The following is a 115,343-nucleotide window of genomic DNA, read 5'->3' as shown; positions in this document are numbered from 1 at the left end:
CTGAAACTGATAGCCGACACTTTGCTTTTGCCACAGCATGGAACCGTGCATGGCGATGGATTCATCCCACACGGCAATGGCACTGGCTCCAAGCAAACCTCGGCGCACATCATCGTAATAACCAATAAGTTGATACTCAGTGTCACCCACCAGCGCATAACGACGAATACCAATACCTTGTTGCTCTGCGGCTTGATCAAGTGCACTTTGGTCTTGTTGCCCCCAGCTTGAGTCCGTTGCAATCACCGTCCACTCGCCTGCCATATCGTAGTGTGAGAGTGAAAACACACCCGCTCCTTCTTCTGCGACTAAGCCAACAGGATTTTGTCGATAAGGCTTAAACAGATCCAAAGGTCGGTAGCCATAACCCACGCCCCAATCCACGCGTAACTTACCCAAACTCACATCAAGAGTGGTATCACCGACTTGCCACTCCCCTAGCCAAGCCAGCTCTCGAATCAGCAATTGATTATCAGCTTCACTCCACCAGTCACTCTCTCCTTGTTGATTGAGGTACAAACCTTGGCTGTACAGAGCAAACAAGCCACTGAAGTTTTGATAATTCACCTGCACATCCAACAGTGCATTAAGTGAATCACGAGAACTGCTCTGCGCTTGTATAAATGCGCTGTCACGCTGCTTGGTCGTTTCGTAACTGACAGCCCAATCCCACTCAAAACTCAGTTCATCATTGGCAAAAGCAGGGGCTGACGCGCCCACACACAATGAGGCAGCAATCAACAAACTGGTGCTTTTGTTAAGGTTAGGCTGGTACGATTTCATCTGACTTCCTTGCTCGTTTTCATGGATCTATTTACGGAGTTCAGGCTAAAGCTGAGTCGTGTTGGCCTTCGGCAAATAGCTTGGGTTGTAGAACTTGTTATCCAGTTGCCAAGGCACGATTTCTTGGTACTCGATAACGGTCTTTTTGCTCGGCTGAATGCTATCAAGCAAGGTCATCTCACTGACGTAGTCTTCGCCGTTGTCGGTTGCACGTCCGTATTGCGCTTGCTTAGCAAGTTTGCCAGAGCGCAGGTAAAGATCAGCTTTAATTGGAAACGCATCTTGCTCAGACAACCACAAGTCGATCTTCTGATAGCTTGCCCCTTTGGTTTTCGCGGTTAAAGCAAGATGATAAGCCGCGACACTTTCCCCGTTCACCGAAACGGTTTCTGTCGCTTTCCATTCACCTTGATAATCTTGGCTCCACGTCAGCGTTGAGATGTCGCCGATAGACGCTTCACCAAGCAGCTTTTGCATTGGCGTAATGCGAATCGGACGGCGACTCTTAGGCATTTGTAGCCAATAGTTGTCGCCCATCATCAACATCTTTTGCCCTGCTTCAACCGCCGATTTGAATACCACCAGCGATTCACGATTTGGACGCGTGTACACGTGGTAAAGGCGGGTTTTATCTAACTCTTGGTCTTGATATAAGCGCACCAGAGACACCACTTTGGAGGAATCATCTTGCAAGCGGTAGCTGTCGGCTTTTTCAATCAATTGCGCAACTTGCTGTGCATCTAGCGCTGTTTCATTCGCACTGGCATTGATGCTTGCAACGCCAGTTACCGTCAGCAATGCAATTGGTAATAGTGATTTGAAATTAAACATAAATCAGTGCCTCCGTAATTGGCTTGTTCACCCCTTTGTGTGCCGAGAAAAACGCCGCAATCAAACAAATCATCAATACTGCGAATCCTGCGACAGCCACCAGCTCCCAAGAGAAGTAAATCGTCAATGGGTAACCTTCTGTGCGTCCTGGCGGTGGCGGCATTTGCACATCCACGACCATCAGTAAAATGGTGACTAGTGCAGTGAACAAGGCGCCGATTAAGCTGCCAATCACCGCAAGTAAGCCAGCTTCGCGCAAGAACCCAGCAATGATTTCGCGAGGGTAGCTACCAAGTGCTGACAAGGTGCCGATTTCACGGGTACGTTCGGTGACCGACATGGTCATGGTGTTGAACAGCGCGACAAAGACCACCAACGCCATCACTGCACCCATGATGCCGAAGATGCGGTCGTACAAATCTTTCACTTTGAGATAGAAGAACGCACGTTCTTGCCAAGGCGTGATCTCAATATCTTGATCGCCCAAGTTCTGCTTTTGCTTACTAAGAACCGAAGCTACTTGTTGCTCGACTTGGTTAGTTAAACTGGTATCGAACAGGAAGACAGATAACGCACTGACTTTGTCTGAACCGAGCAACGATTGCGCGCTGTTGATGTGTATGTAAAGTTGGCGTTTATCAAGCTCAGGCACGCCAGTTGAGTAGATGCCACGTACTTTGAAGTCATACGCATTCAATGCACCGTCGGTTGTGGTCGCCAGCAAGGTGATCCAATCGCCAACGTGCACGCTTAAGTTGTTCGCCAAATCAACGCCAAGCATCACTTCCGGCTCTGCTGGGTCATAACGCGATGCATGAATGTTGGACAGCGTTTGCCCTTCGCGCACATCTAAAAATGGTCCTTTCATATCGAATTCACGTTCGTTCACGCCAATGCCGATAAAGATCGATGATTTGTTACCGTTGGAAATCAAACCACTGAACTCAACTCGTGGTTGCACACCTCGCACTTCATTCAACCCAATCAATTGCTTGGTGATATCGTCGGCGTGAGTTAAACCGTTACTCAGTGGCATCTCTTCTTCTTTAGCGAAGTAACCCGGTGTGGTTAACGTCAGATGCCCCGTGTCACGCGCTGTCGACTCTTTCAAACTGTCGTAGGTGTACAGGCCAAAGCCACCTGCACTGGTTAATGCAAACACGGCAATGGCGATGATCAGCATCGACAATAAACTGCGGCGGCGATTGCGTTGCAGGTTCAACCAAGCAAGGCGAACCGAAACAGGAATTAGCTTGCCCATGAAACCTCCTCCACACTTGCGTGCGTTTGGGTAATTTTGCCGTCCACCAACTCAATGGTGCGGTCACAGCGGGATGCCATACGAGGGTCGTGTGTAGCGACGATAAAAGTGGTGCCAAGCTCGTGTCCAAGCCCTTTCATAATGTCGATGACCTTGTTGGCAGTTTGGCTATCAAGACTTGCGGTTGGCTCATCAGCAATCACCAACGCTGGTTTGTGCACTAACGCACGAGCAATTGCCACGCGTTGCTGCTGACCGCCAGATAGGTTATCGGGCATGTGATGAATAAACTCACCCAAGCCAACGTGTTCTAGCATTTGTGTGGCGAGCTCGGTTTGTTCTGCTTTTGAAAAACCGTTGAGGTGTAGCGGATAAGCCACGTTCTCTAACGCTGTCATCACGGGGACAAGATTGAATTTTTGGAACACAAAACCAAGCTTTTCACGGCGCATTTTCGCCGCCTGCATTTGTCCGGTTGGGTATGGGCTGCCTGCAAATGTCACCTGACCTTGGTATTGAGTATCCAGCATGCCAAGTACGTTAAGTAAGGTACTTTTGCCAGAACCAGACGGCCCGCACAATGCCACCATTTCGCCGGCAAATACTTCACCAGAAACGTCTCGCAATGCACGCACCGTTTGGCTGCCAAGGGCGTAATCGCGGCTAAGTTGATTAAAAACGATCATGACGCCTCCCTAATACTTGGCTAGCAGCGCTTTCGCGGTTTGCGTTTCTAGATTGCTGTCGCCCAATTGCTCCATTTGCGCTAACCATGTTTTGGCTTGTTGAACATCTTCAGCACGCAGTGCTGCTTCAATGGCGTAGCGATAAATCCAAGACGTTGCCGCAAAAGGTTGCTGGCTAAAACTCGGCTCATCGAGCAGAGAAAGGTACAGCTCGTAGCCACGCTCAAAGTGATTGAACATGTCAGGTAGAGAAGTAAAAGTGGTGGCTGCCATGGCAGTGGCTAATTGATATTCCGGCAAGCCTTGTAAGCGTTGTTGCTCTTGTAGCGGCACTGGTTGATTCGCCATTAAATCCAAACCTTTTTGGATTGTGGCAAGACCGCGCTCGGTGAACTTCATCTTGTTCCAAGGCATAAACGCCTCACGACCTTGCAACGTCTCAGCACTGCCCAAGTAAACCAAGGTCACCGGCGTTGCGCCCTGCTCTTCGAGTTGTTTGGATAGTTCGCCATAAACAGTATCAACTAAGCCAGAGTCACCCTGCGCCGCTTGGTTGAATTGACTGAGTGTGCGCTCGCTTGGGTTAGCCAGAGCCAGATTGCTGCTAAGTGCAAATGTGGCGATAAAGGTACTTGCCAGTTTAAGAGCTTTGATTAAGCGAGATTGAGAAACCATCATGTACTGTCCTTAGTTGAACGTGATTTGATGGTTTCAGATTAAGGGAGAAGATCGCACGCTGCTTTTGCATGCGACCAATGGCAATTATGCGGAGTGAATGGTATTGAGAGAGGATGAATGACATTCACTTAAACAGAAAATACAATTCCGTTCATTCGTAACGCTACATTTTTACGGCAGTCACAATAAAAACACTGGCTTAAAATCTGAGGCTAGTGTATTTATCCATCCCACAACTACCCATAACAGACAGTGCGCACTCTCCTTTCTTACACACCTTTGCATGGTGTCTGTTGTTTCGAAATCGAGATTCTTAGCATCGGAATAGTTTGAACTCTTCGAGTTTTAGTTGTTTTCGCACTCAAAATAGGTGCGTTATTAGGTCGTTGAAAATGAATAAGCGTTATTTCCCAAGAGTTGATTTACCACTGCTCATGGCGATCATTCCGATCATGCTGTTAAGTTCGCTCACTCTCTGGAGTGCCAGTAGCTTTAATGAGGCGATGCTCTTCAAACATTTGGCGCGCTGCGGACTGACATTAGTTTGCATCTTGGTCATGTCCTCGATTCCAGCGTCCAGCTATCAGCGCTCAGCTCCATATCTCTACATTATTGCGGTTGCTCTGCTACTTGCTGTCGCTTTATTTGGTGATAGCACCAATGGCTCTCAACGTTGGCTCGATATCGGCTTCTTCCGCTTTCAACCGTCCGAACTAATCAAACTTTCCATTCCAATCATGATCGCCTGGATGCTTCATATTGAAGGAGGTCGACCAAACATTCGGAAAATTGCGTTTTGCTTACTTATTACAATGATTCCTGCCGGGTTAATCGCGCTACAACCGGATTTAGACGGTGCAGTTTTTACCATCATTTATGCATTGTTCGTTTTGTTTTTGGCTGGCATGAGCTGGAAAATAATCTGCGGGTTTATTGCGAGCATTTTAACGTTAGCACCTATTTTATGGTTCTTCGTTATGGAAACCTATCAAAAGAGCCGTGTAACACAGTTCTTGCACCCTGAGTCCGATCCACTGGGTTCGGGTTACCAAATCATCCAATCTTTGATTGCGATTGGCTCAGGCGGTATGAAAGGCAAAGGTTGGATGAATGCAACGCAGGGAACACTTGGCTTTATTCCAGAAAGTCATACGGACTTTATTTTTTCGACCTATGCAGAAGAGTGGGGCTTTGTTGGCAGTTTAGTCTTACTCGCATTGTACTTGTTTATTACTGCACGCGTTATGTTGCTTGCATGTCAGTCTGACCACTTTTTTAGTCGGCTGGTAAGTGGCGCATTAGCGATGAGCTTTTTTCTGTATGCTTTTATCAATACGGGCATGGTGAGTGGCTTGTTGCCAGTAATGGGTAGCCCACTTCCCTTCTTTAGCTATGGCGGCACGGCGATGCTAACTCAAGGTATCTGTTTTGGTGTAATCATGTCGCTGTGTTATTCCAAATATCGTAACGCATAGCGTTGCTTGAGAAAAAGCGATCAAAAAAGGCTTCCCTAAAGAAGCCTTTTTACAACGATATGAGCGAATTAATTACAGCTCTGCGTTGTGGTAAACCTGCTGAACATCATCACAGTCATCTAGAAGATCTAGGAATTTCTGGAACTTCTCAGCATCTTCACCCGATACAGGCGTATGAGTTTGCGGAACGAATGTGATTTCTTCAACATCGATCGTTAGATCTGGGAATGCACCGTTAAGCGCAGTTTTTGTTTTGAAGAATTCTGTGTGAGGTGCGAATACAGTGATAACACCGTCTTCTAGCTCAACGTCAGTAACGTCTACGTCTTCCATCATTAGCGTTTCTAGGATGATTTCATCATCGTCGCCTTTGAACTGGAATACCGCTTGGTGATCGAACATGTGAGAAACCGAGCCCTCAACACCAATTTTCGCACCGACTTTCACAAAGCATTGGCGTACATCTTGGAAAGTACGGTTGCCGTTGTCTGTTAGACAGTCAACGATAACGCTAGTACCGCCAGGGCCGAAGCCTTCGTAACGTGCTGGAGTGTAGTCTTCACCACCGCCACCGTTCGCTTTGTCGATCGCTTTATCGATAACGTGCGCAGGAACTTGGTCTTTTTTCGCTTTTGCGATCAGGTGTTTCAAAGACAAGTTCATGTCTGGATCACCACCACCGTTTTTCGCGCACATGTAAATTTCTTTACCGTATTTGGAATAAACTTTAATTTTCGCGCCTGCAGTTTTCGCCATAGAGGCTTTGCGCACTTCAAAACTTCTTCCCATCGGGATGTCTCTCTAAATTCAAATTTAATGCGAAGGATTTTAGCAAAAAGCGAAACCTTTTCAATTTCGCTTAGCAAAGGAATAGGGAGGTTACCTCATTCGTCGCATTGGATTGAACCATTGCCACGGTTCGCGTTAAGCGACACCCATTACTCGTTTGTACTTTTCGACCGATTGCTGGAAAAACGCCTTTTCATCAGCATCGTTAATCTTGGACAACTGTTCTTCTATTGCTTCAGGACCAGATTTGGCCTCTCTGAGCTTCCAAACCAAAAACGACGCCTGCTTATCCAGTTCGATTTTGTTTTTTTCGTCAGGCGGCAATAGGGATAGATTAAACGACATTCACAGCCTCAAGGTACTTTAAATACTAGCCGGGCACTATATCACACAGAGTTACAATTACAGAATAGAAACGCACTTAACTTGATCGATTTCAAGTTAACTATTTAGGCACAGCGCTGATTTTCAGTGCTTTTGGTAAATGCTGTTCGAATATTTGTTGTAATCGAGTCTTGGTAACGGGTTTAGCCACGAACTCGTTCATCCCGACATCGAAGCAATGTTGCTGATCCTCTTTAATGACATTGGCACTTAGCGCAATAATTGGAACGTGTTTCCCCCACTCTCCCATTTTTCGAATTCGCTCCGTAGCAATAAACCCATCCATCACAGGCATTTGGCAGTCCATAAAAATCAAATCGAAAGGCTGCTGATCACACAGCTGCAATGCTTCTTCGCCATGGTTGGCGACACTCACTCGCACACCCAGTTTTTCTAACATGATGCGAACTACCTTCTGATTGACGATGGTATCTTCAACAACCAATACCCAAGGTTTATCGTTATCTTGAGGGCTGATTTCGTTGTCTTCCGCTTTCGGGAAATCTAATACATTAAGTTGGTCGGTATAGGTCGATTGCGCATTTATTACAGCAACAGGAATCGAAAATTCAAAACAGCTTCCCAGCCCAAGCTCACTTGTTAGTTGTATTTCCCCTCCCATCAAGTTAACCAACTGTGCAGCTATCGCCAAACCAAGCCCTGTCCCACCATACTTTCTGGTGGTACTACCATCAGCTTGTTGGAAGCGTTCGAAGATTGCTTGTTGGTGCTCTTTCGCAATACCAATACCAGAATCCACAACTCGAAACCGGATATGAGCGGTCTCTCCATCAAGTCGAGATAACGCTACAAGAAGCTTCACATGGCCGCGCTCGGTAAATTTAATCGCGTTGCTCAACAAATTGTTCAGAACTTGTTTCAATCGTGTGGCATCACCTTGCACTTCCATTGGCAAGTGAGGATCAATATCGCTGAGCAGCTGTAAGTTTTTCTGCTTGGCTTTGACACTATGTAAACTGATGACATCGTCAAGTAGCTCGCGAAGATCATAGCTCGTGTATTCCAGCTCTACTTTGCCAGCTTCAACTTTAGAGAAGTCCAAAATGTCGTCGATGATCGTCATTAGTGAGTGAGAAGAACTGTCAATGATCTCTACAAACTCTTTTTGCTGGGGATCGAGGTCGGTGTCATTGAGCAACGACGACACACCAATAATGCCATTCATCGGTGTGCGGATCTCATGACTCATAGTGGCAAGAAACTCACTTTTCTTACGATTAGCGACTTCTGCCCTATCGCGTTCAGCCTCTAACTCAGTCTGGTGCTCTTTCACTTTCTCAACACTTCGGTTGTATTTCTCTGCCAAAACACTCACTTCATCAAAGCACCATCGTTTAGGGAGAGTCACTTTACTCGGCACTGTACCGCCACGAAAATCGCTCACCGCACCAGACAGCAATTGTAACGGATTGACCAACAAGCGAAACGCCACCCAAAGAACACCAATGATGAGGACAAGAATTTTGATCGCTTCTGTCGTAAGTAGAAAAAAGAACTGCTGCCAAAGATCTTCATATATCGCGCTAAGATCCGATTGAACCGTTAATATCGCGAGATCATACGTTTTATCGCCGACCCGATACTGCATCGGCCAGCTTCTCTCGACAACATCCTCAGAAAGCGCCGAACCTAATTCAATGATAACTTCGTCTTCACTAGCAATACGTAAGTAGTCCACCGAGGGCATACGCATTGCACCTTGAGCTTGTGTCAGCAACAGCTCCCTATCCTCTACCCACAAACTCGCAGAAAAGCTCGATAAATAGCTAGACTCAACCTGCTTTAATTCAACATCTAAATGGGCTAAATCTTCGTGAAAAACTCGATATAAGCTCACTGTAGAAATGATGACCGTAAAGATTAAACTCAACGTTAATACCGCCAACATAAGTTGGTTGCCGATACTAAAACGACGTTGAGATCGCTCTTTTTCATCCATATGAAACCGCTCCGATAAACTTGCGCTACTCTAAATATAGCTACGCGCAAATAATAATCGAGGATACGATGAAAAGACTTCTACTTAGATTGGCTTTTAGCTTAATTGTTGTAAGTTCTCATGTGACCGCAAATCAAGTGAACTATTACGTCATTGCTGAACAAGCTCGACCATTTCAAATTGAACAACAGGGACAAATGCACTCCGGAATTGTGACCGATATCGTCAGCGCTATCTTCGCGGAGTCGGATTACCAAGTGAATTATCATACTTATCCATTTAAACGTATGATTTCCATATTGGAAGAAGGCGCTGAGCCAAACTGGTTAACTTATGGCAGCCCGAACTGGGGCAAGGTGCAATCGGAAAATTTATCTGAGGAGCCCATTTACACTGTAAAACATGTACTGGTGTCGAGTAGCGAGAAGCCTTTAGAATTCAAAAATATGGATACGATGCATGGTCGTTCTATTGTATTACTGCTGGGGTTTGATTATCCAAATTTAACACCGTTCTTTGAAAATGGCAGTGTCAATGAAATGCGCGTGAAAGACTACAACGCCGCATACCGAGTGATAAGCCGAACCCCTGGAGATACAGCTTTTGTCGAGATGGAATCCCGAGTCCTTTACAACTTAAAGCGACTCAATTTGCCGTTAGAGAATTTTCAGATACAGCCTTTCAGCTCGGTTATTCCTGACTACTCAATCTACCTAGCTTTTTCACCTCAAATGCAACCAGAAACTCAAAATTACATTAATACACGACTCGTTGAATTAAAAACCTCAGGGGAAATTGATGAAATCATTCAAAAGTATCAATGAATCAAATCATTAACAAAAACGCCAACGATGATACGTTGGCGTTTTTGTTTCTGTAAAATCTGTAGCACTTACTTAGTGTGGTTAACAAACTTAGGATCAAACATGTGCCCCAATTTACTCGCCTTGGTTTGCAGGTAATGTTGATTACTTGGGTTATTCCCTTCTTGTAATGGCACTCGTTCAATGACGTTAATATCAACCGCTTTTAAGGCGGCGAGCTTGCGTGGGTTATTCGTCATTAGACGCACAGCGTCAATCCCCAAATGCTCTAGCATTCCTTTACAGAACGCGTAATCACGCATATCAGCGGCAAAACCTAAACGCTCATTTGCTTCCACGGTATCTGCGCCATCATCTTGTAAGTGATAGGCACGAATTTTATTAATCAAGCCGATTCCACGCCCTTCTTGACGTAAATAAAGCAGCACGCCACATCCCTCTTTGACGATGTTTTGTAGCGCTCTATTAAGCTGAAAACCACAATCACAACGCGTGCTAAATAGAGCATCTCCTGTAAGACACTCCGAATGCAACCGAATAAGTGGAGCTGCACTTTTTGTTGGCTCACCATAGACCAGAGCAAGATGCTCTTTATTTGTCGCGGCTTCAATAAAGCCGTACATCATAAATGTGCCCCACTGGGTGGGCAATTTGGCTTTATCGATAAACTTCACGAGATTGTAAGGCTCAACATGTCTCAGCTCTGCCCGCACATTCATCAGAATCTCTCCTAGATGATTTTCTCCTTTACCATCTCCCCCGTCTCCCCAAAAGGCATCTTTATGAGAATGCTCTGTTAGGCAAGCGTTACCCGTTCTCATTAATTGCTGCGCTAATGGTGGATTTTGTAGAAACTTTTCCCTAACGATGAAAGCCATAACAGCCAACTTTATATCGTCCCAATCGCTTCTGACAAAGTGTTCGTATTTGCGGCTTAAAGCAAACGCTTCGTCAGGGGTGCTTGCGTGCTGAATTTTACTTTGCAACTGAGCATCGAGAAACTTTTGGGCTTGGTAATAATGTTCGCTGGTGGGCCAAGTTTGGGAGGAGATATTGACTGGGGCATGGCAAAAATTTGAGAGAAAACCGTGGGGCTCATCGGGCTCATAAAAAAGGATTTGATCAACCATACTTGCGCTCCTTGCTTTGTGGTTGCGATAATCAACAAAAAGCATATCGCTACTGATATATCTAGTAACACAAGGTCAGATTGTCAAACTTCTTCGGGACGGGACGTGAGTGTGAAACTCGTGCTTTTGAGGCGCAAGACAGATAAATGGAGAGTTTGAATAAGAGAGTAATAGAGTGAAAAAATAAAAAGGGCAGTCCGTCGACTACCCTATGGGTTGCTAAACCAACCTGAGGCGATCAGTGTATCAAGCCAAGCTCCCTTGCTTCTTCAATGGTCAACCCACTTTCACGGATCTCACGTAACGCTTCAATGCGTCTTCTGGCTTCTGCTGATTTCACTGTTTTCTCTGGCTTCACAACGGTTTCCTCATCAGGTAATTCCCATTTGTGAGCGATGTTGGTCATCTCGTCATGGTCGATAGAATTAATGGACATATTTCCTCCGAACACACCATGTTTTCGATGCGTAATCTATAGCAAAACCGGAACAAGGTGGTAAGAAAAACTGTAGGGAAATGTGACCCCTACCGCCCTTTCGCTAACTCCTTAATAGATTCATCATTTAAGTTTTGCCAAGGGACAAATTTACGATTAAATTTGAGTAATTCCCCCTACGAAAAGTGTGCTGATCTAGCTCTCAATTCTGCTCTTCTTTAGTTTTATCAACGACGCATTACACCACTTCCTGTTTCACCTAACTTTCGAGTCACTTCACTGATTCATAGTTTGATACTTTCTAAAAACCGCCACACCTGATAATGATAATAATTATCTTTTAGATTGGTAAGGTGTTTATATGGATGGTATTAACTTAAGTCATGCATACCACAATGACCCGGTCATCCAGATCCGAGATTTGTGCGTCGATTACATCACTGATAATGGTGATTTTAATGCGGTAAAGTCCGTCAGCTTTGATATCGGCAAAGGCGAAGTATTTGGTCTTGCCGGTGAATCTGGATGTGGTAAAAGCACAATCGCATTCTCAATAAATCGTCTTCATAAGCCGCCAGCGTTCATTTCTGGCGGTAAAATATGGTTTGATGGCAAAGATATCCTTAGTATCTCAGACTCTGAACTGACCGCTCTAAGGTGGAGTGAAATCGCCATGGTGTTCCAGAGCGCGATGAACTCACTCAACCCTGTCTTAACGATACAAGAGCAATTTGCAGATGTGTTACGACATCATCAAGGCCTCACTAACGCTCAAGCAAAAGATAGAGCAGAAAAGTTGTTGGACTTGGTCAATATTCCTCGAGAACGCTTAGCAGAATATCCTCATCAATTTTCAGGAGGAATGCGTCAGCGCTTGGTGATAGCCATTGCTTTGTCTCTAAATCCAAAACTGATCATTATGGATGAACCCACAACAGCATTAGATGTAGTGGTACAGAGAGAAATTTTACAGCAAATTTATCAGCTTAGAGATGAGTTCGGTTTTTCAGTCCTCTTTATCACTCATGACCTGGCACTCATGAGCCAACTATGTGATCGAATTGCAATCATGCGTCACGGAGAAATCGTCGAAGTCAATCGAGCATACGATATACGCAATCATCCTCAACACCCCTACACGCAAAAGCTATGGGCTTCTTTCCCAAACATCCATGACGTCCACAAACAACCAGAGTTACAAGGAGCGTAACCATGAGCCAGCCTATCATCCAAATGAAAAATGTGATTAAAGAATTCAAAGTGGGCGGTGGTTTAGCGAAAGAGGAAACCTTTCGTGCGCTTCAAGGAGTGACTTTTGATCTGTACGCAGGAAAAACCTTGGCTTTGGTTGGAGAGTCAGGCTGCGGTAAGAGTACTTGCGCTCGTTTAATAACCAAAGTCTATCCAGCAACGCAAGGCGAGATCCTTTTCAATGGCACTGACATAAATGAGATCACGTCACGATCGGCTCTACAAGAATATCGCAGTAAAGTACAAATGGTGTTTCAAGATCCGTTTGGCTCTCTCAATCCAACTCATACCATTCGCCATCACCTAACACGTCCTTTAAAAATTCATAAACAAGTCAAAAACGCGCGCGACATCCCAGCCCGCTTGGAAGAGCTCCTAAAGCTGGTGGAACTACCTGAAGAGACATTGAATAAGTTCCCTCACGAACTCAGTGGTGGGCAACGTCAGCGAGTAAACTTAGCAAGGGCTTTAGCGGTAGGTTCGCAAATCATTCTTGCGGATGAGCCTACGTCTATGCTGGATGTTTCTATTCGCTTGGGAGTGTTGAATTTAATGCAACGAATGAAGCAAGAGCTGGGAATTGGTTTTTTATACATCACTCATGATCTGGCGACTGCGCACTACATCGCGGAAGAAACCGCAGTAATGTACAAAGGGCAAATCGTTGAATGGGGCGACACTCATTCAATACTTAAGAATCCGCAGCATCCTTATACTAAGCTGTTGATTTCTGCCGTTCCTGATCCTGACTTACCTTTTGGTAACTTAGTGAAAAATGAGCCAAACTATTCGATAGATGCCGATGAAATTCGTCAACGTAGCAGCATAATTGTCGACGAATTTGATCAAATAGGGCCAAATCACTATGTAAAACAATGGACTGAGGCAGCGTAATGGATTTGAGTACTTGGCAAGATCAAATCGCCATGTGGTACGAACAGCGGAAACATGATCAAGTAGAAAAATTGGAAACGATCTTATATCAGGTGCCTGATGACGTGTTTGGACCCGAATTGAGTGATCTTCAAAGTAAAGCGATTGCTTGCTGGTTGGATGGATGTTTACGCGTGTTTCAACATGCAAGGTACCAAGACCCTCAGAAAGCATATCAAACCTTGCTTTATACGAGTGCAAAGCTTGAACAAGCAGCATGCCAAGTCTCGACTGATATTCTGATCAAAGATTGGTGTTTGAGACGACTTCAGCATCTCACCGTTGTGGCGTTAGAGTTTTGTAATCAGCAGTGTGATCAAAACAAGTGGCAGGAACAAGCCCATAGCTTAATCGAATCACATGTTGCGTTGTTGCGTTCATTACACTGGAATGAATCCAAGAAGCATGATCAAGGTTTACCTCATTAGTCCGGAAAAATGATCAAGGCTTAATTAGCGGAATTTTAGGCAAAAAAAAGCGAGTTTCCTGAGGAGAAACTCGCGAAGTCTATTCAGAATGAATGTAACAATATGAGCCAATCTATTAATCATCAGAAAGGACAAAAGGTTGTCTATTCGGGATAAATAGTAGTATTAGGCTTGGCTTCTAATGTCAGTGGTTTGTAAGAGTTAAGTCTGTTTTTTATCATCGAAAGACATTGTTACATTTCAAACCGATACATCACACCTATAGCTTGATACACATCAAGCGACACTTTTAAATCGCCATTTCATCCAAGGCACGAAATACCATTTCATCCATGTGACCATCGAAGATTTGACGACAAACTTTCCGACGCACCGCTAACCCCGCAATCAAGCGCTCGATGGTAAGATGCTTAACATCGTTCTGGGTGTTAAACAGCTCGACGGTTTTACTTAATGTCTCATAAGGAATCGGCTCATCCCCTACCCTTAGCCAATCGAGCTTCTCTATGTAATCTGAGCACTCTTCTTTGATTGAGGCATAGGAGTGCCCTGTCATCGCAGACAAAGCCGTTATACTGCGTTCTAGAGCCTCTGGTGAGGTATATTTAGATAGAGTAATGGTGATCTCATCAGCATTGATCTCTACCAAATGTTTTCTTTGCTTCACGCGTCGCCCTAAATTTCCTCTTGGAGACGGTGCTTTGCGTTGAATGGGCTCAAATTCGCCGTCTATGATGCCTGAGAGCTCCTCAAGCTGTTGTCGGGTTACCATCTCATTACGAAGTGGATTTGGCAGCGTAGGCGCCATGTTACGCTTTCCTGCGTTGGTCGTTCGCGCTCGCGAGTAACGTAAGACCTCTTCGACATCACATTTGATGTCGATCTGGTAGTCCATCACTTTGTCATTTTCGATCATGGTTTCGATTGTCAGGTGATAACCCCACAAATTAACGACGAATAGATCATCATTCCCTTTTCCATCAGACAAACGCTTTAGTTCTCGGATCAGATCCATGGAGAAACGTCGCCATTCAATGTTACGTGCAAGTTTCTGGTTTAACTCACTCAGTAGCATGCAATCCGTGTGACGACGAACCATGCGACTACGGAAGAAAGAGTACAGTTGAAACACCAAAGTATGTTGTTTCAAGATCTCTGGCGGAAACAAGAAGAAATAATCGCGTGTTAACAGCTCTTCATAAAACGAAGGTTCCCAAACTAAAATATATAAGTTTGGCTTGATACGAATTTCACCATCGCTTCCCTCCACAGGTGCCTCTTCAGAGGCCGTGATGGTTCGAGCAAGAAAACGAAAACGATCACTTTTGAAGCCCTCTGGCATGTTTTCACTTAGCCAACGTCCAGTAAGTTCATGGAGCTGAAAATCAGTGAATTCAATGCGATCAATGCTATCGCGAATGGAATCACGAGCTGGGCCACTGTCTTTTTTGCCTCTGAGCGACAAAATATCAGTGATGTATAGCGGCGTTTTGTTTGGTACGTGAGCCGCATCAAGCTGATACTGATCTTTGTGATGATCATGATATTGAACCGTTAACGTGAAGAGAGCGAACAGGGTCATGAGATCATCCACAGTCATGATATTTTTGGATGATCGCGTCTCGATAACGGCTTTTGTGCCAGAGATCGACACCATGGATTTCTGATAACTTTTTCGAGTTCTTGGTGGCGCAAGTGCTTGGTCAATGATCCCAGCCCAATTTGTTGGAGATACAACAAATTGATCGGCTTCATCTTTCATCGTGGGAGGTGTGTTTAACCCGTGCTCATTCAACAAACGTTTGTTTACTTGAGTCTGAGCCAATGCTTTCGAACGTTTTTGTTTCTCGTTCTGGCGAACTTTGTCGGTAACAAGACTTGTTGCTCCCAATACAGATATAAGCTGATTTGGATTCACAAATTTATGTAGCATCGTTTTACCAGCAAGTCCCTCTTCAAAACGCACTGGTGTTTGAGTAAATAAACCAATATTTACTGCTGCGCGCAAACGTTGTTGCAGAGCTGCACGTGTAAGTTGCCCATCTGTTGCTTCAACAATCTCTGTGGTTGAAACCAAACCATCCTTGCTGCTGAAGCCTCGTAATGAGATCAGATTAAGCAACTCTAAGATGCTTTTGGTCACCCCTTTGAAATGTTGGTACTGCTCTACCCAATCCGCAGAGGATTCATGTACCTCAAAAAGATGGCCATCTTTGTGGCTTCTCGGTGCTTTAATCAGAATTTTTTCATCAGCCGTCATTTTAGATCCAGATCACACTAGCCGTAGTTGTGCTATGGTTCCGAAGAATAAAGAAAAACAGATCATAAATAAAGAAAAAAGATTGTTTTTTAAATAACTGATCTTTTTGATTAATCTGATCTTAATTGATTATATGATCTAATGATCTGGCTTGAAATTTCTCGCTAAACTTTTGTTCTATAAGACTATTATTTCCATGTGTTTCGGAACTATGATCATAAGAAGTCTGAAAGTATGATCAACAATAACCTGAAAGCATGATCATATTTATTCGTAAGCATGATCATTAAGGTTATGAAAAGATGATCAAAAGAGTCTTGAAACGATGATCATGATGTTTTTACAGGTTACCCACAGATGCAGTATTTAATAATGATCTTCACGATGATTATATTGTGCATTGGTGATGTTATTTATACTCGGATCGATGATCAAGAGCCAATATATCTATCGTTCTGGCGCCCATATTGATGAGATATCACTCATCTGATTAAAATACATTCAAGTCGCTCATATTTAGAAGTAAATCCTAGTCTCTGCTTATTTACAGGAAGCATGATCATGAGAGCGTGATTTATCATAGCAACTTGAGCAATTTCATTGTTCCGGCTTCTATAACGTCAATTTCTGCTCAATCCCCCATTCTGTCTGCACTCAACCGTAAATCAGAGAAGAAAACTCATGCTTCCGAGAGATTCTAAGGCTTGATCATATTTCCGATTAATGGATCTTATTTTATTTGCGTGTTTACACCGTACTCTGCTCTATTTTTCCATGATCATGCTTTCGGATTTGCTTATTAACACGGAAGCATGATCATAAGCATACCTTGATCATACTTCCATAGATGTTTCGCTGGAACTGCCCTATTTTGCTCGGAGACATGATCAAGGTGTTCAGGTCTTTATTGTTCCGATATTACTTACTATTTTTCGTTTAAATTAGGTTGGTCTAACATAATCCGTAATTTAGCTTAAGATTATAATCGTTCCGGTAGAAAATTGATTTACATTGTAAATGAGTGACGCTGTAACACTTTTTATTTTTAAGTTTAGGTGTCCACTTATGAGAAGATTATTTGATTAAAAATAGTTATCTTTTTGACCATAAATCATAAAAGCGTCGATTTGGGTGTTTTTTTATGTGATGGTAATTCAAAATGTTCGTGCACCTTTTTGTTGTTTTTGGTCTTTACTGCTGTACAATTGCAATTATAAATCCTTCCAACGGAATTTGGCATGAAAAGAGAAAAAACGATTGAAAACCTTCTTGAGTTAGCGGAGCTGACTCAGCAGGTTCAAGCTGACCGTATTGAAATTGTTTTAGAAGAGCGAAGCGATAACTACTTCCCACCAATGTCGAAAGCGATGATGGAAACCCGTTCTGGTCTAACTCGCCGTAAGCTCGACGACGCGATTGGTAAAATGGAAGCCGCTGGGCATCAATTTACTAAAAACAACGCGAATCATTATTCAATTACGTTAGAAGAAGCACACATGCTCATGGATGCGGCTGAAGTGCCTAAATTTCATGAGCGTAAAAAGAATTCAGGTAACAAACCTTGGATTATTAATGTGCAGAACCAAAAGGGCGGTACAGGTAAATCAATGACCGCGGTTCATTTAGCGGCATGTTTAGCGCTAAATTTGGATAAACGATACCGTATTTGTTTAATCGACTTAGACCCACAAGGCTCGCTACGTTTATTCCTCAACCCGCAAATCAGCATGGCAGAGCATGATAATATCTATTCTGCGGTAGACATTATGTTGGGTAACGTGCCTGATGGTGTGGAAATTGACAGTGAATTTTTACGTAAAAACGTATTGCTGCCAACGCAATATCCGAACTTAAAGTCGATTTCAGCGTTTCCAGAAGACGCGATGTTTAATGCGGAAGCATGGCAAACGCTATCTGAAGACCCATCACTCGATATCGTCCGTCTGCTGAAAGAGCAACTGATTGATAAAATTGCTGATGACTTCGATATCATTATGATTGATACCGGTCCACACGTTGACCCATTAGTATGGAATGCGATGTATGCATCAAATGCCTTGCTAATTCCTTGTGCGGCTAAGCGTCTGGACTGGGCTTCAACAGTAAACTTCTTCCAGCATTTGCCTACGGTATATGAAATGTTCCCGGAGGACTGGAATGGTCTTGAGTTTGTTCGCTTGATGCCAACCATGTTTGAGGACGATAATAAGAAGCAAGTTTCTGTTTTAACTGAAATGAACTATCTTCTAGGTGACCAAGTTATGATGGCTACTATTCCTCGTAGCCGTGCGTTTGAAACCTGTGCCGATACCTACAGCACAGTATTTGATCTGACAGTAAGCGATTTTGAAGGCGGTAAGAAGACACTAGCTACCGCGCAAGACGCTGTTCATAAAAGCGCACTGGAATTAGAGCGTGTGCTGCACTCTAATTGGCCGTCATTGAATCAGGGGTAATAAGTAAATGGCTTTGAAAACGTCTGAATTAAACGCGAAATTATTTGGCAAAACGAATAAGCGTCGTGTTGTGACTCCGCAAGAGGCGCAAACTGCGGCAAAAGAGAAAGCTCAAACGATTGAACTAGCAGTTGCAGGTGAAAATATTGTTCAGTTTGAACTTGTGCGTATTCCTGCAAATAAAGTTGCGACAGAAACAACAGTATTTGTTGATAACGCTCGTGAGCAATCGTTCCTAAACGAACATGCTTTATCTGATGTTTTAGTCACACTCAAAGAGCGTGGCCAACAATATCCAGCAGTGGGTCGTAGAACTGAAGATGGCAAGATTGAAGTTTTAGATGGTAGCCGTCGTCGCATGTCTTGTATCCTCGCTGAACAAGACTTTTTGGTTTATGTTGCTGACAACATTAATACTGACCATGCTAAGTTTTTGTCTGATGTGGCAAATGCTCACAAGCCGCTCTCTTTATATGAAAAAGGGAAAGAGATGCAGGCTAAGCTTGATAGTGGTGAAGCTGAGGATCAGAAAGCATTGGCAAAAATGTTCCAGTGCAGTGAAGCGTTGGTAAGTGGCGCTTTAAAAGCCGCAGCATTACCGTTAGAACTGCTTCAAGCGTATCCGAATGTTGGCGATCTCGGTCGCCCAACAATCGTGAAACTGCACAAACAGTTTTCAACGCTAACGCCAGAGCAGCAGCAAGAGCTGTTAGATAAATGTCGCTCTAGCGAAGGGTTTTTATGGCAGCGAAGCACTGCTCAAGGCGTTGCTCGTCTGACAAAAGAAGTCACGGAAAGCATCGAAAATTGGATTACTGAACTTGCACCAGCAAAACCTGGTAAGAAGACGGAAAAAGTCGACTTAGTTAAAGGTCGAGCAAGCTATAGCCGAAAAGGTAGCAGCCTGGCGTTGAACTTGAAGAAAGTTGACGACAGCTTAATGGAAGAGATTCTTGCGTTTGTACAAACCAAACTGCAATAACAAATGATGATTGAATCAACCGCCTCCGGGCGGTTTTTTTATATCTGAGAAGCGTCAAATTAAAGATGTGATACCATTGCGTCAGTTCAACGTTGGATAGACAAAATGCAGACACAATCTGATTTCCTTTCATCACTTCAACATCAAGCTCACCAATCTTTCCAAAGGATTGGTGTTGTCATTCAAGGCGAGGCTTCTTGGCAAAATGCGTTGATGTCAGAGTTCCATAAAACGCAGCGCCATCAACGTTGGTTTTCTGTTGGTGATTTTGGTTTGAAAAACGTATCCAGTGTTTCGTCTAAACAAGGGCACATGTTGCTAGGCAGAGAGTGTGACGTTCTATTGTTTGATGCTCGAAATGGCTTTGACGCCAATAGTTTTACCGCCGCGCTTGGCTCATTGGTTGGCGGCGGTTTTCTTATTGTCATTACTGAGCTGCGACAAAATGCGAATTTTGCTCAGCAATGGATGCACAAACAATGGGAGAAGCTCGTTGTTATTGAGCAAGACAAACCATTGCCAACGGCTCCAGACATCAAGCAAGCAGAAAAAGAAAGCCACTACACGGAACAAGAACATGCCATTTCTCTAATTGAAAAGGTGGTGACAGGACATCGAAAGCGACCATTAATTTTGACCGCTGATCGTGGACGTGGAAAAACAAGTGCCCTCGGAATTGCGTGTGCGAACTTATTACAGCAGAAGCCGCTTAGAATCTTAATTACGGCACCATCTATAAAAGCCGTTGAGCCTGTTTACCAACATGCTTTACGTTTACTCCCTAGCGCACAGCGTATTAAGAAGGACAGATTAGAATCAGGGCAGGGAGCCATTCAATTTATTGCTCCAGATGAACTATTATTGAGTCGACCTGAATGTGATTTGTTACTTGTCGATGAAGCGGCTGCAATTCCAGTTCCTATGCTCAAAAGCATTACCGAACATTATCATCGACTCGTTTTTTCTACGACTATTCACGGTTATGAAGGTTGTGGCCGGGGCTTTACGATTAAATTTGTTGATTGGCTTCAGAAACAGCGTTCGGGAATGAAAACATGGCACATGACACAGCCCATCCGCTGGAGCATGAATGATGCGCTTGAATCATGGCTCTATGACGCGTTTTTGTTGGATGCGGAGTTAACGCACCATCAACTTAAACAGGTCGACTCAATTTCCCTTTCTAAAGCCGATAAGAAAAATTTGATATCGCAGCCTAGTTTGCTGCGTGAGTGCTTCGCTCTTTTGGTGAATGCTCATTATCAGACCTCGCCGAATGATTTGATTCACCTTTTGCAAGACGACAACAGTCAGCTCTATTTTGCTAAGCAAGATAATGCGGTTGTGGGGGTAATATTAGCGGTCGAAGAGGGTGGGCTTGACGCTGAATTGGTTGAAGAAATTCAGCTTGGTAAGCGTCGTCCTAAAGGACACTTAGCCCCAGTTACGATTGCAAACCACCTAGGATTTCCGAATGTCGCGAATCTATCGACGCTGCGAGTCATGAGAATTGCTGTTCATCCGGAATTGCAAGGAAGAGGCATCGGTCAAAAAATGCTGCAGCAACTTGATCAAATGGCGGCTAAACACATTGCTTACTTATCCACGAGTTTCGGTGCGACGGAAGAGTTGGTCCATTTCTGGCTACAATCGAACTTCCGTGCAATTCGTTTAGGGTCAATGCGCGATGCTGCTAGCGGTTGTTATTCAGTCTTGATGGTCAAACCTTGTGATTCCCAACAGACGGCTTGGGTCGATGAATCTCAGGCGCTATTTGAAGAAATGTTGTCTAACAATGTGGCTGACGTCTATCCAAAATTAGAAGCCTCTATTTTTCGAGCTCTATTACCGCAACCTTTGGGAATGAGTCCACTTCATCCCGCTAAGTTATTACTAATTGAATGCTATGCTGATGGTGGTAACAGTTATGAGTCCGTGTCTGCTTGGCTTCAGCAGTGGTTACTTAACTTAGGTTTGAACTCCGCTTCCGACTTGATGATCAGTAAGCTTTTTCTTAACCGTAGTTGGACTGAATGTGCTCAGCAATTTGGTTTACCTGGAAGAAGGCAAGTTGAGCAGCAGTTAAGGGACGAAGTAAGACACATTTGGAACGATTTACACTGTAAACACTAAAGGGAAATTTACACTGTAAATGAAATTATTAGGAGCTGATTTTACACTGTAAATCCAGCTCCTTTTTATTTCGGCGTGTATTTTGATTGAGCTTTAGGTTAAATCGAAATGCTCTCTTAATATCTGTTTAAGCGTTATTGATGGATTACTTTCTTTAGTGACGTGAGCCCTATAATAAGAAATGCGAGGTTTGTTCAGAAAACGGATTTGGGTAGACTGAAAGTGTTGATGGGAAGCAAAGTGGTAAGGGTATGTGGAAGCTGTGTCTTGAGTTATCTGAAGATAAGACCAAGGTGATAGCCCGTCTTCCGGGAGAAGTGGACCTCGGTGGTGAGCTAAATCAAAATGAATTAAACGAGCAGCTCGTCGCAATGAACGCTGAAAAGATGTTTGTTGTTGAGGGGGAAGTCGTGAGATTCATTAACTGCGCCAAAGAACGTAAAGCCGAGGCCTACGAAGGCATCGTCATTGCGGAAAAACGCAACGCGCAAGTTGAGGTTGAATTATCGAATAATGACATGCTCGCCAGTATGAACGTTGTCGGCGCGTACGGAGGCCGAGGTTTACGTGGCCCCGAGATTGTTCAAGCCCTTGCTCAAGCGCGAGTTTCGAAAGGCATCAACAAACTGGCTTTGAAGAAAGTGTTGGTTGTCAGCACTCAGCTCAAACCCGGCGAAACTTTTTCTCAACCTGTAGCGGTTGGTAAGCAACCTATCAAAGGCAAAGACGCTCTTTTTACTCCTCTTGTTAAAGACATCACCAAACGCATCCTCAAACCCAAAGACGGCCAATCTGCTAGCGACAAAATTGATTTACGTAACCTCGGTGAAACTATCGCGGTTGACGTAGGCGATGAGGTGATGCGCCGCACGCCTGCGACCAAAGGTACGCCTGGTTTTACTGTTCAAGGGCGAGTGATTCCTCCACAAGCCGGAAAAGACAGCCCAATGAAGCCAGGCAAGGGCACCGAGATAAGCAAGCAAGACCCAAACCTATTGATTGCATCGGTATCCGGTACGCCTCTGATTAAAGACAAAACCATCGAAGTTGATAACGCACTCTGCCTCAATAGCGTTGGCGTGAATACAGGCCACGTGAAATTCAAAGGGAATGTGATTATCGGTGGCAACATTGAATCTGGCATGATTGTTAAAGCGACGGGTTCTATTACTGTAGGCGGCTTCATTGAATCGGCTGACGTACAAGCGCAAGACGACATCCAAGTTGGTAAAGGGATCATTGGCCACACCGTTAGTGATGGCCAGCCAAAGAGTTGTCACGTCAAAGCCAAAGGTTCGATTCGTGCCAGCTACGCCCAATATTGTGATTTGCAAGCCGGCGAAGATATTGAGTTGGCGGTGCACAGCATGAATAACGATATTGTTTGTGGGCGCAATCTGACGGTGCTAGACGCGAACGGTAGGAACGGCACGCTCAGCGGCGGAGATGCAAAAGTCGGTGGCAAAGTGGTGTGCTTACAATTGGGCGTAGAAGGCGACACCGCCACTAAGGTAGAAGCGTTCGCACGCTATTCTGCATTTAAGGAGCGATTAGCTGAGCTTAAAGAACAATACAAACGCGCTCAAGAAGGCACGATGGATGTGATTCGTAAAGAGCTCGAATTTAAGAAACGTCCTAAAGCCGAACGTACCGACGAAGAACAAGCTCAGATTGACGTGATGAAAACACAAAACAACGAGCAGCTTGAAGCGATAAAGCAAAAGCTAGAACAAACGGAACATGACTTTGAAGTCGCGTTAGAAGAAAATATTGTCGAAGCCAAAGAGCGTGTATTCACTCGCGTGACGGTGCAGTTTGGCGACGAACAAGTAACGACAAAGCGCACTCATGGCGGTTGTTCGTTCCGTTTCAATCAATACGAAATTAAAGTCTCGGCGAACTTGGAAGAAGAGGACGTCGCTGCGGTTTAAGCTTTCTTACTCACTGAGCCCACACGTCGCAACAAGATGTGTGGGCTTTTTTTATCTACAAATCGACAATGTGCTCTTGATAGTAGTCCGCAAGCGCACCCACTTGGCTGCTACACATTACTTTCATTGCTTGTTTAATGTGTTCTATTGGCCAGTTCCACCATTGGATATTGAGTAGAGTTTCAATCTCTTTATCGCTGAATCGTTGACGTACGACTTGGTTGTTTCCAACCACCACAGAATAAGGTTGCACGTCTTTCGTCACTACGGCGCGTGCTCCGACGACGGCTCCATCGCCGATGTTTACTCCGGGCATGATCATCGCCTCACTACCAATCCAAACATCATTTCCCACCACTGTGTTTCCGGCACGCTCGAAACCGTCTTGTACGCCTTCTCCAAATTCTTCAGGAGAGAAGGGGAAGGTCGAAATCCAGTCAATGCGATGACCTTGGTTTCCTGCCATCATGAAGGTGGCTCCAGAAGCGATGGAACAAAACTTGCCAATGATTAATTTGTCGATGCTATCGGGTTCTCTACTTTGCCATTCTTGAAGTGTGACGGGGTCACCCAACAAGTAGCGTACCGCTTGCTCTTCGAAGCTTTTTTGATGATAGAAGCCCGAGTAATAGCTGTAATCGCCAACGATGATATTGGTATTAGTGATGTGATCTTTAATGACTTGACCTTTTAACCACGTGTCGAAAACACTCATAACTCATCCTTTCAAATTTAGGTTGTACAGAGTTTAGAGGCTTTCTATTATTTCCAGTAGTTTGATTTTAGAGATTCAGAATTACTGTATGGAAATAAAATGGCTCAGCTACGTACCACTTTACGTCGCTTTGTGCGAGGAGCGAAGTATTGCTGGCGCAGCAAAGCGCCTGAATTGTTCGGATGCGCATGTAAGTCGGCAACTTAAACGGCTTGAAGACATATTGTCGGTGCAGCTTATTCAGCGAACTACGCGCCAGTTTAATTTGACCTACGATGGTTTGCGGTTTTATCAGCAGGTAAAGCAACTGCTCGAAGGCGCTGAGCAGATCAATGAGCAAGTCATGGCAAACGAGATCGTATCGGGAAAATTGAGAATAGCGGCGTCTGCTTCTTTCGGAGCCGCGTTACTCAGCCAAACATTGATCGAGTTTCGATTGCAACATCCACAAGTGAGCGTCGAAGTGATCTTCACAGAGACACCTCTCGACTTGATTGAGGCTGGGTTTGATATCGCATTCTACTTTACCGATACTCCTCCAGAGGGATACGTCGGCCATCAGCTACGCACTTTACACTGTAAACCGATCGCTCATCGCTCGTATTTAGCTGATAAACCAAATGTAAGTACGCCAGAGGAGCTTGGTGACTTAGAGCACATCCTTTATAAAAGTCGCGACTTGGTGTTAGATAAGTGGACGTTTACGCATAAGCAAACTCAACAGCAGTGCAGCATTGAGTTAGAAAGTACGCTGAGTTTTAATCTTGTCCAGTCCATGTTGGATGCTACTTTGGCTGGCTGTGGTGTAGCCATGTTAGATGAATTTGCACTGGCTAAACTCGACCCTGCACAAAAAGAAAAACTCGTGAGTTTGCTGCCAGAATGGCAAACGGATGCGATTTTGCCGCTTTATCTGCTTTACCCAAAACGTGAGCACTTACCAAGAAGAACGCGAGCGTTCATTGATCACTTTAGGAACATATATTCTGTCGGCGAATAGCGACAACAAACTTAGCAACAATTGAGGAAGCAAAGGAATGCGAAAACACTGTATTGCGATTGGCGGTGGGGGCTGGATGATGGGAGAGAATCCGAGCCCGCTCGATCAATACATTTTGTCTTTGTCTGGTAAGGAGAATCCAAACATTTGTTTTCTACCGACAGCCACGGGAGACGCCGATGAAGTGATTGAACGTTTTTACGATGCGAAGCTTAGTGAAAACGTGACCCATTTTCCGCTGTTTAAGTTTGAAGCTGGTTGGAAAGAAACGCTATTTGAACAAGACATCATTTACGTCGGTGGCGGTAATACGCGTTCGATGTTGGCCATTTGGCGCGAATGGGGTATCGATAGAATACTCAAGCAGTGTTATGAACAAGGCATCATCATTTGTGGCATGAGCGCAGGTGCAATTTGTTGGTTTGAGTTTGCGGTGACAGACAGTGATCCCGAAGCATACCAAGTTATGCGTTGTCTTGGATTTATTGACGGTTTGGCTGCGGCGCATTTTTCTCATGTAGGTGAGAAGTTCGAGGTTTTCCAAGCCTTTGCTCGTTCTCAACCGAGCATCACTTGTTATGGCATTCACGATTATGCGGCATTGCACTTTGTCGATGGAAAATTGTTAGCTACTGTCACCAGCTTTCCTGATGCCGGTGTGTTGGTTAAAACAGGTAACGAAGAAAACATATTGCGAGGGTGAGCTTCTTCAAATCAGCATTAAAGGCAATAACTACTGACCGGACATAGAAGAAGCTCATGGATTCAGCTAACTTACATTAAGTATCGTGCTTACAGCTCGTAACGCAGACCTAAGTGGTAGTAGCTTTCGTCTGCGTGTGCACCGCCAAACGAGACTTCTTGTCCATTGCTGTAGCCACGCGAGCCGTTACGATCAACGTAGTTTGTGTAGATAGAAGAACGAGGCGTCAGTTTGTATTGCACTTCTAGCGTTGTATCTTTCAGCTCTAGCTCGTCACCATCACTGTTTTCTAAAGAACGATAACCAGCACGCAGTACCCATTTGTCATTTACACTGTAAACCGCCGTTAGTTCCATCACTTTGTCGGTACTGGTTTGTGAGTAATAGCCCTCTAGTTCATCTTCCGAGTACAACGCACCCAACATCAAATCACCTAGGTAGTAACGCGTACCTGCGCCCCAGAATGTGTAATCGGTGTCGTTGCTTTCACGTGCATCACCTTTATTCTTCTGCATCGCTATCACTGGTGCCAAGGTACCCAAATTCCCCATGTCTAGCGTATAACGCAGTGCAGCGTTGTAACCGTAGTCGAGCTCAGAAGTGTTGTTTCCTAAAATGTACGCGACAGAAAAATCGACATTACCTAGGCTGTTTTGGTATTGCAGCGTGCCATCTTGACGGAAAACTTGCGTTGCGGTTTTGTCGACTTTATTCGCTTGGCGCGCCATAGAAACATCGGAAGAGGCGAACACATCACCAATGTCGGTAAACATAATCAACCCAGATGCCACGCGACCACCAGTAATGCGACCATAATCTTTCGCATCAATACCCGCCCATACATAACGTGCGGTCAGAGACGGTTTGTCGTTTACTTGGTTTGCGTATTCAGCGGCACCCACTTGGTATTGCGCTTGGCCGATGATCGACGCGTACTCGTTGATGGTTTGTGAACCGTTTAAACCAATACGGCCATCAAACTCGCCATTTGCATCGCCGTGCTCATCATTTTTACTGGTGACATTGAAACCAAGACGAGAGTAAATATTTAAAACTGACCCATCTTCCGCTTGATACAGCTGCGCTGCCATTGCGTTTGATGCCATCAATGTTGGGAGAAGTAGAGTCAAAATGTGCTTTTTCATGATTAACGACCTTTCATTTCTATTGTTTTAGGTACGACAAAGCCCCTTCCGAGTAACGGAATAAGAAAAATTGTCGTGAAGTAGAGAGAGGGTGCGCCCTTGTTTGCCAAGGGCGCGAGCTAGTCCATTCCTATAGGGGAAGAATGATTTAGCTTAAATCGACGTCTTTGCAGCCAAAGAAGTAAGTCGCGAGGAAGCCGACGATGTAAGAGATAAGCAGGCCAGCAACAAACACCATCATGCCCGGGAAGATGCCATTTTCAGATGTCATGAGAGGAATCGCCACGATACCGGATGGGCCAAACACCGTATTAAGACCAACTGGTAAGCCAAGGTAAGAAACTAAACCGATAAAGAAGCCGCCCGCAGCACCACCAATACAAGCGGTAACGAATGGTTTTACACGTGGTAATGTCACGCCGTAAATCAATGGTTCGCCAATGCCTAGAAGACCCGGAATAATAGCGCCTTTAACTTGAGTGCGCAGTAGAGCGTCTTTTTTGGCTTTGAAATACAGCGCCATTGACGCGCCAACCTGACCGCCACCTGCCATCGCCAGGATAGGGAATAGTGAGTTAAAGCCCTGTGCTTCCATCAATGCGAAGTACACTGGAACAAAACCCTGGTGGATGCCAAATACCACAGAAATTAAGAACAAACCTGCCAAGATTGCAGCGCCTAATGGGTTATCGTTCAAGTTGAGGAACAACCAAGACATCCCTTTAAACAGCTCGCCGCCGATTGGCATGATGATCAAGAAGGTTACCGCACCCATGATCAACAGAGTGATAACGGACGTTAAGATCATGTCCAGATCATCTGGCATGTATTGACGAACCTTACGCTCGACTTGTGCACCGATGATCGCTGCTAAAAGTACGCCGATAATGTTGCCGCGCGGATCAATCGCAAAGCCGAAAAACTCGTTCATGCCAGAGTAAATGCCGGATGTCGCCTCTGGGTTGTAACCCAGCACAAACAAAGAGGCGAGAATGGCACCATTAACACCAGAGCCGCCAAATGCTTGCTGCGCGTTGTAACCAATCAGAATACTTAGGAAAGCAAACAGACCCTTACCAAAGACTTTCATGTAGGCGATCAAATCCAACATAAACTGGCTTGGTGTCTGGTCGAGAACAAACATCTGTTCCAATAACGTCGCAAAACCTAGCAACAAACCAGCGGCAATAAAGCCTGGGATCAACGGCGTAAAGATGGTGGCAAACTTGCTTAAAAAACGCTGAACCGCACTGGTTTGCTTACTCTTCATCTGTTTTTTCTGCTCGGCTGCGACGGCAGAAAGATCTTGTTGCGGTATATCTGCTTCTTCACTGTCACCAGAGGTTAAGCTGTCGATCAATTGATTCATCATCTCAGCCGCTTGTTGAGCTTTTCCGGGACCGAGAATGATCTGAAACTGCTCATCGCTTTCCACCACACCCATTACGCCGGGAATTTGCTTGATAACTGACTGATCAGCCAAACCATTGTTGGCGAGCGATAAACGCAAACGCGTCATACAGTTACCACATTTGCTTACGTTGCTGCTGCCACCCACTGCGGACAGCAACTGCGATACTGTGTTTGAAGTTATTTTTGCCATAGGGTCTATCCTTCAGAACTCGGATTATTTAGTTATTATTTAGTGCTGCGCGAATAAAACCGTTGTGCGCGGCGAGGCGTGATTTGGCTTGTTCGGCATCCAAATCGGCCAAAATCATTAAGATGGCAGTTTTGCAGTGGCGATCGCAGGCATTTAATGCTCGCTCTGATTCTTCTTTTGATGCGCCAGTTGCTTCTACAACAATGTTGGTTTGGCGTTGGATGAGCTTGGCGTTGGTGGCCTCTACATCCACCATTAAGTTGCCAAATACCTTACCGCTACGAATCATTGCACCTGTCGTGAGCATGTTTAACACCAGTTTTTGTGCGGTGCCGGCTTTCATGCGAGAAGAGCCAGTGACAACCTCTGCGCCAACTATCGGCAGAATCGCGATGTCGGCCGCTTTTGCCATGGCACATTCCGGATTACAGGCGATAGATGCGGTCGTAGATCCGATGGATTTAGCGTAGTCCAAACCACCTAGTACATAAGGTGTACGGCCACTCGCTGCAATGCCTACAACCACGTCATGTTTGGTGAGGTGAAGCGCTTTTAAGTCGTCTTGACCCATTTTCGCGTTGTCTTCTGCGTTTTCTACCGCTTTCAAAATCGCTTGGTGTCCACCAGCAATTAAGCCAATCACCATATCTGGATGCGTGCCGTAGGTAGGAGGACACTCGCTCGCATCAAGAATTCCTAAGCGGCCTGATGTGCCAGCTCCCATGTAAACCAAACGGCCACCATTGGCGAACGCTGCAGTAATTGCATCAACCGTCTTTGCAATTTGTGGTAGCACTGCTTTGACCGCGAGCGCGACTTTTTGATCCTCTTCATTAATGACTTGCAGCATCTCGATGGTCGAAAGCGTATCAATCTCTGCACTGGCTGGATTACGGCTTTCTGTCACCAATCGGCTTAAATCAATTTTCATGTTTTACACTCTTCGTAATGTTCAATCTGAGGGCGATTCTATGGAATAAAATATTCTGTTTTGGTGATAAGAATCACACTTGAGGTTATTCTTTGTGCAGGAGAAATTTGGAATAATGAGAGAAAATATACGTCCATTACATCCGATATAAACTGGCTTGGTTAGAATAATCATGGAGTTAAATCAAACTCCAATTATTTTTGTTTTGGAATAATTTATTTAAATTTTTTGAGGTTTTTGTTGTGTCAGTTATCAATAAGATAGTCGCGAGGCGTACTCAGCTTTCGCAAAGTGGTCGTTTGGTCGGCGATTGGATTGTTGAAAACGCAGAAAAGGCGGCGCTGCTCACTAGCCAAGAACTTGCGGCGCAAGTAAAAGTGAGTCAATCGAGCATTGTGAAATTTACTCAGCGTATCGGCTTTAAAGGTTACAGCGAGTTTAAATTAGCTCTGAATGAAGAGATTGGCCGTAAGCATGCGATGCAGTCGACACCGCTGCACAGTGATATTTTGGCTGACGACCCCATTGCGGTAATTTCACAGAAACTGGTGAAAGCGAAAACCGACGCTATGTTTCAAACTACCAATACGCTGTCTTACGAAGCGTGTCACCAAGCGGTGAAATGGTTGAGTGAAGCGCGTCGAGTGCAAGTGGTCGGGATTGGGGGCTCTGCACTGACCGCGAAGGATTTAAGCTTTAAACTGCTTAAACTTGGTATTACGGCGCTTTCTGAACAAGACAGCCACGTGCAGATTGCTGTTGCCCGCACGCTCTCTCCAGAAGATGTTCAGATCGCAATCTCGTTTTCGGGTGAGCGCAAAGAAATTCTCGTCGCGGCAGAAGCGGCAAAAGAGCAGGGCGCGAAGGTGATTGCGTTATCTGCGCCAGGAAGAAGTCGCTTGCGCGGTATTGCCGATATTACGTTTGATACGATTGCCAATGAAACGGAACATCGCAGCTCATCCATTGCTTCGCGTACCGCGCAAAACGTGATCACCGATTTGCTGTTTATCATCTTGGTTCAGCAAAGAGACGACAGTGCCCGTCAGTTGATCAGCGATATCAGTACCGACATCAAACAGATCCTCACATGATCGCTTGTTTAACAGCGGACTAGAGATCCGGATCGTGCCTCAGCAAAGCAATAAAAGCAGAGAGATGTTTTTCAATGGTGAGATCGGCAGAAATCGCTGGTAACTCCAACGTGATGCAAGGTAAATCACGTTCACTACACCAAGTGCCGAATGAGCCGGGTGTTTCGTAGTCGATATCGTCAACGATTGGCAGTTGGAACTGCTCGCCGAGCCATTTGGCAAGGTCGGAATGTTTGGGATCATCCACAAAAGCAAGCGGTTCATGAAACGACACCACAAACTTTGGCTTGCGCAGTTCAATCAAGTTAATTAATGCGCTAACTTCAGGCTCTAGTTGGTTTTTAGTGCCAGTTTTCACCTGTACGTCTCGAACGGGTGTGTGAGAGCTCCATCGATACACTGTGCCATGCTCAGTCCAATTTTGGGTTGGAAACGCGCGATTGAGATCCACTTGGTTTGCATTTGCGCGTGTGCCTAGTTGGTTGCCGTCAGGATTCATTGACAGAATCACATCATGTCGTAAGTTTTCAGCAGGCAAGCTTCTTAGCGCGCAGGACAAACCTGCAATCGAGGCCGTCTCGTCCCCGTGAGTGCCTGCCAAAATCAAACCTCGCGAAGCACTTTCGACTTGAGCCGGAAAATACAGTAATGGCGCACCAAGCACGGATTGACCGTATGATGTTGGCCGAATTAAAAATGCCGCTCTTTCCGTTCTTGGAATTAGACTCACCGTAATCTCCTGATTGATGAAGTAGTATCAATATCTAAGCTAATTACACCTAGCTAAACTGAACCGTTTAAACTCGTCAACGGTTGAAATGTTAATTGTGGCACTTGCTTCACAAGACGCGTTAGGAGAACGAAAAACGATATGGATTTTAAAAAACATTCAACGGCGTTGCTGATTTCCTCTTTATTCACCCCTTTTCTTGCTACATCAGTTGCTGCGGAGACCTTACCTAAAGGCATTCAACTTGCCGCAGAACAGCATGTAGTACGTGCGAATGACGCAGAGGCGGCGACGCTTGACCCAGCGAAAGCCGAAGGTCTGCCAGAAATGCATGTGATTCGTGACTTATTTGAAGGGCTTGTGATTCAAGATCGTGACGGAAACATTATTCCCGGTGTGGCAGAATCATGGGAAACCAACGACAACCAAACCTTTACTTTTCACTTGCGCAAAGACGCGAAATGGTCGAATGGCGAGCCTGTGACAGCGGATGATTTTGTCTATTCACTGCGCCGAGCGGTAGATCCGAAAACCGCTTCTCCAAATGTTTGGTATCTCAAACTCACCAAGATCAAAAACATCACCGATGTAGCAGAGGGCAAAAAGCCTTTGGACGATCTCGGTATCAAGGCAGTGGATAAATACACCCTACGTTTTGAGTTGGACAGTCAAGTGCCGTACTTTGTTGCTATGACTGGGCACACGTCCATGATGCCAGTGCATCAAGCGACAGTGGAAAACCGCGACAAGCCGTGGAGCGATCCAGACCAATTTGTTAGCAACGGTGCATTCACATTGGATAAGTGGGTCGTGAATGAGCGCATTGAACTGGTTAAGAGTCCAAGTTACTGGGACAGCGCAGATACGCATTTAAACAAAGTGACTTACATTCCGTTTGAAAACCAAAACGCGTCAATCAATCGTTATGCGGCAGGAGAGCTGGATATCACGTCAGATGTGCCGACTCATATGGCGCAGAAGCTTAAACAAGATTACAAGCAGGCTTACACGGTGGTGCCATTACTGTGCACGTATTACTACGCGTTCAATACCACTCGTCCGCCATTTGATGATGCGCGAGTGCGTCAAGCGGTGTCGTACTCCATCATGCGTGATGTGATTACGAATGGTGTCACGCAAGTGGGCAACCTTCCTGCGTACACCTTTGCGCATCAGTACACTGCCGGTTTTGATGCGACGCCCCCTGAGTATAGTAAATGGAGTCAGCAACAACGTGACGAGAAAGCGCGTCAGTTGTTAAAAGAAGCGGGTTACAGCCAAGACAAGCCGCTCGATTTTAAATTGCTGTACAACACCAGTGAGGCAAACAAATCGATCGCGGTTGCGATAGCGTCGATGCTACAAAAAAATCTCGGTGCACACGTGGAGTTAGAAAACCAAGAGTGGAAGTCATACTTAGTGGCGCGTAAACAAGGCAATTTCGATGTGATGCGCGCTTCCTGGTGTGGTGATTACAATGAAGCGTCTACTTTCCTGAGCTTACTTCGCTCAGGTTCTTCGGGTAACTTTGCACGTTACAGCAATGAAGCGTACGACAACGCGATGAACAGTGCATTGGCCGCAACCGATGAGAAAGCGCGCCAAGGTTTCTATGATCAAGCCGAGCAATTGTTGGCGGCGGATATGCCAATCGCACCGATTTACTACTACATGCAAGCGCGTTTGGTTCGTCCTACGGTTGGCGGTTTTGCCAAGAGCAACGTAGAAGGTCGTATCTACTCGAAAGACCTCTACATCAAGAAGTAGCGCTCAAAACAAGCGATAAATATGAAGCCCCGAAGATGTATCTTACGGGGCTTCTTTTTATTGTTAGCGAGTGGAGAGCTTGTTCACGAGCATAGCGACTCGTTTGCCAAGATACTCTGCTGTTGCAACATCAGAAGCATGCAACTGACCATCTTCACCACCTTGTGCAACAATACCACCTTGTACACCATAACGATTCAGGTTTTGCTCCCCAGAATTGCTGATCTTATCCAACCCGACCCACATCATGCCGTGTTGGTTAGCGAGCGTTTGTAGATATTGTAATGTGCAAGATTGGTCGCCATTCATTGCCCCACCACTGGTAAAGCCAGCCGCGATTTTGCTCGCCCATTTTTGGTAATACCAAGATTCACTGCTTGCATCTGCAAATGCTTTAAACTGCGCTGCTACACCGCCCATATAGGTCGGTGAGCCAAAGATAATCGCATCACACTCAGCAAGTTCATCCATTAGTTTAGGGTTCACAAAACGTCCCTCAATAATCTCATTGCCTTCAATTCGGTGAGAGAGGATTTCACAGTCATCTTGCTGCTTAATGCCTTGTTGTTCAACGCCTGCGGCAATCGCGCGAGCAAGCTGACCAGTAACGTCGGTTTTAGAGAAATAAATAATCGCAATTTTGGACACAATGGTTCCTTTTTTCATTGTTGATTTTTAATCGTGCGACTAAGGCTAAAACCTCAAGCTAAGTTGAGGTCAAGAAGAGATTTGAGATAGATAAAGTACGAATTGGTATCTAAAGAGCTTTCTTATAGGGTAAGTCGACGGCATAACTACAGTGAATGCAACGACGATGAATGTCGTGTATAAAAGCGTTAAAGGAAGATCTTAAAGATGTAGAAAACTCTCTTGGAAACAATGATAAAGGTACCGATGCTAGTGATGATTAATAGGCGGAAAAATAGATTAAAATATGTAAACTCAGATCTGATCCAAGGCGGGAAAAGTACATTTCATCGTTTCTTAAGGCGAGGGATTATTATCATTATGGTAGGAGGCCTTTCTACAGCCTCTTCCACGGTATTTGCACACTTTATAGCGGGTGTGTTTGATGTGGATATGAATGTTCATCCAGAGAGCTTAGAAGAAAAAGTGCATGCACTACTTTTTGTTTCGGTCAGTCTTGTTTTTTACCTCTTTTATGCCCTTATCTCGCTAAATATTAGTGGGTGGCTCATAATGAAGCTAAAAATATAAGCTTAACTAAAACCATGTCCTTGTATTTTAAGGAAGATGGAACTAGTGACGATTTTTTCTTTGCTTGCACCATCTCTATTTTTTGTATTTATTTAAGGTTCGTAAATAAGAAGCTTCCTTTGGTTAAAGTGGCGCTTTTGGTTTCGGCGATGTGTCATGTTTTTATCATGAAAGAATACAGTGGTGACCTTCAGCTTATACGTTTTGTCTCTTCACTGTTTTTCGCCATTAACTTTGGGTTATTTGTGACCACCAAGTGATACTAAAAAGCCGATGTAGATACATCGGCTTTTTAGTGGGTTATTTCTTTCTGCGAGTATAAATCCGAGATTTTACTTTACTTGGCTCTGGCTTGTTTTTCGCCAGCTTTAGCACTGCTTTTTGCAAAATCTGGTTGTTTGGGTAAGTGATTAAGTTTCCGTTGTCGTGCTTAATTAACACGTGAAACATACTGATTTCTTGAATCTCACCGCAGATGTCTTCATCTTTATCTACGACTTTAATTCGGTCACCCACTCGGTATGGGAAGACAAAAAAGATCAAAAAGCTGGCAGTGATGTTGCTCAGAATTGACCACTGCGCAATAAACGCCACACCTAATACGGCAAAAATGGACGATAGGAACAAAGACACATCGCCATAGCCAATACCTGTGATAATGGCAAAAATAGAGGCGGTCAAAAATAGCAGCGCGACATTGAAACAGCGCTGAATAAAACTCAAACGAGCCTTTTTTACACCTTTCGTTGTTGCCAAATTTAGGATGGCTCGATTTACAATCCTCTTCAGGATGCGATACGCGATCAGGACAAAAATGCCCATCAATAGTTTGTAACCGAGGGAGCCCGTAGTGAAATACTGGCTCACTTGCTCTAATTGGATCCAATCATTCATTTCTTCATCTCGACGATATCTAGAAAGCGGCTTTTATAGCTGATTTTTTGCTGTAAGTAATCACAATTTTTCTTTACACCATTTGTCTCTGTGTTGAGGTACCACAGAGTACTGTATAAGTTAATCAAAGACTTAGTGAGCATTACGAACTCTTTGGCTTCATTACTTATATTCAATCAAAGCTGACGTGATTTTGAAAAGAGCAATCTTTGAGCTGTATCCCATATCCGACATTCTATGACGCTAGTTCCTTATAAACGAGCTGAATATGACTTTTGTCCTGATAACCTAAGGTGTATTAATTGAAATAGCTTTTAGGGCGTTGAAAAATGGAAGAAGATGAAAAGGCGATTATGATTTTATTCGTGATTGTTGGCCTTGTACTCGTTTGGGTCGCGCTTGAAGAACTTAATTATCTCGGGCTCCCAATAAAATAAGCCCCGTTAAACACAAGTTAAACGGGGCCCTTGTCTTTTATCAATGTGAATTCAGGCTAGCTAACCGCACGCACTTTGCCTTGTTTCAAATCGTTCAGCACTTGCGCTTTAGGGCCATCTGCGATGATGCTGCCTTTCTCCATCACAATTACGCGATCAACGATGTCGAGCATAGACGTTTTGTGCGTAATCAGAATCAGCGTTTCACTAGGTTTCAACTGTGCTAATTGATGTTTAATGTGCATCTCTGAGCGATTATCCATCGCACTGGTTGGTTCATCCATGAGTAGAACAGGAGGACGACCCAAAAATGCACGAGCGATCGTGACTGCTTGACGTTGACCCCCCGAAAGCATTGCACCACCTTCACCAACTTGGCGTTCTAAGCCCGCTGGGTCAGATTGCGTAAACGCAGTAACACCGGCACGATTCGCGGCGTCTAGTACGTCACGGTCATCGGTTAATGGGCGACCTAGCGTAATGTTGTCGCGGATAGAGCCAAAGAACAGATTCGAATCTTGCGGCACACAACCAATATTACGGCGAATGTCGACATGATGCAGCTGTGCGATGTCGGTATCATCAATGCGAACATGACCTTCCGTCGGCTGATACAAGCCCATGATGAGACGTTCTAACGTGGTTTTACCCGAACCGATACGGCCTATGATCGCTACTTTTTCGCCTGGGTTAATGGTCAAGCTCAAATCTCGAATCGACGCCACCGGTGAATCTGGGTAGTGGAAGGTCACGCGTTCAAGTTCAATTTTGCCTTGTACTATCGGACGGTGAATGTAACGTTTACCTTCTTCTTGTTCATCCGGCATTTCCATGACTTGATTGATAATTGTCATAGAAGACTTCGCTTGGTTGTAGCGCGTAGAGAGTAAGGATAACTGAACCAAAGGACCAATCGCGCGGCCGCTAAGCATGGTTGCGGCAATCAAACCACCCATGGTTAAGTCGCCTTCTGCAATTAAGTAAACGCCTAGGATGATCATCCCTACGTTACTACTTTGCTGCACAAAACCTGCTGCGTTTTGAATGCTATCCGTAATTCGGCGGCTTTTTATATTCCAGTTCGCCATGTGTGCAACTGCCTCTTCCCAGCGGTATTGGAATTGGCTTTGCGCACTGAGCATTTTTACGGTTTCTAACCCAGCCAAGCTCTCTATCAAATTGGCATATTTTTGCGATGCTAGGCGTGAACCCTCCTCAATGGATCGGCGCAGCGGCCCTTGTATCAGTAGCGAATGAATAATCAAAATGACCACGCCCACCATTGGAACATACACAAGATCGCCAGCCATTAGCCATATAATCACTAAGAACAGAATGGCAAAAGGCAAATCAATGAGAGCACTGACGGTCGCTGAAGTAAAAAACTCTCGAATAGATTCGAATTCTTGTAAATGGCGAGCGAAGGCACCGACCGAAGGCGGCTTCGATTCCATTCTAATCCCCATCACTTTGCTGAACAGTTTGGATGAAATCAGAATGTCAGACTTCTTGCCCGCCACATCAATGAAGTAATTTCTCAGCGACTTGAGAATGAAGTCGAACAGGAACACGACAAAGATGCCACTTGCTAGTACCCATAGGGTTTCAAACGCAAGATTCGGAACCACTTTGTCGTACACCAAGCGAGTGAATAGCGGAGCGGCAACCGCAAAGAGGTTGATGAGAAGTGATGCGATTAAAACATCACGGTAGATGCGTTTTGACTGCCACAAGGTGGACCAGAACCAGTGGCCTTCGTTGGTTTTGAGCACTTCGGGAGAGCGCTCATCGAAACGGAATTGCTTTTTAACTAAAAAGTACCGACCAGTGTATTGCTCAAGTAGGTCTTCTAATGGAATAGAGATCGGCACCATTCCACTTTCTAGGGTGGTGACTTCGGCCTCGCGTTTCTCCATATTGATGCTGTTGAGAACGCAAGAGTCACCGCCTTTAAGAACTAAGATTGCCGGCAGAATTAGGCTGGAGATGCTCTCCAGCTCTGCGCGGTTTTCCTTGGCAACCAATCCGGCCCTTTCCGCTGCTCTTGGTAGCAAAAATGGGGTCAGTTTACCGTCAGATAGCGGTAGTCCGTTGACTAGCGCTTCTGGCGAGTTAGCTAACCCATAGTAACGGCTAACGTAGATGAGCGAATTCAGTAAAGGGTCTTTCATCGTTGATAAACCTTTTTATTCCTTGTCGACGATGAATCCTTGGAATACCTCAACAAAGTGTTCAGTGAGGAAATCCAACTGGATTTGAGTTTCGATACGCGATGCGATAGTCGTAATACCAAGGTTGTGGGCAGTACGAGAGATCGACGTTAGCGTGAATTTTTGTTTTTCGTCGTGCAAGTTGTGTGTGAATAGGTAATCGAGCTTCACATAGTTCGGGCGGAACTCTTGGATGTATTCCAAAGATTGGAAGTTACGTCCGTAGTTATCTACGCCGAACTCAGCACCTGATTGGCGAATGGCATTACATAACAGTGCTGTGTGGTGAGGCTGATCGATAAAGCATTCCTCTGGAATTTCAAAGTGTAGCTTAGAGGCCACTTTGGCGTGTTTTTCCAGCATGCTAGTTGTCCAGCGAATAAACGATGGTTGAGACAAGCTACTTTGCGCGATGTTAATCGCGACTGGGTCATTAAGTTCACCACTTTCTAGCATCTTAATCATTGATTCAATGACATACTGGTCAAAGATGTTGGTGGCGTCTAACTGTTCTAGTGCGAATAGGTATTGATTCGCACGATACGTTTCACCATCTTTTTCGATGCTTGAAAATACTTCGTTGTGGAATACTTTACCCCATGTGTTTTTCGCAGCTTGGAAACGGAATTTAACCCAATCACTATGAATGGCTTCTTCAACCAACGCTTTCCATTGCTGTTTACCCATCAAACTAGAAGGTGTATCACTGCCAATGAAGCCGTATGGCTTGTCTGGTTGCGCTTTGGCTTTCGATAGTGCGTTGTCCACCATCGAGAGGATTTCAGAGCGCGTTTTCTGATCTTTGCTGTGTGCAACCCCTAGTGACGCTTTAGGTTTTGCTAAGCCTGTTGGGTCAGTATTTAGGCCGTTCACACAATTGACGATGCTGTCCGATAAAATGCGTAACTCGCTCTCATCCATATGAGGGAAAAGCAAGCCGAACTCATCACTAGACAAGCGAGCAATAGTGGCACCCGGTACATCAATGGTGTTTTTCAAACGTTGAGACAGTTCTTTAACGTGGGCATCTGCGCGTTGGTAATCTTTGGTCTCGTAAATGTCCCCAATGTATTCAGCATGGAGTAGCGCGATACCCCCTTGCGTTTGCTCTGCAAGCCATTGGTCGATTTGGTTGATGTAGAATGAGCGGTTACCCAATTTAGATATAGGATCGAGGTAAGCCTGAGCACGCAGACGTTGCGCCTCTTTGGCTTGCTCTTTGAATGATAGCTCGATTTGAGCAGACATCATGTTAATGCCATCTACCACCGCGATAAGATCTTTGGTTCTTGGACGAGCAAGCGGTTCACCAAATTGGTTATTCGCGATTTCATGCATTTTATTTACGATGGCCGTTAATGGTTTTAGCGAGCGACGTAGGATGTATGAAATTGCCACTAAACCAGCTAGAAAAATAACACTGAATACAGACAGCAAGCCAATAAAACCTTGCCAGAGCTGCTCGTAAGCTGCGCCTGGGTGGCTAATGATTTCTACTTCGGCGAGCTGCATCCAACCACTGGTCACAACACGCTTATCGTGAATCGCTTTAAATAGATTCATGTCGATAAACCATTGTGGCACCGTACTTGGTTTAACTGGGTAAGTACGCACGATCTGGTAGTCAGAATCTAATGCTGTAAGGCGAACAACTGAGTAGGTGCTGCCGTCAAACAGAGCATTAATCACGGACTCAACCGCGACTTTATCTTTGTCCTTTAGGTAAGGAGCCAATGCCAAACCTACGGTGTTAATAGTGTTGTTGACCTCTGAACGTTGCTGTTGCTCCAAGCTGTCTCGAGTCGTGTTGAATTGGATTACGAATACTGATGCCAACAAGAGTATAAAGACCGTAACCATCCCCACCACAAGCTTCTTATATAGGGTCATGTTTCTCACTCGTCATAGTTAATTTTAGGTTTATTTAACTGCAACTTACGTTCGCGCGAGCGTAAGTCATTCCAAAGGCTCAACCGTGATGCTTTCCCTGCCAGCTCTCCAGTGCTAGCAGATGACTTCATCAACCACAGGTTTGTACCATTAAAACTGTATATCGGTAGCAAGTCGCTACGCTTAGAGGCTCGGACAATGTCAGGATTGATATTATCGAGAATGAGCGGCTCAGAACTTGGGGTAGGGTAGTAAGCTAATACCATGTGAAACTGATTCAGTTCGATGGCTTTTACGTATATTAACCGCATCTTTGAATCTGGTATTCCTAGCTCGAGTAAAGAGAAGTACTTAGCAATAGTGAAATCTTCACAGTCTCCTGCGTTACTCCCTAAAAATTCGAGTGGCGTAGCCCAATAATCTGTCTTTCCCCACAGTTTTATGTCGTCAACGAAATACAGCTGATTAAAAAAGTCGTTAACGCCAGCGAGCTGTTCATGAGTCTCTAATTGTTTAAATAAGTCGAGGTTCTTTCGCCATGTATTTACGCGCAATCCCGCACGTTCGCCGTACACCGCTGTGACCGTATTGACCCATCGTTGTTCTTTACTGTTCAGCGCACCAAGTTGGAACGACAAACAACTTAAGCTGATTAATAATGTAACTTTACGCTGCAAATTGGATCGCATATTCGACTCGTATCACAAGTATACTCTTCTAGAGAGTTCGTCAGTGAGAAATAAGTGCTTTTTATTTAATCACTTATCGCTCAATACTCCCTCTCGCGAGTATCTTAATGTGGTTTACTCCTTCAAGGCGTTCGTTTTGGCACTTAAAATCGGTTTAAGTAGATATTCCAAAACGGTTCGCTTCCCTGTGATGATATCGACCGATGCTGTCATTCCTGGAATGATTGGTAAATCTGCATCTTGACCAAAGTTTGTTTTTTCGGTGCGTACACGAACAATGTAGAAGCTGTTGCCTTCTTCATCTTGAGTGGTATCCGCGCTGATATGTTCCAACTCTCCCTCTAAACCGCCGTACTTTGTGAAGTCGTAAGCTGTAAATTTCACGATAGCGTGAAGATCTGGGCGTAAAAATGCGATGTCTTTTGGCGCAATTTTCGCCTCTACCAATAGTGTGTCTTCTGTTGGTACGATCTCGACGATATCCATACCAGGTTGGATAACACCACCGACAGTATTGATGTTCAGTGTTTTGATTTTGCCTGTTACTGGCGAATTCACAACCGTTCGGTTTACTCTATCTTCCAAGCCCACCGCTGATTCAACCAAAGCAGATAACTGGTCTTGGGCGCTGTTGAGTTTCTCTTGCTGTTCAGAGCGGAATTTGAGTGCAACATCAATACGGTTGAGCATGGATTCTCGAATCGCTGATTGCAATACGGGAATCTTGAGCTCACTGGACGTCATTTCACGACGGGTATCGTTGACTTGGCGCTGTAATTTGAGCAGTTCAATACGAGGAACAACGCCCTCGTCTGCCAAAGGTTTGGTGATATCGAGTTCTTTTTTCGCGTATTGGTAGCTTTGACGCAAGTTCCTTACTCGTGCTTGGATCTCTACCAAGTCCTGCTGCTTTTGCTGCACTTGTTGGTCAATAACAGAAAGTTGGTTGCGTAAATTATCTAGATCTTCGCGATATTCTGCTTTTTGACGCTGTGTGAGTTGAGGTCGAGTCTCTTCCAAGGTTGGTGGGAAGGTCAGTTTACCGTAATCAAGTAGTACACTTTGACGCCAGTTTTCCGTTTCAAAGTCACGATTAACGGCAACACTGTTAATAGAAGCGGATAGTTGCAGCACAGATGCGGTAAGGTTGGCAACTTGTTGCTCACGTTCACGAAAATCTGAGCGAAAGCGGGTGTCATCGATAAGCAGTAACTGTTGGCCTTTTTCAACCAACTGACCTTCTTTGACCAAGATTTCTTTGACTAAGCCACCTTCTAAGTTTTGGACTACTTGTATCTGTGAGGAGGGAATCACTTTGCCTTGACCAACCGTGACTTTGTCGATTTCAGCCCAAGATGCCCAACCTATTGCTGCAATGAAAAATAGCACCATAACCCAGAGCATAAAACGCGCGCTGTTGGGGGTATTGAGGAGCAATGCTGCAGTTTTGTCATCAACAAAATCCAACTCTTCATCGTTGAGTTTGTTGTAGTTATCTCGGCTCATCACAGTCCCTGCTTATATAATTACGGATTATCTTTTTGATCTTATTATTATTAACCGATCATGTCAGCATGCTCGGCTAATAAAATATGAGAAGAGGGTTATTCTCTCTTCAAATGAGCTTTCTTACACTTTCTAAATCAAACAAAAGCATAATTAGCGCCGGAGTATAGCTATTACGCCTTGAACTTGGCTTTATCCAACTGATGTTTTTTTAGTTTGTCGTACAAGGTTTTGCGTGATACCTGTAATTCTAGTTGAACCTCTTTGAGTCTGCCGCGATGTCTTTGCAATGCATCGAATAACAAGCAATATTCAAAGTATTCTGTGCGCTGAGTCATACTCTGAATTTCAAGACTTTTCTCACTGTTCCAATCTTCCATTCTAAAAGTATCTGGCTTGAGGGCACGAAGTTCAGCAAATTGGCGTAGCTGCTTAACGTTTTCTGGCCATTCGAGATTGGTGAGGTGTTTGACTTCTTCTAGGCTGATATGTGGTGGCTGTAACTGATATCGGCTCGCGGTGTGGCGCACAAAGTGCTTGTATAAAGGCCCTATATCTTCCTTTCTTTCATCGAGCGTTGGTAAGTGAATTAGAGTCGCCAGGGATTTTAGAGGCGGCTCGGCTTGGGTGGTCGCGCCAAAAACACGTTCAAGTTTTGGGTGCTTGAACAAATATTCCCATTGCTCAAATGATACATGCTCTGCGCTATGTAAGTACAAACTGCAGTGGCGTTTTCCTTCACTTAAGCGGTGTATGGCTTTGTCGAGCGCTTCTAATGAAAGCTCATAGAGGTCTTCACCAGAAGCGGCGATTAGCTCACTATCTGGTGTTGCATGTATGTCGTGGGCAAATTGTGCAGCGAGTCGCCGACCCGTACCATCTTGACCTACAAAAATGAGCGGCTGGCTTGTAGGCGCACTGATCAAGGCACGACGAATACTAACCATGGCCTTACTGTGACCAATCATTTTCGGACCAACATGAGTTTGCATGTCGAGCTCTTTCTTAAGCCAGATGTTTTCTTGCAACAAGTTCAGTTTATCGCTGGCATTGTTGAGCGATTTCATGAGCTGTTCCGTTGAAAACGGTTTTTCTAGAAAGTCGTACGCGCCGCTTTTCATCGCATCTACCGCGGTTTTCACATCTCCATGTCCAGTAAGTACGATGAATTGAAAGTGATCGTTTTTGCTTCGCAAAGTTCGCATAAACTCCAAGCCATCCATCACGGGCATATGGATATCGGTAATGATAATCGCAGGCATATTTGAGTCGATTACGCGTAAGGCTTCTACTGCGTTTGGTAAGCAGGTGACGTCTATCCCTTCAATCAGCAGGGCTTGAGACACGGCATCACGAATGTGTGGTTCGTCATCAACAAAGAAAACTGGGTTATTCATGGTCGTTTTCCACTTCTGGGGTACGTTTATTCTGATTGACTATTGGTAGCGTCACGATAAAGGTCATCCCTCCTGCTTGTTGTTCTGTGCTCTGATGTTTATAGGCACAGAGGGAGCCGTGATAGCTCTCTAAAATGCGTTTGGAGATGGTCAAACCTAATCCTAAGCCCTCTGGCTTAGTCGTAAAAAATGGATCAAAGATTTTTGCTAGGGCTTCGTCCGACATGCCAGGCCCGTTATCGGAAACAAGAATGTCGCAACTGTCATCATGACACTGAACAGCAATGGATATTTGCGGATCGATACAGTGGTTTTCCATCGCTTGTGCCGCGTTGTGGAAGAGGTTTATCAGCACTTGTTCTAATTCAACGCTGTGAATGGCCAGCTTCACATCATAGTCGATGGCCGGAACTTTTAGTGTTACTCCTTGCTTAATAAGCTTGTTGCTCAAAATGCTGGTGGCAGTATGTACCGCGTCGTGCAGTACTGAGATTTCATTGTGTGAATCGTGCGTGGCTTTCCGAGTAAAGACTTTTAAGCGGGCAATGACTTCCGAAATGGTGTCATTAAGTGTCAGCATTTTGCCCAAATTGTCGGCGACCATTGGGTATTTTTCCATTGCCAACAAACGCTGCGAGTTTTCGGTATAGGTTCTTAGTGCGGAAAGTGGCTGATTTATCTCATGATTAATACTGGCAGACAGCTCGCCCAACAGTGCCAATTTCGCGGCTTGCGTCAGCTCTTGTTGTGTTTGTTTAAGCTCTTGTTGGCTTTGTTCATATTGGCGGATGGTCTGTTGTAGCTTTTGGTTGGCTTCACTCAGAACTAGTGTCCGTTGCACTACTTTTTCTTCTAGGCTCACATTGAGATGGGCAAGGCGTGCTTTGTTAACTAGGGTTTGGAACCACGCTAACGCAATTAGAGCAATGAGCGCATATAAGATCAGGAAGACGATATCGGCCTGTAAAACGGCGGCAAGAACACTGTTGTGGTTAATTAAGGCAACGACGCGAAACCCTTTATCCAATAAGTGTGTTGCGTATGCGAGGTAATTCGGTGATAGAAGCAATTGATTGTCATCAAACTCCGTGACACCACTGTGCGCCGTCAACTCACCAAAATATTCGGGCAAGGTATCGCCATATTGACGCGTTTCGGTAAGTTCAATTATTGCACTCGATGACAGTGGGAAAAGTGCACGATAGCGCCAGTCTGGTAAATTGCTCATAAACACGACATTGTGTTTATCTGTAATGAGTACGTCAGTCGTGGTTTGCGAAAGGCGCTGTTCTAATTGCTCCAAGTTCACTTTTACTGTGATCACGCCAACGACTTCCTCATTTACCCACAGCGGAGATGAGAAGAAGTACCCACGTTTATTCGAGCGCACGCCTAATCCAACATATTGAGCGGGCTCACCGCGTCGCGCATTTTTAAAATAGGGGCGATAGCTAAAGCTAGAGCCAACAAACGTATCTTCTTGCTGAAAGTTACTTGAGGCAATGACTAACCCGGTGCGGTCATGAACGTAAATCGTATCGGCCAAACTTTGCTTCAACCAATCTGCTAACAATAGGTTGAGCTCGTGAGAGGGCGTTCCGCGCTCTACTGCTTGGAGTAATCTCGGATCGTGACTTAATAGGTTTGGTATCTGTTCAAACTTTGCCAGCTCGTAGTCCACTTCTTGTGATACTTGCGCGGCTTGTCTCTCTAGCTTTTGTTGCCATTGATCATGTTGGTATTGAGTTGCGTAATGATGAGTAAGCGCAAGCCCTGAAATGCCAACGGCACACAGTAGCAGTAAAAAATGACGTAGGGCTTTGGGGTTGAGTAAGTTCACGATCGGCTCACTGGTTTTTTGTGTCATGGTATCAAATGAAGCACTGTGATGCTGTGAGCGGCAACGATAACAAGCACAATGATGTCCTTGTATTTCCTCAGTATCGGGAGCACAATCGACAAAAACGAGTGAAGGAGTAAAGATGGAACTTGCTGATATTCGTCGTGAGTACACCAAAGGTGGGCTGCGTCGTAAAGATTTGAAAGCTGATCCTATTGATCAATTTAATCTGTGGCTAGAGCAAGCAGTTGAAGCGGGTTTAACGGACCCGACAGCGATGACAGTTGCAACGGTTGATGAAAATGGCATGCCGTTTCAACGCATTGTTCTATTGAAAAACGTCGACAAAGATGGTTTTGTGTTTTACACCAACCTAGGCAGTCGCAAGGCCCAGCAGCTAGAGCATAACAGCAATATTAGTTTGCACTTCCCTTGGCATCCGTTAGAGCGCCAAGTTCATATTACTGGTGTGGCTGAAAAGCTTACCGCCGTAGAGAATATGAAATACTTTACTTCTCGTCCTAAAGAGAGCCAGTTGGCCGCAATCGCGAGCAAACAAAGTAGCCGTATTTCTGCCAGAGGTGTGTTGGAAGGTAAGTTTTTAGAGCTAAAACAGAAGTTTGCTAAGGGTGAAATACCAGTACCAACCTTTTGGGGTGGCTTTCGCGTAAAACCAAAGAGCATCGAATTTTGGCAAGGTGGCGAGCATCGCCTTCACGATCGTTTTCTTTTCTCCCAGCATGATGGAAGTTGGGACATTGATCGTTTAGCGCCATAGGCTTATGGTTCCTCATGAATAAACAAACACCGCCGAATTGGGGCGGTGTTTTTGTAGGTAGAAGCGATGCGAATTATCGCTCTCCATTCAACACAACCGATAATTGATGCTTAAGCAGCGTTTTGGGTACAACAGAGCCGTAGCCTGCTTCCATTGCTTTATCTATTAGCTCGTTCTTGCTGTTCGCTGCAAACTTATTACGTAAGCGTGCGACGTGACCTTCTACGGTTTTTGTTGATATGCCCATGACCTGGGAGATAAATTGAGGCTTTTTGCCATAGAGCAAGAGGAAAAGCGTTTCTTGCTCGCGGCATGTGAGCTTCTCTGGTTTTGGTTGTAAGTCAGAAAAACGAAAGATGGATTGTTGATTTGGGTTGGTACTGATTGCACGACAAACCCAATACCCGACTTCAATCACGGCGGTGTCGGTGAGTTCCCTTCCGTAGAAAATGGTGCCTACGATGTCGCCTTTGTCATCTCGCCACGGTGTTTTAGTAAATATATGTGCTCGCCAGCGGCCATCTGGATAAGGGTGGATATCCAGAATTTTTAGTGACTCGCCAGTTTCGAGAACGTGTTTATCTTGGCGTTGAAATTCTTGCGCGCATTCAGTGGTTGGGCTGGCCATATCAAAATCAGTTTTACCCAAGCACTCCTCGGGCGACGTGTGCCCTAACAGTTCTGCGTATTCCTGGTTTACGTATAGGAATACCGAATCTTTATCTTTGCATCCCCAACAACCTGGTAGCTGTTTAAGGAGGGATTGTTCTATGGTATCGACTGAAATATTCACAAAAGGACTCACTACATACTGCTTTTACCAATACAGAGACGTCCGTGTTACATGGCTCGTATTGATGTTGCCAAGTAGGCAGTTACGTTGCTAGAACACGTTCGTTGATTGGCGCTCAATCCAATTAAATTCATGGTGTTCGATGTTTTCGTCAGGTAGTCATAGACAACGACGAAATGGAACGAAGAGTTTAATTGGGAAAATGGTCTGTTTCATTACAGATATGTGCGCTCACGGATGTCCGCCTAATGTTCGGCTTACAACTCGTATCGTCCTTGATCATGCTTCCTACAACTCAGTTGTAATGTGGTTGACGTTCATATCACTTGTGAGCGAAAGAGCAGCACCTAAGCATATGAGAGGGACAGTGAGACAAAAGCTATGATATCAGCTTATGCCATTGTTTTCATTGTTGAGAAGCGAAAAAAAAGCCAGCCTGAAGACGGGCTGGCAACACAAGATATAATCTTGTCGACGTGTAGAAGAGGTTCTAAATTACCTAGCGAGGGTCTGCTAAGTAAGTTAGAGGTATCAATGAGATACCGAGAGCTTTAGATCGTATGCATCTTAAAGCTCGATAACTAATGTATTGAATCAGAGGCATATTAGTAAGGGGGGAAATCCCTCTATGTTGAGCTTAAGAGTGGGTTTCGATCCGTTTCAGGGGCGACTTATCTAATATGGAGCACGGTGTTTTACAAAATAACAGATTGTTCGGTAATAAGGATCTTTACATTGATTGATTATGTATACGTAAGGTGTTGCCTATCTATCCGTTTTTGTTAATAAAATTGGTTGCTCACTGACCGTAAATTAACCTCGCATGATCATCGTTCCGGAACTATGATCATGTAAATGAACTTGATCATGCTGGTTTGATCTTGTCGATTGAGTTGGGTAAAAGTTGCAACCCAACAAAGAAGGTATATGATGCGAAGACGTAAGCTGACCGTGTAAAGACGACTGTTTAAAATGAGTGATTCAGATAACCAAAAAATCCTTTCATATCAAGAGATTATGCTGCCAAAACCGGCGGAGCTGATCACACTTCCGTCTTATATGGATTGCCACGATCATTCTTATACGCAGATCGTGATTGGTTTAAAAGGGCAAGCCGAATTTGAAGTGCGCGGGCGAGGTAATCTTGTCGGCCCTGGTCAAGGTTGTGTGGTTACCGCATGCTCTGATCATGCTTTCGGTGGCGTCATCAATCAATCGGATATTTTGGTGCTGAATATGCCCAAACCGACAAATGATGATCCCGAAATGCTTCAAAAAATCAATAACCTGGAGAGAGATCATGTCTACTTCCAGTTAGATAGTCAAATTCAGAAGCTGATACAGATGTTGGTTCAGGAAATGCGAAACCATCCGGATGACCTGCTGTTAAGTCGTGCGTGTAACGACACTGTGATTGCATTAATGCAGCGCCATATCTCGGCATTTGAGACCAGTCGAAAAGAGTCGCGCTTTGATTTGGAGGCGATTGATCGTTACATTGAGCAGCACCTGAGTCATAAGATTAGTGTGGCTCAATTGGCCGGGCGAGTGTTTCTTGGGGAAAGTCAGTTCCATTGCTTGTTTAAAGAGCAGATGGGGATTACACCTCATCAATATGTTCTCGGAAAGCGTATCGACATGGCTCGTGAATTAATCGAGCAAGGGCACCTTTCTTTAGGGCAAATTGCCGAGTTTACTGGCTTCTCAAGCCAGAGTACTTTTACTCATACTTTTACTCGCTTACAGGGAATATCACCTTCCCGTTATAAAAAACAAGTTGGATAACAACGCGTTTTTTTAGGTTAAATAATCATCAATCAGAATAAAGCCATGCACTATGCATGGTTTTTTTATGTTTTATTCACGTGACCTATCTCTCGTTTTTTTAAATTCTCTGTTCTTTGCAGTGGTTGATATGCCACTTGATCCTACATTTTCTCTTAGAACGAGCTCTTCACAAAAATCTTATTGATATTCTTGATATTTTGTTGTGAATGCAATGAAAAAATTAAAATTTACAACACAAAATATTACCTATTTGAATGTGACTATGTGGATGTTTTGTTATAAAAGCGAGTTTTTGGCAAAAATGTCGTAGTTTTTGACAAGTATTCTTATCGGCCTCAAAATACACTGCCAGCCATTGATAATCCTCGAAGCGGTTTTCGAGGAGTGAGATTGAGGAACACACATGTTTACAGCTACGAACGTGTTGACACCGGAATTTATCGGGCAGCCGCTTGATAAGTTGTGGTCACTGATCTCGCCATTATATATGGTGGACGAGTCTCAATGGCTAGAGCAACTATTGCCACTAGCGACGCCGACAGAGGATGAAAAATCGGCGATCACTACCCAAACGACCCACCTTATCGAAGCCATTCGTGCCGATAAGAAGTCAATCCAGATGATTGATGCTTTATTGCTGGAATACAGCTTAGATACTCAAGAAGGTATCTTGCTGATGTGTCTTGCAGAAGCATTAATGCGCATCCCAGATGCCGCGACAGCAGATTCTTTGATTAAAGATAAGTTGAGTGTCGCAGACTGGAAATCTCACCTGAAGAACTCTGACTCTGTGTTTGTTAACGCATCAACATGGGGCCTCATGCTAACAGGTAAAGTGGTTGGTCTTGGTGAGCAAGGCACCCAGAGCCCAGGTCAGGCTGTAAACCGTCTGGTAAATAAATTCTCTGAGCCTGTGATTCGTAAAGCCATGTATCAGGCAATGAAGATCATGGGTCACCAGTTTGTTCGTGGTCGCACGATCGAAGAAGCGCAGAAGAACGGTCGTCCAATGCGCGACAAAGGTTTCACCTACTCGTTTGATATGTTGGGTGAGGCGGCGTTAACTACAGCGGACGCGAACAAGTACTTCAAAGATTACCTAATGGCGATCGAAGCGGTGGGTCGCGAGACTTACGGTAACGACACCAGCCCTGCGCCTTCGATTTCCATCAAGCTTTCTGCATTACACCCGCGCTACGAAGTCGCAAATGAAGAACGTGTAATGACAGAGTTGTATGACTCACTAATGCAGCTATTGAAACGTGCAATTGAAGTCGACGTTGCAATCACAATCGATGCAGAAGAAGCGGATCGCCTTGAGCTTTCTCTGAAGCTATTTGAGAAAGTGTACCGTAGCGATCTTGTGAAAGGTTGGGGCAAGTTTGGTTTGGTTATTCAAGCTTACTCAAAACGTGCGCTACCAGTCTTGGTGTGGCTAAATGCACTCGCAAAAGAGCAAGGTGACGTTATTCCTCTGCGTTTGGTTAAAGGCGCGTACTGGGACAGCGAAATCAAGTGGTCTCAACAAGCGGGTTATGCAAATTACCCAGTATACACTCGCAAAGAAGCGACGGACGTTGCATACCTAGCTTGTGCTCGTTTCCTACTTAGCGAAGGTGTTCGCGGTAATATCTACCCACAATTTGCAAGCCACAATGCTCACACGGTTACGGCAATTGCTGTCATGGCGGAGCACAAAGAATACGAGTTCCAGCGCCTGCATGGTATGGGTGATTCACTGTATAACCATGTTATGAAAATGTTCGGTCAGCCAGTACGTATTTATGCTCCTGTCGGTAGCCATGCTGATCTTCTTCCGTACTTGGTTCGTCGTCTGCTTGAAAATGGTGCGAACAGCTCGTTTGTACACCGTCTAGTTGATGCGCGTTGTCCGATTTATGAGTTGACCCATCACCCTGTGGATGTGTTGACGGGTTTTGACACGCTACACAACGACAAAATTCCATTGCCTGCCGATATTTTCCCTGAGCGTAAGAACTCATATGGCGTCAACATTGACATCGACAGTGAAGCGAAGCCATTTGAAGCTCAGGTCGAAAGCTTCATGGACAACCAGTGGGTTGCAGGCCCGATGATCAATGGTGAACGCTTTGCCGAAAGCATGATCAAGGAAAATGCGGCTGAGATCATCACCGCACCATACGATCGCCGAATTGAAGTCGGCAAAGTGGCATTTGCAACTCTTGATCACGTTTCCGCTGCAATTGATGCGGCGCAAAGTGCTTTCTCTGATTGGAAAGGTGTTCCTGTTGAGCAAAAAGCGGCTTGTTTAGAAAAGCTTGCTGACTTAATGGAAGAAAATCTGGCTGAGCTGGTGGCGATTTGTCACAAAGAAGCGGGTAAAACGATTCACGATAGCATTGATGAAGTTCGTGAAGCAGTGGATTTCTGTCGTTATTACGCGAAACAAGCGCAAAACCTACAGCCATTTGAGCTAGAAGGTTTTGACGGTGTGAAACGCATTTCTAGCCGTGAAGGTCTTGGTGTGTTTGTGTGTATCAGCCCTTGGAACTTCCCGTTGGCTATCTTCCTTGGTCAGGTGACGGCAGCACTGATTGCGGGTAACACAGTGGTTGCAAAACCTGCTGAGCAAACAAGCTTAATTGCCGCTCGCGCTATTGAACTAATGCTGGATGCTGGTTTCCCTGCAGGTGTGATTCAGTTACTTACTGGTCGCGGCGCTGAGATTGGTCATGCACTGACTTCTCATGATGCTATTGCTGGTGTGGCATTCACTGGCTCAACGGCAACGGCGCAACGCATTAACGTTACGCTTGCGGAGCGCAGCGCGAAACCGGTTCCGTTTATTGCGGAAACAGGTGGCCAAAACGCAATGATTGTGGACAGTACTGCATTGCCAGAGCAGGTGGTGCGTGATGTGATTCGTTCGGCGTTTGCATCTGCTGGTCAGCGTTGTTCTGCCCTTCGTGTTCTATTTGTACAAGAAGATGTAGCAGACCGTATGATCAACCTGATTCAAGGTGCGATGAATGAACTGCATGTTGGTTTACCTTACCTACACAAAACAGATGTTGGTCCGGTTATCGACAGCAATGCAAAACAAAAACTCCTCGCTCACCTTGAGCAAATGAGCAAAACACAGACTAAAGTCGCTCAGCTACAGCTGGATGAATCGTGCCAGCATGGTGACTTTGTCTCACCAAGTGCGTTTGAAATCTCGGGCATCGATGTGCTGAAAGAAGAACAATTTGGTCCAATCTTGCACATTGTTCGCTTTAAAGCGTCTGAATTACCGAACGTGGTTGCGCAGATCAACAAAACGGGTTTTGGCTTGACGATGGGTATCCATAGCCGTAACGAAACCACGTACCGTTGGATTGAGAAACATGCTCGAGTAGGTAACTGCTACATCAACCGAGACCAAGTTGGTGCTGTGGTTGGTGTACAGCCGTTTGGTGGTCAAGGCTTGTCAGGTACTGGCCCGAAAGCTGGTGGTCCACACTACATATTCCGATTTACTCAACATCTTCTTGCTCAAGCAGAAAACGCATAAGGAGTCGCATTATGGTTCATCAGATCACCTATTTTAAAGATGCATTCTCTGCGTGGGAGCAGTGGAATCTGACTGATTTTGATTACAAATGCGAGCATGTTCTGGCATTTAAATCTGCACTAGAAGGGCAGCAGTCTACCGTTGCCAAAGTGGTTTCTTACCACTTGCAACAAGCATCAACTCTTCTTGCAGAAACTCACCAGTTAGTTGGCCCTACAGGGGAAACTAACGAACTGTATGCCGCAGGACGCGGTGTGGCTTTGGTGATTTGTGAAAACAACATCGAGCCTGCTGATAATGCGTTATACAGTGCTTTTGCGATGATCACCTGTGCCTTAATTGCAGGCAACAGTGTGGTCGTTTGCAGTGACAATGCAGAGCTAAACCAACTGGTTAAGCAAGCTGTAGCGTTGGCAAACTTCCCATCTAACTTAGTCCAGGTTGTTGCGTACGATGCGTCTGCCCCGTTGCTTGAGAGCGATGTACGTAGTGTGGGTTATGTTGGGCGTTCACAGATTGAGCATGCGCTCAATCTTCAACTAGCTAAGCGTGACGGTGCAATCGTCGGCTTAGTTTCTGAAACGGATTTAGAGTCACCGAAATTGGCTCATGATCCTCATCTCTCGTTGCGCTTCATTACTGAGCGCACTCGAACGATAAATATTACCGCGGTGGGTGGTAACGCAACTCTACTCGAGTTGGGGAACGAAACTCACTAACCTGACTTGTAATGCCAATCTGGAGTAACTGGACTGAGAGCCGGTCCAGATTGGTTTTTTATACTCTGATGTATTGCTGAGACGGTAAAATATCAGGGCAGGCAAGGAAGGAAATAATTATAACGAGGACTATCTAATGATAGAAAATAGCTTTGCTATCACGTCCACTTTTGTGGCGTATTTACTGATTATGGTTGCTATTGGCGTTTACGCGTATAAGAGGACTTCCAATTCATCTGACTACTTCCTAGGTGGCCGTAGTCTAGGTCCGTGGCCTGCTGCATTATCTGCAGGTGCTTCAGACATGAGTGGTTGGTTGCTGCTAGGCTTGCCTGGCTATGCGTACGCTGCGGGTATCGAGGCCTTCTGGTTAGCCGGCGGTCTACTTCTTGGTACATGGGCAAACTGGCTCATCAGTGCAAAACGCCTCCGTACCTACAGTATCCAAACTGACGCGCTAACGTTGCCAGAGTTCCTGTCACGTCGCTTCAACGATAAGTCGAAACTGATTCAGACAATCTCTGCGTTTTTCATTCTTCTATTTTTCCTTTTCTACACCAGCTCAGGTTTGGTCGCAGGGGGCAAACTGTTTGAGACGGTATTCGGTCTAGATTACACCTACGCTGTTATCATCGGTACGGTGTGTGTCGTTTCTTACACACTATTCGGTGGTTTCCTAGCGGTATCTTGGACTGACTTAGTGCAAGGTCTGCTAATGGCGGCTGCGCTAATGATTGTTCCTATAGCGGTAATGGACGGTGGTTTAGGTCAGCTAAGTTCTGATCTACATGACATCAACCCAGAACTTGCAACGCTATGGAATGACGCGAAAGGCGAACCATTGTCTGCGATTGCCATTATCTCTCTAGCGGCGTGGGGCCTTGGTTACTTTGGTCAGCCACACATCCTAGCGCGTTTTAAAGCGTCTCGTTCAAACAAAGATCTAACGACTGCACGTCGTATCGCAGTGATTTGGACGGCACTATCTATGGTCGGTGCAATGCTTGTTGGTCTTGTTGGTCTGGTTTGGGTTACGGGTCATCCGGGCACTCAACTAGAAGACGGCGAGAAGATCTTCATGCTATTGGTTAACGCAGTATTCCACCCTGTCGTTGCGGGTATGTTGTTAGCAGCAATCCTAGCGGCGGTAATGAGTACCGCTGACTCACAGCTCCTTGTTTCATCTTCAGCGCTTGCAGAAGATTTCTACAAGCAAGTATTCAAGCCAGAAGCGTCTTCTGAAGAAATCGTAATGATTGGTCGTATCGGTGTTATCGTTATTTCGCTTGTTGCGCTATTCCTAGCGATGACGCCTGATAGCTCAGTACTTGGTCTTGTATCTTACGCTTGGGCTGGTTTTGGTGCGGCATTTGGTCCTGCGGTTGTACTTAGCCTTTACTGGAGCGGTATGAACCGTAACGGCGCGTTAGCAGGTATTCTTGTTGGTGGTATCACTATCGTAGTTTGGAAGCAGCTAACTGGCGGTTGGTTTGATGTGTACGAAATCGTACCGGGCATCATCTTCTCTACGCTTGCCATCATTGTGGTAAGTAAAGCAACGGGTGGTGCTGCGCAAGACGTGTTAGACCAACACCAGTCGTTCGAGAAAAAACTGGTTGAACTAGACTAGTAACTTCCCGTATATGAACACAAAGCCCGCTATTTTAGCGGGCTTTGTTTTATCTGAAACTTAATTAACGTTAATGGCGGTAGCTTGAGATCAGAGCTTAGCATTGCTCGGTTAGATTGGAGTGTTAGTCGCGATGAATTTTGGCGTAAATAACGGTGTTACTCAGCTCTCCCGATGTAGTCAGACGTTCGTTTCTGAGCTCTCCTTCGAACTCATAACCACAGCGCTCGGCTACAGCCCGGCTCTTTTGGTTGGTGCTATCAGCATGAATTGCGATTCTCTTGGCGCCCAAGTCATCAAACGCATAGCGCTCAACTTCGAGCACAGCCTCGGCAACATAACCATTGCCAACGGCAGCATTATCTAACCAATAACCTATCTCAAAGGATGGTACGTCGGGATCTCGAATCATCAAGCCGACCGCACCCAGTAAGCGATCGCTTTCCTTTTCAATGATGTAGTAACGCAGCTCTTCTTCGAAGTTTTCAAAGTTTGCGATGGCTTTCTCTGTCCCTTCTATCATCGCTTCTAATGTCAGCACATGAGGCACCCACGGCAGATAGACTTCGAGAGTCTTTTGGCTGCGAACGACAGCTTGATGCGCCTCTTCGGCTCGTTCTAAACAAGCAGGGATGAGTTTGAGACGTTTCGTTTCCATGCCGACTCTCCTATGGGTGAAAAATGAACGGAAAATCATTTAAACAGATGTACTTAGAATGATCTAGTCAACGCCGTCATATTATTCACTTGGTTTGCCAGAGAGAAACTGAGAGAATCGAACCGTTATCAAACCAACTAGGTTCATTATGAAACTTTTAGTAAGAAACTTGGCTCGTCACATGACCGAGCAAGATATCCGCAAATTATTCTCAGCGTACGGCAAAGTAGAACTGTGTTCGCTAGTGCTTGATCAAGACACGGGTTTGTCGAAAGGCTTCGGTTTTGTCATCATGCCGGACGAAGCAGAAGCCATTTCTGCTCTTGAAGCACTGAATTTGACGAACGTAGAAAAAAGCAAAATTCGCGTGAAAGTCGCACAAGACTAATACAGAGAAAAGCCAGCGTTATTGCTGGCTTTTTTGTCTTTCTATTTAGAGACCAAATTGGCAACATTCTAGAATGTCTTCTCTTTTCGTTTTAGCGAGATTGATCATCAATTCTCTCTTCAAGTTGTTTCATTAAATCCTTTAACTGTAGAGAATCGAAATTGTTTGAATTCGGCACTTGGTAAGCGTCGTTGACTGTGTAGAGCATCAAGCTTTTGCTAGAGAAGAACTCTTTCTGTATTTGGACTTTGACAATGTCATCAAGAGGTAGACGGAAGTAAACCGTTGAGCCCTGGCGGTACTTCAAGGTGTTGGTGCTTGCATCGATATCTAGCGTTTTAGGATTGAACGCGCGGCGCGTGAAGTACGTTGAGAGCAGTTTCAATCCTATTATTGTGAGTGCTACGAGTCCAAACTCGACGATCTTGTCTGCTAGGTAGGAAAAATAGAACAGCGACAACAATACAGTTCCTAGCAAGAAAGGGTTGTTCTTGGGCAGATTTTGTGAAGTTTCATGGATGATCATCCGACATATCCCTCGACTTTATTCAGAAGCGACGAACGTGAGTTGGTAGACACAAACCTTTCGTTCTTTGCCTTGCATGCGCAATGTTTTGTCACCGATGTAAGGGATATTTAGTTTTTGGATCACCGATTTAGAACGCTGATTGTCCACCAAATGCATCACGGTTATTCCGTTTAACTCAAAGTGCATTCGAGCAAATTCGAGTAAGGCTTTGGAGGCCTCGAATGCATAGCCTTTCCCCCAATGTGGCACGCCAACCCAGTAGCCTAATGTACCATAGCCCTCTTCGATACGCGGTAAACTCACTGCACCAAGTAACTCCCCAGTGTTTCGCAAGGTAATAGCGTACGCCACGCCTTGATGCTGCTGATACATCGGATCGTGCCTATCTATCCATGCTTGCGCCATCGGTCGCTCATAAGGATGAGGGATGTTTGCTGTCATGTCGGCAATTCGCTTATCTCCAGCGAGTAAAGCCACTTGTTGGCAGTCATCGATATTGAATGGCCGGAGGACGAGTCTTTCGGTAGTGAGAATCGGTTGTATCGTCATGCATTTCTTCCTTGATGAGACGGCTATAGCTGCGAGCAACTGGTTTGCGGGGTAAATCGAGATAACAAGGCGTCTCGAAAGCTCGATCTAGCCAGGCGTGTAGTTGTCATGCGCCTTACTAAATAATAAGCCCGAACAATTGCTTATGTGTAATGTGTCGTATTATTACACACATAAGCACGTTTGCTCATATTGATGGTACAAAAGTTGAGGTCTGACCAATGTCTCAGTTTTTTGATACTTTCGTTCAATTTTTTGAAGATAGGGCACAAAAAATTAAAGGAGCTTTTTAATTGTGGAATTATTTTGAACAAAATATGTCAATTGTCAGTAGGACGAAAAAGTAGGGAGAAGAGAAATGCCGGATATATATTGCGCAGCTTGTAGAAAATCAACGCAACATAAAGTGATTATGAAGCGTTGCGAGCCTCAGTCTGTTGACTCGTTAACAGGCAAAATGGTGAGTTTTACACAGCTGATGGCGAAATTTGTATCAGGTGAACATTATTACGAGATGGAGCCTCAATACTACTGCCGTTGTTGTAATCATCGTGCAATTGGAGAGGTTGTTCCACATCCTACACGGCATACATCGGCCGCACTCTAACTCTGAGTGATAGCCATGATTAATGGCTAAATAGGGCGGCGTTGCCCGAACGACAGATCTATACAGGCGTGTCATGCGCTTTCAAATTTGCGACTCCGCGTGAGCCGCTAGGTTGCTTTTTCTCTTCATATCACGGTTACTAAGTGAGCGGCAATAATCATAGCTCTTTCCCTCCTTCGTTGTTTTCTGGTTATTCTCTGCTGAATTTCACATGCTGTGCATTTGATAGTTTGCAATTGTTTGAGCAACGATTAATGTGATGCTTTCTAAGTGGTTACAAGGAAGTGGGTTAATGAGTTATCAATTGGACCGGATTGATTTACATATTTTGAGAGTGCTTCATTCGAGAGGCAGAATTCCAGTTGTAGAACTAGCAAAGCTGATTAACTTAACGACTTCTCCATGTTCTGACCGTGTAAAGCGACTAGAAAAAGAAGGGTATATCAATGGTTACCATGCAGAGTTAAATGCGGAAAAGTTGGGGCTGGATGTGCAAGTATTCATCCATATTCGTTTAGACCAAACCAGTTTTTCTATTTTTGAAAAGTTTGCGAAAGCGGTGGAATTGATGCCTGAAATTGAAGAGTGCTACTCGCTCTCTGGAGATTTCGATACCATGATAAAAGTTCGTGTTAAGAGCATGAAAGCGTATCAGGAGTTTATGTCGAGTAAGTTAGGCACGCTTCCGGGCGTGATTCAAACTCGCAGTGAAGTGGTCATTGAAGAACATAAAACGGGATTTGGCGTGAACCCTGAGCTCCTTGGTTAGGCGAGGCTGATGTCTATGACCGCAGCGCTAATGTGTTGAGCATATTATTTAGCGTGACTTGGCGTATTATTTTTTCAAGATAAAAAAAGGAGCCGAAGCTCCTTTTTAATAAATCGGTGAGCGATTATGCCCCGATAAAGGTGCTGATAACGCCAATTAAACCACCAAAAACACCGCCCCAAACGACTAGCCAGCCAAGGTGTTGTTTGATCATCTTTTGCACCATTTCTTTAACTAATGCCGGTGTTAATTCGCTTAAACGTTGATCGATGATACCTTCAATGTTCTGCTTTATCTCATCCATCATTGCAGGAGATTCGAATTGCTCTTTCAGTGCTTCTTTGATGTTATCGCTCTTGCTCAACTCAATGATGGATTCTTGCATCTTTTCGACGAAAGGTTGGCGCATGGGTTGTAGCGCTTCCGAGCCGCCAAACATCGCTAGCATGCCACCAAACTGAGAGCCTTCAATTACTTCCACTAGGGAATCAAATGCTGGATTTAAATCTACTTTCTCAATTACTGGTTGAAGATCGATGTTCACACCGCCCGCCATTTCTTTATTCAAGAATCGGTCAATGTTCGCTTCAGTAAAAAACTGTTCCATCATTAAGTTTTTGATAGCCAGTTTAAACTCTTCAAATCGCGCGGGGATCACGCCAGAACCGTATAATCCAGGCACTTTCTCAAACAGCATATGGATGGCAAGCCAGTTGGTGATGGCGCCTGAGAACGCAAACAGCCCTGCATACCAAAGATAGTCGTTTTGTAATTGATGACCTCCAGCCATCAAAGCGATAGCGAGGACATTCGTTAGCAAACTTTTGTTCATAGTGACCAGTTATATATGAATATCGGAAAGAATAAGTGGGCCTGATTCTATACCTAAGTCACATTAAGATGCTAGGTTTTGCCGTGATGAGTAATCTTGTAGAGAAGGGACAAAAAATGAATGCTCAGAAAAACAAAACCCGACAATCATTGTCGGGCCACTGCTTTTTCTTAGAAAAACTAAGATTCTATTTTTAATTTTAGATGCGGTAGATCTTACAACAAAGTTGGCATTTCCATCTTTCTGAGTAGCCAAATAGCTTGTCAGCCCAACTTGGTTTGAGTTGTACGATCTGCATTGAACCACATTTACACATAAGCTAATTACCTTATTGTTAATATAATAACTAAGCCATCTATTGAGTATAGCTGTTTCTCAAAAAGTGAAATGACAAATGAAGACGGCTCAATACTCTGTATTGTGTTCATTGCAATGGATACGCAACGAGGCGGTATATTAGCAGAAAAAGTGTGAGCTTTATCATGGAGAGTGTTTCATATATGAGAAACCACAATGGCTATATGAGCATCTAGCCATGGATTTAAATAAAAAACGGCGCTTAAAGCGCCGTTTTTATTGAGCTTACCACTCGTTAAGAAGCGTGTTGATTGTCTAGTTCTTCAGCGATAAATCCGCCAGTTTGATGCGCCCAAAGCTGGGCGTAAATGCCGTTATTCGCAATGAGTTCTTGATGAGAACCTTGTTCAACGATGCTGCCTTTATCTAGCACGATGAGGCGATCCATTTGTGCGATGGTCGATAATCGGTGAGCGATAGCAATAACCGTTTTCCCTTGCATTAATTCATTCAAGCTTTCCTGAATCGCTGCTTCGACTTCTGAATCTAGAGCCGATGTTGCTTCATCCAATACCAGCAATGGTGCATCTTTGAGTAGCACACGAGATATTGCGATACGCTGACGTTGGCCGCCAGACAGTTTCACACCACGTTCACCAACTTGCGCATCGTATCCGACATTACCAAATGGGTCGGTCAGAGTTTCGATAAACTCATGGGCATGCGCTTGCTTAGTGGCTTTCAGCAAATCTTCTTCTGTCGCATCTGGATTGCCATACAAAATATTGTCTCGAATTGAACGGTGTAGCAGAGAAGTATCTTGGGTCACCATACCGATCTTTGAACGCAAAGAGTCTTGTGTGACTTCTGAGATGTTCTGTCCATCGATCTTAATGCTGCCGTCTTCGACATCGTGGAAACGAAGTAACAAGTTCACCAAAGTCGATTTTCCGGCGCCGGAGCGCCCAACCAAGCCTACTTTCTCTCCTGGTTTGATGTTGAGATCGAGATGGCTAATTACGCCTTTGTTCTCACCGTAATGGAAGCTGACGTTATCAAAGTGAATGCCTCCTTCAGTGACAACCAAGTCTTTTGCACCTGGTTTATCTTTAATATCAATAGGCTTAGAGAGTGTTTTCATTCCATCGACAACGGTTCCCATGTTTTCAAAGAGGGCGCCAACTTCCCACATTATCCACATCGACATACCGTTTACGCGCAATGCAAGACTAACAGCAATCGCAATCGCGCCAACGCTAATGGCACTATCCAACCACAGGTAAATCGATAAAGCAGCAACGGAAAAGACCAAAATATAGTTTGAGATCTCTACAGCGACGTCGAAGCCGGTCACTAGGCGCATTTGACGATAGACCGTATTCAAAAATCCTTTCATGCCTTGCTCGGCATATTGGGTTTCGCGCTGGCTATGAGAAAACAGTTTGACGGTTTGAATATTGGTATAACTGTCGACGATGCGCCCTGTCATTGTCGAACGTGCATCGGCCTGTGCTGAAGCGACGTCTTTGAGCTTAGGGACAAAATAGATTTGGATAGCGATGTAAGCGAGTAGCCAGACAATCATTGGGATCATCAAACGCCAGTCTGCCGTCGCTAACATAATGATCATGCTGGTGAAGTAAACCGTAACGTAAACAAACACATCCATAGCTTTCATCACGGTTTCGCGCACAGCTAATGAGGTTTGCATGACTTTCGTTGCGACTCGACCTGCAAAATCATCTTGATAGAAGTTCAAGCTTTGATTGAGCAAATACCGGTGTGCAAGCCAGCGGATAGACATTGGGTAGTTGCCCAATAACGTTTGATGAACGAGCAACGAGTACAAGATCACCAATATAGGCATGACAACCAGCAATAAGGCTCCGTAGAAAATCAAATCCGATTTGTTGTCTTGTAAGAACGTTTCTGGATTGCTGGTAGACAACCAATCAACCAATTGTCCCATGGCGCCAAACAACATTACCTCAACAACAGCCACAATTGTGGCCATCAAAGACATGATGATCAAAGGCTTTTCATAACCACGAGTGTAATAACGCAGAAAAGCGAACATCCCTGAAGGAGGCTGATCCGGTGTAGATTTGGGGAACGGCTCTGTAAAGCCTTCAAATCGTTTAAACATAACTCATCCTAAAGTTAAAACAGTGCCATTTGGGGTGGCTAAATCCATCGATTCACGCTGCTTTGGACGAAACCGCGTGTATGAGAGTTTCTTGCCTGCTCCTCGATAAAGCAGACCGATTGACGAGAGGGGCGAAAAAATAGTCTAACCGATTGTGTCTTAAATGTAACTAGTTTGTTATGAGTGTGATTGTCTATGGTTCTGATTCTTATGATGAATTCTTATCATGTTCATCACGGTGCCATAAAAGCTTAAACCTGCAAAGTGACAATAAAATTTAGGGAAAAATAAACTTAATGCAGCAAAAATTACTTTTGTGCAATTAAATTAATTGTCAAAACAGCAAAACTGAAGTTAACAATAAATTTACAATCTCCTCATTCTAGTGATAAGGAATATATTGGATGCTATTACACGAATCAGTGACCCAATTTGCTAATGGGAAAGAAGAAAGCACGCAAAGTGCTCAGCGCCAAACCGCAAACTGCGTAGTGATGGTGCCACCGAAAGAGTTTCGTTTTAATGAAGAAACCGCACAAGATAATGAGTTCCAACATAAAGTGTCACTCAGCCAAGAAGAAGTCTCACGTCGAGTAATGGCCGAGTTCGCGAGTATGGTTGCAACGCTGCGTCAAGAGGGCGTTCAAGTTGTTGAGTTTGATTATCCAACTTCAGATGTTGCGACGCCAGACGCGGTATTTCCAAACAACTGGTTTAGCACTACGCCAGATGGCACGTTGTACACTTTTCCAATGGCCTGTGAAAACCGTCAAAAAGAAGTACGTCCCGATGCGCTTGTGGCAGCACTAGCGCAAGCAGGGCGAGAAGTTCATCGACGCAGCAGTCTAACTGAATATCTTGACGAGCAAGCGTATTTAGAAAGCACGGGTGTGATGGTGTTTGACCACCTAAATAAAACGGTCTATGCCGCACTCTCACAACGTTGTGATCGTCTGGTTTTAGAGGATTACGCCGATCGTATTGGCTATGAACGAGTGATTTCTTTCCAAACTCGTTTGCCGTCTGGTGCGCCGATTTATCACACCAATGTGATGATGGCGGTTGGCGAACAGTTTTGCGTGATTTGTGACGAAGTGATCCCAGAATTTGAGCGTCGTTTTGTAATGAAGTCACTCGCCAAAGACAAGCAAGTCATCTCAATTTCGCTTGAACAGATGAACCAGTTCTGCGGTAACATTCTGCAACTGGAAACGATCAACGGCGACAAGGTGATTGCGATGTCGCAATCGGCGTACGATGCATTCTCACCAGCACAAAGAAACCAATTGGCAACGCACGGTAAATTGCTGCCATTCGACGTTTCTACCATAGAATCTATTGGTGGTGGTTCGGTTCGTTGCATGTTGGGTGAAGTGTTCTTACCGAATCGTAAAGCTGTGCTTTAATAAACTGCACATTTCTTTTCAGCCGCAGTGAAAGGCTGATGAAGCGTTCTCTTCAAGGGTTTTTAGCCGTTAGCTCTGTGGCAGTACAGACTAACGGCTTTTTTGCGCTTTTTAGTTTTCTGACGATTTGCGTAGGCGACGCTTGGTTTAAGCGCCTAAAATAGGATGGTTCACCTAGCAGATTGTGGTAAAGTCCGCGCCTGCGTTTTACCGCATCTTCATTATTTTTATTGCTTCTTCAACCCAAAGTACAAGGTTTTCGTTAATGCCATTTTCTACTCTCTCATTGAGTTCTGAGCTGATTCACGCACTGCCAAAAGACTTCAAGAAACCGACCGATATTCAAGCGTTGGCCATTCCTGAGCTGTTGGCTGGTCAAGATCTATTGGCTTTGGCAAATACAGGCAGCGGCAAAACCCTTGCTTATGGTTTGCCTTTGTTGGAAAAGCTGGGTGTCAATCCAGAGCAAAAAGCGCTGATTCTTGTGCCAACTCGTGAGCTGGCAATGCAAGTGAGTGAAGCAATTAACCAAGTTGGTCAAGTTCTTGAACTCAACGCAGTGTGTTTGTGTGGCGGCGTTGATAAAGAGCAACAACAGCAGGCGCTAGCGACAAATCCTCATATCCTTGTCGCGACGACAGGTCGTTTGGTTGATCTGGCAAACAACGGTTTAGACTTAAGCAATATCCATTACCTAGTGTTGGATGAGGCGGATCGTCTGTTGGATATGGGCTTTTGGCCTGACGTGCAAAATATTGCGGGGCTGATTTCAAACCAGCGTCAAACCGCAATGTTCTCGGCAACGTTTTCAGATGAGTTGAAGGGTAAAGCGAAGCTGCTTATGCAGGCACCAAAGCAAGTTGCAGCGCATCAAGAAAACAGCACCAACCAAGATATTGCTGAAACGCTGTACCTCGTCAACAAAGGCAGTAAAACCAAGGCATTGATTGAACTGATTCAAAAAAACGCGTGGACTAAGGCATTAGTCTTTATTGGTGCGAAAAAGAACGCCGATGGCTTAGCGAAGAAGCTGAATAAAGCGGGCATCTCAACCAATGCGCTGCATGGCAATAAGAGTCAAGATGAGCGAGAAGAAGCACTGGCGCAGTTTAAATCTGGGCAAATTCAGGTGTTGATTGCCACCGATCTACTAGCGCGTGGCATTCACATTGAGCAATTACCTGTAGTGATCAACTTTGAACTGCCAATGCATGCAGAAACTTACGTTCACCGAGTAGGACGTACCGCTCGCGCAGGCGAACAAGGTGTGGCGGTGTCATTGGTTTGTCATGGTGAAATGGACGCACTAAACGCGATTCGTCACCTGACTCAACGTGCATTGCTAGTGCAAGATCTGGCAGGTTTTCCAGTAACGGATAAGCCATCAACTGGCGAGAGCAAACGCGCGCCACGCGATAAAAAAGCCAACCGTCGAACTCATGCTAAGAAGAGCATTAAGCAGTTTCAAGGTAAGTCGAAACGCCCAGCCCCGAGTGCGAAGTAAAACAAAAAACACGCTCTTGACGGCATAGTCGGTTCAGAGCATGGCTTACAAATTTTACTTTTGAGTATTAACGGCAGTTGGGCCAATCAAGCGCATTTCCCAATCTTCGACTTCACCAGTTTCTAGACGGCGCTCGACCAACTTGCCCCAAGACTCGACTAACGGCAGCTCAGACAGCTGAGTGAGTTCTTTTCTATCTAAACAGCCAGTGAAAACCGCGCCCATGATGCGAGCCAGTGGCCATTCTGGATAAGGTCTTTCGCACAGAATAATCTCGTCACCTGCACCGATATCGCCTTCTTCCAACACTCGGAAATACCAGCCTGTTCGAAGCGTATCTTGCAGTTTTCTCGCCATGTCGTGTTGGTCAAAACGTACGTTAAGTTTCCAACAAGGCATGCGACCTTGCGACACTTCCAGTAGTGTTGAGCCGATGCGAATTTTATCTTTCAAGCAAATCGTGGATTCGGTGACGCCTTCGGAGCTGATGTTTTCGCCAAAGCCGCCGGCGGATTGGAAAATTGGTCTTTCGCCTAATTCTTGTTGCCAGATTAGGTAGTGCTCGCTTGGGTAAATATGAAGCGCTTTTTGAATGCCACCATGAAAGCGCGGATCGCCTTGTTCATCACTGATAAAACCAAGCTCTGTTGCGTGCTGGCGCTCAGGTAGCACTTGTTTGTTGATTGCGCTTTGCGCTCCATGAGCATAAGGGACGGTTTTCCCTGCTAGCACAGCTTTTACGACGCCGATTTTCTTCATATAACCTCCTTATTATTTGAATGAGAGATAAAGTGTTTACCTTCATTCGCGATGCGGAGCATGATAGCCTAGTAAACTCGTGTCGGTGTAGGGATGAAAAGACAACTAACAATGCTAACTCGCCAAATTGATTCGAAGTCAGGCGTCGTCACCTCCAATGAGATGATGGCCGCGAATCCCCATTCTCCTGTTTTAGTGAAAACCATCGACATGCCAAAAGGTTACATTGATGCGCTGCATCAACACACTTGGCATCAAATCATCTTTCCTATCAAAGGGTTATTGCAAACACAAACGGAGCATTATCAGCACTTGGTTCCGCACACCTCTGCGTTATTTGTTCCTGCGGGTGTTCAACACGAGTCGATTGCTCTAAGCAATACGATATTTGTTGGCATTTACCTCAACCCTGAGTTTGGTGCGACGTACGAGCCACAAGTGAGAACCATTGCTTTAACGTCGTTTTTAAATGAGCTTTTACAAGAGATCCGCAGACTGTGTGAAGGTGAGACAAGCCACGAAGAAGTGTTGCATTTACTGGCGGTGCTGCATGATCAAATTTTGAAACGCAACGTGCAGACATTTCAGTTATTGCTGCCACAAGACAGACGACTAAAACTGATTTTCGAGCGACTGACTGACGAGCCAGCGTTGAGCTGTTCGCTAAAAGAGTGGGGGGAGAAAATTGGGGCGTCTGAGCGTACTTTATCACGGCTGTTCGCCAAGGAATTCAACACTTCATTTCTACTTTGGCGGCAACAAATTCGGCTAATTTACTCGCTTTCTTTGTTAGATGAATCGTTGCCAATCCAAGCCATTGCAGACCTAGTGGGTTATCAAAATGACTCATCCTACATCAAAGCATTTAAAGCCTATTTTGATATGACGCCACAACAGTTTAGAGTGAACGGCGCATCGCGCAGGTAGAAATACAGAGCTTCGACTTCACTTAATGCTTTTGAGTAGAAGTCGCGAAACTTCCTTTTTGAATTTCAATTACATGGTATGAATAACAATGGCACCAACGATAAATACTCGAGTGAATCAATTCTGTTTTGGTCAACCCAAAACGTCGCTGTCGTTGGAAAAAGAGCCCCTCAAACCGCTTGCTCAGGGCAAGGTTCGGGTGCGACTGGAAGCCACCAATATTAACCCAAGTGACTTGCTTTCCATTCATGGTGTTGGGCAATACCGCCGCGTTCACGTACCACCTCGCGTGCCGGGATTTGAAGCGGTTGGGCGTGTGGTGGAAGTCAGTGCAGTTGGTCAAACTGACCTTCAAGTTGGGCAAAAGGTGTTGGTGGCGATGAGTGGTACTTGGCAATACTACATAGATGCCTCGCCTGAGAATCTTTTTCCGCTACCTGAGAGTTTGGAGAACGGCTATGCCTGCCAATTGTACATCAACGCGCTAACCGCGTGGGTGATCACCACTAAAGTAGCTAAGTTGAACAAAGACTATGTGGTGATCATCAATGCAGCAGGGTCAGCGATCGGTAAGATATTTGCCCAGCTCGCCCATTCACTGGGTTTTACACTGATTGCTGTGACCTCAAAGCCAGACGAGTATCCGTACGATACTATTCCAGTGTTGGACGCGAAGAAAGACTTACAAGCGCAGCTGCAAACGCGCCAACTGCCACAACCAACGGTCGCTCTGGACGCGATAGGTGGTGAGGCTGGCACGGATCTCATTCGTACCTTGAAAGAAAATGGCCAATACATCAACTACGGAACATTGTCGTTAACGCCTTATACGCCTGAGTTTTTTGAATCGATGAAGGCCAACAACATCGACTTTAGTACATTCTTTTTGCGGTATTGGGAAGAATCGGTAGGTAAAGGCGGGAGAAAGACGGTGTTCGCTGAAATGTTAGAACACTTTATTAGCAGCGACATAAAGTTAAACGTTGCATATGATCTGTCGTTAGAGGACTTTCAAACAGCGATTGAAATGGTTGAGCGACGCTCGTCAGCAGTGTCAGGAAAAATCATTTTGACGCTGTGAATTACAGTGGGCCTGTTGAGAAAAGGGAGGATAAAATCCTCCCTTTTTTATGGGTTTATTTGTAATGATAGGGCTATTTTAGATGGAAGATTTGCTCTGTTTCGAGCGATGTCATCGCACGTACTTGACGCCAAATGTAATAAAAAATACCGAACATCATCAACATACTTGGGATGGCAATCATTGGGTAACTGTACAGCGTCATTTTTCCTAACTCTTCGTTAAAGGCAGCAGTACCAGAAGGGCTAGTCACAATCCAAGTCGCAAGGAAGTAGTTCATTGCAGATGAGAACGCAAAAGTACTTGCAAACAGGTAGTTAGAAGACATAAGGCAACGTTCGAACGCATCGGTTTTACCATTTTCTTTTAAACGTTGGTTAATCAACGCGAGGTTCAACACAGTGTCATTCAGTACTAACTTCTGCATCAGCGGGTAGCGGGTAAACGTTGAACCCAAAACCGCTAAACCGATCAGGCCAGGAATCAGGGCTTCTTTTAGTGCTAACCAGCGTGTATCAAGCTCTAACAAGCCGATGCCACCAGTTAGTAGAACACTGATAAAGCCCAGAGCAGAAATAAAGTTAAATTTCTTGTTACGGACAAGGTCCATACCGCCATAAATGATAGGAAATAGCAAAGCGACAACCAGCGCCATTGCTGTCCCTAGATGCTCATCGCCACTAAACTTCATCAAAATGAAGGAAGGGATAAATACGTTGAAAAGGATTTCAAATAAGGGATTCGGCTTTTTCGCCGTCGTGTTACTCATAATGTTTTACTGACTCTACTCTATGTCGGCTGTTATTGTACTTTGACAAGAAGTGTTCATCTAGTCGCGCTTGATGTAAAGCGTTAAAGCGTCGAGTTGTGTAACGACTTATGAAATAGACCGGAGCATAGCCAGTTAGTTTACATGATTGACTACTTTTTGTGTCTTAATGACTCTCCTTCTGTGCGATGATCTGATTACGCGCTCTGAATAATCGAGTCGCCACTGTGTTGTGGTTGAGCCTCAAGGCTTGGGCAATTTCATCATGATTCAACCCAGCCACTAAGCTCAAGAGCAACGGCTCTCGGTATTTGGGTTCGAGAATCATCATTTGTTTTTGAAGCCAATCTTGGGCCATGTCGTAGTCACTGCCAGGGTAGGTTTTTGTCTGTATTGCACACTCATCAATGTCGACAAAATCGTACTGTTTTCTATCAAAGCGCCGAGCATTCTCACGACGCAAAATAGTAATGAGCCAAGACTTCGCGGCGTTGGGGTCATTTAATTTATCAAAGAATCGCCACGCTTTCAGAAAGGTTTCTTGCGCTAAATCTTGAGCAAGGTGGTGATCTTTGCATAACCAATACGCGAGACGGTAAATCTCTTGGTATCGATCTTTCGTCAGTGCTTCGTAACGTTTATGTTTTTCCATAGCATTAAGATAAAAAGTTTGGAGAGCACGTTGTGTCTGCCAGATGAACGACAACCCTTTTTATCGCTTTTACAGTGATAAAAAGGGTTGTTCGATTAGGAAGACAAATTCGAAGAGTTAACCTTCCAAATATCGAAGGGTGACTCTGATTTCTTTCTTACACGCTTAAAATGGTTGGTTGGAAAAGCGTGAGTACTGGATGGCATCTGCGACTTCCTGAGCTTTAGACTCTGAAGTCATAAGGTGAAGTAGCTTAAGAGCAGCTTGATAGCTAACTAGGCTACCGTTCGAAGTGATAACGCCATCATCAATGACAAAATTCTGGTCGACTTGTACTTTGACTGCTGGGTAATCTCTTTGAAAGCCGTTTTCACCTCCGGCCCAAGTTGTTGCTTTTTTGCCGTTTAAAAGGCCAGCTTCGGCTAACAAATACGCGCCAGAGCAATTACTTGCCATCCAATCTGCCGCCTTTGAGGTAGTTTTAATAAAGTGAATGAGATCTTTATTTTCGATTAGTGCATCCATGTCATAGCTGGATGTTAAAACCAATACGTCGAGTTCCGGCAGATCACCAATCCAAGCATCCACACCAATTTTTAATCCTTCTTCAGTGGTGATGGTTTTCTGATCTGAGACGGAAATGGTGAGCACGTCATAATCACTAAACCAAGTGAGACGACTTGCGACGCCAAAAACCTCTAAAGGAGCAGTAACATCAGAGGTCAGTACGCCATCGTAAACCAGAATACCAATTCGTTTATCTGCGGCATGTGCTGTTTGAAGCATCCCAAAGAATAGGACTAGTGTCGCTATCAATAGTTGTAGTGCATTCTTCAATCCGTTTTTACCCATGGTTTTTTCCTCGTTAACAGAGCATCAAGTTATTGAGGTTCATTATATTTAGGCTAATTAGTGATTGAAGAGCCACTTTGTCTTTACTAAAGTGAATAAAATTCATGAATAGAGTTCATTGGTTATATGGATAAGATACGGTCCCTACGATTTTTTATTGCCACTTTAGATGGCGGTAGTTTTGCTGCGGCTGCCAAAGTGTATGGCACTGACCCTTCGACCGTGAGTAAAGCCATACATCGTCTTGAAAGCGATTTGGGTATACAGCTTTTTCAACGTTCTACGCGACAGAGCCGCCTGACAGAAGCTGGTCGTAGGTACGCAAATACTGCTAGGTTTGTACTGGAGGAGCTGGCGGCATGTGAGGATTCATTAAAAAGTCACAATGATGCGCTTTCAGGGCAGCTTAAGATTAATGTGCCAGTCTCGTACGGTCGCCTCTATATTCGTCCTTTATTAAAAGAGTTTTGTCGCCGCTACCCTAACATCACTATCGATATTCATTACGATGACGCCTACGTTGATATTATTGAGCAAGGTATTGATGTGTCGATTCGCTCTGGTGTCGTTCACGATAGTCAATTGATTGTGCGTCAGCTCAGCCCTATCGATTTTATCATTTGTGCCAGTCAGGATTACTTAGCGCGCCATGGTGTTCCGAGTGGCCCGGATGTATTCAATGACCATTCTTGGGTTCGTTTTCGTTTTAAACAAACGGGGAAACTGTTGCCGATTCGGATGCCAGAACCAGACGGTGCGAGTGAATATGACCCCGAAAGAAACTACATTGTAAATGACGGTGAATCCATGGCAGAGCTTTGCGCAGAAGGCTTAGGATTAACTCAGATCCCTCATTTTATCGCGAGAGACTGGCTTAAAGCGGGGCGTTTAGTGCCGATATTTCCGAGCATGCGCCAAGCAGGAAATGGCGTGTATCTTCTCTATGCCAACCGGGAATATGTGCCTGCCCGAGTGAGGGTGTTCATCGATTTTATCACTCAAGCAATACAGGATATGGATGAAACGCCATTCCATACTTGGGCTGAAACGTTGCCGATTTATCGACCGAACCAAGGCGATTGAAAACTTCATGTGAGTCTTTGGTTAAAAAAACCTAAGCTATATGGTGCTTTTATTGGTTTTTGTTAGTTTATTGGGCGTTATTATCGAAAAGCGCAGTTTGCTCTTCGTCACTCATAAAGGAAAGACAATGCCAACTAAGATCTTAGTGCCTGCTTTGGCCCTACTTCTCAGCGCATGTGGCGGCGATGGGGAGTCGTCAGCCCCAGCAGAAAGCGGCTCACAAAACACAGGTTCCACATCGTCACAAGGCACATTTGCCGAGCAGATGCTTGCAGCGGTCAACAGCGCCCGCTCTACTACACAACAGTGTGGCGCAACCACCATGCCACCTGTTGGGGCCCTGACTTGGAGCTACGATTTGGAAAGCGCCGCTTATCGACATTCAAGCGATATGGCGAACAGCGATTTCATGAGCCACACAGGCTCTGATAGCAGCAAAATGTCAGATCGAGTTAACGCAACGGGCTATGCTTGGAGCGCCATTGGTGAGAATGTCGCAGTAGGGCAAAGCAGCATTAACGCCGTCGTTAATGCTTGGTTATCGAGTGAAGGCCACTGCCTTAATATCATGAGTGCGGATTTTGATCAGATGGGCGCGTCGCTTGTCGAAAATCACTCTGCACGCTACGGGTATTACTGGACTCAGGTTTTTGCCAAACAGCGCTAATGCGATAAAGAAGCCCGATAGATAAAAAATAAAACGCCAGCAGTCACTATCTGCTGGCGTTTTATTATTTACATCTCTTTTAGCTTGTCAGGTTACGAAGTTTTGGGTCATCCGCCAGGTATTCAACAAATTCAATCTCAAAACCGGCAGGGTCAACAAAATACACATTCTTGCGGTATGGTTCATCAGCACCAGGTTGGGCAATCGGATAACCTGCATCGGTTAGTCTTTTGATGATTGCATCGACGTTGTTGGTCACATAAGCAAAATGCGCTAGCCCAACTTGGTGCCCGCTCAACTCGCGGTTTTCTCCTTCGCCATGGTCACTCATGGCTATGTATTGATACTCGTCGCCAAAATGTAGCCAGTTTCTTGGCTTGCCACTCCATTCGCCTTTACCTTCATCACGCACGTACCAATGTGGAAATGCAGTTTGGTAAAACTTCAGCATTTCAGGGATATCTTTCACGACTAAGTTAATATGTTCTAGTTGGATCATGATGTGCTCCTTTTTGTCATTTTCTAGCCAACGATGAATATGCTAAAACCTCAAGTAAAGTTGAGGTAAAGGGCTTTTTTGATTTTATTTGTAGACGCCATGTATAAAGGTCAGGCCGCTGACACTGAAGAGTTGGCTCACACAGAAATCATTGAAACCTTGTGCAAGATTGGAAAGATGTTACATGATGGGGACTTCCAGTTAACCGTTTGATTTAAGTAAGCAAAAGATGAAGGTTTTTACACTTAATCATGATGTTGAGAATTTCCCTTTTTTACAAGAAACTCAACTAGAGATTTCTATACAATACTCGGATGGCGATTTGCGGGAGTTATGTGGTGAGCGTGTCGCTGATACTTGGATGATTATTGATTTGGAGTGGGTGAGTGATAACCACATGCTTACAACAAAACCTGATTTTGCAATCTGGCGTGCAGGCGAGTTTGCTTGTTCTGAGTCCGCATATAATCAAATAAACGAAGCTCTTGATTCCAGTTGTGAGTTTTTGCCATTACGCGTCGCTGGCGAGCGTTGGTATGCTATAAACATATTCAAAACTTGCGATGCCATTGATAAGGATCGCACTGTGTTAAATGTAAGAGCTAATGGTAAGCCAAGTCGTGTAAAGCGGTTTAAAAAATTAGTGTTGAGTAGTAAATCAATCAAATCCGGAGGCTTGTTCAGGATTGAAAATAACGGAAGCGGTGTTTACTGCAATGATGAATTAGGTGGTTTGTATGAAATTTACCATCGTTGTCAGCTAAAAGGTCTGATATTTGAAGCAGTAGAAACGAGTTAAAGCCCGCAATGTTTCACCCTAAGTGTATTTCGGCAGCTTTATTTTACTCTGTTATTTCTAGCAATAATTTGTTTTCCCCCCAAAAAAACCAAAAAAGCCAGCATTTAGTACCTGCTGGCAAAGTCTTTGGGCTTCTAGGTTTTTTGATTTTATTTCTTGTTACTCATCGCTGTCACGGTGCCCCGATTGGTTTTCAGGGGAAGAAAACACTGCACCGTGCGCTTTGTGTTCAAGAAATTTGGAGATTAACCTTGCTTACGGATTAGGTAGTCAAACGCGCCTAAGCTTGCTTTTGCACCTTCACCCATCGCAATGATGATCTGTTTGTAAGGAACCGTCGTTGCGTCACCCGCTGCGAAGACACCTTCCAGGCTGGTTTCACCACGGCTACCAACTTCAATTTCGCCGCGCTCAGAAAGCGCTACTTCTGAATCTTTTAACCATTCTGTGTTTGGTACTAGACCGATTTGGACAAAGATACCTGACAGTTCAATCTCTTTGATTTCATCTGTGTTACGGTCTTTGTACTTCAAGCTTGTTACGCGAGTACCGTCGCCCACTACTTCTGTGGTTTGCGCCATCGTGATGATGTCGATGTTTGGTAGAGAGTTCGCTTTGTCGATAAGCACTTGGTCTGCGCGAAGTACGTCTGCAAATTCAAGAACGGTTACGTGCTCAACAATACCTGCTAGGTCGATAGCCGCTTCGATGCCTGAGTTACCACCACCGATAACCGCAGTTTTCTTGCCTTTGAATAGCGGGCCGTCACAGTGTGGGCAGTACGCGACGCCTTTGTTGCGGTACTCTTGCTCACCCGGAACGTTCATTTCACGCCAGCGAGCTCCAGGGCTTAGGATGACACTCTTACTTTTCAGCGTTGCGCCGCTTTCAAGTTGGATATGAATCAAGCCATCATCTGTGTGTGCTGCGCCCATCAGTTTTTGCGCTTGTTGCTCAGTCACGACGTCTACGTCGTATTCTTTTAGGTGCTCTGCTAGGTCAGTCGCCAGTTTTGGACCTTCAGTACGTTTTACCGAGATAAAGTTCTCGATTGCCATGGTGTCCATCACCTGACCACCGAAGCGTTTAGCGACAACACCAGTGCGAATACCTTTACGCGCTGCGTATAGTGCTGCTGCACTACCACCAGGGCCACCGCCGACAACTAGCACGTCGTATGGGTCTTTTTCGTTCAGTGCTTTGGCGGCTTTCTCGCTCGCACCGTCATCCACTTTGTTTAGGATTTCAGTCAGAGACATACGGCCTTGACCGAATAGCTCTCCGTTTACGAATACGCTTGGTACTGCCATGATGTCACGTTGTTTCACTTCATCTTGGAAGAGTGCACCGTCGATCATGGTTGCTTTCACTTTCGGGTTGATCGCCGCCATCATGTTGAACGCTTGAACCACGTCTGGACAGTTTTGGCACGACAGTGAAATGAACACTTCAACTTCCAACTCTTTATCTAGCGCTGCGATTTGTTCAATCACTTCCGGCTCTAGTTTGATTGGGTGACCACCAGAGTGCAGCAATGCCAATACCAGAGAGGTAAATTCGTGACCCATTGGTAAGCCAGCAAAGCGAAGTGCTGTGCCTTTTACTGGATTGGTCACCGTCATCACTGGTTTACGTGCGCTTGCGTTGTCGTCACGTTCAACGGCGATAAAGTCGCTCATCTCTGCGATTTGGTTCGCCAGAGACAGAATGTCATTCGATGCTTTGCTTTCATCTAGACTAACCACTAGACGAACGTCTTCTTTTACATTAGCCAGATATTGTTTGAGTTGTTGTTGGATCGCTTGGTCTAACATAGTTGTTGTTACCTTAAATAAACAAAAGAGTGGTTACTCTGGATAAAATCAGTAGGGAGAGAGCAAACCAGGCAGAAGGTCGTCAAGGTATCTAACCTGGAATGCTCTCTAAGTTAAGCGTCAATTAGCATGTCAAATTGAGCTTAAATTCAGTGGCTTAGATTTTGCCTACTAGGTCTAGAGAAGGAGCTAGCGTCTCTTCGCCTTCTTTCCATTTTGCTGGGCAAACTTCGCCTGGGTGTGCTGCTACGTACTGAGCTGCTTTCACTTTGCGTAGTAGGTCTTCTGCGTCACGACCGATACCTTCAGCAGTGATTTCCATTGCTTGGATAGTACCTTCTGGGTCGATTAGGAACGTTGCACGGTCTGCAAGGCCTTGACCTTCACGCATCACACCGAAGTTGTTTGTGATGTTGCCTGTTTGGTCGCCAAGCATGTAGTACTGGATCTTGCCGATTGTTTCTGAGCTATCGTGCCAAGCTTTGTGAGTGAAGTGTGTGTCTGTTGATACTGAGTACACTTCAACGCCGCGTTTTTGTAGCTCTTCGTAGTGGTCTGCTAGGTCACCTAGTTCTGTCGGACATACGAATGTGAAGTCTGCTGGGTAGAAGAAGAATACAGCCCATTTGCCTAGAACATCTTGTTCTGTTACTTCAACGAATTCGCCGTTTTTGTATGCTGTAGCTGCAAATGGTTTGATCTTTGTATTAATCATTTTTTACTTTCCTCAGAATGTTTTAGGGTGAGCAGTTCTTGCTTTCGGAAAGTATATTCGCATCGGATTGTGTTTAAGGAAAATTGCTTGTAACTATCCTATTGATAGCCATTTCCTATTTCACTTGATAGGGAAATCCGATGTAAGTGAGTTTGCTTTGATAGGTTTTATTGAAGATGAAGGCAGATTAGCAATAGAGAATACCGATGATGACCTTAAGTGGATCGTCTGGCTAAGATCGAAAGAGCCTGCATCTCGGCAGGCTCTTTCTAATAGGAAGTGGGGAAGCGGATGCTTCTATTTTGTTAGCTCAGATTGTCGAGCACTTTGCCACACAACTTCTTCAGCATGATCATTTCATCTAGCTCTAAGGTGATTTTACACATCATGGCGTTTGGCACTGACTTGGCTTGTTCTTTGAGGACACGACCTTGTTCTGTTAGGTTTAGTACGCGAACGCGTTCATCGGTTTCACTTCGGCCGCGTTCCACATAGCCTTTTGCTTCTAAGCGTTTAAGCAGAGGTGTGAGTGTGCCTGAGTCCAAATGCAGTTGTGACCCCAATTCTTTCACGCTGGCACCGTCTTTCTCCCACAGCACCATCATCACTAAGTACTGCGAATAAGTCAGACCAAGCTCATCCAACAACGGGCGGTACGCTCGGATCACTGCATTTGCTGCGCTGTAGAGCGGGAAGCAAACTTGGTTTTCGAGTAAGAGTTTATCGTCGTTGGTCATGGTGTTGTCGGTGTAACACTGGCTCATTGGCGTTGCCTACCTGCTCATAGAGAAAGAGAGTCATAAAATAAATTGTGCACAATATAGTTGCGAACGATCTTTACTTCGATATAAGATTGCAAGCAATTAAATTGTGCACAACTTAAATTAAGAAGGACACTCGCATGACTACTCTATACAAAACTCAAGCTACTGCTTTGGCTGGTCGTAATGGTCAAGTAAAAACAGATGACGGTCTTCTCGATCTAGAGCTGTCATACCCGAAGGAAATGGGTGGCACAGGCGCAGCAACTAACCCAGAACAGCTTTTTGCAGCGGGCTATTCAGCGTGTTTTTCTAACGCGATTCTTCACGTAGCGCGTGAAGGTAAAGTAAACCTGAAAAGCGCACCCGTAACCGCGGAAGTAGGCATCGGTCCTAACGATAACGGTGGCTTTGCACTAACAGTGAGCCTAGCGGTAGAGCTAGACATGCCACAAGAACAAGCGCTAGAGCTAACGCGCATTGCACACCAAGTTTGCCCATATTCAAACGCAGTTCGTGGCAACATTGATGTGGCAGTAACGGTAAACGGCGAAGCAATTTAAGCGGTTCTTATCACTGCACAAAGACAAGAAAGCCTGCAAATACGCAGGCTTTTTCTATATTTGAAGTAGAAGTCTAAATTTAAACTTAATTTGGTTTGTTCGAAATGCACAGGTATAGTTGGCAAGATTAGGTCAAAATCTAAACGAAAAATAGAATGTGATTAGCACTTTCTATTGATTCAAATATTTCGGTCAAACCTGCAGTATAGCTCGGCTGGGTTCGCTTGTTGTTACACCAGCGAGGTTGCCGATAGGAGTCATGTGATGAGCACTGAAACGGTAAGTTATTTAAAAAAGAATGCTGCGAAGCTTGAACTGGATGAACCAATGACGATTACGCAAAATGGTAAGCCTATTTATGTCGTTGAGTCTTATGAAGAACGTCAGAAGCGTGATGAAGCCATTGCTTTAATGAAGTTTGTTAGCTTTGCTCAAAATGATGTTGCGAATGAACGTGTAAAGTCATCAGAAGATATGAAGAGCACGTTAGCAGCACTCAAAGATTGAGTTTGATACGAGCATGGAAGCAAAAGTTCTCTATACACAAACCTTTGAAAATACGGCTATTCAGAGTATTAACTATTTATCGAACTGGAGCGCTCGCAACGATGTGATTGATAGATTAATTGCGGTTCAGCAGAGGTTTGAACACAACGTTTTGAATAACCCGTCTATCTATCCCCCTTGTTATGAACTGACAACAATCGGTGTTTACGACATCCGGCAATTTAGCTTTGATGGATTCAAGCTGCTTTACCGAATTGGTGACAAAAATACTATCTATGCTCTAGTGATTCTGAGTGATAAACAAAACCTACAAAACGCATTGATTGACCATTGCATCATGTTCAAATGATTCTATGAGAGACCGCATTAACGCGGTCTCTTTTGCTTTCTGGCTCTAGTGTATTAACGCGACTCTAGCGGGTAAGAGCGGTAGCTCCACATGCCGTAAGTACGCAGAGCATCGCGGTAGATACCAAGCAGTTCGCCATCGCTGGCTTTGGCTAAGTCTTTAAGTGGTTTGTCTGGGTAGCTCACTGTGTCAAAAGTGATGTCTTGCGGGCCAGTTTGCCAGCTTGCGATTTCAAACAAGGTTTGACCACGGCGCACATGGCTCGCTGAGCTTATGATGGTTGCGTGCTTGATGTTATGACGCGCCAATGCGTAGCTGCTGAATAGGGCGTTACCTACCGTGCTGGTGGCGTAGTTTTCTTCAATGATGCGATCTTTGCTGATGCCTTTTTCAATCAGCCAATCCGCCATTAACTTGCCTTCGGTTTTGTGGTTCTTCGGTACACCACTCGTCAATACGATCAACGCGTCTGGGTTTGCTTTTGCCATGGCTAGCGTGGTTTCCAAACGCTCAACCAAGATTTGATGCATTGAACCATCTGGGTTCAGTGCGTATCCCAATGTGACGATTGCGCCTTTGTCATCCAGTTTGCCTTTGTCGGCTTTCTCTTTCAGTGGCGTGGCAAGTACGCGGTCTACGGTGTCGAAGATGCGTTGGATGTCTGCGGCTTTACCTGCATTGAGCTTAGTGAGCGTAGCCATGTGTTTCGCTGATTCCGCTTGGTTGCCCTCAAAGCGTTGCCACACTGCTAAGTAGGCGTGCAAATCCACATCGTCTGGCGCAACAGAAAGGGCTTGTTCAAACAGTTCAATCGCGCGGTCTGCATTCTTGTTGTAGATCTGCGCGTTTGCTGCAGAAATCAGTAGGTCAGTACGGTACGGCTCGAGTTTGTATGCTTCTAGTAAGCGGTCGGTAACAATCTCCATGTTGCTCGGCATTTTGGCGGTAAAACCCGCATGCGAAATACGCGCAGGGGATTTGAATGCTTGTACCGCGTCATTCAGCAGTTGGTCGACAACCTGACGTTTGGTGACGATCTGTGAGTAGTCGGCGGAAGATTGAACGGCAGCATCGTTAGCCGCGATAGAGTATGGGGCAGCAGTCAGCGCAATTACGCTACCAAGAGCAATAGCAAGTAAGTTCTTCTTCATGGAATGTCCTAGAGGTGCTGTAGTACCTAGTTTTTATTGTGCTTAGTGTTGTAGGTCGAACGGGGTCGATGGAATTTTTTCAGTCTAGGTTCGCTTCATGAATAATCTGTGAAATGAATCCCAACTCAGCCGAGCGAATGAACGCGCGTGGTCAAAACGCGAAGTAGGATCACGAAAATACTGAGGTATTCGTTTGTGTTCTAAGTCATTGGATTAAAAGATAAACAGCGTTTGGAAGAACGGATTTAAGCAACCAGAGTAAGAAATGAAAAAGCCTGCAACGATGCAGGCTTTTGGTTTATTTGATGGCAGTGCAGAAGCTAACGTCTGCATGGTGCGTTTGTGGGTCGAAGCTGTGGTAAAGCTCAAAGCAAGGACGATCGTCGTTCTCAATACCGGATTCAATTACCTTGCTCATGACATCATCCCACGCTTTTGAGTATTGGCTCGGGTCAGTAATGTGTTGGCGCATCACGGCATATTGACCGCCGGGGAAGTCTTGCAGCTCAATGCCTTTCGGAACTTCGGTATCTTCTGGCACCATCAAGCAGATATCAGTACGGCACTTCTCGTCTGGCGTGATTTCTGGGTTGTCATGGTAGATGAAGATGCAGGTATTGCCTGCCAAACCTTTCATTCCTGCCCATTGATACAAGCGACCTGATGGCTCCTCATAGCCTTGGCCGTAAGGGCCGTTTACGCGAATGTAAGCCAGTTTTGCTTTTTCAAAGTTTTGCGTTTCCATTGTCATGCTCCATTTGGTGAGTTCAGAGCCAGTATATGAATCGCTTGGTGTTACTACGTTTCCATTCTTGCGCAACGTGTGTCCAATCTTGCTGTTTCGTGCTAATTCAGAAAACTGCTGATAGTTTTCGCAGTCACGAAAGGCCGTGGGTGTAACGCCATAATGTTGCTTGAAGGCTTTGGCTAAGCTCTGTGAGCTAGAAAATCCGTACTCTAGGGCAATGTTCAATACTGGTTGCTTGGATTTGAATAAGTCATCGGCGGCGGCTTCTAGACGCAAACGTCGAATGAAATCAGCCAATGTCTCGCCTTGCACGGCTTTGAAGGTGCGATGAAAGTGATAAGGAGAAAGGTTCGCCAGCGCGGCCTCTTCTGGCAGGTTGAGTGGTTCATTAAAGTGTTGTTCTAAAAAGCGAATCACAGGAACCAGTCGTTGGTGGTAGTCGACGCGCATCGGGGTATTTCCTTGTTCTGTTCAGCTTGTATTCTCTGCTCAAAGCCTACTGCAATCCAACAAGCTTGCAAGGGAGCAGGGTGAGAAATGCGTGGCGAGATGAGCGTCAATCAGTCACACTCAACGAGCAGATGTTTAAGCAAAAACGTTGCGCTTATTATCTTTACTAACCGCTAGGACAATCATGATAGCTTGGAAACAGTCTCTGCCAGAGTACGAATGGCTCATTCATCAAATTTGGTACTTGGAAGTGCCAGAGGGTGAAGTCATTGACCCCAAGCCGCACCTTATTCCAAACCCGCGTGCTCATTTACTCTTTACGCCACCAGTGCAAGGCTACAGCTACGACACGGGAGACACAAAGCTTGCTGGCAAAGGCTGCCATTTATTAACGGCTAACGAGCATTTGCTGTTGTTGGAAGATACGGCTCCCATCAAGCGTATTGGTATCACCTTTCGTCCAGAGGGTCTGTATGCCATTGAATCACGGTTTAGTGATGCATCCCAAGTAGCAGCAATTAACCAATGCGATTGGTTTGATTGGCTCAACGCGGCGTTTGATGTGTGCTTTCAACAAGGGTTATGGCAGCTAGAGTTGCAAGATTCACCGCAATGTTTGCTGAACTACATCAAACAACATCTAGATGCGTTAGATATCGAACCTTGTTGCACCAAACCGTTTTTGGCATCGCAAAAAGCGGTATCCGTGATGGACGCTCAAGCGCTACGCTCACCTGAGCTAGCGATGGATATTGATGAGATAGCCAAACAATGCGCCTGTTCTCGAAGAACGCTTGAGCGCAGTTTCAAGCAAGTGGTGGGGCTGAGCGTTAAGCAGTATCAACAAATGGCACGTCTGGAGCAGATGATTTTGACCCTCTACAAACAAGAAGCGATTGATTGGGCGAGTTTCTCACAACAATTTGGTTTCAGTGACCAATCGCATTTGATTCGTACCCTCAAACAGCAGCTAAGAAAAACGCCAAGCAAATACTTGAAAAAGCGCGACTTAACCATCGATATCTATGGCGATTTTGAGTCGTAATACATTGCTAATCAGCCCGAAAGTTGTCGCAAAAATCCAATTTTTCTCTTATCCGCTGGGCTACTATTTTCAGCAGATAACGAGGTAACACATGTCATATCAAAAACTAAAACAAGGCGAAGCCATCCCATTTAACGAATCGTTGACTATCCAACTGATTCAAGGCTCTGATCTACAAGGTATTATCGAGATGTTGAACGACGATAAGGTCAATCAATATCTGTTCTTCGCACCTGCTGACAACAACCTATATGAAGGCTTCTTTGACCCTATTATTGAAAATACGGCACAAGCGAGCAAAGACGGTGTTTGGCCAGATAGCCCAACGTTCGTGATTCGTGACCAGCAAGGTCAGTACATGGGAATGTGTGCAGTGACCGCAGTGATGTTCTTAACTGGCAACTACGAAGTGGGTTATCAATTACCTACTTACGCATGGGGCAAAGGCGTTGCAACCCGTGCTTGCCAAATGATGACCGCGATTGGCTTTACTGAGCTAAACGCCCATAAAGTCAGTGCGGATTGCTACGCTTCTAATGCTGGCTCTTACAAGACGTTAGAGAAAAATGGTTTTACTCAGGAAGGCCGTCAGAAAGACTACTACAAACTAACGCAAGGCTTTGACGACAAGCTCTATTACGGCATAACCGCAGAACAATTCGCGTCTTTAAATCGCTAATAATTAGCCGACAAAAAGTAGCTAACAACAAAGTAGCCAACAAAAAAGGCCGTTAACCCACATGCTCGGGTTAACGGCCTTTTCTATATTCAGCGCTAAATGGCTAACACTTAGTTGCCTTGGTTTTGGCTTTGAAGCTTCTCTTTTGCTTCTTCAACCTTTGAGAAATCCAATCCCAACTCGTCTACGGCTTCTTTAATTAGCGCAGGGTTTTGCATCACTTGCGCCATCAGCATTTGTAGCTTGTCTTGTGGCAAACCTAGTTGGCTGATTGTTGCCATTGCCGCTAGAGGGTTTTGCGTCAGAGTCTGAAAAATCTCGTTGATTTGTTCGTCGCTGATATTGTTCTCTTTCAGCAAGGCGATAATTGGGTTCATCATATTTCCTTTCAATCATTCATTGGATGACACTGAGGTGCAGTGTATCACTCGGTTACCTGTGTTTGTACTAGCTGAATAATTGGGGTAATCACTCAACTTTTCAATACCCCGTTAGTTCCATATAACCTGTCCCAGAATGAGAGCCCTTAATGCGCACAGGGCCTTCCCAATAAGGCACTGAAAGCGGCATTTTCGCGTTCGGGTTGAGTGCAGAAACGGTTAGCTCGATTTGCTGCTTAGGAATCGACACTTGCCACTGGGTTGGATACTTTCGCCCTTGGATTTCTGTTTGCTTAGTCGCCTCTAGCTGAATGTCTTTCTGTGGGATAGCAATGCCAGAAGCATCTTGCTGCATCAGCCTTGCGCTGGAGTAACTGGCTTGTCCGGTTTTGGAATCTCGCAATTGGAACACCACCAAGCTGGTGTCGTCACTCAACCTTAGGGCAAACCAGTCCCAGCCTTGTTGTGAGTCGAGTAAGAGTTGCGAGCTCCACTCTCGGTCTATCCAGCCTTTGCCCGACACTTGATGGGTTTTGCTGTCGATCGTGACTTCACCGGAGACATCAATAAACGGTTGGCTGTAGTAATACGAAGCCACCTGACCATCGGCGCTTTTGGTGCTGTACCCTTGCTCTCCTTGTTTTTGATACGGTGCGCTGCTGGTAAGAGTGAGCGAATAGCCAAACTGTTCGGAGTTTGCATTCAATGTGGCAGGGAAGAGATCGGTGGTTGAAGAAGTCCACTGCCAATCATCGAGATAAACCCGAAATGGTGAAGTGTCGACGCCAGCGAGAGAGGCTTGATCGCGCGACCATTTTTCATCGGCGTAGTGTTTGTCTGCGGTCGTCACTGCGCTGTGCGCCATGTAGATTTGTTGAGCTTGCCATTCGGTTTTCTTCACGTCATCTTCGCCCGTTGGCGGCGCAGCAGCAAAGCGAAACTGTGTCCACTGGACGCCAAGTGGAGTGCCATCTTCATCAATTAAGTTAGCGGTTAAGTACCACCATTCATGACGAAAGTTTGGGTGTGCTTGATGGTCTGCAGGGAAGGTGAGTTCAATCCCTTTTTCTACGGGTGTGAATAAGTTGCTCTCGCTTTGTGTATCTCCACTGCCCAGCAACGTGCCCATATTTTGCGTGCCCATATTTTTTTGTTGGGCATCTTCACAACCGAATAGGAATAAGCTGCTTATGAGTAGAGTAAGCTTGCTTGCCAATCGAACCATCACAACACCTCGCTTTGCAAACTGGATACGACAGGCTTACTGACCAATCGCCACAGCGGAATCAAGGTTGCGATCACTGCCACCAAGATGGTGATTGCCGCAATGCTCAGCGCATCACTCCAATTCCACAGATAATTTAAGCTCCAACCAAAAGCGCGCAAGGTGACAATATCTGTCAGCACATATCCCACCATGGCTCCTAAAGGTAGGGCAATAACCAGCGTAAAACTGACTAAAGCGACGATCTGTCCGACCACCATGGTCATTAATTTACGACGGCTGACGCCAAGTGCATACAGCCTTGCAATAGCGGCTTTACGCGCGTCGAGTAACATGAAACAAGCACTGAACAAGCCAATCACCGCGACCATTAAAGTCACACCGTTGAGTGCGCGGGTAATGGCGAAGGTCTGCGAGAAAATATCCAACGCGATGGATTTGATTTGCGCCTGATCGTAGAGCTGATTTGGGTGCAGATTCAATTGCTCGCGCAGTTGCTCGTAGACGATTTGTGGGTCACCCGAGACTTTAATACCAAGGCTTGTTGGCAGGTCGGTAAAGCCACTCTCTTGCCATAATTTGGGTGCTAATAAGACTTCACCGTTGGGTGAGCCGTAATCGTGGAATACCGCACCCACAAGCAGGTTCTTATCTGGAACAGCATCAAGCGTGAGCTCGCTACCCAGTGATAAACCCAGTTTGACCGCAGTAGGTTCACTGATCGCGACTAACTTACCTTGATAAAAGCGTGACCAGAAGTTTTCCAAGTGCGATTTGAATACCATGGTTTGTTCTAAGGTGTCTTTGTCTTTGGTGCCAAGCAAAATCGGTAAGCCTTGCAGGTTATCGTCGACGTAGTATTGCTTGTAGACGGTCTCAACCTTATCGAACTGCCCTAATGCGCGCTCTACATCAGCGATTTCTCCTTGCGCAGGGCTGACGTAAATATCGGCGTGCAGCCTTTGTTCTAACCACTGTTTAAGGGTGGATTCAAAGCTGCCCACTAAGGTGTTCATCCCCATATTGGCAGTAACGGCGAGTAGCAGTGCCATCATGGCGAGAGAAAGCGGAGAAATCAGCTCGCGCAGCTCAGCAAACAGATACTGCATCAAACCGGAACTGGTGCGTTTTTCACACCAATTGGCTAATACGCTGATTGTTTTGGGTAGATACAAAGGAATCGACACCACAAGCACGCCGAGCCACGCCATGGTAAATCGGTGGTGCTCACTCAGCCATAAACCCGCAAGCGCAAGAATCGTTAACGCAGCACCTATCAAAAACAATTGGTTTTCGTTAGAGGCTTCAGGTGCTTGATAAAATCCGCCATGAGAGGAAAGCGGTTGGCGCACTCGCTGTTTAAAGTGCTGCCAACATGCCAATAGGGTGGCGGCTAACGTGAGCAGCAATGCTTGCGCCCACCATTGCCACTGCCAAGTGCCGGGCAGCAGTGTTGCGCCGTAAAGTTGTTCTAAAGTCAGTGCTACGGTCGGGTGCAGCCAATGGCTGAGCTGTATGCCCAACACAAAACCGAGGGAAGCGCCGATGGTAACGAGAAGAGTGAGCTCAACTAACAGCGCAGAGAACACAATGCTCGGCGCAACACCCGCTTGTTGAATTTGCACTAACAGCCGATTGCGTTTCAGCAAGCTGTACTTTACGCCGTTGTAAGCGATGAACAGCCCGACTAAAAACGCGAGTAAGCTCATTGCGGTGAGGTTGAGGTGAAAGCTGTCGGTCAGCGAACCAAGGTCTGTACTTTGGTTATTGGAAATCCATTGCCCTTGATCGCTAATCAGATTCTGCCAATTTGCCTGCGTGTCTTTATCCCCTTTATCACCCGAATGGAAAACTGCAATGTAACTGAGCTGCCCTTGTTTATTGAGCAGTTGCTGGGCAAAGCCAATGTCCATCAACATTCGGCTACCTAACTGCCATTCGTCTGGTAGCACCACCACTTGGGTTGGAATGTCATCCAGAGTTAGGGTTTCTACTTCCCCTAAGTTTTGATGTTGAGATTGGCTCATCATCACGATCGGCTTACCGGCCAAAAGCTCAGGTAAAGGTAAAGCACTGTCGAACAAAGACACGTTTTGTTGGTTTTCTGACGAATAGCGCGAACGTGAGGAAATTGCGGCAATCAACTCACTACCTTGCACTGACCAGCGACGCCCTTGTTCGTCTCTCACTCGCCCTTCGATTACAGGTAGTGCTGCACTGAGCCCGTTTTGTCTAAGGGTGAAATAAAGAGACTCGGGCAGATAGTTTTGCCCTGCTGGTGGAATAATTAAGTTCTGAGCTTGTGCGCTAAGCTGCTCGGTAGATTCCGCATAACTTCGTTTGGCATTGAGGTTGATGGCTTGCACCGCAACGAATAAGGTCACAGCCAACACGATACCGATCAGAATCGCGGCGGCTTGCAGTGGCGCCTGCCGATAGTGCGCTGCAAACAGATTCAGGGCGAGTCGAGTATGAGTGAATCTGTTGTTTGATGGCTTAGTTTGCTTCATGGTGAAGCTCATGTTTGTTTACTTGATGGCTGTTCTGTAGCTGACTGTTATCCAATCGCAGCCGTGCTTTCATAAATTCAGCGCATTCATGGCTGTGGGTCACCAAGAGCACGGCGGTATTGCCTTGGGTGGTGATTTCACTGAGTAGTTTCATCACTTCCAAGCCTGCTTTTTGGTCGAGGTTACCTGTGGGTTCATCGGCGAGTAGAAGCTTAGGTTTGTGTGCCAATGCGCGCGCAATCGCGACTCGTTGTTGTTGACCTCCGGAAAGGGCAGAAACATGCCTGTCGAGAAGTTGGCTGATACCTAGAGTCTCGACCAAATAATCGCACCAGTCGTTCCATTTCTGTTGATTCAAATGCAGAGGGAAGGCGATGTTTTGCTGCACGTTGAGCGGCGTTAATAGATTGAATTGCTGGAAGATAACACCGAGTTTTTGATGTCGAAATCGGCTCCATTGTGGGTCTTTCCAAGCCGCCGTGTTATCGCCATCTAACCACAACTCACCATCGGAAAGCGGCTCAAAGCCAGCGATGACATTGAGCAAAGTACTTTTGCCGCTGCCACTTGCGCCCGTCAGCGCAACACTCGCTCCTGTGTTCAACGTGAAGTCGACGCCTTCCAACACGCGATGTGTCTCTTTGCCATCGACAAAGCTTTTGCTGGCGTGTTTGAGTGTGACAAGTGGGCTTTCCATTTCCTCTCCCTGTATTCAAAAGGTGTCGTTTCTTTTGGCAATGCTTATTGCTGTTCGTTCTTTAGAAACTTTAGACAACAATCAGATAAAAACAGCGATTTACATCGATTTCTTAATAACTTGTACTGAAAAGAAGAGGGAAGAGATTAAATGAGGAGGGATATGACAGGCATTAAAAAAGCCCGAGTCAAACTCGAGCTTTCAAATACATTCAGCGTGGTCAGCTTACACGTAGTACGCTTCAACTTCGCCTTTAAGTTTGATTAGCATTGGGTTACCGAAACGGTCTTTTGCTTTAGGAGAAGCAATTTTTACCCAACCTTCGCTGATGCAGTATTCTTCTACGTCAGTACGCTCTTGGCCGTTGATACGAATACCGATTTGGTGCTCGAAGCATTCTTTGATGAAGAATGGGCTACGTGGGTTACCCGCTAGGCGATCTGGTAGAGCTGGTTTAGCTGTGTCTGTCATTTTGTGTGACCTAAATTCCGTAAAAAGTGCGCTATTGTAGTCAGTGCACTGTGTGTGTTCAAGATATGTTGAGAGTCGATGCGTTGTTTAACTTTCAAGTAACTCCTACAACCCCTTTAAATACTGCGCGTTGGCTGTTGGTTGAATCATGGCATTCAGCGTTTGGACGGTTTGTTCGCTGTGTTCTTCAAGTAGAGCTAAGAACGCGTCAATCAACTCAGGTTTGCTTGCTGAGACTTTCGTTTCGGTCTGGATATCACGCAGATCGATCAACACATCGGTAAACAATTGCGGCAGATCGTGCAGCACTTGCAGGTTTAAGATGTTGTGCTCGCTGTAGATTGAATTGTGGCTGCCTTTTTGTTTTTGCACCAAGTAAGGATTGTCTTTTAAGTTGATGATAGACGTGCGTTTGTCACAGCGTTTCAAACAACTTTTGTTGACCTTCACCTTACGGCATCCTTCGGTTTGTTGAAACAAACATTGGCGGCTCGTGAGTAGAGTGTTCGGGTGATAAATGCTGTAGAAGCTGCGCATGTTTTTCGGACGCTTTATGTGACGCACCTGCTTCATATTCAGCTCGTTAGAAACAAACGCGCCACTTGCCGCGAACTCGTCTTGAAGGCATTTAAACGCGTATGAGTTCACCGTGTTCAGTTGTGGGCCTGCCACCCAGCCTAAGCCGAGCTCTTTTGCGATCATGCCGACACCTGAGTTGTTGGTGATCAACAACTCAGGTTGGATGGTTTCCAAAAATACGCGCGCGGCGTGGTAGTCTTCGCCAATCAAAATGGCTGGGAACCAAGGTTTGAGCATTGGGTTGGCTTGGAACAATTCAATCATCGCGCTCAGTTCACCAGACAATCCCATTGGCAATTGATAGTAAACATCAACGTCGTGGTATTCGCACAGCATGGCTTCTTGTGCTGACGAGATCAGAACCGATAATTTTGGCGCACCTTGGCGAGGTTCTGGTTGAGGTAACGTTGGCAGAGTTGGCACATCAATCGACCCTTTCAAGCTGCTGCCGGATACTTGTGTTGAAGTGACATCGAACGACTTAGTTTGCTCTGCCACTTTCTCAATGATCGCGGTTTTGTCATCGTAGAGTTTCTTTTTCACCGCTTGTACATCATCAGCAGACTGGCATTGGTAAACCTTCGAAAAATGCTTTACAGCATGGTCGCGCGGGTTGTCGATGTACATCGCCTTGCCGAAATCACCTTGCAAAAATGCGTTGGAGAAATCACGGTTGAACACTGTGTATAACTCTGTGGTGTCTTCAGAGAGTTCCAAACCCTCGCACAAGCGATCAATCTGTTTACGCCAGTTATCGACCACGGTGTACACGTAGTGGGATTTCTTAATGCGGCCTTCCACTTTCAACGAATACACACCCGCATCAGCAAGCGCTTCCAAGTCCCCAAAGGCGGAGTTGTCTTTCATATTGAGTGGGTAGTTGTTGCCTGTTTTGGTCGTTTCGTACTGTTCGCGACAAGGTTGGCTACAGCGTCCACGGTTACCTGATGCGCCATTGCGAGCGGAACTGATGTAGCAAATTCCGGAGAATCCGATGCAGTATGAGCCGTGGACAAACACTTCCATCATTACGTTGTGCTCGCGACCAAATTGCGCCAGATGTTTTATCTCACTGATGTTAAGTTCGCGAGATAAGTTTACTCGGCTTGCGGTGAGCTGGTTGAGAAAGAGGATTTGGCCTTCGTTATGCGTGTTCAGTTGCGTTGAAGCGTGCACATCCAAATCGGGAAAGTGATGTTTGAGAATGTAGGCCAGACCGAGATCTTGTACGATCACGCCATCGATTTTGGTGGTGTTCAGTTGGCTGAGCAAGCGAACAATCGCTGGAATTTCACTTTCTAAAATCAGCACATTCAACGTTAGGAAAATCTTACAGCTGTGCTGATGGGCCAACGTTAACACGCCATTTAAGTTATCTAAAGTGAGGTTGGTCGCTCGGTTACGAGCATTGAAGCGGTCGAGCCCACAGTAAATTGCATCGGCGCCAGCGGCAATGGCGGCTTTGATGGAATCTAAATCACCACCGGGTGCTAATAACTCAAATTGATCGCGTGTCACTACTTTTCTCTTTCTTACTAAAATAGGCTGCAAATGTTACGTATTTCACGCTTTTGATGCTCAGCTAGTTAACGCTTTATTAATCTGAATCAATTAATCCGTGTTACACGGTCGACTCTTGAGTGGGTAGAGTGCAATTCGCGATAGCGGAATTTGACTTCTATAGTTTTCCTACACTTGGTTTTTCTATATCTAGTTTTCGACTCAGAGAGAGGAAGGGACGACAAATGAAAAAAGTAATCATTGGGTTGGTCGTGGCGTTGACGTCATTGAGTGCATTGGCTGGGGAGGGTGTGGTAACCGTTGCGAGCACGCATTCAGCAAAAAATACGGCGGATAAATTTGTCGCTATCGCGCAAGAAAAAGGGTTGAACGTCTTTGCGCGCATTAACCATCAAGAGAATGCCACGAAAGTCGATATGACGTTGCGACCAACCGAAGTTATCGTGTTTGGAAACCCTAAAGTAGGCACGCCACTGATGATCTGTGCGCAGGAAGTGGCGCTCGATTTACCCCAAAAAGTGTTGGTGTATGAAGATGATGAAGGCAAAACGTGGTTAGCTTATAACGATCCTATTTATTTAAAGCAGCGCCATCATATTGAAGGCTGTGACGAGGCATTGAACAAAATCAGCGGCGTGCTGGGCAATTTAACCAACGCGGCGGCGAAGTAGGGCTGGTTATTGGCTTCGCTTTTTTTACTCCGAAAACGAAAAAGCCAACCTCACAAGGAGGTTGGCAAATCTTACCTAGATTGGGGGAGGTAAGATCAGGAGGTGGCGAGTACGCTGTGCACTTTTGACTTAATTGAGTCAGACTGCGTGCCGAAAATCGCTTGTAAACTGTCGCCAATCACTAACACATCTCGCGCGCCAAGTGCTTTTAGCTTAGCAACATCAACGTTAGCGATGTCTTTCACCGAGACACGCAGACGAGTGATACACGCATCGACTGACTTAATATTGGCTTTCCCACCCAATGCCGCCACTACATCTACTGCAATTTCATCAGGCTGTCCGGCGATCTTCACTTCTGCAATGTCGGTTTCGCGACCCGGCGTTTTTAGATCCAACTTCACAATTAGGAAGCGGAACAAGCCGTAGTACAGCGTCGCCCAGATTGGACCGATGATGATGAACATCCACGCGTTGGTCGACATTGGGTAGTAAAGGAAGAACTGAATCGCACCGTGCGCAAAGTCCGTACTGTGTTTGATTTCCAAAAATGCAGTGATCGCAAACGCAATACCAGTTAGGAAAGTATGGATTACGTACAGCACTGGCGCGACGAATAGGAAGGTAAATTCGATTGGCTCTGTGATACCAGTTAACCAAGAGGTCAACGCCGCAGACATCATCAAACCGCCGACGATTTTCTTACGCTCAGGAGACGCGCAGTGGTAAATCGCCAGTGCCGCTGCTGGGAGCGCCCACATGGAGTACATAAAGCCACCAGACAGATAACCTGCGGTTTTATCGCCCGCGAAGAAGCGAGTGAGCTCACCAGTAAACTCTTTGCCGGTTTCTGGGTCTACATAGCTGCCAACTTCGAAGAAGAACGGCGCATTCCAGATGTGGTGCAAACCAACAGGGAGTAATGAACGTTCGCCCGCGCCGTAAACCGCCCACGCAAGTACAGGGTTTTGGTACGCTGCCCAATGAGAGAATGCATCAAGAAGTTGTCCGACAGGTGGCCATGCAAACGCGAGAATCGCACCAACGACGATCGCCGATAAACCGGTGACAATGGGCACAAATCGCTTACCCGCGAAGAAGCCCAAATACTCCGGCAGTTTGATATTGTAGAAGCGGTTGTACATGATTGCCGCGACCGCACCGATAAAGATGCCGCCAAACACCCCGGTTTGCAGCGTCTCAACGCCCATGATGGTAGCATCAGTTTCTAAGCCGCGCAGACCTGTCACAATACCGAGCGATGCGTTCATAATAATTAGGCCAACTAAGCCTGCGAGCGCAGCGGCACCGTCATTGCCTTTTGACAACCCGAGCGCCACACCGACCGCAAACATCAACTGCATGTTGCCGAACACGCCTTCACCGGCGGCGAGCATCACTTTGTTGACCGCGTCTGGAATAAACGCAAACCCCGCGTTACCAATACCCAGCATCAAGCCAGCCACCGGTAACACCGCCACAGGCAGCATCAACGACCGCCCTATTTTTTGTAGTTGTCCAAATATACTTGCAAACATGGTTTCCTCCTGACGAATGCCAGTGTTGTAGGACCTGATTCCTTCAGGTCATGTTGTTTCACGTAAGGTCAGGATGATCATAGCGAGCAAGGCGGCGCCTAAGGTTACAAAAGGCAATCAGTTTGTAAGTGGCCGCTTACAAATCTCTTACACCGAGAAGTGAAAATTGCAATCGGCTCGATTGTGAATATGCGTTTAAGAATGCATCATATTGGCCAGCGCCAAACTCAGGGGCAGGCACAGGGACGGACACAGGGAAAGTAGGATGGAAAACAAGCAGATACTGGTCGTCGATGACAACCTCGACCTTCGCGAAGCATTGTCAGATTACCTTGGTCGCGCAGGGTTTGAAGTGCTTTGCGCAGAAAACGGCGGCGTGATGTGGCAACTGCTCAACGATCACCATCCTGATTTGATCATCCTCGATATTATGATGCCCGGTGAAGACGGTTTTACCCTGTGCCAGAAACTGCGCAAAAACTCCGATATCCCGATCATCATGCTGACCGCCGTCACTGAAGAAGCCGACCGAGTCGCAGGGCTAGAAATGGGCGCCGACGACTACATCACCAAGTCATTCAGTCCGCGCGAACTGCTCGCGCGCATCAAAACGATTCTGAGACGCAGCCAATCGACCGCCAATAGCAAACTGACGCGTAAAGTGCGTTTTGACGATTGGTTATTAGATACCGTAACCCGGCAACTGACCCACGTTGCTAGCCGCGAGGTTAAGCAACTGAGTGGCGCGGATTTGTCGCTGCTCGGTTTGTTCGTCAACCACGCGCAATCAATATTGTCTCGCGATGACATTGCGCGCGAGATCTGGGGACGCGATGCCGACCCGTTTGAACGCGGCATTGACGTGCAGATCAGCCGCTTGCGTCATCACCTTGAAGATAAAGACCGTTCGCTGATCCTAACGGTGCGCAACAAAGGCTACATGCTGACCACGGATGTACATTATGAGAATTAAACGCTGGACGGGATCACTGGTCGTTCGTACCAGTGTGTTCCTGTTGCTGGTGATCATTCTGGCGCAGGTATTATCCGGGATTATCTGGTATCAACACGCCAGCGAACGCGACAAAGAAGGCCTGACCACCACAGTCAAAAGCTTAGCACTGAGTGCTTCTTCTACCATCGCCTTCTTTCAAACCCTCCCTTCGGAATATCGCCACTTGGTGCTCAATCAACTACGCAACATGGGTGGTACGCGCTTTTTCGTCTCACTCAACAATCACCAGATTGACGTCGACCCACTGCCAGAGAGCGAGCGCAAAACGTTGGTCATCAACCAAGTTCGTGAGGTATTAGAAAGCGAGCTGAGCGGCATTCCTAATATCGAGGTGGAGTTCACCCAGCGCGACAAACTCAAAGTGTTCAACAACGAGCTACCTATCGACGAACTGCCGTTATTGTGGGCGCATTATTCGCTTTCGTTTGGTGACCTCAATCCGCCTATTCTGGTGATGCAGGTCGAAGTCGCACAGAACGAATGGTTTTATCTCGCGGCGGTGCTACCCGCGCCTTACATCAACCTAGAGACTAACTATTTTGAGCTGCGCCAATGGCTCACGCTATTACTGTCCGCGCTAATGCTGTTGCTGTGTACCTGGTTTATCGTTCGTAAAGAAATTCAACCCATTCGAGAGCTGGCAAAAGCCGCAACCCTAATGTCGAGCCGATTAGACGTGCCCGAAGTCTCTGAGCGCGGCAGTAACGAACTGAAAGCGGCGGTACGTGCGTTTAACAAAATGAACCGACGCATCGACAGCCACATTAAAGACCGCGAGATGCTGTTCAGTGCCATTTCACACGATCTGAAAACGCCGATTGCTTGCCTAAAACTACGGGCGGAAATGCTGGATGACGACGCCGACCGAGAACGCTTTATCCGCCTGAGTAACGACCTAGATTTGATGGTCAAAGGCGCATTGCAATGCATTAAAGAGACCGATATCCACGAGGAAATCGAGCCGATCAATTTCACCCAACTGATTCAGCACATTTCCGCCAATATCGCCGATGCGCCGGACACAATTCGCATCCACGGTGAAATCCGCACCCACTTTGCTGGTAAACCGTTAGCGATTAAGCGCTGCATTCAGAATCTGGTCGATAACGCGCTCAAATACGGCCATCAAGCGGACATTACGCTGAGTGAAAGCCCAGAGTCGATCCAGATTGAAATTGAAGATCACGGTGACGGCGTTGACGATTTATTACTTGAAAAGCTCTGCCAGCCATACTTCCGCGCTAGCAACGATAAAGAAGGCAGTGGGCTGGGGTTAACCATTTCACAGAGTATTGCAAAGGCTCATGGCGGCAACTTGTTGCTGAGCCATTCTCAGTTTGGCGGCCTCTGCGCCACACTGACTTTCCCGAGAGACTGACTATGAACAAACTGGCATTCTTGTTCCCACTGTTGCTCGCCCCTTGCGTCGCTCACGCTGAGTCTCCACAAGGGGTAGAGTTTTTACATTGGTGGACTTCTGACGGCGAGCAGCAAGCGCTGCAAACACTTAAAGCTCAGCTAAAACGGCACGATATAGAGCTGCTGCAAAGTCCGGTGTTAGGCGGTGGTGGCGACAGCGCGATGACGGTACTGCAAGCACGCGCGCTGGCGGGCAACCCACCGAGCTTCGCGCAAATCGAAGGGCCAAGTATTAAGGCGTGGGATGCCATCGGTATTTTGCACAACGTCAACGCGGTAGCGGATGAGCAGCGCTGGGACGAGGTGCTCTACCCGCTGTCTATCGAAATCAATAAAACACAAAACGGCTACATCGCCCTGCCACTCACACTGCACCGCTTAAACTGGCTGTGGGTCAACCACAAGCTGCTTAAACAACTGAATCTGTCCGCGCCGAAAAACTGGCAAGAGATGTTCGCCGCCATGGAGCTTGCTAAGCAAAATGGCTTCGTGCCGATCGCGGTCGGTGAGCAGCCGTGGCAAGTCGCCCAACTTTTCGAGAACTTAGTGATCTCCACTGGCGGCGTTGAGTTCTACACCAATGCGATGGTTAAACTAGAACGCGACAGCATCGACAGCGATACCCTGCGTCAAGCTCTGACGCAATTTCGCCGCCTGAGTTTGTTGATCGACAACCAATTACCCGACAGTAAGTGGGATACGGCGACCCAAGCGCTAGCCGACGGTCAAGCGCTGTTTCAAATCGGTGGAGATTGGATTTTAGGTGAGCTGCTCACCAATCAAGTCTCGGTTCCGCAAGAGGTCGGTTGTTACCCAACGCCTGACAGCGATGGTGTCTTCCTCTACAACATGGACAGCTTGGTGTTTATGTCGAGCAAGTCGTTTTCTGCCGAGGCGGCTCTGCAAACCGCAAGCGCGCTGGCAGACGTCGAGTTTCAAGCCAAGTTCAATAAGGTAAAAGGTTCGATTCCGGTACGCACCGATATTGACATCAGCGATTTTAATCCGTGTCAGGTCCAGTCATATCAAGACTTTCACTACGGCGTTAAACACAACCTCGCTGTGCCGAGTATGATTGATTCGATGGCGGTCAATCCGGTTGCTCAGCAAGCGATAAACTCGGAAATCTTCCGTTTTTACCGCAATCCCAAGATGGAACCCGACGAGCTGATAAAACGCATTATTGCTATTTCGCAAAGCGGTTAATGGCAATGAATTTGTGCCGAGTGGAATAAAAAAGCCCCAATGATTGGGGCTTGAATGAAGCGAAGTATGCCGTTTAAAAATAGTGGAAGATCGGCGGTTCATGCATCAAGAAGTTTTGATGGGAGATGTTCCACGCATACGCGCCCGCTAAGGTAAACACAACGTAATCACCAATATCGACGTGGGCGACGTGTTGATTGCGTGCCAGCACATCTTTGGGCGTACAAAGCTGGCCGACAAAGGTCGCTTGTGCATGCTGAATTGGGTGAGAAATCTCATGGTGTTGCTCGCTTTTCAGGATGACGAATGGATGATCATGGCTCTGCGCTGCTGGCGTGCGGAAATGGTGGGTTCCTCCGCGCGCGATGACAAAGTTTTCGCCAAGATTTTGCTTAATATCCAGCACTTCCATTACGTAATAACCGCATGCCGCCGTGATGAAACGTCCGCATTCAAAACGCAGTGTCCAATCTTGCACTTGCTCTTTAGCGATGAGGAATTCCAACTTGTCGCAAAACTCCATCCACGGAAAGTGTTGCTCAGGGTTTTGGTAGTTGATGCCCATGCCGCCGCCCAAGTTGATCATCAGCTCACCGAGTTCGAACTCCTGCTGCCACGCCTTCACGACTTGGAAATAGCGCTGCATCAACGCTAAGTGACGTTCAACATCGAGCTGATGCGACATCAAGTGAAAATGGAAGCCTTTGAGTGACACTTGCGGGAAATCGCGCAGCAACATCAAAGCATTACTCAGTTCGGACTCGTCCAAACCAAAAGGAGTTGGCTTGCCGCCCATCGCCAACTTGCTGAGCGTGATGTCGCCAATATCGATGTTCATACGCAAAAAGATCGAAGTAGGGCGGTTGAGGCGCTCGGTTAGTGCTCCAATGCGCTTTAGCTCGGTGAGGCTTTCGACATGAATTGCATCAACATCCAGCTCAATCGCTTGTTGCAATTCACTTGGCATTTTTCCTGGGCCACCGAAGATCAATGGCTTATCGAGTTGTTGTTGGTGGAGGTGTGTCAACTCCCCGCCAGATGCCGCTTCAAAACCATCGACATACGGCGCGAGCGTTTTGAGAATCGGGCCCGATGGATTGGCTTTGGCTGCGTAAAATAGCTCGACATTTTTCGGCAAAACGTGACGCAGTTGTTTGATGTGTTCTTCTAAGGCGTTTAGGTCATACACGTAAGCGCACAAGGGTTGATTTTGCTGCTGTGCGAGCGTGTGAACTTGTTGGCTAACGCGTGTCGGTAGAGAGAGGGAATTAGACATTTTGCGCTCCTTTTTCGTGTTGCTGCCAAGGCGCGGCGACTTGGGTATAGCCCGACTCCTTATCGGCTTTTTGCATCAAACGAGTGGTGAAATTATTTTTGCTTGGGAAGTGACCGCCATTCAGCAACGCTTCTAGTTCCGGCTGTTTTCCATTCACTGACTGCCAACGCACAATGGCACTTTGCACCGCATTCCACAGCGTTTGCTCTAGTGGCTCATCACCTTCTGCTATGAAGAAAATCGCTTCGCTGATGTTGTTGATAAAGGTGCAGTATCCGATGCGATTCCAGCCTTGTTCGCGACTGTAGTAAACCGATTGTCGCGCGCGTTCAGACAAGTCAGTTAATGTTTCTTCTGGCCAAAACTCCGGCAGTAACTTGGTGCCTTCCAAATCACGAATCCAGACACAACACGGCATCTCTTGCTCAAAGCCAATCAAGGTGTTTTGCAAATGCGGCTCAAACGCCACTCCGTGTTTGAAGTAGTAATTAAACACGCCCGGAATTAGGCAATGCAAATAGCGTTCAAACCACAGTGTCGCGATATCGGAATAGCGAATTTGCGTAGTACGCGCTTTGTTTTTAAGGCGTTGAGCAATACAACTGTCGCCGTTTTTGTCGTAAGCAAACAGAGCGCCAGCGAGGGTTGGTTTTAAGATGTCGACTTCGCTCAGCGAGAAATTTTCGCGATACAAAATCCCAAACGATTCGCGCGCTTTGGTGTTGTCATCCCAATTACGCTCAGCGACACTTTCTAGATTTAATGTGGTGGCGTAAGGCTCTGTCATCACTTTAAATACAGGGTTGTGCAGCTGTTCGTTTTCTCGAATCGGTTTGAGAATCGACGTGAGCTGCACGGCGCTGTCGAGTTCGTACCACGCGTTTTTGCGCACGCAATTGGTTAATCGTACGTTGATGGAGAATTTCGCAAACCAATCCATATCTGGGTGGTAGAGGGTACGAACTGAAGAGGTCGGCTGCATCTTTTCACCACTTAAACCCAGTGGCGTGATCTTGCCTTGTTCAATGGCACGCTTCACGCTTGGGTTGCTCAAAATGGTGTAGCTTTCCCAAGGATGACAAGGGTAGAGGGTCTTCCCATTGCTGGTGGCGTGTTGTGGCGCGAGCTGTTGTAGCATGTGCTGAGCAGGGTTAGCTTCTCCGTCGGAACTCAGCACATCAAGTAAGGACGTATCCACTTCAAACCAGTACAGCGGGACTTGCGCGCCGACTTCTGGAGAAAACGCCAAGAGATCATCCATGGTGACGCCCGAACGACTTTTTGGGGTCGGATGGAAAGTATGCCCCCAAATCAGAGACTGTTCCGAAGCGATAAACTCGTTGTGATGCGATTTGGGCGCGACGTTGAGAAACTGCTCGGTAACCAGCACGCTATTTTCCAGTTGTTCGATCAGCTCATGGTTAAATGGGATCGCCAATACCTGCTTGAGATAGTTAAGCAAAAGCGTAAGAGTTTGCGTGGCATCCAATTTCGCCCAACCAGATCCCGGCATTTTCGCCCATGGCAGTTCTGCCAATTTGATTTTGCCCAGTTTGCTCGCGTAGTGAATCGGCAAAACCAGCACGCCATTTTGTTGAGAAAGATAAACGGCTACCCGCTGCTTGGCGGAATAGTTGCGTTTTAACGTTTGGGGTAGCGATGTCGATTGGTAGTGCCATTCCACTTGTTGATTCGGTAGCGCAAATTCACGTAAGTAACAATTAAGAACACCCATAATCGTGTTGAGTTGGGCCTTCTCCCGATTGAGCTGCACATCATGCGCGCGCAACTCGCTAGTCTGAGAGGATTGAGTTTGTAACATGTTGATTTCCAAATTTTGAATGGAGAACCAGCGCGATCAAGGTGATTACGCTGACTATCGCAGAAAGTAGGAAAGGAACCTCAAGTAGCCCCAAGCTAGAAATGAAAGAAGCGCAAAATCCCGCTGCCACGCCACCCCATTTGGACATGGCATCAAAGCGAGAAAATACTTTGCCACTGAGTTTGCGATCCAGATGGCTCGCAAGATGCTGATGCAATCCGTGATAGCAACACACCATCGCGATGCCGAAGACAATTCTCGCAGCAATGAGTGCGGTTTCGGACGCAATCAAATGCAAGGCAGAGCTCACGGCAAGCAATGCAAACCCGAGCCACAACGTGCGCAGCGGTTGATGGCGATTCAGCCCATCTGACAACACGTGGATTTTGCCTGCCAGCAACAGATAGATGCCATGCGGCAGTGCGTACAAAAAACCGATCCATGCGTGGTGAGTGATGCCATATTGCTGCACAAACGGCGAGAAATAAGGAAAGGTCACCACCATGGAAAACGCAAACCCGAACTGAGCAAAGAAGATCCAACGAATGGCATGCATTGCGTTTTTCTGTGCAACCGGTTTTTCTTGCTGAGATTCTGAGTTTGGCTTTTCGAGGTTTCGTTCGGCAGGTTTATCCGCAGGCAGTGTTAGCGTGATGCCCATAGCAATTAAAGGCAAAACGCATAACCAAAGATACGCGTTGAGCGGGTTGGTCTCTGACAAGCTCCAGCCGAGCCCAATGGGCGCAACGATCAGCGCCAAGCGAGCAGATAGTTGGGTTTTATTGAGTGACTTGCCGAGTGTTTTGGCTTCTTTAATTTGACTAGATAAGTAGCTGTTCGAGGCGGCCATGGTGCCGCCAAAGGTTCCTTGAACAATAAGACCAAACACAAACATGGCGAGGTTGTCTGCCAAGCCGCACAGCGCAAACCCTGCTGCAAGGCCAAGTTGTGCACGCAAGAGTGAGCGGCGGCGACCGTAGCGATCGGCAAAGTTGCCCCAAAATCGCGCCGCCAACGCAGTACAAAACGTAGGTAGGATAAACAATACCCCTGCCCAGTCCGCATCAATGCTTGCGCCTAACGTTGGCAACACGACGGGTAGAAATAGCGGCATACCTAACGCGGCAAACGCAGCGATAAAGTGGCACAACAACACACTGTAGATGAGTTTGGTCATAATCGTTAACGTACGCTTTTTTTGATGGCTTCTATGTAGGCGCGTTGCGCTTCTTCGCTAGAAAGCAGTAAGAAATTCGGGGCCGACAAACCATAGAACTTATTGATGTCGCTCGCGCCGGAGGCTTCTTTCGAGAGCAAACTGCCAGAGCTCAACAAGTACTTGGCGTACAAATCAGGCGCCTCTTGCAGTAACTCGCGTGCCAGTTTCGTCTCTAACCCTTCGCCTTCTAATCGGTTGAGTTGTTCTGAAATGCTTTTGGCCACGATGGCGTAAAGCGATGCTGAAGAGGCAATGCCCTTCGCTGCCATGGCTTCTACAATCGCTGCGATATCCAGTTGTAATGTGATGGTGGTAAACATCTGACCGAGCGCCAATTCATTGTCGACTTTGATGCGTTGATCGAGCAGTTCATCGCAATCCACTGGAAGTAGTTTTGCGCCGTGTTTTTGGGCAGCATGCTCTGTTGCAAAGTGGAAGCGCTCTGGCCAAATTCGCGCTGCGTCGTTGTCTTTCATCGCGAGCGTCATTTTGCCCTGTTGATCAAATGCAATGATGGCGTTTTGCTGGTTGGACTCCAATGCAATGCCATAACGAAGCCACAAGGTAAGGTGTACTTGGCATAATAGGTCGACGTAATCTTTGAACCACGCCAGCGTATCTTGTTGATAGTACTGCTCTGCCAAGTGTTCTAAGAACAAGCGGTCGTCAGGCATTGGGCTTGCCAGTGCGGCAACCGGAACTAGCGCTTTGTCTTCGCAATGAATAAGTGGGTACTCACGTACGATGTACGCGAAGGTTTTATCCTCGCCGACGTGTCCACCGTGTTTTTCGTTGCAATGGAACAAGCGACTGTTTAAGTCTGCGTCCGTTTGTTCAAGGTGGCTGAGTAGGCGTTCAAACCAGTGGCCGTCATACAGTGTTGAAGGCTTGATTAAGCGAATGTTTTTCGTGCCTAGCGATCGCATGATCAGCGGAACTTTGATGTGAATGTGCGGTGCGTCGTTGACGACCACCGTACGAACGGAAAGCGTCGGCGTCACGTCTAGATACGTTAAAGGCGCTTCTATCATACCTTCGGGTAAGGCTTCTAAAGATCGCAGGGTGAGCGGATGCGCAGGGAACAGTACGTGGCTCAGTGCAAAATCAGCAGGAAGCCCAACTTGCTCCATGGTTGGCCAGCAATCAGGTTGTTCGCTGGTTAATGTCACCAGTGATTTTTCAATCGCAATCCAATGCAGAGCAAAGCTTGGTGCAAACTCGGGCGCGTACTTAGCAAGGTCTTCATCGCTCAGACCAAACTTCGCCCGCGCAGTTGGATAGTACGGATGGTCAAGGTAAGAAGCGATCTGGTCGGCTAGCAGCAGTTTTTGATGCCAAGAACCAAGCTCGGATATTGGTTGAGAAATGTGGTCTGCGTGATGATGAAACGCTTGGTCACACAGCGCTTTGTGTTGCTCTGCACATTCTAGTTCTTGAAGGTATCCCGCCAACAATTCGTGAGAGCTGTCATGCGCCAGTGTCGTTAGTAGTGCAATCCACTCTTTGTAATGTTGTTGATGTTCGACTTGGCCATTTTTCTCCACCCACCAACCTTGTGGTGTTTCGTCATTGGCGTGACCGTAGCGCCAGTGCTGCATGTAATACGTTGGCGCAACGGGTAAATACAACGTGAAATCAGAGTTGGCAAATATCAGCCAGACTTGCTCGCCTTGAGGAACAATTCCCTCTTTTGGCGCTTCGCTACTGAACTTGGCTTTTGACAAAATGCCAAACATGTCTTCGCGTAAGCAAGTGTCGATCAATCGTTGCGTTAGATACAAAGCGTTGTCGTTCATGCTGCCACCTCACGAGTCGGAGCTAGATCGAAATTGCTAAGCGCGTTCTGCAGCGCTTGGTCGAGGTTTCGCCCTGATGGTGAGACAATCGAAATTCGGGCGAGATAATCCTTATTGGAATAACTCTGTTGGAAGTGTTCTCCAGCGGTTTTTAGTACCTGTTGCTGGGTGATGATATCGTCATCGTGTTGGATGAACGACGTCGAACCTCCGTCAATCACACCACTGTGCTCCGCAACCACATAGTGCACGTGCGCTGACCCATGAATTTGGTAATCGCCGGCCAATCTTCGGCCCAAATGCAGACCCAAAATTGTGCTAAACCAACCGAAGTGAGCGAGATTGTTGAGCAAGAATTCGCGGCCATCTCCAATACTGCGGTAGTTAATTTCCACCAGAACCGGGCCATTTTCCGTAATGATAAATTCGCTGTGGCAAACTCCAAAACCAACGCCGAACGCTTTAAGTTGAGCCAAGCAAGCTTCTCGGTGAGCAATGCCGTTTGGTCCGTTCCAGTCTGCGGCGGTTTCGATAAAGTAAGGTGGCTCAGAGAGCGACACATCAAAACCGCCCACGGCGATAAGTTGGTTACCGTCTCCTAAAGTTTCGAGCGTAACCAACGGTCCTTGAAGAAACTGCTCCACCAGAATGGCGGCGTTTGGGTGCTTTTGCCAAAACGCCTCGCAGTAAGCATCGAGCTCGCTTTGGGAGTCACAGCGCTGTACATCTAAACTTGCCACGCCTTCTTTGGGTTTTGCTACGACAGGGAAGGCCATGCCTAATGCCACATTCGAATGGCGATGCAGCAAACAGCTTTGTGTGTTGGGTAAGGATTTTTCATTTAACACTTGTCGAGTTAAGTGTTTGTTTTTGGCCTTTAACGTGACAGACCAATCTTTGGATGGGAGGCCAAAAAATTGCGCGCAGATGGCGGTGGAAGTTTGTAAGTGATCACTATTGCTGAAAATAGCGTCTGGCTTTAATTCATGCTCCGTGATGGTTTCGATGAGTTCTAATGGGTTGAAGACATCACATTCTAGAATGGTATCCGGATTAAAGTGACTATCATGACTCGCCAACTCTAAATGGCTGAGCTTATGGTCGGTGATAAGAACGACGTGAAGGTCCATCGCTTTAGCTGCAGGCACAAAGCCGTGAGTGACTGCATCGTTAACGACATGACTTACGATAATCATCGTAGATTTCATGAGCTTTCCTAATTTTCTAACATTTTCTTCTAACGTTGATAAAGTCGCTCACGGTCGTCTTCCAATGTGCCTCTCTCGAGACGGAGGGCAGAAGTTTTAGTATTTATTGTTATGATATTTGGTTTTTTTTGTTGTTAGTTGTGTTTTTAGGGTAAATAAATATAGAGCATAAAATTAATATTGCAAATAGAAATAATATTTGTTCTTATTTCCATCCGTTGGCTTTATAACAACTAAACGGAATTATGGAATGAATAAATTATTGACCCTGACCCCCTTGGCGGTCGCGATTGGTTCTTCATTAGTAGCACCAAGCGCAGTGGCTTCAGAAGAGACGAACTCAACCCCATCAGCAACTGAAACGATTCAAGTCTTCGGTCATCAGTACGAAGGTTATGCTGAACACATGCCTCAATCAGGCACCAAAACCGATGTGGAATGGCTTGATGTGCCACAAGCGGTATCCGTAGTAACGAAAACAGAAATGCAAGACCGAGGCGCGGTGCGTTTAGTGGATGCGCTAGATGGGGTAGCCGGGGTCAATAACACCTTGGGCGAAGGCAGCCGCGATCAGTTCATGATCCGTGGTTTTGATTCACTCAACGATATGTACCGTGATGGCTTGCGAGATGACGGTACGTTGCAGTCTTACCGCAGCTTAGCGAACGTTGAACGCGTTGAAATTGTGAAAGGCCCTGCGGGTGCTTTGTATGGCCGTGGTTCGGCTGGGGGCATCATCAACTTGGTGACGAAACGCGCTAACGGTGAGAATTTTACTCACGTAAACGGTAGTGTAGGCAGCAACAACCAATATGTTGGTCAGGTCGACAGCTCAATGGCGTTTACCGATAAGGTCAACGGACGTATTAACTTGGAATATCGTCAAGCCGACTCGTACGTTGATCATGTTGATTCAAACGATTTCTTCATTGCACCGACCATTCGTGTGTTACCAGCGGAAGGTCACACCATTGATATTGACGTGGAATACGCCCATCAAGAACTAGTGCCATATCGTGGTGTGCCATCAAAAAATGGCAAGCCAGTTGATTTGCCAGTAAGCACTTACTTTGGCGGCACAAACGACTATCAGGAGTCAGACAGTCTCCGTATTGCGGTGGATTACGAATGGCGTCTGAATGATCAATGGGTATGGAACAACCGAGCGGCATTCAACCATATCGAACTTGAGCAAAAAGGCACGCGTCAGGGCAAAGTGACGGGTAATGAAGTGTCTCAAACCGTCAACAACTTTGGTTACGATCCACGTACTACGACCACTTTACAATCTGAGTTGGTTTGGGAAACCAGGGACAATCAATTGATGGTGGGTGCAGATTTCAACCAGATCGATATCGACCTAACGTTGGCAAGTGACAAAACGCTTCCTGCGCAAAACATCTACGACCCAGTCGTTGGTCCAACGTCTGATCCGGGCTTTAAGCCATTTCGTGACAATACCACCACCACGACAGGTTTGTATGTGCAAGACGTCTATACGTGGGGCGATCTTTCTTTGATCGGTAACGTGCGTTACGACTCGATGGAACTCGAACAACGAAAAGCGGGCTCAGATAAGGAAAAATTGGATGATGACAAAGTCAGCTACCGTGCTGGTTTGGTATACCGCATCAACTCCGACACATCCGTATACGCCAGTTTAGCGCGCTCTTGGCAGTTACCGTACGCTGGTATCTACATCAATCCAAAATTGGCGGAATTCTTCCACACCGACTTAAAAGAGGTGGGTGCGAAAGCGTACCTTTTGGATAACGCATTAATGTTGAATGCGGCACTGTTCCAGATTGATCAAGAGCAACCACAAACTAACGTGGACGGCGATGTGATCGATAAAATTGAAGTGCGTCACCAAGGCATTGAATTAGAGGCTCGCGGCCAAATCACCAAACAGTGGGACATCTCTGTTGGTTACAGCTACTTAGATGCGGAAGACAAAGCCACAGGCAAAAAGCCTAACGATGTATCAGACCACTTGTTCTCTCTTTGGAGCACTTACCAATTGGATGACAACTGGCGTTTAGGCGGTGGTGTGAAGTACGTGGGCGACCGTTACGCAGGTAACGACGAAGCCGTCGCACTTGGCGATTACACAACGGTGGATTTGATGGCGGCGTACACCACTGGTCGTCACAAAATCCAAGCGAACGCTTACAACATTTTGGATGAGAAATACATTCTTGGCGCAACAAACGGCACGTCTGGCTTAAACCAGATTGGCTACGGCGCACCAGCCGAGTTCATGCTCAGCTACGGATATCAGTTCTAGGCTTTTTGTGCGTAGTTAGCGCCTGTTAGCCGATTTTTTCCTCATATTGAGGATGTTTAGCCCCGAGAGCCTACGGGATGTATTCTGCCCGAGGCTCAATTTCTCGCAAAGGAGATCTTAATGTCTTACCAGAATTTGGATGGTAAAGTGCGTGTACGTGCTGGTTTGTCTACCACTTACAGTGTGCTTGCGATTGCAATCGCTTCTGCCACATCCATGAGCGCGGTTGCCGCTCCTGCTAAAAAAGAACAAACTACCGCGATGGAAACCGTCGTTGTCACTGGTAGCGTGATTGGTAAATCTGAAATTGAAGACGTCAAAGAGTACCCAGGTGCTCGTACCGTCATTACCCGCGATCAAATCGAGAAAACCGCCGCAGGCTCGATTGATAACGCGCTACAGCGCGTGCCGGGTATTAAAGTTCAGGATGAAAGCGGAACGGGCGTATTGCCTAACATTTCCGTACGTGGTTTGAAAGCAAGCCGTAGTGGTCATGCTCAGTTCTTGATGGATGGTGTACCGCTAACACTTGCGCCATATGGTCACACTGGTCAGTCTATCTTCCCAGCAACACTGTCGATGCTTGATCGTATTGACATTGTACGCGGTGGTGCTGCAGTACAGTACGGCCCAAACAACGTCGGTGGTGTGATCAACTTAGTGACCAAACCGATTCCACACACGTGGCAAACTGAAATCAGTAACCGCCTTACCGTGTTTGATGGCGGTGATGCGCCGCTGAATGATTTTTACCTACGCACGGGCGGCTGGTTAAGCGACACATTTGCACTACAGTTGGAAGGTAACTTCCTAAAAGGTGAAAGCTTCCGTGAACATTCCGATACGGACGTGAAGAACTTTCAAGCTAAAGCACAGTGGCTATTGAGTGACACTCAAGAGATTCAAGCATTCCTGCAACGTTACGATGCTGAAACGCAAATGCCGGGCGCACTTTCGCCACAAGACTACGAACAAGATCGTCACCAATCGAAACGTCCTTACGATGATTATGAAGGTAAGTCGACACGCTGGAGTGTTAAGTACATCCACGATTTGCCATTTGCCGACAGTGCCGAGCTAGAAGTGCTAACGTTTGGCCATAAGTCAGAGCGTCTTTTCAAGTGGGGCTTTAACAGCGCGGGTGGCCATTGGGCGGATCCGGCTCTGCCAGCGACGGACGTTCGTACCTCTCCACGTGAATTTACCGTGTATGGTATAGAGCCAAAAATGGCGATGTACTTTGGCGAAGGTAAATCCGTTACTCAAAACTGGATCGTGGGTACCCGTTATGTTAATGAAGACATTGACTACAAACTCACTCAGACTCCAATCGCCGGTGGTGCAACCAGCGTTCCGCGTGATTGGCATCTAGATACGGACGCGTTTGCTGGATACGTTAGCAACGAAATTGGTTTGTTCAATGATACATTGAAGGTAACGCCTGGGTTGCGTGTTGAGTCGGTTCGAATGACGTTTACCGATCGTGGTAAAAAACAAACGGCAGACAACACCGTGACGGAATGGTTGCCAGGTTTGACGGTGGCATACAACTTAACTGACCAGTGGGTGACGTATGCGAACGCGCAAAAATCACTTCGTGCGCCACAAATTGCCTACATCCGAGGTTTGGGTGAAGAAGGTAGCGAACTGGCTTGGAACTACGAAGTCGGCGCGCGTTACACCCAAGATGCGACCAGCTTTAACGCTGCACTTTATCGCATCGACTTTGAAGATCAATTGCAATGGCAAAGCTCAACGCAGACCTTCGATAACATCGGAAAAACACTTCACCAAGGCATAGAGCTTTCTGCTCGTTACGTGCCTGAAGCACTACCTGCACTGAGTTTAGGCGCAAGCTACAACTATCTAGACGCTACGCTTGAAGAAGAAGGCGCGAATAAAGGTAATCAACTGCCTTACACCTCTAAGCATCAGCTTGGTTGGGATGCAACCTACGCATTTTACGGCATGGACACCACGCTATCGGGCTTCTACTTTAGTGATTCGTATACCGATAACGCCAACACCAGTGCCGAAGATGCAACTGGCGCAACGGGTAAAGTACCATCTTACATGGTGTGGAACTTCAACTTGGGGACGGATTTATACAAAGACGACAAAGGCAAGTTACGCATGAATGTTGCGGTGAACAACTTGTTTGACGAGGAGTATTACTTCCGCGGGATTGATACAAGCCCAGTTGGTCGGTACCCAGCTCCGGGACGCTCTTACACACTGGATCTGAACTATCAGTTTTAAGCGTTTCGTTCACCGAGTTTGAAAAGAAAAGTCGCCAATTTACCTTGGCGACTTTGCCGATCTTAGATACTGGAAAACTCTTAGCACTGGAAAAAAGCAAGATGAAAAATAAAAAACAATTTACGATCAAACACTTTTCAACCGTTTTGCTGATGCTACTGAGCTCAGCTTTGATGTCATTTAGCGCATTTTCTCAGGCGCGCAGCGTGCAAGATGAGCAAGGCACTTTTGAGCTAGAAGCGATACCTCAACGTATTGTGGTTTTAGAATTTTCGTTTGTCGATGCATTAGCGGCAGTCGATGTCTCACCGGTAGGCGTCGCCGATGACAACGATGCCACACGAGTCATTCCTGCTGTTCGTGCCAAGGTTGAGCCTTGGCAATCGGTCGGCATGCGCTCGCAACCGAGTTTAGAGGCGATTGCGGTGCTCAAGCCGGATTTGATCATTGCTGATGCAGAACGTCATCGCGCGATTTATCAAGATTTGCAGCGAATTGCGCCAACTTTGCTGTTAAAAAGCCGTGGTGAGACATATCAAGAAAATCTCGAATCCGCACACAAAATCGGCGTGGCAATTGGCAAACAAGCGAAAATGACACAACGAATTGAGCAGCACAAACAGACCATGGCGGAGTTCAAACAGCATTTTGCAACACAAGAAACCATTCAGTTTGGTGTGGTTTCTGACAAAGGGATGTGGCTGCATAGCCCGGTTTCTTACGCTGGTGGCGTTTTGAGTACGCTAGGCATCCAAAGCCCGCTGGCTCCATCTGAGCAAAAAGCGTATATCCCAACCAGTTTCGAACTTTTACTAAAAACCAACCCTGATTGGTTGTTAGTTGGACTTTACTCTCAACCAAATATTGTGGATGAGTGGCGCAAAAATCCATTGTTTAAGTTGCTAACTGCTGCAAAAAAACAGCAACTTGTTGAGGTTTCTCCTGAACTGTGGTCGTTAAATCGCGGCATGTTGGCTGCGGAAGAAATTGCCCGCAATCTTGAAGCGTTATTGGAGCGCTCATGAGTGCGGCGATAAGCTCGGAAAGCGCGTCTTCGGTTAGCAAATCGCATTGGAAAGCGAGCTTGTTTGTCTGTGCTATGGCGTTGTGTACGCTCTCAGGCTATGCAGCCTCAATGATTGGCTGGTCCAACTTTTCTTTGAGCGTTAATGATCTGACAAGCTATTGGTTTGCGTTTGATGAGGGCAATATGCTGCATCAAATCCTCGAGACGCTGCGTGCGCCTCGTACCTATGCTGGGTTACTAATTGGCGCTTCGCTTGCGGTATCTGGAGTGCTGATGCAAGGATTGACTCGTAACCCTTTGGCGTCGCCATCCATTCTCGGCATTAATGCTGGTGCGGCTTGTTTTATGGCCTTGGCGTCCATCGGCGTACCATTCTTTAGTCAATTGAACCCAATCATCAACGCAGTACTCGGCGCGCTACTAAGTGGTGGTGCGGTCATGTTGTTGGGTGGTTTTTTCTCCGCGCGTTCTCACCCATTGCGTTTAGTGCTAGCGGGCATTGCCATCAGTGCACTGCTGATAGGGTTAACTCGTGCGTCGGTAATTTTGGCGGATGACATGGCTTACAGCGTGTTGCATTGGTTAACGGGTTCACTCTCTGCCGTAGATTCTGAGCAGTGGCAGCAACTGTGGCCTTTTGTGACCTTAGGTTTGGTGCTCGCCATGGGCTTAGCGCGAAACTTAAATTTACTCGCGTTGGGGGACGAAGTTGCTGTTGGGCTAGGTGGTAACATTCGTCTTACGCGATTAATCAGTGGTTTAGCGGTTGTGCTGTTGGCGGGTACTAGCGTGGCGATTGCTGGGCCAATTGGCTTTGTCGGGTTGTTAGTGCCGCACTTGGTACGCCCGATTGTTGGTCACAACTATCACATTCTCATTCCGGTTTCCGCTTTGTGTGGCGCGGCATTGGTGACGTGGTCAGATGCTTTATCACGATCGATTGCCTTTCCGGCTGAAACGCCAGTGGGCGTGATTACCGCGCTGTTGGGCACACCTTGCTTTATCGCGATTGCAATGAGAAAATCATCATGATGAATCAAACCAAACTGTTTGCATTAGTTGGATTGTTGCTGATTGCGTCTTCTCTCACGCTGTTTGTTGGCGAGGCGAACATGTCGGCTCAACAGGTTTTTGCATTACTGTTTTCTTTCTCTGACTCGGACTTTGTGATTCACCAATATCGATTACCGAGAATGTTGCTCGCCATTGGCGTGGGCGCTGGGTTGGGGCTGTCAGGCGTTTTAGTTCAAGGCGTCATCCGTAACCCACTTGCCTCACCAGATTTAATGGGGATAAGCGCCGGAGCAGGACTGGCGGCTACCGCTTGTTTGGTGCTGTATCCGAATGCGCCAGTGGCAATGTTGCCGATGGTCGCTATGGCGGGAGGCTTGCTTGCTGCTGGCTTTATTGCTGTGCTGGCTTACTGGTCGAAACCAACACCAGCACGTTTGGCGCTGATTGGTGTTGCTGTCAGCGCATTTTTAGCCAGCGGTATCGATTTTCTTCTGATTGTGCACCCTATCGAAATCAACACGGCGATGGTATGGCTAACCGGCAGTTTGTGGGGACGAAATTGGCAACAAGTGCCGTTTATTTGGAGTGCTCTATTGCTGCTACTGCCATTGGCGTTTTGGCTGGCTTGGCGGCTAGATGTTATGGGACTGGGAGAAGAAAGCGCTACTACGCTTGGCACGAAACCAAGACAGATCCAAATTCTTGCGCTGATTGCTGCCGTGCTATTGGCGAGCATCAGTGTGTCTGTGGCAGGCACGATCAGCTTTGTTGGCCTGCTTGCGCCGCATCTTGCGCGTTTGCTGTTTGGCCACAACCACAAGTTGTTGATTCCAGCCGCTGCAACCCTTGGCGCTTTGTTGGTGATTTGCGCCGATGGTTTAGCGAGAGGCTTACAGCCGCCAATTGAGCTACCAGCGGGAGTGCTAACATCTGTTATTGGCGCACCATATTTCATTTTTCTTTTGTATCGTTACAGAGGTTGGTAAGCATGTTACGAACGCAGAACTTATCCGTCGCGTACGGCAAACAGACCATCATTCCAGATCTCTCTTTGTCGATTCCTCAAGGTAAAATTACCGCACTAGTTGGTCCAAATGGTTGCGGTAAATCGACACTATTAAAAACCTTGGTACGCATCAATAAACCTGCTTCTGGCCAAGTGTTGTATGACGACAAACCACTAAGCAGCTACGGTGATAAACGCTTGGCGCGTTCGTTGTCTTTGCTGCCGCAGATTCTTGTCAGTCCTGAAGGTATTACCGTCAGAAAACTGGTCGAATATGGCCGCTCGCCTTATCTCTCTCATTGGGGCAGGTTAAGTCAACAAGACAAAGCCTTGGTCGAGCAAGCAATGCAAGATACTGGCGTGATTGAGTTTGCTGACAAGCCAGTTGAATCGTTGTCTGGTGGCCAAAGACAAAGGGCGTGGATTGCGATGGTAATGGCGCAAGATACCGACGTAGTGATGCTTGATGAGCCAACCACTTACTTGGATCTCTCTCACCAAGTTGAGCTGATGAAACTCATGAGGCAGATGAACGACAAAGGCAAAACAGTGGTGGTAGTGCTGCACGATCTAAACCAAGCGTGCCGTTACTGCGATCATTTGGTGGTGTTGGAAAAAGGTCAGTTAGTCACGCAGGGAACACCGCAAGAGGTACTGACAGAAGGTATGTTGGCATCGGTGTTTGATTTACAAGCGAGAGTATTTAACGACCCAATCTCAGGCACGCCGATGTGTGTGGCGGTGTAGGTTTACGTCTTTCGAAAGCTATCTGCAATAAAAACGTCGATCCATAAAAACAAACCCCTCTAGTAACAAAGTCGCTAGCGGGGTTTGTTGTTTTTAAGAGCGTCCTTAATGTGGCGTTTAAGCCAGTTTAAACGTTGCCACTTTCGAGTTGAGATCCTCAGCTTGCGATTTCAGCTCAGCAGATTGATTCATCGATTCTTCGGCACCAACTACCAAGTGATCGGTCACATCTTTAATGGACGTGACGTTTTGCGTGATTTCATTGGTTACGTGCGTTTGCTCTTCGGCGGCTGTCGCAATTTGCGTTGCCATATCGCTGATCAGCGCAACGGCCGCGTTGATTTCATCCAGAGCCAGTGCTGCGCGATCAGCATCTTCCACCGAACCTTGCGCGAGCTGAGAGCTTGTATCCATGATAGTCACAGCGCGTTGTGTGGTTTGCTGCAAGGTCTCGATCGTCGAGCGAATTTCTTCGGTTGAGGTGTGTGTGCGTTGTGATAGCACGCGAACCTCGTCTGCAACAACGGCAAAACCGCGACCTTGTTCACCTGCACGCGCCGCTTCAATCGCCGCATTCAGAGCCAGTAAGTTGGTTTGCTCTGCGATGTCTCGAATCGTTGATAGCACGGTTGAGATGTCTTGCGCGTGCTGGTTGAGCTCACCGATGACAACGCTCGCTTGGTTGACTTCAGAAGACAAATTATTGATGGACGATTTGGAGTTGATCACCAACTCATGACCATTTTGTGTGCTTGCTGAAGAGTCTTGAGCGGCTTTAGCCGTCTGCTCTGCATGTGCGGCAATCTCTTGCGTTGCCGATGCCATTTCGGTCACAGCGGTCGCCACCATAGTGATTTCTTGTTGCTGATGGTTCAGATCAGAAACCGACTGATTCGCGCGAGTCGTGCTCAGTTCTGATTGCTGGCTTAGTTCTTCCGCTTGGTGACGAATATGACCAATAAGCTGCTGTAAACTTTCAACAAACTGGTTGAAGTTTTCAGCCAGTTCACCAACTTCGTCACGGTTTTCTACTTTGATGCGTTGAGTCAGATCGCCGCTACCGTTGGCGATTTGCGCAAGCGCATTCGAAACATTGTAGAGCGGACGGAACAAGATGTTACATAGCAGGTTAAACAAAGCCACACAGATAACGACGACGATAGTGGTTGCGATGATTTGATCCCAAACTGCATCGTAAAGTGGGGCAACCAACGAGTTTTGATCTAACACTGTGACCGTTGTGAGTTTGGTACCCTCTATGTGGCGCGCGTAAATCACATATTCGATGCCGTTAATAGAGACGCGACGTTCTGTACCTGAACGTGCGGCTGACGTAATGTCGTTGTTGTTGAGGCCTAGCTTGCTAACCGGTTGATTCAGCAGTTTACCGTTGTTATGAGTGAAAATATTGCCCTGTTCATTGGCAATAAACATATAACCTTCACCCGGTAGGATCACTTGGTTGAGGCTGTTCAGGATATCACCGATCTCTACGTCAGCACCCAGAACGACGGTTTGACCATGCAATTGCAGGGCTTTACCGAGCGACACCACATTCGCACCAGTTGCAGCAGCAACGGTCGGATTATCCATAAAGACTTTCGATGGATTGGCAATGGCGTTGGTGTACCAGCCCCACTTGCGAGGATCGTTATTACCTGGTGGCAAAACCACCCCATTAGCGTTGTCTTGTGACCCGTCCGGGTAAGCGAGGAAAACGTTATCGAACGCGCCAGAGTCTCGGACTTGTTTCAAATGTGTAACCAGAGAACGTTTCTCTGAATCAGAAGAGAGTGAAGTCAGTGCGCGCTCTTTAGAGAGTAGCCAGTCCTTTACGTATTGATTGTAAGATGCGCTAGTGCTTTCTAGTCGCTGTGCGACTTCGACATCGAGCCTATTTAATGAATCTCGAAAAGACAGCCCCTCTACCAGCACTCCCCCTAGAATGATGGCGGCACTGGCAGAGATTGCCAGTTTGTTTTTTAATGATAGATTTTTGAACATAAAGCGAATAATAGATCTTTGAATAATAGTTGTTGTGTTTTTATTCTCATCAGTGCTCTCTGCGCTGTTGAATATGCAGCAGAAAGTCAGATTCGAATCTGTTCAATAATTATATTTTATTGCTCAAAATAAATACTGACTCCATGTCGCGAATTTGAGTTTTACACCAAATAAGCAAAAGGATTTGGAACGATATTATTTATGTATTTGTAAAGTAAGGATTTGTCGATTTTTGTAAATGAGAATTGATTTCAATAAATGGTGATCTTTATCACATTTGCGTGTCTGATAATCCATTAAAAATGTGAAGGTTATAGCACCGGATATATATTGATTAGCTTAATCATTGTTATGGGCAATCGTTATGCGCAGTATATTGTTAGTCCCCGCGTTATTAGTGTCAGGGTGTGCTCTGATACAACAGTCGACGCCGATTCAACCTGACGCCAACTGGCACGTGGACCAGTTATCGAACGGTATGAAATACCATCTCTATCCAACAGAAGACCAAGAAGTCTCGGTCCGTTTGGTGATGAATATCGGCTCATTCCAAGAAACATCTTCTCAAAAGGGTTACGCTCACTTTGTTGAGCATATGGCGTTTAATGGTAGTGAGCATTTTACCGGTAACGACGTTGTCAAACTTTTTGAGCAATCTGGTGGTAGCTTTGGCGCTGATATCAACGCTTTTACCAGTTATCAGCAAACGTCTTACCAACTTGACCTTGCGAATAATACGAAGCTAGAAGATGCCCTGAAGTGGATGAGAGATATCGGTAACGGACTTGAGTTTGCTCCTGAGCAAGTAGAGAAAGAAAAAGGGGTGATTCTTGGGGAATGGCGACGTGCTAATCCAGATGATAAGTCCTTTTCTATGCATGCTTACCAAGCCTCGATTGAAGGCACTATGTATGGTGAACATGACCCAATTGGTACTCGCGAAGCGATTCAAAACGCTTCCTCGAGTAAGTTAAAGGCGTTTTACGACAAGTGGTACCAGCCACAAAATGCCGAGTTGATTGTGACTGGTAATATCGACGTAGATTCACTGTCCAAGATTATCAAAAGCAAGTTCTCGAACTGGGAAAGTACCTCGGATACGGTAATAGAGAAGCGCCGTGATATTCGAGTGAACAACGAAAACAGAATCTTGCCAAGTAACACGATGGAATCACCAAGTCTTCATTTAGTGATTGAGCGTGGTCTAAGTGGCAGCGCGACGATTGAGCAACAACATGAAGTGTGGCGTGATGAAGTCGCAACACAACTCATTCAACAGCGTTTGATCCGTGTACTCAGTGATGCCGCTGAACCTTTTCAATACGCTTATGCAGAGCCCTATTACTCTAACTATCAGCGTATGATGTCGGCAGGGATTTCGTTTGCACCAGATCGCCGCGAACAAATGCACCAGACTTTCATTCGTACCTTGGCGTCGTTAAGAGATTATGGTGCGACTCAATCCGAGTTAGATAGCGTTATGTCAAATTGGCAAGGTGAACTTGCAAATATTGATTCAGATTGGAGTCAGCGTAAGCCAAACAGTTACGCAGAAGCACGTGTTTTTCAAATTGGACAAGACAGTGTCAGCCAATCAAAAGAGAATTATGCCCAGAGTTTGGCAGAATTCATCAACAACGAGAATTTAGAGAGCATTAACACACAATTGACGGCTTTGTTATCTCAGCAGCCAAGCTTTTTTATTGGTTTGGGGAAAAGCGAAACGTCAGAACAGTTCAATGGTGTATTTGCCGCTCTAAACAGTGCCTATCTTCAAACTGGCGAAAAACCGTTAGAGATGTATGACAAAGTGGATGGATTCTTAAAGCCTACCCAGGAAGGCAGCATCACGAGCATGCGTCAGGAAGCGGGTGGTTTTCAAGTCTATACGCTATCAAACGGTATCGAAGTGTGGTTCCAAAAAGATACTAAAGCGGGTGGTCGAGCGTATATTTACTATGCGAGCCAAGGTGGTAAAGCCGCTGTTGATCCGACGTTGTATGCCGCTTATGAAATCGCAGCAACAACGGCAATACGCAGTGGGTTAGGGACATTTTCTGGTTCAGAGCTAGATAGCTACTTACGCAAAAACAACATTGCGCTTGGCGCGATGCTTGATGCGACCAGTCACGGAGCTCAAATTACGGCGCCAAATACGCACCTAACTGATGCTTTGAATGGACTATACAACCTAGCGACGGAGATTAAAGTCGACGAGCGCCAGATGGAAGCAGCGAAGCAAGAGTTTAAACAGCAGAGCGGCGCTTTTTTTGAATCACCGATGGGAAAACTGATTCAAAAAGCAAACGGCAATTCTTATTTGCCGGGTAGTCGTCATCGTATAGTGTCCAGTGATGATGTTGAACAAGTGACTTCCGAGCAGATACTAGCGGTGCATGAGCAACTTTTCAAAACCAATGATGGTTTTAAGATGGTTATTGTTGCAAACGTAGAGCCGGAAGAAATTACACCACTTTTGCGTAAGTATGTGGCCTCTATCGAAATGAAACCGAGTCGTTCGATTGATTATCACGTTGCGTTTAACCCGGAAGTGCCGGAGCGAACTGTGGTTGCGGATGGGCATGAACCTTCATCGTTGTATGTAATGCGTTTGACTAATACGAGCGATTACCAACGTACGGCAAGAGACACGGTTATCGAAGATATTTTGCAACGTATTAGTAATGCACGTGTTTTGGATATTGTGCGAGAAGAGTCTAGCCTTGATTACAGCCCGAGCATTTACACCATGACACAAGATCGCGAACCCATCTCTGATTGGCTCTTGGAGTCTCAAGTTGAGCCCGAAGACGTGGCACTTTTAGAGAGTAAACTGGGCAAAGTGTTTGATGGTTTAGCGTCAAATATTACCCAAAAAGAAGTGGATACGGCCGCGAAACAACTGGCAGTCGCGATGCAAGGATTGGATGACAACCCAGCACAGAGATCATGGGCATATACTCGTTATTTGGTGCATGATTACGGCGTCGATGTGTTGCTTGACGTTGAGAAAGTGGCTAAGAGTGTGACGTTAGATGAAGTGAAAGCGCATGCAAAATCAGCTTTTGGTCCACAAGCAAAACGCTCGGTAATGGTTTTAAATCCGGCCGAATAATCACGTAGTTTCTGACGAAAATCGTGGCAATAGTAATAAAAAAGACGGCGTGAAAGCCGTCTTTTTTAAGCACTTTATGTGCCGTCCTAAATAAGGTTGACACTTTCTACCCCCAAAATTGGAGAGTGTTATGAAATCAACAACTAAAAGAAC

General features: G+C 46.0%; 98 protein-coding genes (1 of these 98 running past the window's edge). 45 read left to right on the top strand and 53 right to left on the bottom strand.

Annotated elements, in window-relative coordinates; genetic code table 11:
* The 5 genes in view from R7127_RS08930 to R7127_RS08910 are tightly spaced (at most 45 nt apart) and all read right to left on the bottom strand, a layout consistent with a single transcriptional unit that may run on beyond the window.
* Window positions 1-783, bottom strand: the 5' portion of a protein-coding gene (locus R7127_RS08930) for a hypothetical protein (RefSeq protein WP_054576514.1). The gene continues 564 nt to the left of window position 1, outside the view; the window shows 783 of its 1,347 coding nt (coding positions 1-783); the start codon lies at window positions 781-783; its stop codon lies off the left edge, out of view.
* Window positions 784-828: 45 nt separating this feature from the next.
* On the bottom strand, window positions 829-1,614 hold the full coding sequence (locus tag R7127_RS08925) for an outer membrane lipoprotein-sorting protein (protein ID WP_005374475.1): 786 nt from the start codon (window positions 1,612-1,614) through the stop codon (window positions 829-831).
* Window positions 1,607-2,875 (bottom strand): ABC transporter permease, encoded by a 1,269-nt coding sequence (locus tag R7127_RS08920; RefSeq protein ID WP_005374476.1) that lies wholly within the window; start codon window positions 2,873-2,875, stop codon window positions 1,607-1,609. The genes R7127_RS08925 and R7127_RS08920 overlap by 8 nt, the downstream gene beginning before the upstream one ends.
* The gene (locus R7127_RS08915; RefSeq protein WP_005374479.1) at window positions 2,863-3,561 is read right to left on the bottom strand and encodes an ABC transporter ATP-binding protein; all 699 of its coding nucleotides are present in this window, start codon (window positions 3,559-3,561) and stop codon (window positions 2,863-2,865) included. Before R7127_RS08915 ends, R7127_RS08920 begins: the two co-directional genes overlap by 13 nt.
* Before the next feature lie 9 nt (window positions 3,562-3,570).
* Window positions 3,571-4,239 (bottom strand): hypothetical protein, encoded by a 669-nt coding sequence (locus tag R7127_RS08910; RefSeq protein WP_033907237.1) that lies wholly within the window; start codon window positions 4,237-4,239, stop codon window positions 3,571-3,573.
* Between the two features lie 392 nt (window positions 4,240-4,631).
* Between R7127_RS08910 and rodA the strand changes: the two genes are divergently transcribed.
* A complete protein-coding gene (gene rodA / locus R7127_RS08905) occupies window positions 4,632-5,714 on the top strand; it encodes a rod shape-determining protein RodA (protein ID WP_054578578.1) in 1,083 nt (360 codons plus the stop codon).
* A 72-nt stretch (window positions 5,715-5,786) separates the two neighbouring features.
* Here the strand turns inward: rodA and R7127_RS08900 are convergent, their stop codons facing one another.
* The 3 genes from R7127_RS08900 to R7127_RS08890 all read right to left on the bottom strand — a co-directional run bounded on the left by R7127_RS08900 (window position 5,787) and on the right by R7127_RS08890 (window position 8,847).
* On the bottom strand, window positions 5,787-6,503 hold the full coding sequence (locus R7127_RS08900; RefSeq protein WP_005374482.1) for a YebC/PmpR family DNA-binding transcriptional regulator: 717 nt from the start codon (window positions 6,501-6,503) through the stop codon (window positions 5,787-5,789).
* 135 nt (window positions 6,504-6,638) lie between these two features.
* Window positions 6,639-6,848: a DUF3283 family protein gene (locus R7127_RS08895; RefSeq protein ID WP_005374484.1), complete on the bottom strand. Its 210-nt coding sequence runs from the start codon at window positions 6,846-6,848 to the stop codon at window positions 6,639-6,641.
* Between the two features lie 100 nt (window positions 6,849-6,948).
* Window positions 6,949-8,847 (bottom strand): ATP-binding protein, encoded by a 1,899-nt coding sequence (locus R7127_RS08890; protein ID WP_017633805.1) that lies wholly within the window; start codon window positions 8,845-8,847, stop codon window positions 6,949-6,951.
* 68 nt (window positions 8,848-8,915) lie between these two features.
* Between R7127_RS08890 and R7127_RS08885 the strand changes: the two genes are divergently transcribed.
* Window positions 8,916-9,671, top strand: a complete 756-nt coding sequence (locus R7127_RS08885; RefSeq protein ID WP_005383196.1) for a substrate-binding periplasmic protein — start codon at window positions 8,916-8,918, stop codon at window positions 9,669-9,671.
* 68 nt (window positions 9,672-9,739) lie between these two features.
* On the opposite strand, the gene ribA is transcribed toward R7127_RS08885, so the two are convergent.
* Both ribA and R7127_RS08875 read right to left on the bottom strand, forming a co-directional pair.
* Window positions 9,740-10,801, bottom strand: a complete 1,062-nt coding sequence (gene ribA / locus R7127_RS08880; protein WP_017635221.1) for a GTP cyclohydrolase II — start codon at window positions 10,799-10,801, stop codon at window positions 9,740-9,742.
* A 238-nt stretch (window positions 10,802-11,039) separates the two neighbouring features.
* On the bottom strand, window positions 11,040-11,237 hold the full coding sequence (locus tag R7127_RS08875) for a PA3496 family putative envelope integrity protein (RefSeq protein ID WP_005374493.1): 198 nt from the start codon (window positions 11,235-11,237) through the stop codon (window positions 11,040-11,042).
* A 361-nt stretch (window positions 11,238-11,598) separates the two neighbouring features.
* Here R7127_RS08875 and R7127_RS08870 point away from each other — a divergent pair, with 361 nt between their 5' ends.
* The 3 genes from R7127_RS08870 to R7127_RS08860 are packed head-to-tail and all read left to right on the top strand — an operon-like array spanning window position 11,599 to window position 13,849.
* Window positions 11,599-12,447 (top strand): ABC transporter ATP-binding protein, encoded by an 849-nt coding sequence (locus tag R7127_RS08870; RefSeq protein ID WP_005374497.1) that lies wholly within the window; start codon window positions 11,599-11,601, stop codon window positions 12,445-12,447.
* Window positions 12,448-12,449: 2 nt separating this feature from the next.
* Entirely contained in the window at window positions 12,450-13,382 is a 933-nt protein-coding gene (locus R7127_RS08865) for an ATP-binding cassette domain-containing protein (RefSeq protein ID WP_104980285.1), read from the top strand.
* Window positions 13,382-13,849, top strand: coding sequence for a transcriptional regulator (locus R7127_RS08860; RefSeq protein ID WP_167415794.1), 468 nt, complete (start codon window positions 13,382-13,384; stop codon window positions 13,847-13,849). Before R7127_RS08865 ends, R7127_RS08860 begins: the two co-directional genes overlap by 1 nt.
* A gap of 289 nt (window positions 13,850-14,138) precedes the next feature.
* Here R7127_RS08860 and R7127_RS08855 read toward each other — a convergent pair whose 3' ends face one another.
* A complete protein-coding gene (locus R7127_RS08855; RefSeq protein WP_017635223.1) occupies window positions 14,139-16,109 on the bottom strand; it encodes a replication initiator protein RctB domain-containing protein in 1,971 nt (656 codons plus the stop codon).
* 1,238 nt (window positions 16,110-17,347) lie between these two features.
* Here R7127_RS08855 and R7127_RS08850 point away from each other — a divergent pair.
* The 4 genes from R7127_RS08850 to R7127_RS08835 all read left to right on the top strand — a co-directional run bounded on the left by R7127_RS08850 (window position 17,348) and on the right by R7127_RS08835 (window position 23,611).
* Window positions 17,348-18,565, top strand: coding sequence for an AAA family ATPase (locus tag R7127_RS08850; RefSeq protein ID WP_005374503.1), 1,218 nt, complete (start codon window positions 17,348-17,350; stop codon window positions 18,563-18,565).
* A gap of 7 nt (window positions 18,566-18,572) precedes the next feature.
* Complete coding sequence (locus R7127_RS08845) at window positions 18,573-19,547, top strand: ParB/RepB/Spo0J family partition protein (protein ID WP_005374504.1); 975 nt, start codon at window positions 18,573-18,575, stop codon at window positions 19,545-19,547.
* A gap of 105 nt (window positions 19,548-19,652) precedes the next feature.
* A complete protein-coding gene (locus tag R7127_RS08840; protein ID WP_167415795.1) occupies window positions 19,653-21,680 on the top strand; it encodes a tRNA(Met) cytidine acetyltransferase TmcA in 2,028 nt (675 codons plus the stop codon).
* A gap of 251 nt (window positions 21,681-21,931) precedes the next feature.
* Window positions 21,932-23,611, top strand: a complete 1,680-nt coding sequence (locus R7127_RS08835) for a DUF342 domain-containing protein (RefSeq protein ID WP_167415796.1) — start codon at window positions 21,932-21,934, stop codon at window positions 23,609-23,611.
* Between the two features lie 55 nt (window positions 23,612-23,666).
* Here R7127_RS08835 and catC read toward each other — a convergent pair whose 3' ends face one another.
* On the bottom strand, window positions 23,667-24,326 hold the full coding sequence (gene catC / locus R7127_RS08830; RefSeq protein WP_054575282.1) for a type C chloramphenicol O-acetyltransferase: 660 nt from the start codon (window positions 24,324-24,326) through the stop codon (window positions 23,667-23,669).
* Window positions 24,327-24,414: 88 nt separating this feature from the next.
* Here catC and R7127_RS08825 point away from each other — a divergent pair, with 88 nt between their 5' ends.
* Together R7127_RS08825 and R7127_RS08820 are read left to right on the top strand one after the other, a co-directional pair.
* Complete coding sequence (locus R7127_RS08825) at window positions 24,415-25,326, top strand: LysR family transcriptional regulator (protein WP_318141926.1); 912 nt, start codon at window positions 24,415-24,417, stop codon at window positions 25,324-25,326.
* A gap of 37 nt (window positions 25,327-25,363) precedes the next feature.
* Window positions 25,364-26,029 (top strand): peptidase E, encoded by a 666-nt coding sequence (locus tag R7127_RS08820; RefSeq protein ID WP_054575283.1) that lies wholly within the window; start codon window positions 25,364-25,366, stop codon window positions 26,027-26,029.
* Window positions 26,030-26,118: 89 nt separating this feature from the next.
* Here the strand turns inward: R7127_RS08820 and R7127_RS08815 are convergent, their stop codons facing one another.
* The 3 genes from R7127_RS08815 to murQ all read right to left on the bottom strand — a co-directional run bounded on the left by R7127_RS08815 (window position 26,119) and on the right by murQ (window position 29,708).
* Window positions 26,119-27,174 carry a porin gene (locus R7127_RS08815; RefSeq protein WP_025768709.1) on the bottom strand — a complete coding sequence of 352 codons (1,056 nt, stop codon included), beginning with the start codon at window positions 27,172-27,174 and terminating at the stop codon, window positions 26,119-26,121.
* 148 nt (window positions 27,175-27,322) lie between these two features.
* Window positions 27,323-28,777 (bottom strand): PTS N-acetylmuramic acid transporter subunit IIBC, encoded by a 1,455-nt coding sequence (gene murP, locus R7127_RS08810; protein WP_172563670.1) that lies wholly within the window; start codon window positions 28,775-28,777, stop codon window positions 27,323-27,325.
* Between the two features lie 28 nt (window positions 28,778-28,805).
* Window positions 28,806-29,708, bottom strand: coding sequence for an N-acetylmuramic acid 6-phosphate etherase (gene murQ, locus R7127_RS08805; protein WP_154204098.1), 903 nt, complete (start codon window positions 29,706-29,708; stop codon window positions 28,806-28,808).
* Window positions 29,709-29,950: 242 nt separating this feature from the next.
* Here murQ and R7127_RS08800 point away from each other — a divergent pair, with 242 nt between their 5' ends.
* Entirely contained in the window at window positions 29,951-30,802 is an 852-nt protein-coding gene (locus tag R7127_RS08800) for a MurR/RpiR family transcriptional regulator (RefSeq protein ID WP_033907250.1), read from the top strand.
* Window positions 30,803-30,821: 19 nt separating this feature from the next.
* Here R7127_RS08800 and mpaA read toward each other — a convergent pair whose 3' ends face one another.
* Window positions 30,822-31,532, bottom strand: coding sequence for a murein tripeptide amidase MpaA (mpaA, locus tag R7127_RS08795; protein WP_033907251.1), 711 nt, complete (start codon window positions 31,530-31,532; stop codon window positions 30,822-30,824).
* 141 nt (window positions 31,533-31,673) lie between these two features.
* Between mpaA and R7127_RS08790 the strand changes: the two genes are divergently transcribed.
* The gene (locus tag R7127_RS08790) at window positions 31,674-33,299 is read left to right on the top strand and encodes an ABC transporter substrate-binding protein (protein WP_167415798.1); all 1,626 of its coding nucleotides are present in this window, start codon (window positions 31,674-31,676) and stop codon (window positions 33,297-33,299) included.
* 63 nt (window positions 33,300-33,362) lie between these two features.
* Here the strand turns inward: R7127_RS08790 and R7127_RS08785 are convergent, their stop codons facing one another.
* The gene (locus R7127_RS08785; protein WP_017635653.1) at window positions 33,363-33,947 is read right to left on the bottom strand and encodes a flavodoxin family protein; all 585 of its coding nucleotides are present in this window, start codon (window positions 33,945-33,947) and stop codon (window positions 33,363-33,365) included.
* A gap of 231 nt (window positions 33,948-34,178) precedes the next feature.
* On the opposite strand from R7127_RS08785, the gene R7127_RS08780 reads away from it, so the two are divergent.
* On the top strand, window positions 34,179-34,517 hold the full coding sequence (locus R7127_RS08780) for a hypothetical protein (RefSeq protein ID WP_017821886.1): 339 nt from the start codon (window positions 34,179-34,181) through the stop codon (window positions 34,515-34,517).
* A 300-nt stretch (window positions 34,518-34,817) separates the two neighbouring features.
* On the opposite strand, the gene R7127_RS08775 is transcribed toward R7127_RS08780, so the two are convergent.
* The 7 genes from R7127_RS08775 to R7127_RS08745 all read right to left on the bottom strand — a co-directional run bounded on the left by R7127_RS08775 (window position 34,818) and on the right by R7127_RS08745 (window position 45,407).
* On the bottom strand, window positions 34,818-35,411 hold the full coding sequence (locus R7127_RS08775) for a mechanosensitive ion channel family protein (protein ID WP_042522270.1): 594 nt from the start codon (window positions 35,409-35,411) through the stop codon (window positions 34,818-34,820).
* Between the two features lie 493 nt (window positions 35,412-35,904).
* Window positions 35,905-38,019, bottom strand: coding sequence for a type I secretion system permease/ATPase (locus R7127_RS08770; protein WP_005374556.1), 2,115 nt, complete (start codon window positions 38,017-38,019; stop codon window positions 35,905-35,907).
* A 15-nt stretch (window positions 38,020-38,034) separates the two neighbouring features.
* Complete coding sequence (locus tag R7127_RS08765; protein WP_005383568.1) at window positions 38,035-39,948, bottom strand: EAL domain-containing protein; 1,914 nt, start codon at window positions 39,946-39,948, stop codon at window positions 38,035-38,037.
* Between the two features lie 5 nt (window positions 39,949-39,953).
* A complete protein-coding gene (locus tag R7127_RS08760; RefSeq protein WP_005374561.1) occupies window positions 39,954-40,637 on the bottom strand; it encodes a transglutaminase-like cysteine peptidase in 684 nt (227 codons plus the stop codon).
* A gap of 114 nt (window positions 40,638-40,751) precedes the next feature.
* The gene (locus R7127_RS08755; RefSeq protein WP_005374562.1) at window positions 40,752-42,143 is read right to left on the bottom strand and encodes an HlyD family type I secretion periplasmic adaptor subunit; all 1,392 of its coding nucleotides are present in this window, start codon (window positions 42,141-42,143) and stop codon (window positions 40,752-40,754) included.
* A 173-nt stretch (window positions 42,144-42,316) separates the two neighbouring features.
* Window positions 42,317-43,540 (bottom strand): sigma-54-dependent transcriptional regulator, encoded by a 1,224-nt coding sequence (locus tag R7127_RS08750; RefSeq protein ID WP_167415800.1) that lies wholly within the window; start codon window positions 43,538-43,540, stop codon window positions 42,317-42,319.
* The gene (locus tag R7127_RS08745; RefSeq protein ID WP_172563669.1) at window positions 43,533-45,407 is read right to left on the bottom strand and encodes a sensor histidine kinase; all 1,875 of its coding nucleotides are present in this window, start codon (window positions 45,405-45,407) and stop codon (window positions 43,533-43,535) included. Before R7127_RS08745 ends, R7127_RS08750 begins: the two co-directional genes overlap by 8 nt.
* A gap of 115 nt (window positions 45,408-45,522) precedes the next feature.
* On the opposite strand from R7127_RS08745, the gene pdxH reads away from it, so the two are divergent.
* Window positions 45,523-46,158 carry a pyridoxamine 5'-phosphate oxidase gene (gene pdxH / locus R7127_RS08740; protein ID WP_005374570.1) on the top strand — a complete coding sequence of 212 codons (636 nt, stop codon included), beginning with the start codon at window positions 45,523-45,525 and terminating at the stop codon, window positions 46,156-46,158.
* Window positions 46,159-46,231: 73 nt separating this feature from the next.
* Here the strand turns inward: pdxH and R7127_RS08735 are convergent, their stop codons facing one another.
* Window positions 46,232-46,951: a PAS domain-containing protein gene (locus tag R7127_RS08735; RefSeq protein WP_017820063.1), complete on the bottom strand. Its 720-nt coding sequence runs from the start codon at window positions 46,949-46,951 to the stop codon at window positions 46,232-46,234.
* Between the two features lie 972 nt (window positions 46,952-47,923).
* Between R7127_RS08735 and R7127_RS08730 the strand changes: the two genes are divergently transcribed.
* The 4 genes from R7127_RS08730 (at window position 47,924) to putP (ending at window position 54,623) form a co-directional block, all read left to right on the top strand.
* On the top strand, window positions 47,924-48,736 hold the full coding sequence (locus R7127_RS08730) for an AraC family transcriptional regulator (RefSeq protein ID WP_025768702.1): 813 nt from the start codon (window positions 47,924-47,926) through the stop codon (window positions 48,734-48,736).
* A gap of 406 nt (window positions 48,737-49,142) precedes the next feature.
* Window positions 49,143-52,274, top strand: coding sequence for a bifunctional proline dehydrogenase/L-glutamate gamma-semialdehyde dehydrogenase PutA (gene putA / locus R7127_RS08725; RefSeq protein ID WP_262584754.1), 3,132 nt, complete (start codon window positions 49,143-49,145; stop codon window positions 52,272-52,274).
* An 11-nt stretch (window positions 52,275-52,285) separates the two neighbouring features.
* Complete coding sequence (locus R7127_RS08720) at window positions 52,286-52,993, top strand: 1-pyrroline-5-carboxylate dehydrogenase (protein WP_005374581.1); 708 nt, start codon at window positions 52,286-52,288, stop codon at window positions 52,991-52,993.
* Between the two features lie 136 nt (window positions 52,994-53,129).
* Window positions 53,130-54,623 carry a sodium/proline symporter PutP gene (gene putP / locus R7127_RS08715; protein ID WP_005374582.1) on the top strand — a complete coding sequence of 498 codons (1,494 nt, stop codon included), beginning with the start codon at window positions 53,130-53,132 and terminating at the stop codon, window positions 54,621-54,623.
* A 124-nt stretch (window positions 54,624-54,747) separates the two neighbouring features.
* Here putP and R7127_RS08710 read toward each other — a convergent pair whose 3' ends face one another.
* Window positions 54,748-55,281, bottom strand: a complete 534-nt coding sequence (locus tag R7127_RS08710) for a GNAT family N-acetyltransferase (protein WP_167415803.1) — start codon at window positions 55,279-55,281, stop codon at window positions 54,748-54,750.
* 148 nt (window positions 55,282-55,429) lie between these two features.
* Here R7127_RS08710 and R7127_RS08705 point away from each other — a divergent pair, with 148 nt between their 5' ends.
* Window positions 55,430-55,669: an RNA recognition motif domain-containing protein gene (locus R7127_RS08705; RefSeq protein WP_005374587.1), complete on the top strand. Its 240-nt coding sequence runs from the start codon at window positions 55,430-55,432 to the stop codon at window positions 55,667-55,669.
* Between the two features lie 91 nt (window positions 55,670-55,760).
* On the opposite strand, the gene R7127_RS08700 is transcribed toward R7127_RS08705, so the two are convergent.
* Window positions 55,761-56,195 carry a hypothetical protein gene (locus R7127_RS08700; RefSeq protein ID WP_064355019.1) on the bottom strand — a complete coding sequence of 145 codons (435 nt, stop codon included), beginning with the start codon at window positions 56,193-56,195 and terminating at the stop codon, window positions 55,761-55,763.
* A gap of 18 nt (window positions 56,196-56,213) precedes the next feature.
* Entirely contained in the window at window positions 56,214-56,747 is a 534-nt protein-coding gene (locus tag R7127_RS08695) for a GNAT family N-acetyltransferase (protein WP_085569453.1), read from the bottom strand.
* Between the two features lie 358 nt (window positions 56,748-57,105).
* Between R7127_RS08695 and R7127_RS08690 the strand changes: the two genes are divergently transcribed.
* A complete protein-coding gene (locus tag R7127_RS08690) occupies window positions 57,106-57,354 on the top strand; it encodes a hypothetical protein (protein WP_005374593.1) in 249 nt (82 codons plus the stop codon).
* Window positions 57,355-57,646: 292 nt separating this feature from the next.
* On the top strand, window positions 57,647-58,123 hold the full coding sequence (locus R7127_RS08685; RefSeq protein ID WP_005374595.1) for an Lrp/AsnC family transcriptional regulator: 477 nt from the start codon (window positions 57,647-57,649) through the stop codon (window positions 58,121-58,123).
* Between the two features lie 124 nt (window positions 58,124-58,247).
* On the opposite strand, the gene R7127_RS08680 is transcribed toward R7127_RS08685, so the two are convergent.
* Together R7127_RS08680 and R7127_RS08675 are read right to left on the bottom strand one after the other, a co-directional pair.
* Entirely contained in the window at window positions 58,248-58,955 is a 708-nt protein-coding gene (locus tag R7127_RS08680) for a DUF445 domain-containing protein (protein WP_005383549.1), read from the bottom strand.
* A gap of 592 nt (window positions 58,956-59,547) precedes the next feature.
* Entirely contained in the window at window positions 59,548-61,398 is a 1,851-nt protein-coding gene (locus R7127_RS08675) for an ABC transporter ATP-binding protein (RefSeq protein ID WP_005374597.1), read from the bottom strand.
* A gap of 404 nt (window positions 61,399-61,802) precedes the next feature.
* Here R7127_RS08675 and R7127_RS08670 point away from each other — a divergent pair, with 404 nt between their 5' ends.
* Together R7127_RS08670 and R7127_RS08665 are read left to right on the top strand one after the other, a co-directional pair.
* The gene (locus tag R7127_RS08670) at window positions 61,803-62,804 is read left to right on the top strand and encodes an arginine deiminase-related protein (RefSeq protein WP_005383547.1); all 1,002 of its coding nucleotides are present in this window, start codon (window positions 61,803-61,805) and stop codon (window positions 62,802-62,804) included.
* A 265-nt stretch (window positions 62,805-63,069) separates the two neighbouring features.
* Window positions 63,070-64,308 (top strand): DEAD/DEAH box helicase, encoded by a 1,239-nt coding sequence (locus tag R7127_RS08665; protein ID WP_318142064.1) that lies wholly within the window; start codon window positions 63,070-63,072, stop codon window positions 64,306-64,308.
* A 54-nt stretch (window positions 64,309-64,362) separates the two neighbouring features.
* On the opposite strand, the gene R7127_RS08660 is transcribed toward R7127_RS08665, so the two are convergent.
* Window positions 64,363-65,067, bottom strand: a complete 705-nt coding sequence (locus tag R7127_RS08660; protein WP_047102451.1) for an MOSC domain-containing protein — start codon at window positions 65,065-65,067, stop codon at window positions 64,363-64,365.
* Window positions 65,068-65,178: 111 nt separating this feature from the next.
* Here R7127_RS08660 and R7127_RS08655 point away from each other — a divergent pair, with 111 nt between their 5' ends.
* Window positions 65,179-65,994 (top strand): AraC family transcriptional regulator, encoded by an 816-nt coding sequence (locus R7127_RS08655; protein ID WP_025768697.1) that lies wholly within the window; start codon window positions 65,179-65,181, stop codon window positions 65,992-65,994.
* An 88-nt stretch (window positions 65,995-66,082) separates the two neighbouring features.
* On the top strand, window positions 66,083-67,075 hold the full coding sequence (locus tag R7127_RS08650; protein WP_206971288.1) for a zinc-dependent alcohol dehydrogenase family protein: 993 nt from the start codon (window positions 66,083-66,085) through the stop codon (window positions 67,073-67,075).
* 73 nt (window positions 67,076-67,148) lie between these two features.
* On the opposite strand, the gene R7127_RS08645 is transcribed toward R7127_RS08650, so the two are convergent.
* From R7127_RS08645 to R7127_RS08635, 3 genes are all read right to left on the bottom strand, one after another.
* Window positions 67,149-67,844, bottom strand: a complete 696-nt coding sequence (locus R7127_RS08645) for a VC0807 family protein (protein ID WP_005383527.1) — start codon at window positions 67,842-67,844, stop codon at window positions 67,149-67,151.
* Window positions 67,845-68,010: 166 nt separating this feature from the next.
* Window positions 68,011-68,541 (bottom strand): sigma-70 family RNA polymerase sigma factor, encoded by a 531-nt coding sequence (locus R7127_RS08640; protein ID WP_255209459.1) that lies wholly within the window; start codon window positions 68,539-68,541, stop codon window positions 68,011-68,013.
* 120 nt (window positions 68,542-68,661) lie between these two features.
* Window positions 68,662-69,348 carry a DJ-1/PfpI family protein gene (locus R7127_RS08635; RefSeq protein WP_005383525.1) on the bottom strand — a complete coding sequence of 229 codons (687 nt, stop codon included), beginning with the start codon at window positions 69,346-69,348 and terminating at the stop codon, window positions 68,662-68,664.
* 126 nt (window positions 69,349-69,474) lie between these two features.
* Here R7127_RS08635 and R7127_RS08630 point away from each other — a divergent pair, with 126 nt between their 5' ends.
* Both R7127_RS08630 and R7127_RS08625 read left to right on the top strand, forming a co-directional pair.
* Entirely contained in the window at window positions 69,475-70,431 is a 957-nt protein-coding gene (locus R7127_RS08630; RefSeq protein WP_017820076.1) for a LysR family transcriptional regulator, read from the top strand.
* Between the two features lie 127 nt (window positions 70,432-70,558).
* Window positions 70,559-71,098, top strand: a complete 540-nt coding sequence (locus tag R7127_RS08625; RefSeq protein WP_031778865.1) for a CAP domain-containing protein — start codon at window positions 70,559-70,561, stop codon at window positions 71,096-71,098.
* 79 nt (window positions 71,099-71,177) lie between these two features.
* Here R7127_RS08625 and R7127_RS08620 read toward each other — a convergent pair whose 3' ends face one another.
* Window positions 71,178-71,597, bottom strand: coding sequence for a VOC family protein (locus tag R7127_RS08620; protein ID WP_005374615.1), 420 nt, complete (start codon window positions 71,595-71,597; stop codon window positions 71,178-71,180).
* Between the two features lie 229 nt (window positions 71,598-71,826).
* Here R7127_RS08620 and R7127_RS08615 point away from each other — a divergent pair, with 229 nt between their 5' ends.
* Window positions 71,827-72,396 carry a hypothetical protein gene (locus R7127_RS08615; RefSeq protein ID WP_033906616.1) on the top strand — a complete coding sequence of 190 codons (570 nt, stop codon included), beginning with the start codon at window positions 71,827-71,829 and terminating at the stop codon, window positions 72,394-72,396.
* Between the two features lie 245 nt (window positions 72,397-72,641).
* Here the strand turns inward: R7127_RS08615 and ahpF are convergent, their stop codons facing one another.
* From ahpF to R7127_RS08600, 3 genes are all read right to left on the bottom strand, one after another.
* A complete protein-coding gene (gene ahpF, locus R7127_RS08610; RefSeq protein WP_064376334.1) occupies window positions 72,642-74,210 on the bottom strand; it encodes an alkyl hydroperoxide reductase subunit F in 1,569 nt (522 codons plus the stop codon).
* Window positions 74,211-74,367: 157 nt separating this feature from the next.
* Entirely contained in the window at window positions 74,368-74,925 is a 558-nt protein-coding gene (ahpC, locus tag R7127_RS08605) for an alkyl hydroperoxide reductase subunit C (protein ID WP_005395542.1), read from the bottom strand.
* 305 nt (window positions 74,926-75,230) lie between these two features.
* Entirely contained in the window at window positions 75,231-75,689 is a 459-nt protein-coding gene (locus R7127_RS08600) for a MarR family winged helix-turn-helix transcriptional regulator (protein WP_020195556.1), read from the bottom strand.
* 137 nt (window positions 75,690-75,826) lie between these two features.
* On the opposite strand from R7127_RS08600, the gene R7127_RS08595 reads away from it, so the two are divergent.
* The 3 genes from R7127_RS08595 (at window position 75,827) to R7127_RS08585 (ending at window position 77,105) form a co-directional block, all read left to right on the top strand.
* Complete coding sequence (locus R7127_RS08595) at window positions 75,827-76,249, top strand: organic hydroperoxide resistance protein (RefSeq protein WP_005374640.1); 423 nt, start codon at window positions 75,827-75,829, stop codon at window positions 76,247-76,249.
* A 264-nt stretch (window positions 76,250-76,513) separates the two neighbouring features.
* Window positions 76,514-76,756, top strand: coding sequence for a type II toxin-antitoxin system Phd/YefM family antitoxin (locus R7127_RS08590; protein ID WP_005383516.1), 243 nt, complete (start codon window positions 76,514-76,516; stop codon window positions 76,754-76,756).
* Window positions 76,757-76,769: 13 nt separating this feature from the next.
* Window positions 76,770-77,105: a type II toxin-antitoxin system RelE/ParE family toxin gene (locus R7127_RS08585; RefSeq protein WP_020195558.1), complete on the top strand. Its 336-nt coding sequence runs from the start codon at window positions 76,770-76,772 to the stop codon at window positions 77,103-77,105.
* Window positions 77,106-77,158: 53 nt separating this feature from the next.
* Here R7127_RS08585 and R7127_RS08580 read toward each other — a convergent pair whose 3' ends face one another.
* A complete protein-coding gene (locus tag R7127_RS08580; protein ID WP_318148380.1) occupies window positions 77,159-78,256 on the bottom strand; it encodes an ElyC/SanA/YdcF family protein in 1,098 nt (365 codons plus the stop codon).
* A gap of 298 nt (window positions 78,257-78,554) precedes the next feature.
* Window positions 78,555-79,454: a GyrI-like domain-containing protein gene (locus R7127_RS08575; RefSeq protein ID WP_206971287.1), complete on the bottom strand. Its 900-nt coding sequence runs from the start codon at window positions 79,452-79,454 to the stop codon at window positions 78,555-78,557.
* 184 nt (window positions 79,455-79,638) lie between these two features.
* On the opposite strand from R7127_RS08575, the gene R7127_RS08570 reads away from it, so the two are divergent.
* Both R7127_RS08570 and R7127_RS08565 read left to right on the top strand, forming a co-directional pair.
* Window positions 79,639-80,499, top strand: a complete 861-nt coding sequence (locus tag R7127_RS08570; RefSeq protein WP_033906618.1) for a helix-turn-helix domain-containing protein — start codon at window positions 79,639-79,641, stop codon at window positions 80,497-80,499.
* Between the two features lie 91 nt (window positions 80,500-80,590).
* The gene (locus R7127_RS08565; RefSeq protein ID WP_318142063.1) at window positions 80,591-81,178 is read left to right on the top strand and encodes a GNAT family protein; all 588 of its coding nucleotides are present in this window, start codon (window positions 80,591-80,593) and stop codon (window positions 81,176-81,178) included.
* A gap of 110 nt (window positions 81,179-81,288) precedes the next feature.
* Here R7127_RS08565 and R7127_RS08560 read toward each other — a convergent pair whose 3' ends face one another.
* The 6 genes from R7127_RS08560 to R7127_RS08535 form a co-directional block, all read right to left on the bottom strand.
* Window positions 81,289-81,555 carry a DUF2999 family protein gene (locus R7127_RS08560; protein ID WP_004746427.1) on the bottom strand — a complete coding sequence of 89 codons (267 nt, stop codon included), beginning with the start codon at window positions 81,553-81,555 and terminating at the stop codon, window positions 81,289-81,291.
* Window positions 81,556-81,658: 103 nt separating this feature from the next.
* A complete protein-coding gene (locus R7127_RS08555) occupies window positions 81,659-82,783 on the bottom strand; it encodes a lipocalin-like domain-containing protein (protein WP_033906621.1) in 1,125 nt (374 codons plus the stop codon).
* Entirely contained in the window at window positions 82,783-85,293 is a 2,511-nt protein-coding gene (locus R7127_RS08550; protein WP_213895244.1) for an ABC transporter permease, read from the bottom strand. Before R7127_RS08550 ends, R7127_RS08555 begins: the two co-directional genes overlap by 1 nt.
* A complete protein-coding gene (locus R7127_RS08545; RefSeq protein ID WP_017820083.1) occupies window positions 85,280-85,990 on the bottom strand; it encodes an ABC transporter ATP-binding protein in 711 nt (236 codons plus the stop codon). The genes R7127_RS08550 and R7127_RS08545 overlap by 14 nt, the downstream gene beginning before the upstream one ends.
* A 225-nt stretch (window positions 85,991-86,215) precedes the next feature.
* Window positions 86,216-86,461: a DUF3297 family protein gene (locus R7127_RS08540; protein ID WP_005374689.1), complete on the bottom strand. Its 246-nt coding sequence runs from the start codon at window positions 86,459-86,461 to the stop codon at window positions 86,216-86,218.
* 105 nt (window positions 86,462-86,566) lie between these two features.
* Complete coding sequence (locus R7127_RS08535) at window positions 86,567-88,558, bottom strand: U32 family peptidase (protein ID WP_033906623.1); 1,992 nt, start codon at window positions 88,556-88,558, stop codon at window positions 86,567-86,569.
* A gap of 227 nt (window positions 88,559-88,785) precedes the next feature.
* Between R7127_RS08535 and R7127_RS08530 the strand changes: the two genes are divergently transcribed.
* Window positions 88,786-89,232, top strand: coding sequence for a DUF302 domain-containing protein (locus tag R7127_RS08530; protein ID WP_033906624.1), 447 nt, complete (start codon window positions 88,786-88,788; stop codon window positions 89,230-89,232).
* A gap of 95 nt (window positions 89,233-89,327) precedes the next feature.
* Here the strand turns inward: R7127_RS08530 and ptsG are convergent, their stop codons facing one another.
* On the bottom strand, window positions 89,328-90,770 hold the full coding sequence (ptsG, locus tag R7127_RS08525; RefSeq protein WP_258516048.1) for a glucose-specific PTS transporter subunit IIBC: 1,443 nt from the start codon (window positions 90,768-90,770) through the stop codon (window positions 89,328-89,330).
* Between the two features lie 265 nt (window positions 90,771-91,035).
* Here ptsG and R7127_RS08520 point away from each other — a divergent pair, with 265 nt between their 5' ends.
* From R7127_RS08520 to R7127_RS08510, 3 genes are read left to right on the top strand one after another with little or no spacing between them, the layout of a single operon-like run.
* Window positions 91,036-91,743: a response regulator gene (locus tag R7127_RS08520; RefSeq protein WP_005383484.1), complete on the top strand. Its 708-nt coding sequence runs from the start codon at window positions 91,036-91,038 to the stop codon at window positions 91,741-91,743.
* Window positions 91,733-93,163 (top strand): ATP-binding protein, encoded by a 1,431-nt coding sequence (locus R7127_RS08515; protein ID WP_017634508.1) that lies wholly within the window; start codon window positions 91,733-91,735, stop codon window positions 93,161-93,163. Before R7127_RS08520 ends, R7127_RS08515 begins: the two co-directional genes overlap by 11 nt.
* Before the next feature lie 2 nt (window positions 93,164-93,165).
* Window positions 93,166-94,410: an ABC transporter substrate-binding protein gene (locus tag R7127_RS08510; RefSeq protein ID WP_172563950.1), complete on the top strand. Its 1,245-nt coding sequence runs from the start codon at window positions 93,166-93,168 to the stop codon at window positions 94,408-94,410.
* A 73-nt stretch (window positions 94,411-94,483) separates the two neighbouring features.
* Here the strand turns inward: R7127_RS08510 and R7127_RS08505 are convergent, their stop codons facing one another.
* Genes R7127_RS08505 through R7127_RS08485 form a run of 5 tightly spaced genes read right to left on the bottom strand, consistent with a single transcriptional unit; the run spans window position 94,484 to window position 101,731 of the window.
* The gene (locus tag R7127_RS08505; RefSeq protein ID WP_029842115.1) at window positions 94,484-95,686 is read right to left on the bottom strand and encodes a type III PLP-dependent enzyme; all 1,203 of its coding nucleotides are present in this window, start codon (window positions 95,684-95,686) and stop codon (window positions 94,484-94,486) included.
* A complete protein-coding gene (locus tag R7127_RS08500; RefSeq protein WP_206971283.1) occupies window positions 95,679-97,508 on the bottom strand; it encodes an IucA/IucC family protein in 1,830 nt (609 codons plus the stop codon). The genes R7127_RS08505 and R7127_RS08500 overlap by 8 nt, the downstream gene beginning before the upstream one ends.
* Window positions 97,480-98,685, bottom strand: coding sequence for an MFS transporter (locus R7127_RS08495; protein WP_064354993.1), 1,206 nt, complete (start codon window positions 98,683-98,685; stop codon window positions 97,480-97,482). The genes R7127_RS08500 and R7127_RS08495 overlap by 29 nt, the downstream gene beginning before the upstream one ends.
* 5 nt (window positions 98,686-98,690) lie before the next feature.
* The gene (locus R7127_RS08490; protein WP_206971282.1) at window positions 98,691-100,523 is read right to left on the bottom strand and encodes an IucA/IucC family protein; all 1,833 of its coding nucleotides are present in this window, start codon (window positions 100,521-100,523) and stop codon (window positions 98,691-98,693) included.
* Window positions 100,520-101,731 carry an acetyl-CoA carboxylase biotin carboxylase subunit family protein gene (locus tag R7127_RS08485; protein WP_206971281.1) on the bottom strand — a complete coding sequence of 404 codons (1,212 nt, stop codon included), beginning with the start codon at window positions 101,729-101,731 and terminating at the stop codon, window positions 100,520-100,522. Before R7127_RS08485 ends, R7127_RS08490 begins: the two co-directional genes overlap by 4 nt.
* Before the next feature lie 250 nt (window positions 101,732-101,981).
* Here R7127_RS08485 and R7127_RS08480 point away from each other — a divergent pair, with 250 nt between their 5' ends.
* The 6 genes from R7127_RS08480 to fecE all read left to right on the top strand — a co-directional run bounded on the left by R7127_RS08480 (window position 101,982) and on the right by fecE (window position 110,071).
* Window positions 101,982-104,018, top strand: a complete 2,037-nt coding sequence (locus R7127_RS08480; RefSeq protein ID WP_318142062.1) for a TonB-dependent siderophore receptor — start codon at window positions 101,982-101,984, stop codon at window positions 104,016-104,018.
* Between the two features lie 120 nt (window positions 104,019-104,138).
* Window positions 104,139-106,277, top strand: a complete 2,139-nt coding sequence (gene pvuA / locus R7127_RS08475; RefSeq protein WP_053303931.1) for a TonB-dependent siderophore vibrioferrin receptor PvuA — start codon at window positions 104,139-104,141, stop codon at window positions 106,275-106,277.
* Window positions 106,278-106,378: 101 nt separating this feature from the next.
* Window positions 106,379-107,302, top strand: a complete 924-nt coding sequence (locus tag R7127_RS08470) for a Fe(3+) dicitrate ABC transporter substrate-binding protein FecB (protein WP_033906853.1) — start codon at window positions 106,379-106,381, stop codon at window positions 107,300-107,302.
* Window positions 107,303-107,376: 74 nt separating this feature from the next.
* On the top strand, window positions 107,377-108,336 hold the full coding sequence (locus tag R7127_RS08465) for a FecCD family ABC transporter permease (protein ID WP_375792656.1): 960 nt from the start codon (window positions 107,377-107,379) through the stop codon (window positions 108,334-108,336).
* Window positions 108,333-109,304 carry a FecCD family ABC transporter permease gene (locus tag R7127_RS08460; RefSeq protein ID WP_033906635.1) on the top strand — a complete coding sequence of 324 codons (972 nt, stop codon included), beginning with the start codon at window positions 108,333-108,335 and terminating at the stop codon, window positions 109,302-109,304. Before R7127_RS08465 ends, R7127_RS08460 begins: the two co-directional genes overlap by 4 nt.
* A gap of 2 nt (window positions 109,305-109,306) precedes the next feature.
* Window positions 109,307-110,071 carry a Fe(3+) dicitrate ABC transporter ATP-binding protein FecE gene (gene fecE / locus R7127_RS08455; protein WP_005374717.1) on the top strand — a complete coding sequence of 255 codons (765 nt, stop codon included), beginning with the start codon at window positions 109,307-109,309 and terminating at the stop codon, window positions 110,069-110,071.
* A 117-nt stretch (window positions 110,072-110,188) separates the two neighbouring features.
* On the opposite strand, the gene R7127_RS08450 is transcribed toward fecE, so the two are convergent.
* Window positions 110,189-112,075, bottom strand: coding sequence for a methyl-accepting chemotaxis protein (locus R7127_RS08450; protein ID WP_005383451.1), 1,887 nt, complete (start codon window positions 112,073-112,075; stop codon window positions 110,189-110,191).
* Between the two features lie 364 nt (window positions 112,076-112,439).
* Here R7127_RS08450 and R7127_RS08445 point away from each other — a divergent pair, with 364 nt between their 5' ends.
* Window positions 112,440-115,190: a M16 family metallopeptidase gene (locus R7127_RS08445; RefSeq protein WP_033906636.1), complete on the top strand. Its 2,751-nt coding sequence runs from the start codon at window positions 112,440-112,442 to the stop codon at window positions 115,188-115,190.
* Window positions 115,191-115,343: the final 153 nt, after the last annotated feature.

The organism is Vibrio sp. 1159, assembly GCF_033340395.1.
Lineage (GTDB): Bacteria > Pseudomonadota > Gammaproteobacteria > Enterobacterales > Vibrionaceae > Vibrio > Vibrio alginolyticus.
Note: the sequence above shows the minus strand (reverse complement) of the source record. Positions and strands in the feature narration are given on the sequence as shown.

Bases quoted from the DNA above. Each gene is read 5' to 3' on its own strand.
- R7127_RS08925 (WP_005374475.1), bottom strand. From the start codon at position 1,614: ATGTTTAATTTCAAATCACTATTACCAATTGCATTGCTGACGGTAACT.
- R7127_RS08920 (WP_005374476.1), bottom strand. From the start codon at position 2,875: ATGGGCAAGCTAATTCCTGTTTCGGTTCGCCTTGCTTGGTTGAACCTG.
- R7127_RS08915 (WP_005374479.1), bottom strand. From the start codon at position 3,561: ATGATCGTTTTTAATCAACTTAGCCGCGATTACGCCCTTGGCAGCCAA.
- R7127_RS08910 (WP_033907237.1), bottom strand. From the start codon at position 4,239: ATGATGGTTTCTCAATCTCGCTTAATCAAAGCTCTTAAACTGGCAAGT.
- rodA (WP_054578578.1), top strand. From the start codon at position 4,632: ATGAATAAGCGTTATTTCCCAAGAGTTGATTTACCACTGCTCATGGCG.
- R7127_RS08900 (WP_005374482.1), bottom strand. From the start codon at position 6,503: ATGGGAAGAAGTTTTGAAGTGCGCAAAGCCTCTATGGCGAAAACTGCA.
- R7127_RS08895 (WP_005374484.1), bottom strand. From the start codon at position 6,848: ATGTCGTTTAATCTATCCCTATTGCCGCCTGACGAAAAAAACAAAATC.
- R7127_RS08890 (WP_017633805.1), bottom strand. From the start codon at position 8,847: ATGGATGAAAAAGAGCGATCTCAACGTCGTTTTAGTATCGGCAACCAA.
- R7127_RS08885 (WP_005383196.1), top strand. From the start codon at position 8,916: ATGAAAAGACTTCTACTTAGATTGGCTTTTAGCTTAATTGTTGTAAGT.
- ribA (WP_017635221.1), bottom strand. From the start codon at position 10,801: ATGGTTGATCAAATCCTTTTTTATGAGCCCGATGAGCCCCACGGTTTT.
- R7127_RS08875 (WP_005374493.1), bottom strand. From the start codon at position 11,237: ATGTCCATTAATTCTATCGACCATGACGAGATGACCAACATCGCTCAC.
- R7127_RS08870 (WP_005374497.1), top strand. From the start codon at position 11,599: ATGGATGGTATTAACTTAAGTCATGCATACCACAATGACCCGGTCATC.
- R7127_RS08865 (WP_104980285.1), top strand. From the start codon at position 12,450: ATGAGCCAGCCTATCATCCAAATGAAAAATGTGATTAAAGAATTCAAA.
- R7127_RS08860 (WP_167415794.1), top strand. From the start codon at position 13,382: ATGGATTTGAGTACTTGGCAAGATCAAATCGCCATGTGGTACGAACAG.
- R7127_RS08855 (WP_017635223.1), bottom strand. From the start codon at position 16,109: ATGACGGCTGATGAAAAAATTCTGATTAAAGCACCGAGAAGCCACAAA.
- R7127_RS08850 (WP_005374503.1), top strand. From the start codon at position 17,348: ATGAAAAGAGAAAAAACGATTGAAAACCTTCTTGAGTTAGCGGAGCTG.
- R7127_RS08845 (WP_005374504.1), top strand. From the start codon at position 18,573: ATGGCTTTGAAAACGTCTGAATTAAACGCGAAATTATTTGGCAAAACG.
- R7127_RS08840 (WP_167415795.1), top strand. From the start codon at position 19,653: ATGCAGACACAATCTGATTTCCTTTCATCACTTCAACATCAAGCTCAC.
- R7127_RS08835 (WP_167415796.1), top strand. From the start codon at position 21,932: ATGTGGAAGCTGTGTCTTGAGTTATCTGAAGATAAGACCAAGGTGATA.
- catC (WP_054575282.1), bottom strand. From the start codon at position 24,326: ATGAGTGTTTTCGACACGTGGTTAAAAGGTCAAGTCATTAAAGATCAC.
- R7127_RS08825 (WP_318141926.1), top strand. From the start codon at position 24,415: ATGGAAATAAAATGGCTCAGCTACGTACCACTTTACGTCGCTTTGTGC.
- R7127_RS08820 (WP_054575283.1), top strand. From the start codon at position 25,364: ATGCGAAAACACTGTATTGCGATTGGCGGTGGGGGCTGGATGATGGGA.
- R7127_RS08815 (WP_025768709.1), bottom strand. From the start codon at position 27,174: ATGAAAAAGCACATTTTGACTCTACTTCTCCCAACATTGATGGCATCA.
- murP (WP_172563670.1), bottom strand. From the start codon at position 28,777: ATGGCAAAAATAACTTCAAACACAGTATCGCAGTTGCTGTCCGCAGTG.
- murQ (WP_154204098.1), bottom strand. From the start codon at position 29,708: ATGAAAATTGATTTAAGCCGATTGGTGACAGAAAGCCGTAATCCAGCC.
- R7127_RS08790 (WP_167415798.1), top strand. From the start codon at position 31,674: ATGGATTTTAAAAAACATTCAACGGCGTTGCTGATTTCCTCTTTATTC.
- R7127_RS08780 (WP_017821886.1), top strand. From the start codon at position 34,179: ATGATAAAGGTACCGATGCTAGTGATGATTAATAGGCGGAAAAATAGA.
- R7127_RS08775 (WP_042522270.1), bottom strand. From the start codon at position 35,411: ATGAATGATTGGATCCAATTAGAGCAAGTGAGCCAGTATTTCACTACG.
- R7127_RS08770 (WP_005374556.1), bottom strand. From the start codon at position 38,019: ATGAAAGACCCTTTACTGAATTCGCTCATCTACGTTAGCCGTTACTAT.
- R7127_RS08765 (WP_005383568.1), bottom strand. From the start codon at position 39,948: ATGACCCTATATAAGAAGCTTGTGGTGGGGATGGTTACGGTCTTTATA.
- R7127_RS08760 (WP_005374561.1), bottom strand. From the start codon at position 40,637: ATGCGATCCAATTTGCAGCGTAAAGTTACATTATTAATCAGCTTAAGT.
- R7127_RS08755 (WP_005374562.1), bottom strand. From the start codon at position 42,143: ATGAGCCGAGATAACTACAACAAACTCAACGATGAAGAGTTGGATTTT.
- R7127_RS08750 (WP_167415800.1), bottom strand. From the start codon at position 43,540: ATGAATAACCCAGTTTTCTTTGTTGATGACGAACCACACATTCGTGAT.
- R7127_RS08745 (WP_172563669.1), bottom strand. From the start codon at position 45,407: ATGACACAAAAAACCAGTGAGCCGATCGTGAACTTACTCAACCCCAAA.
- pdxH (WP_005374570.1), top strand. From the start codon at position 45,523: ATGGAACTTGCTGATATTCGTCGTGAGTACACCAAAGGTGGGCTGCGT.
- R7127_RS08730 (WP_025768702.1), top strand. From the start codon at position 47,924: ATGAGTGATTCAGATAACCAAAAAATCCTTTCATATCAAGAGATTATG.
- putA (WP_262584754.1), top strand. From the start codon at position 49,143: ATGTTTACAGCTACGAACGTGTTGACACCGGAATTTATCGGGCAGCCG.
- R7127_RS08720 (WP_005374581.1), top strand. From the start codon at position 52,286: ATGGTTCATCAGATCACCTATTTTAAAGATGCATTCTCTGCGTGGGAG.
- putP (WP_005374582.1), top strand. From the start codon at position 53,130: ATGATAGAAAATAGCTTTGCTATCACGTCCACTTTTGTGGCGTATTTA.
- R7127_RS08710 (WP_167415803.1), bottom strand. From the start codon at position 55,281: ATGGAAACGAAACGTCTCAAACTCATCCCTGCTTGTTTAGAACGAGCC.
- R7127_RS08705 (WP_005374587.1), top strand. From the start codon at position 55,430: ATGAAACTTTTAGTAAGAAACTTGGCTCGTCACATGACCGAGCAAGAT.
- R7127_RS08700 (WP_064355019.1), bottom strand. From the start codon at position 56,195: ATGATCATCCATGAAACTTCACAAAATCTGCCCAAGAACAACCCTTTC.
- R7127_RS08695 (WP_085569453.1), bottom strand. From the start codon at position 56,747: ATGACGATACAACCGATTCTCACTACCGAAAGACTCGTCCTCCGGCCA.
- R7127_RS08690 (WP_005374593.1), top strand. From the start codon at position 57,106: ATGCCGGATATATATTGCGCAGCTTGTAGAAAATCAACGCAACATAAA.
- R7127_RS08685 (WP_005374595.1), top strand. From the start codon at position 57,647: ATGAGTTATCAATTGGACCGGATTGATTTACATATTTTGAGAGTGCTT.
- R7127_RS08680 (WP_005383549.1), bottom strand. From the start codon at position 58,955: ATGAACAAAAGTTTGCTAACGAATGTCCTCGCTATCGCTTTGATGGCT.
- R7127_RS08675 (WP_005374597.1), bottom strand. From the start codon at position 61,398: ATGTTTAAACGATTTGAAGGCTTTACAGAGCCGTTCCCCAAATCTACA.
- R7127_RS08670 (WP_005383547.1), top strand. From the start codon at position 61,803: ATGCTATTACACGAATCAGTGACCCAATTTGCTAATGGGAAAGAAGAA.
- R7127_RS08665 (WP_318142064.1), top strand. From the start codon at position 63,070: ATGCCATTTTCTACTCTCTCATTGAGTTCTGAGCTGATTCACGCACTG.
- R7127_RS08660 (WP_047102451.1), bottom strand. From the start codon at position 65,067: ATGAAGAAAATCGGCGTCGTAAAAGCTGTGCTAGCAGGGAAAACCGTC.
- R7127_RS08655 (WP_025768697.1), top strand. From the start codon at position 65,179: ATGCTAACTCGCCAAATTGATTCGAAGTCAGGCGTCGTCACCTCCAAT.
- R7127_RS08650 (WP_206971288.1), top strand. From the start codon at position 66,083: ATGGCACCAACGATAAATACTCGAGTGAATCAATTCTGTTTTGGTCAA.
- R7127_RS08645 (WP_005383527.1), bottom strand. From the start codon at position 67,844: ATGAGTAACACGACGGCGAAAAAGCCGAATCCCTTATTTGAAATCCTT.
- R7127_RS08635 (WP_005383525.1), bottom strand. From the start codon at position 69,348: ATGGGTAAAAACGGATTGAAGAATGCACTACAACTATTGATAGCGACA.
- R7127_RS08630 (WP_017820076.1), top strand. From the start codon at position 69,475: ATGGATAAGATACGGTCCCTACGATTTTTTATTGCCACTTTAGATGGC.
- R7127_RS08625 (WP_031778865.1), top strand. From the start codon at position 70,559: ATGCCAACTAAGATCTTAGTGCCTGCTTTGGCCCTACTTCTCAGCGCA.
- R7127_RS08620 (WP_005374615.1), bottom strand. From the start codon at position 71,597: ATGATCCAACTAGAACATATTAACTTAGTCGTGAAAGATATCCCTGAA.
- R7127_RS08615 (WP_033906616.1), top strand. From the start codon at position 71,827: ATGAAGGTTTTTACACTTAATCATGATGTTGAGAATTTCCCTTTTTTA.
- ahpF (WP_064376334.1), bottom strand. From the start codon at position 74,210: ATGTTAGACCAAGCGATCCAACAACAACTCAAACAATATCTGGCTAAT.
- ahpC (WP_005395542.1), bottom strand. From the start codon at position 74,925: ATGATTAATACAAAGATCAAACCATTTGCAGCTACAGCATACAAAAAC.
- R7127_RS08600 (WP_020195556.1), bottom strand. From the start codon at position 75,689: ATGAGCCAGTGTTACACCGACAACACCATGACCAACGACGATAAACTC.
- R7127_RS08595 (WP_005374640.1), top strand. From the start codon at position 75,827: ATGACTACTCTATACAAAACTCAAGCTACTGCTTTGGCTGGTCGTAAT.
- R7127_RS08590 (WP_005383516.1), top strand. From the start codon at position 76,514: ATGAGCACTGAAACGGTAAGTTATTTAAAAAAGAATGCTGCGAAGCTT.
- R7127_RS08585 (WP_020195558.1), top strand. From the start codon at position 76,770: ATGGAAGCAAAAGTTCTCTATACACAAACCTTTGAAAATACGGCTATT.
- R7127_RS08580 (WP_318148380.1), bottom strand. From the start codon at position 78,256: ATGAAGAAGAACTTACTTGCTATTGCTCTTGGTAGCGTAATTGCGCTG.
- R7127_RS08575 (WP_206971287.1), bottom strand. From the start codon at position 79,454: ATGCGCGTCGACTACCACCAACGACTGGTTCCTGTGATTCGCTTTTTA.
- R7127_RS08570 (WP_033906618.1), top strand. From the start codon at position 79,639: ATGATAGCTTGGAAACAGTCTCTGCCAGAGTACGAATGGCTCATTCAT.
- R7127_RS08565 (WP_318142063.1), top strand. From the start codon at position 80,591: ATGTCATATCAAAAACTAAAACAAGGCGAAGCCATCCCATTTAACGAA.
- R7127_RS08560 (WP_004746427.1), bottom strand. From the start codon at position 81,555: ATGAACCCAATTATCGCCTTGCTGAAAGAGAACAATATCAGCGACGAA.
- R7127_RS08555 (WP_033906621.1), bottom strand. From the start codon at position 82,783: ATGGTTCGATTGGCAAGCAAGCTTACTCTACTCATAAGCAGCTTATTC.
- R7127_RS08550 (WP_213895244.1), bottom strand. From the start codon at position 85,293: ATGAAGCAAACTAAGCCATCAAACAACAGATTCACTCATACTCGACTC.
- R7127_RS08545 (WP_017820083.1), bottom strand. From the start codon at position 85,990: ATGGAAAGCCCACTTGTCACACTCAAACACGCCAGCAAAAGCTTTGTC.
- R7127_RS08540 (WP_005374689.1), bottom strand. From the start codon at position 86,461: ATGACAGACACAGCTAAACCAGCTCTACCAGATCGCCTAGCGGGTAAC.
- R7127_RS08530 (WP_033906624.1), top strand. From the start codon at position 88,786: ATGAAAAAAGTAATCATTGGGTTGGTCGTGGCGTTGACGTCATTGAGT.
- ptsG (WP_258516048.1), bottom strand. From the start codon at position 90,770: ATGTTTGCAAGTATATTTGGACAACTACAAAAAATAGGGCGGTCGTTG.
- R7127_RS08520 (WP_005383484.1), top strand. From the start codon at position 91,036: ATGGAAAACAAGCAGATACTGGTCGTCGATGACAACCTCGACCTTCGC.
- R7127_RS08515 (WP_017634508.1), top strand. From the start codon at position 91,733: ATGAGAATTAAACGCTGGACGGGATCACTGGTCGTTCGTACCAGTGTG.
- R7127_RS08510 (WP_172563950.1), top strand. From the start codon at position 93,166: ATGAACAAACTGGCATTCTTGTTCCCACTGTTGCTCGCCCCTTGCGTC.
- R7127_RS08505 (WP_029842115.1), bottom strand. From the start codon at position 95,686: ATGTCTAATTCCCTCTCTCTACCGACACGCGTTAGCCAACAAGTTCAC.
- R7127_RS08500 (WP_206971283.1), bottom strand. From the start codon at position 97,508: ATGTTACAAACTCAATCCTCTCAGACTAGCGAGTTGCGCGCGCATGAT.
- R7127_RS08495 (WP_064354993.1), bottom strand. From the start codon at position 98,685: ATGACCAAACTCATCTACAGTGTGTTGTTGTGCCACTTTATCGCTGCG.
- R7127_RS08490 (WP_206971282.1), bottom strand. From the start codon at position 100,523: ATGAACGACAACGCTTTGTATCTAACGCAACGATTGATCGACACTTGC.
- R7127_RS08485 (WP_206971281.1), bottom strand. From the start codon at position 101,731: ATGAAATCTACGATGATTATCGTAAGTCATGTCGTTAACGATGCAGTC.
- R7127_RS08480 (WP_318142062.1), top strand. From the start codon at position 101,982: ATGAATAAATTATTGACCCTGACCCCCTTGGCGGTCGCGATTGGTTCT.
- pvuA (WP_053303931.1), top strand. From the start codon at position 104,139: ATGTCTTACCAGAATTTGGATGGTAAAGTGCGTGTACGTGCTGGTTTG.
- R7127_RS08470 (WP_033906853.1), top strand. From the start codon at position 106,379: ATGAAAAATAAAAAACAATTTACGATCAAACACTTTTCAACCGTTTTG.
- R7127_RS08465 (WP_375792656.1), top strand. From the start codon at position 107,377: ATGGCGTTGTGTACGCTCTCAGGCTATGCAGCCTCAATGATTGGCTGG.
- R7127_RS08460 (WP_033906635.1), top strand. From the start codon at position 108,333: ATGATGAATCAAACCAAACTGTTTGCATTAGTTGGATTGTTGCTGATT.
- fecE (WP_005374717.1), top strand. From the start codon at position 109,307: ATGTTACGAACGCAGAACTTATCCGTCGCGTACGGCAAACAGACCATC.
- R7127_RS08450 (WP_005383451.1), bottom strand. From the start codon at position 112,075: ATGTTCAAAAATCTATCATTAAAAAACAAACTGGCAATCTCTGCCAGT.
- R7127_RS08445 (WP_033906636.1), top strand. From the start codon at position 112,440: ATGCGCAGTATATTGTTAGTCCCCGCGTTATTAGTGTCAGGGTGTGCT.